Genomic DNA, 110,766 nt, shown 5'->3' with positions numbered 1-110,766 from the left:
CCGAAACCATCTTTTAATAGAGGACCATGCGGTTCTCTATATTATCCGGTATTAGCTCCGGTTTCCCGAAGTTATCCCAGTCTTACAGGCAGATTGCCCACGTGTTACTCACCCGTCCGCCGCTAATCTTTGGGAGCAAGCTCCCTCAGATCCGCTCGACTTGCATGTATTAGGCACGCCGCCAGCGTTCATCCTGAGCCAGGATCAAACTCTCCAAAAAGAGTATTGATTGCTCAATAGTTTGTTACTTAATTTAAAACGTTGACGTTTGTTTATTGTGTTCAGTTTTCAAAGAACTTGTATGTCGTCTCGTTGAGGCGACTTTATTAATATATCACATATTTACTTTCTTCGTCAACACTTTTTTAAAATAACTTTTCTTAGTTGTGGTGACTCGAAATATTATAGCAAGAATAAATATATATATCAATATGTTTTTTAAATAATAAAAGAATGAGTGTAACTCTCATTCTTTTATTATGAGTTTTTAGAGAAGAATACTTTCTATATATAGATCTTTTCTATTCGTTAATTGAAGAAAAGAGCCATTAATATCAACCATAGGTCTTGTTGGATATTTATCGTCTATAAAGATTACCTTTGCAACTTGTCCGTTAGACAACTTTACTTCAGTACCTATTGAGATTTTTGCTGCCTCTTGAATTAACAGTTTCACTAATTGTACATCAAATTTACCAAATGAATCTTGTGCAATTTCTTCAAGTACTATGAATGGTGGCTTCTTTACTCGGTAATCCTTATCACAACACATTGCATGATAGACATCCGAGATTGCCACTATTTTTCCAAAGGGGTGTAGCTTGTCACCTGATACACCTAAGATGTAACCAGTTCCGTCAATTCTTTCATGATGTTGAAATACGGCAAGTTTCACACTGTCCTTTAACAGAGGTAACTTTTCTAACATCTTATAACTTAGTAATGGATGGTTTTTTATTTCTTTATATTCAGCAGATGTTAATGGCCCAGTTTTAAAAGCAATCTTTGGGTCAATCTTTGCCATTCCACAATCACTTAAAAATCCGGCAATGGCAAGCTGATTATAATCGCCTTGTTCATACTGGAGCTTCTTTCCTAAGAGTGCTGCAATTAAGCTAACTGAAACAGAATGGTGATAGAAATAATCACTTCTAGTCGACCAACGATGCAGTTGCATTATTTGATTGGGTTCTTCAAACGATTTATCAACAAGTGGTACAATTAACGAACGAACCTTACTCATATCAACAGACATTCCTGCCTGCCAATTGGCAAAGAGCTTCTTATATTCTTTAACTGTGCTCATATATAAATCATAGAATGAACTATTTTCCACACTAGTAGCAGCTGTATTATTATCAATCACTTCACTAGGAGTAAACGGAAGACCATTTATAAGATTCGAATCTACTTCAACATCTTGTATTAGAAATGCATGTAATACTTCAATAACTTGAATAGTTATAACAGTTTTAGTTGGAAATAGTGGTTTAGATGACACAGAGGACACATCCTTCGTGAGGATACATCCTTCTATTAATTGCTCTACTTTTACTCTCATTTGAATAGTTCCCCTTTTATTAGTCCCCTGGTACATGACTATTAACTAAGAAAAGCGCAAGCGCTGGTCTGCCTTACAAAGTTTAAGAACCCTGACTAAGAAGCAGCAAGCTCCGTCTGTAGGTCTATGGCCTTGAGGGGCTAGGTGTTGGAGCTAGACACTAAAAACTGAGTCTTTTAAAAAAAGGAACACTACAAAAGTGTTCCTTTCAAGTTTATTCACTTTCATTATCAGTTTCTTCAGACCCAGTTTCTTCTATAACTGCTTCTGAAGAATTAATGATTTCTTCTTCATCATTTTCATCGAACTCTTCTTCTTCTTCTTCTTTTTGAACCTTTGCAACTGTGGCAACAAATTCATTTTCCCCAAGACGTATAAGTTTAACCCCTTGTGTATTACGGCCAAGTTGTGAAATATCTTCAATTGCCATTCTTATAAGAACACCAGCACCAGTGATTAACATTAAATCATTTTCAGCTGCTGTTACAGCCTTTACTGCAATAACCTCACCATTATTTTCTGTTATTTTAGAGGTAATTAAACCTTTTCCACCACGGCTTTGAACACGGTATTCTTTTTCTGGTGTACGTTTTCCATAACCTTTCTTGGTAACGATTAAAACATCTACACCTTCTTCAAGGATCTCCATACTAACAACTTCATCATCATCGTCTAATGTGATCCCCTTTACACCAGCAGCAGTTCTTCCCATAGAACGCACGTCTGTTTCTGGGAATCTAATTAACATTCCATTTTTGGTCCCAATAATAATATCCTTTGTACCATCAGTCAGTTTAACCGAAATAAGCTCATCATTCTCTCTTAAGCCAACTGCGATTAGACCACTTGTACGTATATTGGCAAAGGAAGACAATGGAGAACATTTTGAAATCCCTTGTTTTGTTGTAAAGAATAAGGACCAATCATCTACGAAATCTGATACAGGAATGATAGCATTTACCCATTCATCCTTTTCAATCTCGAGTAAGTTAATAATTGGTATTCCTTTAGCTGTACGACTATATTCAGGTATCTCATATCCCTTTGAACGATATACTTTTCCTTTATTTGTAAAGAAAAGAATCGTATCATGTGTTGAGGTTGTTAATAGATGTTCAACAAAGTCATCCTCATTTGTACCCATTCCTTGAATTCCACGTCCACCTCTTTTTTGACTACGATATGTAGAAACTGGTAAACGTTTAATGTATCCATTATGTGTAAGGGTTACTACAATATTTTCTTGAGGTATTAAATCTTCGTCTTCAATCATCTCTAAGCCACCTGCGATAATTTCAGTACGACGAACATCATTAAAACGCTCTTTGATTTCTAGTAATTCTTCTCTAATAATCTCTAATACCTTTTCCTCATCTGCTAAAATCGCCTTTAATTCTGCGATTAATTGAACAAGTCCTTGATACTCTTCTTCGATCTTTTCACGTTCTAACCCTGTTAATCTTTGAAGTCTCATATCTAAGATTGCTTGTGCCTGTTTTTCAGATAATCCAAATGTTGACATCAAACCTTCTCTTGCAATTTCAGTTGTTTGAGAAGCACGAATTAACGCAATAACCTGATCAAGGTGGTCTAACGCAATTCGCAACCCTTCTAAAATATGAGCTCTTGCTTCTGCTTTACGAAGTTCATAAGCAGTTCTTCGTTTAATAACTATCTTTTGGTGCTCAAGATAGTAATAAAGACATTGCTTTAAATTTAGGACCTTAGGTTGTCCATCAACTAGAGCTAAAAGATTGATTCCAAAGCTTGTTTGAAGCGCTGTTTGTTTGTATAGGTTATTCAAAAGAACATTCGCATTTGCATCTTTACGAACTTCCATTACAATACGCATTCCCTTACGATCTGATTCATCCCGTAAGTCAGTAATGCCATCTATTTTTTTATCTCTTACTAGCTCTGCGATCTTCTCTATTAATTTTGCCTTATTTACTTGATATGGAAGCTCACGAACAATGATGACTTCTTTTCCATTGCTCTTTTCTTCGATTTCAATCTTTGCACGTAAAATAATTGATCCTCTACCAGTTTCGTATGCTTTACGAATCCCACTTTTCCCTAAAAGTAAGCCAGAAGTTGGAAAATCAGGACCTGGAATAAGCTCCATTAGTTCTGGAATTGTAATATCTGGATTTTTACTAACAGCAAGTACTCCATCAATTACTTCACCTAACTGATGTGGTGGAATATTTGTAGCCATACCTACAGCAATTCCTGCAGCACCATTTACTAGTAGATTAGGAAACCTTGAGGGAAGTACCATTGGTTCCCTTTCAGAACCATCATAGTTATCTTGATAATCAATGGTGTCTTTATTAATATCACGGATTAATTCCATTGATATTTTTGACATACGTGCTTCTGTATAACGCATCGCTGCTGCTGCATCACCATCAACTGAACCAAAGTTTCCGTGACCATCAACAAGCATATAGCGATAGTTAAAATTTTGAGCCATACGAACCATTGTATCGTAAACAGCAGAGTCGCCATGTGGGTGGTATTTACCAATAACTTCACCAACAATACGTGCTGACTTTTTATATGCTTTATCTGATGTCATTCCTAAATCATTCATAGCATACAAAATACGGCGGTGAACAGGCTTTAGACCATCCCTTACATCTGGAAGTGCCCTCGCTACGATAACACTCATTGCATAATCTAAAAATGAGGCTTTCATTTCTTGACTTATATTTATTTCAGTTACTTGAGAACCTTGTGTCTCAGACATTCAAAAACCTCCCTAACTAGGGTAAAAGATATGTTCTATTAAGATAAAGATAGACTAGAAATATGTAAACAAAGGGGGCAGTAATCCCCCTTTGTTCTATTTTTATATATCTAGATTTTTTACATAAACGGCATTTTCTTCAATGAAATTACGTCTTGGTTCAACTTTATCACCCATTAACATTTCAAATGTTTCATCTGCTTCTATTGCATCTCGGAGACTAACTTGAAGCATCGCTCTATTTGATGGGTCCATTGTTGTTTCCCAAAGTTGTTCAGGGTTCATCTCACCTAGACCCTTATATCGTTGAATTCCAGGTTTAGGTTGGCTTGGTAATTCTTTTAGTACTGTATCAAGTTCACGATCATTATACGCGTATTGAACCTTCTTACCTTGTTGAATCTTATAGAGAGGAGGCTGTGCAATATAAATGTATCCATTTTCAATAATTTGACGCATATAACGATATAAGAATGTTAACAATAGGGTACGAATATGTGCTCCATCAACATCGGCATCCGTCATAATGACTACTTTATGATATCTAGCTTTGGAAATATCAAAGTCTTCTCCAATCCCCGTTCCAAGAGCAGTAATCATTGCACGAATTTCATTGTTAGACAGAATTTTATCTAGTCTGGCCTTCTCAACATTGATGATTTTCCCTCTTAGTGGCAAGATCGCTTGGAAATGTCGGTCTCTACCTTGTTTAGCTGAACCTCCGGCAGAGTCACCCTCTACAATATATATTTCACTAATTGCAGGATCCTTTGATGAGCAATCAGCTAATTTCCCTGGCAAACTAGATACTTCCAAAGCACTTTTACGACGAGTTAATTCACGTGCTTTTTTAGCAGCCATTCTTGCCCGAGAAGCCATCACACCTTTTTCAACGATCTTTTTGGCCACAGATGGATTTTCTAATAAGAACATTTCGAACTTCTCTGAGAAAACAGATTCAGTTACTGTACGTGCTTCACTGTTACCAAGCTTCGTTTTCGTTTGACCTTCAAACTGTGGATCCGGATGTTTAACGGAAATAATCGCTGTTAAACCTTCACGTACATCGTCACCAGTCAGATTTAAATCATTTTCCTTAAAAATATTATGCTTACGAGCATAATCATTAATGATTCTTGTGAGGGCTGTTTTAAACCCAAACTCATGGGTTCCACCTTCATGTGTATGAATGTTATTTGCAAACGAATAGAGATTACTTGTGTAGCTATCATTGTATTGAAGTGCAATTTCAATCGTAATACCTTCGCGTTCACCTTCAACAAAAACAGGTTCCTCATGAATAACTTCTCTTGAACGATTTAAATGTTGAACATAAGATTTAATACCACCTTCATAATGGTATTCCTTACGTTTATTTTCTTCACGCTTATCTTCGATTGTAATTTTTACACCACGAGTTAAAAATGCGAGTTCACGTAATCGATTCGCAAGAATATCAAATTCATATTCCAATGTTTCTGTGAAAATCTGACTGTCTGGAATAAAGTGAATGGTTGTTCCTGTTTTATCAGTTTCTCCAACCACTTTTAAATCAGTTGAAGGAACTCCACGTTCGAACTTTTGATAATGGATTTTTCCATCACGATGTACATAAACTTCAAGAACGGTAGAAAGGGCATTAACAACTGAGGCACCTACACCATGTAGTCCTCCTGAAACCTTATAACCACCACCATCAAACTTACCACCTGCATGGAGGACTGTTAGAATAACTTCAACAGCAGGGCGACCCATTTTTTCATGGATCCCTACAGGAATTCCACGTCCATTATCAGATACAGTAATACTGTTATCTTTTTCAATTACTACATCTACTTCATCACAGTATCCCGCTAAAGCTTCATCGATACTATTATCAACGATTTCCCATACTAAATGGTGAAGTCCTTTTGAACTCGTTGACCCTATATACATACCAGGACGTTTTCTAACAGCTTCTAAACCTTCTAGTACTTGGATTTGATTTTCATCGTATGTTTGTTCATTCATATTTTTCTGTTCCAACGCCATTAATATCACCTACATTCATTATTGACAAAGCTATTAAACAACTAATGCTACTACATAACTTCTTCTTCTAAAACTGATTCGAGATCTAAAATTAGTTGTGCACGTTTTTTTAACGTACTTGAAGATAATGGGGAAAAATAAATGTGATCAACTGTCACCACAACAGATTTGTATTCAATCTTTGTTAATTCAACAATAGGTTGTGTTTGTTTTTCTAAAAATTCACTTACGATGGAGGAGGATTTAACTAATTGACGATCAAGAATAGCTACAACATCATCTGATTGAATAATCACATTCTCTCCTATGTGAATGAACATCTACCATCACCTCATTTTAGCTTTGTCATTTCACCCTCTGTTACGTTATAAGTTGCTGCCTGCTTCAATGTTTCATGATTAATTCCTTCAACACTTGTGGTTGTTACAAATGTTTGTACTTTTCCTTGAATGGTATTAAGAAGATGTGATTGTCGATAATCATCTAATTCCGAAAGTACATCATCAAGTAATAAAATAGGGTATTCTCCAATTTCAGATTGAATTAATTCAATTTCCGCTAGTTTCAATGAGAGAGCGGTCGTTCTTTGCTGACCTTGAGAACCGAACGTTTGAACATCTCTACCGTTTACAAAGAAGGAAAGATCATCTCTATGTGGACCTGCCAAGGTAACACCACGTTCTATTTCTCGTTCTCTTATTTTAGCAAACTTCTCTTCATATACTTCTACCATTTTCGACAATTCTATATCTTCTGATACATCAATTGAAGGGTTATATTGAATTTTTAACGTCTCTAAGCCCCTGCTGATTCCATGATGAATCGGTTCTGCCCAATTTTGTAATAGTTTTAAAAACTCATATCTTTTTACGACAATCTTTGATGCTACTTCGATTAGTTGTGAAGTATATACTTCAAGCATTGTCTTATCATGCTGTTTTTTTGTTTGGAGTTGCTTTAAATAATGGTTTCTTTGCTGAAGAATTTTATTGAACTGATTGAGATCATATAAATAAATTGCTGAAACCTGCCCAATTTCCATATCAATAAATCTTCTACGGATTCCAGGACTCCCTTTAACAAGATTTAAATCTTCTGGAGCAAACATCACAATATTCATATTACCTATATATTGACTCAGTCTTGGCTGTTCAAGATGGTTACTTTTAGCCTTTTTCCCTTTTTTGGAAATGACTAACTGTAAAGATAATGGACCATTTCTCTTTTGAAGCCTACCTTCTATTTTACCATACTCTTCGTCCCAACGAATAAGATCTTTATCATTTGATGTACGATGTGATTTTGCCATAGCTAAAACGTAGATTGATTCCATCACATTTGTTTTTCCTTGGGCATTTTCACCCAGAATGACATTGACTTTATTTTCAAAACTCATGGTTAGATTAGAATAATTGCGGTAATTTGTTAGTTTTATGTCTTCAATAAACATAAGGGATTCACCCACTTTTTCCTGAGATCTTGGACGATCCAAGACGAAAGGCAAAGATACTCATATCGTTATGAGCAGATTTGCCTTAAGTTTATATATTCTATAATACCTTATTTTTTGGGAAAGAGGTTAGGACTTAATAATAAACGAGCCAAATTCAGGTATTTCCACAACATCTTCTTTGATTAGTTTTTTTCCACGACGATTTTCTAATTCTCCATTAACGAAAATCTGATGTTCACTTAAAAACCATTTCGCCATACCACCTGTAGAAATCACATCGGCTAATTTAAGAAATTGTCCTAATGTAATATATTCAGTGCTAATTTTTATTTCTTTAGTCAAAAAAACCACCATCTTTCTTATATTTTACTAAAAAAAACTAAGATAGAAAAGAAAGCTACCAGGTTTCATTTCCCAGTAGCAATACATAACAATATTACTTCATGTTAAAACGTTCTTACTGGGAGGATAAGCTGTAAAATCGACTCATCATGTAGAGTGCGAATTAAAAATGGTCTCATTGCTCCAGTGAAACTAACACGTATCTCAGTTCCTTCAAGTGCTTTTAAGGCATCCATCATATATTTTGCGCTAAAAGAAATTTTCAATTCTTCTCCTTCAATCGTTTCAGACTGAAGTTCTTCAATAACTTTACCAATTTCAGGTGAGTTTGAAGAAACCTCAATAATGTTATCAGGCATTGTTGATAATTTAACAACATTATTGCGACCTTCTTTAGCTAATAGGGATGCACGATCAATCGCTTGTAAAAACAGTTTTGTTGAAACAATTACTTCTGTTTTGCTTTCGTTAGGTATTAAACGTGATGTATCTGGATAATTACCATCTAGTAAACGAGAGTAGAATAATAAGTGTTTTGTTTTAAATAGAACTTGGTTCTCAGTAATGACAATGTCTACTAATTCTGTATTATCATCTAGGATTTTGCTTAGTTCATTTAGACTTTTTCCTGGAATAACAACATTGTAAGTATCTTGAATTTCGGTTTTTACCATTGCTTTTCTCAATGCTAAACGATGACTATCTGTTGCAATACAGGTTAATTCGCTATTTTCAACCTTCCAGTTTACACCTGTCAAGATGGGACGTGTTTCAGAAGTGGAAACAGCGAAAACGGTTTGTCTAATCATATTTTTTAATAAATCGGTTGAGATTTTAAATACATTATTTTCTTCAATTTGAGGTAATTGTGGATATTCATTAGCATCAAGTCCATTTAAGTTAAATTCTGCTCGTCCTGAACGGATGATTGTCGAAAGTTGGTTTTCAACTTCAATTTCAACTGAATCACTAGGAAGTTTTTTTACAATTTCACTAAAAAAGCGAGCTTGAAGCACGATACTACCAGATTGTTTTACTTCTACAATTTCACTTCCGTCTTCTTCTGCTGGAATAAACGATTCGATTGATATATCAGAATCACTACCTGTTAAGGTTACGCCTTCTCTAGTAGCAACGATCTTAATCCCTGTCAGAATTGGAATAGTTGTTCTAGATGAGACTGCCTTCATAACATCTTGAACACTTTGTACAAGATGATCTTTTTGTATGATAAATTTCATGATTAATCCTCCTATTTGAAATGCTTAATTAAGGGTCATTTTTTTAAGCATATATAGTTATTTAAAAGAATAAAAGATAGTAGAAGTAATAGTAGGGCCTGTTAATATGTGGATAAGTGATATTTGTTAAAGGAAACACAGCCTATCCACATGTGGACAGACTGTGTATAACAAAGACTAAGTTATCAACACTATTCAGGTTTACTCTTAAAAGCATAGATTCTCAAATTTCATTCTATACTAATCACTACAGAGTAAATTTGGAGAGTTTAGGAACTACCTCTCGTTGTTAACTCTTTAATAATGAATGTATTTCTTTTAGTTGCTTTTGTAATTGTGAATCTGTTTGCAGTAACTTTGAAATTTTTTCATGTGCATGAATTACTGTGGTGTGATCTCTACCTCCAAATTCCTCGCCAATTTTTGGGAGCGAGAAATCAGTTAGTTCACGAGCTAGGTACATAGCAATTTGACGTGGGAATGCAACAGATTTTGTTCTCTTTTTTGCTTTGAAATCTTCTAGTTTTATACTGTAATGCTGACCAACAATTTTCTGAATCTCAAATATCGTAATAATTTTTGGTTTTGAACTAGGAATGATATCTTTTAGAGCTTCAGCAGCTAAATCGGCATTAATATCTTTATTAATTAAGGAAGAATAAGCAACAACACGTATAAGTGCACCTTCTAGTTCACGAATATTTGTATCAATTTGATTCGCTATATATAGCATAACTTCATTCGGAATATCTAATCCTTCTGCTTTCGCTTTTTTTCTAAGGATTGCAATTCTTGTTTCTAAATCTGGAGGAGTGATATCTGTAATTAATCCCCATTCAAAGCGTGAGCGCAAGCGATCCTCCAAGGTTGGTATTTCTTTTGGTGGACGGTCACTTGAAATGACAATTTGCTTACTTTCTTCATGAAGCGTATTGAATGTGTGGAAAAATTCCTCTTGTGTTTGTTCTTTTCCTGCAAGAAATTGAATATCATCTATGAGTAAGACATCGACACTTCGGTATTTATTACGAAAATCGACAGCTTTATTATCACGAATGGAGTTAATAAATTCATTTGTAAATTTTTCTGATGATAAATAAACGACCTTTGCACCAGGATTATGATCAATTACATAATGACCGATTGCATGCATTAAATGGGTTTTACCTAGTCCAACTCCTCCATATATAAAGAGAGGATTGTAGGCTTTTGCGGGTGCTTCAGCAACTGCTAATGAGGCAGCATGTGCAAAACGATTTCCGGAACCTATTACAAATGTATCAAACGTATATTTAGGATTTAACATATTTTGCTGCAATTCAATAGGATCATCACTTTTTTGAATCTTTTTTTCTGGTGCTTTAAATTCAAAGTCTTCCTCTAACTGATTTTGAGGAATGATAAATTTTATGCTTAATTCTGCACCTGTTAAGTTATATATTGTTTCAGCTATTAAGTGTAAATACCGAGATTCTAGCCAGTCACGGGCAAATTCATTTGGTGCAGTAATAATTAATGTATCATTTTGAAGAGCGTGAGCTTTGGTTGACTTTAGCCAAGTTTCAAAACTAGGTTTACTTAATTTTTTTTCAATTTCTATTAATGCCTTCGACCATAAGTCTGCAATATTCTCCAAATTTATCCCTCCTTTAAGATAGATTAGCTGAAAAAAGCATCGTGTTTAAGTTTTGTATAATATAAAAAACGTCCTATGCATACGATTTAATAAAAATACATCCGGTATAAAATGTGCATAATATATATTATAGTAGGAAAGCATCTTTTCGACATAATTCACAAGTTGTGGACAAAGTTATTGAGATAACCTTTTAAAAGTGTCCACATGTTATCCACACTTTGTGGATAACTGAAAGTGAGACAATAAGTTATGAAGAGTGAAAACACAATTATGATATCAAATATTACCTTTTAAATCAATGGTTTTTAATAAGTTATCCACAATTACTATACCTTGTGGAAAAAAGATTTCCACAATACTATATAATGTGTGAAGGCTGTCGATAACTAATGTGGATGGAGATTTTTGTCGAAATAAGTTGTCCACAGTTTGTAGGAATGATAAAAATCAGGAGATATTCATTCTTGAAGAAAATTTGTAAAGGGGAAGTACAACTATTAAAGTATATGTATTTAATACCTATTTATGAGTTTAAAAAAATAATACTTGGTTCCAGCAAAATTTTGACCTAAGTGTCTGTCGAAATACTATAGGAAAGTTAATAAGACTTAATCTGTGATCACAGAAGATAATTTTCATGAGAATTTTGTTGTTGTTTTGACATAAAACCATTTGAAGAGCTAAAATAAATATTTAATTAACATTTACAGACAAAAAGTCTCTATAAATAAACCAGTATTATAGGAGTAATAGATAGCAGATTTTCATTATCCATAATATAACACCTAAATAAGGTTGACATTTTAGTATGATTTTCTCTATAATTATCTAGACTGTCTTTTAGAATGATTGTAAATTCCCAAGGGGGGTGTCATATAATGAAAAGAACGTATCAACCTAATAACCGTAAACATAGTAAAGTACATGGTTTCCGTAAGCGCATGAGCACGAAAAACGGACGTCAAGTTCTAGCTCGTCGTCGTCGTAAAGGAAGAAAAGTTTTATCAGCATAGACCACTGAAATGTCAGTGGTCTTTTTTCTCATTTAAAGGGAAATAAAATGAAATGTGTATCGTTAATTTTCTTTTATAGGTAGGTTTATATCGAACAAAGATATGACCATACTAATAATAAAAGATGAACTGAGATGTTAAGAAATGTTGGAGTGTTACTAATGAAGAAGGATTACCGAATTAAAAAAAATAAAGAATTTCAAGATGTATTTCAACATGGAAAATCAACTGCGAATCGTCAATTTGTTGTCTATGTTTTAGACAAGCAGGATGTTGAACATTTTCGGATCGGTCTTTCTGTGAGTAAAAAAATTGGTAATGCAGTCGTTCGTAATCGTGTGAAAAGACTGATAAGACAATTTTTTTTAGAACATAAGGAAGCTGTTGACCAAAAGAAAGACTATGTCATTATTGCCCGAAAACCTGTTGCTGAAATGAATTATCAGGAGGTCAAAGGTAGTTTGCAGCATGTCTTAAAAAGAGCTAATGTTTTAACAAGAACAAGATGAGATGAAAAGTTCACTAATTTAACGAAAGAATTATTAATTTTTTCCATAAATATGATAAAATAGATGTGTTATGTTTTCATTTTGGGGTCAACAAGTAAATATATATACTAATGTATAGTAGAAATTAATTTAATGATCCAGTGAAATCAGAGTGAATCTACTTACAATACTTACATTAGGAGGAAACACGTTTGAAAAGGCGAATACTATTATTTGGTACTTTAATAGTTTTATTAATGGTCATGACTGGATGTACAGAAATAAATGTAGAGATAACAGAAGAAAGTGAAGGGTTCTGGAACCAATATATTGTATATCCTTTATCTTGGCTAATTACATATGTTGCAGAAACTTTTAATGAGAATTATGGACTTTCAATTATTATCGTCACTTTAATTATTAGACTAGCAATTCTACCATTAATGATTAAGCAAACGAGAAGTTCGAAGGCAATGCAAGCATTACAACCAGAAATGGCAGCTTTAAAGGAAAAGTATAGTTCTAAAGATCAAAAAACGCAGCAAAAACTACAAAAAGAAACAATGGAATTGTTTCAAAAACATGGAGTAAATCCTTTAGCTGGATGTTTTCCTTTACTTGTTCAAATGCCAATATTAATTGGTTTTTATCATGCAATTATGAGAACGAGAGAGATTGCAGAGCATAATTTCCTTTGGTTTGATTTAGGTGAGAAGGATCCATTCTATTTACTTCCTATCATTGCAGGTATAACAACTTTTATTCAACAAAAAATGATGATGGCAGGCAATGCAAATCAAAATCCACAAATGGCTATGATGTTATGGTTAATGCCGATCATGATTGTGGTTTTTGCAATTACATTCCCAGCAGCTCTTTCTTTATATTGGGTAGTCGGGAATCTATTTATGATTGTTCAAACTTACTTTATTAAAGGGCCAGAGCTTAAAGAGGTTTCTGGTAAAGCGGGAGGAGCAAAAAAGAAGTGAAACAAATAACTGCTACAGGGCAAACCGTCGATGAAGCAGTGGAATCAGCTTTAGCTCAACTAAAAACAACAAAAGACCGCACAGATGTCATCATCATTGATGAAGGAAAAAAAGGGATCTTCGGAATATTTGGTTCAAAACCTGCTATTGTAAAGGTAACAGTGAAAATTGATCCAGTTGAAGAAACCGCAAGCTTTCTTCAGAAGATAGTTGATTCCATGGGAGTATCAGCAAGCATTGAAATTAAAAGAAATGGCAAGAATGTAACATTTAATTTAACTGGTGAAAAATTAGCGATTATCATAGGTAAACGGGGTCAAACATTGAATTCACTTCAGTACTTAACCCAACTTGTGATGAATCGATATTCAACCCAGTATAGCAACGTAATGATAGACGCTGAAAATTATAGAGGAAGACGTGAAGAAACACTTACTCAACTAGCTGGAAGGTTAGCATCCAAAGCTGTACGGACAAAGAAGGATGTTCCTTTAGAACCAATGCCAGCTTATGAACGTAAGGTGATTCATACAGCTTTAATAAGTAATAAAAAGGTTAGGACCTTTTCATCTGGTACAGATCCTAATCGTCATATCGTTATATCACCAAATTAAAGGCCGACTCAATAGAGTGGGCTTTTTTTTTTGCACTTAGCATTTAATAGGTGGAATAGTTTCTCAATTCTTCTTTAATTAATCCATTTTTCGCAAAACTTTTTTGCTATTTAACTAGGTTAGGTTGATTTGCACTCCAGGTATGTGCTTTCCGCGGGGCAGGTGATGAGCCTCCTCGTCCCTGTGGGGTCTCATCCTTCCTGCGTATCCCGCAGGAGTCACATACCTTCCGTTCCAATCAACGAACTTCACCAAATTAAAAAAGTATTAAAACATTAAGAGCAACAATCTATACAAGAACGGCCTTATTTATTGTCCGTCCTGGGTGGAATTGTAGGTCTTGTCTCCTAGTTTTGATTTTATATATAATAATTTGCTTTTGCGATTATGGCGTTTGATTAAAAATATTGTTATTCACATGTGGATAAGTTAAAATTGATATAATAAGGAAAAGTGATCGTGAATGTAATCTGTGTGGATAATTAGGTAATAATAGTAACAAATATGTTATTCACAGTTTTGGTATGGTAAAATGGATTACTTGTGGAAAAGCAGTGATAAAAGTACAAGGTATAATAAGGCTGCATTAGTAAGTTAGATAGGTACAAATGAGATGAAGGTGAAGTAATGGAATTTGATACAATAACAGCGATATCAACGCCAATGGGTGAGGGTGCAATAGCAATCGTTCGTTTAAGTGGAGAGGAAGCAATAGAGATTGCTGCTAAGTTATTTAGAGCGAAATCTAATAAACGATTATGGGAGATGACATCTCATACAATACATTATGGACATATTATTGATCCGAAAACGGAAGAAACTGTTGAGGAAGTAATGATTTCATTAATGAGAGGACCGAATACGTTCACTAGAGAAGATGTGGTAGAAATTAATTGCCATGGTGGAATAGTCTCAGTAAACAGGGTTCTTCAATTGGTTCTAATGAATGGGGCAAGACTTGCGGAACCTGGTGAGTTCACAAAGAGGGCCTTTTTAAATGGAAGAATAGACTTATCTCAAGCCGAAGCGGTCATGGATCTTATTCGAGCTAAAACAGATCGTGCAATGAACGTTGCACTTGGACAAATGGAAGGTCGCTTATCTAAGTTAATAAGAGGATTAAGACAAGAGCTTTTAGAAACTCTAGCACATATTGAAGTGAATATCGATTATCCTGAATATGATGATGTTGAGGAAATGACACATCATTTATTAGTTCCCAAAGTAGAAAATGTAAAGAATGAAATTAATAACCTTTTGCAAACATCTAGCCAAGGAAAAATACTACGTGAGGGGTTATCAACTGTTATTATTGGACGACCTAACGTAGGAAAATCATCTTTGTTAAACAGTCTTATTCATGAAAATAAAGCAATTGTCACAGATATCCCTGGTACTACAAGGGATGTAATTGAAGAATACGTAAATGTACGTGGTGTTCCTTTAAAACTAGTCGATACAGCTGGAATTCGTGAGACTGAGGATATTGTAGAAAGAATAGGTGTAGAGAAATCAAGAGAAGTTCTTAAAAGTGCAGACTTAATTTTATTAGTCTTAAATAATAATGAAGAGTTAACCGTTGAAGATGAAAAATTATTTGAAGCGATTAGTGGTATGGATACGATTATTATTGTTAATAAGACAGACTTACCTACAAACATTAGCATAGAGAAAGTAAAACAACTTGCAAATAATCAACCAGTTGTAACTACCTCTTTACTACAAGAAGAGGGCATTGATAAGCTTGAAGAAGCTATTTCTTCGCTTTTCTTTTCAGGAGCACTTGAAGCTGGTGATATGACATATGTGTCTAATTCTAGACATATTGCTTTGTTGAATCAGGCAAGTCTTGCTATTAATGAAGCATTAGAAGGTATTGAGAATCATTTACCAATAGATATGGTACAAATTGATTTAACGAGATCATGGGAATTACTTGGAGAAATTATCGGTGATTCTATGCATGAAAGTCTCATTAATCAATTATTTTCCCAATTTTGTTTAGGAAAATAGTTATTTTATGGATCATTCAACTAGTTTTTATAAGTGTGAATGAAATAAGGAGGTTTAAATATGAGTTATCAAGCTGGCTCATATGATGTAATTGTTATTGGAGCGGGACATGCTGGATGTGAAGCTGGTCTTGCCGCGGCAAGAATGGGTGCACGTACTTTAATGATTACTATTAATTTAGATATGGTTGCTTTTATGCCATGTAATCCATCTGTTGGTGGACCGGCAAAAGGAATTGTTGTTCGTGAAATAGATGCATTGGGTGGGGAAATGGGGAAAAATATCGATAAAACTCATATCCAAATGCGAATGTTAAATACAGGGAAAGGCCCGGCTGTTCGTGCGCTTCGTGCACAAGCTGATAAATTTGCCTACCAGCATGAAATGAAGAAGACACTAGAAAATGAATCAAACCTAACTCTATTACAAGGAATGGTTGAACGGTTAATTGTTGAAGATGGTGTTTGTAAGGGTGTTATTACCCAAACTGGTGCTGAATATGAAGCAAAAACGGTGGTCATCACAACAGGTACTTTTTTAAGAGGAGAAATCATACTAGGGGAGTTGAAATACTCTAGTGGACCTAATAATCAACAACCTTCTGTTAGGCTATCAGAGCATTTAGAAGAGCTAGGATTTGATTTAGTACGTTTTAAAACTGGAACACCTCCACGTGTACATAGTCAAACAATCGACTATTCTAAAACAGAGATTCAACCTGGTGATGAAGTACCTAGAGCTTTTTCTTTTGAAACCACGAAATATATTACAGACCAACTGCCTTGTTGGCTAACTTATACAAGTGAGAGAACACATCAAATTATTGATCAGAATCTACATCGTTCTCCTATGTATTCAGGCATGATTAAAGGGACAGGCCCTAGATATTGTCCTTCTATAGAAGATAAGGTTGTTCGATTTAATGATAAACCGCGACATCAAATCTTTTTAGAGCCTGAAGGAAGAAATACTCATGAAGTCTATGTTCAAGGTTTATCGACCAGTCTTCCGGAAGATGTACAGCATAAAATCTTAGCTTCTATTCCTGGACTTGAAAAGGTTCAGTTGATGAGAGCAGGATATGCCATTGAATATGATGCAATTGTTCCAACACAACTGTGGCCAACACTAGAGACAAAGAAAATTACGAACTTGTATACGGCTGGCCAAATAAATGGAACGTCAGGGTATGAGGAAGCTGCAGGACAAGGGATGATGGCTGGGATTAATGCTGGAAGAAGGTCATTAGGTCAAGAAGAAGTTATTCTTAGTCGTTCAGATGCGTATATAGGAGTTTTAATTGATGACCTTGTCACTAAAGGAACAAATGAGCCTTATCGATTATTAACTTCACGAGCTGAGTATCGTTTATTATTACGTCATGATAATGCAGATCTAAGATTAACAGAGACTGGCTATAAAATAGGCCTTATAAATGAAAAACGATATCGTTCATTCCAAATTAAAAAACAGGCAGTTGAAAATGAAAAAAAACGGTTAGCTTCTATTATAATCAAACCAACTGAGTCCGTTCAAGAAATTATTAGGTCTGTTGGTGGAAGTGAGCTAAAGGACGGAATAAAGGGAATTGACCTTTTAAAGAGACCAGAAATGCAATATCAACATATAAGTCTGATTATACCTGCTGAAGAAATCGTTGATGCGGATGTAGCAGAGCAGGTTGAAATACAAGTAAAGTATGAAGGTTATATTGAAAAATCTCTTCAACAAGTTGATAAGCTAAAGAAAATGGAAAACAAAAAAATTCCTGAAGATATTGATTATGATGCAATTTCAAGTTTAGCATCAGAAGCTAGACAAAAGCTTAAAGAAGTTCGTCCCTTATCTGTTGCACAAGCGTCAAGAATATCTGGAGTAAATCCTGCAGATGTATCGATTCTTCTCGTATATATCGAACAAGGGAAAATAGCAAAAATCTCTAATCAATAATCTAGTATGAAAGGAATTGTTATGGATACATTACTTTTTACAGCGAAATTAGAGGAGAGAGGGATTACTCTTTCTCCTTATCAACTTAAGCAGTTTGACCTATATTTCCAACTGTTAGTTGAATGGAATGAAAAAATGAACCTTACTGCGATTACGGAAAAGCAGGATGTTTATTTAAAGCATTTCTTTGATTCAATAACAGCAGCGTTTTATTATGATTTTACAAAAGTAGATTCAATTTGTGATGTAGGTGCTGGTGCTGGATTTCCAAGTATACCAATTAAAATTTGTTTTCCACATTTACATATTTCAATTGTTGATTCTCTTCAAAAAAGAATAGGATTCTTAAATCACTTGGCAAGCGAACTTTCCTTGGAGAATGTTACGTTTTATCATGATCGAGCAGAAACATTTGGTCAAAAGCAGGAAATTCGTGAATCTTTTGACTTGGTTATGGCTAGAGCTGTTGCAAGACTATCAGTACTAAGTGAACTGTGTCTACCCTTAGTAAAAGTGGAGGGGACATTTATCGCAATGAAGGCTGCATCTGTTCTAGAAGAAATGAATGATGCCCAAAAAGCGATTAAAGTGCTTGGGGGAGAAGTAGAAAAGGTAAACCATTTCTTACTCCCAATCGAGGAAAGTGAGCGTAACATTGTTGTCATAAAGAAAGTAAATAAAACAGCAAAGAAATATCCTAGAAAACCAGGTACACCTAACCGCACACCTATATCTTAATAATAACATTTCACTAAAGAATAATAGTATTGTATTTCTGTCCTTATCCTTGTATCCTTATAATAGGATTTAAGTGCTATATTCTATTTTTAAAAATAGAATGTTCCACGTGAAACATTGATATTCTATCATGTTTCATTTCTAGAATCATAATAACTATAGATACCTATTTTCTTCCATTATCATATGTTCTATAAGAATTTGTAAAAACAGGGAGTATCCTAAGGGGTGGTGTAATTTATGAAACATCCATTTTCGCGATTATTCAATCTGAGTGAAAAAGATGAGCATATAGATCAGAGCCAATTAGAAATAGAGACAGAGGTTGAGTTAGATCTGATAGAGGATGAGGTTATAAAAAACGATGAAGTAAAGAATATACCAATTGGAAGTATTGTTCCTAATCGTTTTCAGCCAAGAACAGTATTTAATGAAGATAAAATTACTGAGTTAGCATTAACGATTCGTACACATGGAATTATACAACCAATTGTTTTAAGGCAATTTGATGAAAATGAATATGAAATAATTGCTGGTGAAAGACGTTGGCGAGCAGTGCAATCTCTTGGCTGGGAGACAATACCAGCAATCATTAAAAATTTTAATGATGCTGAAACTGCTTCTGTTGCCCTTATTGAAAATTTACAACGCGAAGAGTTATCTGCAATCGAAGAAGCAATTGCATATGGTAAATTACTTGAAATCCATAATTTGACACAAGAAGCATTAGCCCAAAGATTAGGTAAGGGACAGTCAACGATTGCAAATAAGTTAAGGTTATTAAAGTTGCCAACAGAAGTTCAAGAAGCTCTTATGCAAAAAGCTATTACAGAACGACATGCTAGAGCTTTAATTCCCTTAAAACATCCAGAAAAGCAGATTAAACTTTTACAGGAAGTTATCGAGAGACAATTAAATGTTAAACAAACAGAAGATCGCGTGGTGAGACTATTAGAACAAGATAAGCAAAAGCCGAAAGCTCAAAGAAGAGCATTCAGTAGAGATACAAGAATTGCGATGAATACGATTCGACAATCCTTAACAATGGTTGCAGATAGTGGAGTGACTATTGATTCAGCAGAAGAAGAATTTGAAGAGTATTTTCAGTTCACAATAAAGATTCCAAAAAAATAATGCTAAATGACGGCTGTCTAACTTTGCCAACATCTATGATAACATCTAGTAGGTCTATTTCAAATAACTAGATGATAGAGGAGGGGGCAAATGATGGGCAGTCTTTTTTGTTTCACGTGAAACATTCCCTTTTTCCATGTTTGGTTTGCAGCTTTAAAAGCAGAAAACTATCTGAAAATATAGCCCTAATTATTTAACTCAGCTAAAAGTAACAGCTTAAAAATACTTTTTAATGTTATTTTATTAAAAAATGATTATCACAATCATATTTCGTGATAAAATAGTGAAAGTGAGTTTTAATTGTATAAGTTAGATTTTTAAAATCTAATGCTCTATTAATCTTTAATCTCATCAAAATGAATCTTTTTATAACATCTCATGATAAAAAGCAATGAATATACTAGTTAATATTGAAGGTAGGTGACATCGTGGGTAAAATCATCGCGATTGCAAACCAAAAAGGTGGCGTTGGTAAAACAACTACATCTGTAAATTTAAGTGCGTGTTTAGCGTATATTGGTAAAAAGGTATTGTTAGTAGATATTGATCCTCAGGGGAATGCGACAAGTGGAACTGGGATTGAGAAAGCTGAAGTGGAACAGTGTATATATGATGTATTAGTAGATGATGTCGAGGCAAGACTCGTTGTCAAACCAACAGCTGTAGAAAATCTAGCAATTATTCCTGCAACAATCCAGTTAGCAGGTGCTGAAATTGAGCTTGTACCAACGATTTCTCGTGAAGTCCGCTTAAAAAGAGCATTAGAGGCATTAAAGGACAATTATGATTATATTATAATAGATTGTCCACCTTCATTAGGGTTATTAACAATTAATGCTTTAACCGCATCTGATGCAGTATTAATTCCTGTACAATGTGAGTATTATGCGTTAGAAGGACTTAGTCAGCTGTTAAATACTGTAAGATTAGTACAAAAACATCTTAATACAGAACTAATGATTGAAGGCGTACTTTTAACCATGCTAGATGCAAGAACGAATCTCGGAATACAAGTGATCGATGAAGTTAAAAAGTATTTCCAGGATAAAGTATATAACACAATTATTCCAAGAAATATTCGCTTAAGTGAAGCTCCAAGTCATGGGGAACCAATCATTATTTATGATCCGAAATCAAGAGGAGCAGAAGTGTATTTAGATCTTGCGAAGGAAGTGGAAGGACATGGCTAAAGGTTTAGGAAAAGGGATTAATGCTCTATTTACCAATATGGAAGTTGGTAGAGAAGAAGTTGTTCAAGAGATAAAACTCGGTGAAATACGTCCTAATCCTTACCAACCTAGAAAGACATTTGAACCGGAAGCAATTGAAGAACTTAAAGAATCAATACTTGCTCACGGAGTACTCCAACCTATTATTTTAAGAAAAAGTATTAAAGGGTTTGAGATTGTTGTGGGGGAAAGAAGATTTAGAGCAGCAAAAGCAGCCAATTTTTCATCAATTCCTGCCGTGGTGCGAGAGTTAACAGAACAGCAAATGATGGAATTAGCACTATTAGAGAACTTACAAAGAGAAGATCTCAACCCGATTGAAGAAGCATTTGCTTACCAATCATTAATCGATCATTTAAAGTTAACTCAGGAGCAACTTGCCCAACGATTAGGTAAAAGTAGACCTCATATTGCTAATCATCTTCGTTTGTTAACCTTGCCAAAGGAAGTTCAACAGTTAATATCAGATGGAAAACTCTCTATGGGACATGGGAGAACACTTTTAGGTTTAAAAAAGAAGGAAAAGCTTAACCTTTTAATAGAAAAGGTAATTAAAGAGCAATTAAACGTACGTCAGTTAGAGGATTTGATTAGTCAACTTAATCAGAATGTTCCACGTGAAACAATGAAACCAAAACCTAAAAAGGATGTTTTTATAAGTGAAAGAGAGAATTTCCTAAGAGAGAGGTTTGGGACATCTGTTTCAATTAAGCAAAATAAGAAAAAAGGAAAGATAGAAATTGAATTCTTTTCTAAAGAAGACTTAGACCGAATTCTAGAAATGCTAGATTCTCCAGAAATTTAGTCGTAGTTAGTTGTTAGGAGAAATGAAAGTGGTATTACTTGGAACAATCGTAAATGGGATTTGTATAATCCTAGGAAGCGTCTTAGGGAAGTTGCTTAATCGAATTCCTGAAGGGATCAAACATACAGTCATGCAGGGAATTAGTCTTGCAGTGATTATATTAGGGATACAAATGGGATTGAAGAGCGAGCAATTTTTAATCGTCATCTTTAGTTTAGTATTTGGAGCAATTATTGGAGAGTATTTAGCTTTAGATGATCGATTAAATAACTTAGGTAACTGGATAGAAGAAAAAGTCGGTAAAAATAGTGAAGGTACTGTTGCAAAAGGATTTGTAACAGGCACATTGATTTTTGTGATAGGTGCAATGGCCATTATAGGTGCTTTAGATAGTGGTTTACGACAAGATCATGGAGTACTTTATACTAAGTCAATAATTGATGGATTTACTAGCTTAATATTAGCTACAACACTCGGAATTGGTGTCATTTTTTCCGCAATTCCGGTCATGCTGTATCAAGGTTCAATTGCACTTTTTGCTACACAGATTGAAAAATGGGTCCCACAGGTTTTAATGGACTCGTTTATTGTCGAAATGACTGCAACTGGCGGTATTATGATTCTAGCTATTGGGTTAAACTTACTAGGTCTAACAAAGATAAAAGTAGCAAACTTTCTACCAAGTATATTGGTAACAGCTCTTTTAGTAGTCATTATTTACTTTTGGGCAGATATGATTCACTTTGTTCAAGCAATAAGGTAATGTGTAGTGACCCTAGCTTATATTTATATAATACTCTAAAATAAACTTTCCCATTATCTTGGGCATTCAGATTCTAAATATCTAGCGGGTTATAGGCTAATCAGTAACTAGATATTTAGAAATATGCCTAGATTGGGAGAGTTTTTTGTATTTAAATTGTTTTTTTAGGTTGTAATATCTTCTGTCTTTCTGATTGAAGTAGATCTTGTTTTCGAGAACGGAGAAGATCAGCATATAAAAGACTATCAACTATAACATCTGCCATTTTCATTACAAGACTAAGACGGGTATTTTGAAGGACGAAGAACTCCATAAATCCACTAACATTTACTATCCCCGTTATATGCATGTTTCCTACTGGCGTTAATGATTTATTTACCCCAGCACCAGGTTTGACTGGTCCATCAGCAATTGAAATGATTCCAACACTTTTTAATCTTCCTAAACAAGCATCTATTCCAATGATAAAAGGGTCCCGATAGGTTTGTTTAATCAAATTCATTTTATCTTCTAGATTAACAGCATGTATAGGATCATCCAAAGTGCCATATACATGAAATTGAGACAACCTTTTTTCAGATAATTTTGTCCCTATAAGTGGGCCGAGAGAATCTCCAGTCGAACGATCCGTACCAATACAGATAATAATTACAGGCTGGTTATTAGAAGGGAGCATTGAGGAAACTTTACGTGCGATCTCTTTATCTGCTTCTTCAGATTCATATGAAATACGGGTATTATTCTCACCTTGTATAGTATCAAGAAGGTTTTGTTTTAGATTCATAGGTTTCACCCCTTTTTAATAGTAGTAACAGTATACGGAAGAATAACAGTTTCTATACATAAGTTGGGGGAAATATTTGGGTTCATTTTCGTTACAGTTGGATGAGTTTAGAAATCAAACATCATTGGAGGGAAGCTTGTGTGGAATTCAGGAGTTAAATGGATGTTTTTAATTATGGGAACAACCATCGGTGCAGGGTATGCATCTGGAAGAGAGCTATGGCAGTTTTTTGGAGATCAGAGTGGGGTTGCCATTCTATTATTTACGATTATATTTTCAATATGTTGTTTTGTTATTATGAAAGTAAGCTATAATGAACAATCTGAACACTTTATTCCTGTACTACAAAAGATTATTGGGAAAAAGTTAGCTTCTGTTTATGATGTATTAATTGTAATCTACTTATTTACGACAACGATTGTAATGCTTGCCGGTGGTGGGGCAACTCTAGAAACTTTTCAAGTTCCTTATTGGGTGGGAATTTTGATTTTTTGTGCAATGCTTGTTCTCTTATTTATTTGGGGTGTTAGAGGAATGATAACGATGAACGCATTTATTATTCCAATATTAGTCATAGGATTAATTACTACACTATTATTATTTATTAATTCTAGTGAAGAACATTTTATATTTGATTGGCATGCTCAGAATAATTGGCCTGCAGCCTTTACATTTACTGCACTTAATATTCTACCATTGATAGCAGTAATTTCTGCAATAGGTAAAGAAATGAAACACATAGGTGAGGCTTGGATTGCAAGTGTTGGTAGTGGTTTAGTGCTAGGCGTTATTTCGTTCATCTATAACGAGTCCTTAATAAAAGTAGCAGAAGAGATCATGTTGTATGAGATACCATTATTTGCCATATTAAAGTATTATCCATATCCTATGTTGGTCTTTATGTCATTTCTCCTTTTTGCCGCTATTTTTACAACTGCTGCATCGGGAGTGTTCGGTATAACTACCCGTTTTAGGGAAATATTGAAGCTTCCTTTATGGACATTAGCAATTATTGCTCTTGTAGTGATGATTCCATTCACAACTTTTGGTTTTGCAACACTTGTTTCGGTTTTATATCCCATATATGGAATAGCAAACTTATACTTACTTTCTTCAATATTGTTATATCCGATCATGAATCGCTACAAAATTAATTAAAAAATTGGTAATATAGTATTAAGAATGAAAGTAGAGAGGTAGATTCTTTTGGAATGGTTAATAGAACAGTTTGATGAAAAGATAAAGCCTCACTTTTATAATGAGGATTTATGGATTTCGTTTGGTATGGGTCTTGTTAAGATTATTACGATTATCTTTGTGTCAGCAATCATTGTGAGAGTTGCCAAAATGGCCATTAGAAACATTTTTAAGGTAAGGACAAGAGGTCCTTTGCAAATGACTGAACGAAGAGAAGCGACCTTAATTAAGTTGTTGGAGAATGTGGTAACATATGTTGTATATTTTATTGTTATTATTATGATTCTTGAGACGATTGATATTGAAATCAGAGCGCTACTTGCAGGGGCTGGAATTTTAGGACTTGCCGTTGGTTTTGGTGCACAGAACCTTGTTCGTGATGTTATAACAGGCTTTTTCATTATCTTCGAGGATCAGTTTTCAGTTGGGGATTATGTTCGTATTGGTACTTTTGAAGGGGTAGTAGAAGAAATCGGTTTAAGAACCACAAAGATTAAAAGCTTTACAGGGGAATTAAATATCTTACCCAATGGTAGTATTATTGAAGTTACGAATTTTTCTGTTCATAACAGTGTTGCAATTGTTGATGTTAGTATTGCATATGAAGGTGATATTGTTAGGGCAGAACAAGTACTAGAGGAACTATTGTTGGAGCTTCCTAATAAATATGAAGATATGATCACTCCTCCAGAACTGTTAGGTGTTCAAAGCTTAGGAGCATCAGAAGTTGTATTAAGAGTCATTAGTGAGGTTCTACCTATGCGTCACTTTCATATTGCAAGAATGCTAAGAAAAGAAATAAAAAGTCGTTTAGATGAACACGGCATTGAAATTCCATTCCCTCGATTAGTCATGTACAGTCGTACAGAGGAGAATGACAATAAGAAAAGTGCAGGAAGTGTGTAGGAGGGTGATGTAATGTTGGATAAAGAATTTCAACTTAATGATGTGGTCGAAATGAAAAAAGCCCATCCTTGTGGCCATAATAAATGGAAAATTATTAGAATGGGAATGGATATTAGAATTAGATGTGAGGGCTGTTCACATAGTGTGATGATACCAAGGAAAGAGTTTGCGAGGAAGATGAAAAAGATACTAGTTAAGCATGAGGGTGAATAAATCACACCTCATGTTTTTTTATTTGGATTATTTACCAGGGGAGAATACTTTGTTTAGGGTATTCAAATAATTGCAGAATCGATAATGAAGCTGTATGCTACATGTAAATAACTAAAAACAGGATAATATTAAGCTGTGGCTATTTGCTAAAAAAATAAAGTACTATGTTTAATAGGTATAAAAATTGGCTGTTTTTTCAAAGATTGATGTTTTAGACATACATTTGAAATGCTAGTAACTAGCAGGCTGAATACACCTAGACTCCTGCGGGACCAGTGGCCAAAGTGAGACCCCACAGGAGCATGAGCGACGAGGAGGCTCACTGGTCACCCGCCGGACGCGGAGTGTATTCAGCCTGCGGTTTTAAAAGCAACAATCTATATGAAAACAGCCACAATGTAAGAAAAAAGCTTCTAGGAGAGATGAAAAGTTGGGAGTATATAAATCAGCGTGTCCACTCAACTGTTGGGATAATTGTGGATTTCAAGTTGAAGTTGAGAATGGAAAAGTAAAGAAAATAGATGGAGACCCTGAGCATCCTATCACCCAAGGGAAGATTTGCGGTAGAGGGAGAATGCTTGAAGCTCGAACAAACTCTGATCAAAGACTGTTATATCCACTTAAAAAAGTAGATGGTAAATTTCATCGAATAACATGGGAGCAAGCATTAATAGAAATTGCTGATAAAATGGTGGAAACAAAAACTCACTATGGTTCGACTTCAGTGTTGCATAGTCATGATTATTCGAATAGCGGACTATTGAAAAATTTAGATAAGCGGTTTTTCAACCTGTTTGGAGGGGTCACAGAGCTAACAGGAAGTATTTGTTGGGGATCAGGTATTGAAGCACAGAAATGGGATTTTGGTAATGCATTGAGCCATTCTCCAGATGATTTAGATAATAGTAGAAATATTGTGATCTGGGGTAGAAATGTGGCTAGAACCAATATGCATCTATTTCAACGTCTTTCGACTGCGAAGAAGAATGGGGCTAAGATCATTGTTATAGATCCACTATTTAATGCAACTGCGAAAATAGCAAACTCATATATTAGTGTGAAACCAGGAATGGACGGTATCCTTGCTATAGGGATCATGAAAGAAATGATCAGGCTAAACTTACAAAACCATCAATTTATAGAACAATACACCCATGGATACTCAGACTTACTGGATTTATTGAATACTATCACAATAAATGAGGTGGAAGCGCAAACGGATGTTCCACGTGAAACAATTACCCAACTTGCAAAAATATATAGCAATGGACCGACAACAACCTTATTAGGGTTGGGGATGCAAAGATATGTAAATGGCGGAAATACAATAAGATTAATTGATGCGTTAATTGCGATTAGTGGGAATATAGGAATACCTGGAGGAGGTGCGAACTATGCTAGCCTTCAGGTAGGTCAAAGCTTCGACATTGATAAACTTGCACTCCCTGACAGAAAGTTGGAATCTCGTTCCTTTACGATGATGCAACAAGCAGAAGGGATCCTTGAATCAATCAATCCAAAGATTAAAATGATTTTTGTAACATGTGGTAACCCATTAACACAGGTACCCAATACGAATCTTGTAAAAAAAGCTTTTCAATCGGTTGAGACGGTAGTTGTCATTGAGCAGTTTATGACTGATACAGCAGAATTAGCAGATTATGTATTGCCAACTGCGACAGCCTTTGAAGAGGAAGATGTATACTATTCATCTATGTATCATCATTACGTAAACTATGGACCTAAGATTGTATCTTCACCAGGAGAAGTTCAATCAGATTTATGGATATGGACAGAGCTAGCCAAAAGACTAGGTTTTGGTGAAGAGTTTAATTATACGAGAGAAGAATGGATTGAAATGGGATTAGGTGATTTAAAAGATAAAAATATCAATCTGGAAGCATTAAGACGTCATAATCATATGCCACTTCCAGTGGATGATATACCATGGTCTGACTTTCGATTCAGTACTCCAACTGGTAAATATGAATTTACTTCTAATGTTGCTGAATCAAAAGGGTATGATGGTAGATTGAAAGTATTATATCCTGAGGAATCATCAGTAAATAACAGGGAGCTATCAGAGAAATTTCCATATACATTACTTTCAATCCATCCTATGAGATCAAATCATTCTCAGAATTACCACCTGATTGATCAACTTCAAACAATAAGGGTGGAGGTATCAAAGGATATTGCTGAAGAAATAGGTCTTCATGAGGATGATTGGGTACGTGTGTTTAATGACCGTGGTGAACTAAAGGGACAAATACGAATTCTAAAGCAAGCACATTCAAAAACGGTAAACATAGATGAAGGACAATGGAGCCGTTACGGTGGAAGTGTAAATCTACTTACACCAAACCGCGTATCTGACAATGGTCAGGGAAGTACATTATATGATTGTTTAGTTAATATAGAAAAAGTTTAATATGAACTAGGAGCTCACCTTCGCCTACGGACGAAAACGTAAGCTAGTGAATGAGTGATCCTTATGAAAAACAAGCTTTATACAGGCTAGTACACTTTTGAGCTAGTCTGATAAAGCTTGTTTTTTTTTCCTTTACTATCTATAATTGTGAAGGGTTATCTATCGACATTACAATTGGTACTCAGAAAGCAATTTGAATAGTATCAATGATAAAATAGTTTAATGATTTATATGAAAAACATAACATGAGGAGTGAAATAAATGGCATTAACAGCTGGAATCGTCGGTCTTCCTAATGTAGGAAAATCAACACTTTTTAATGCAATAACACAAGCGGGTGCAGAATCTGCAAATTACCCATTCTGTACGATTGATCCCAATGTAGGGATTGTAGAAGTACCAGATGAGCGTTTAAATAAACTAACAGAATTAGTACAACCCAAGAAAACAGTGCCAACTGCATTCGAATTTACTGATATCGCAGGTATTGTTAAAGGAGCAAGTAAAGGTGAAGGATTAGGGAACAAATTCCTATCCCATATCCGACAAGTAGACGCTATTTGTCATGTTGTACGATGCTTTGCTGATGATAACATTACTCATGTTTCAGGAAAAGTAGACCCGATTGACGATATTGAAACAATTAACTTAGAATTAATTCTTGCTGATTTAGAATCCGTTTCAAAACGATTGGATCGTGTAGCAAAGCTAGCGAAACAAAAGGATAAAGAAGCATTGATCGAACATGAAGTTCTAGTCATGCTTAAAGAAGCGTTTGAGGAAGAAAAGGCTGCTCGTACAGTCGAGTTTACTGAAGAACAGCTAAAGATTGCAAAAGGGTTACACTTATTAACAATTAAGCCAATGCTCTATGTAGCAAATGTAAGTGAAGAGGATTTGGCAGATCCATCAACTAATGAGTATGTAGCAAAGGTACGAGATTTTGCTGTTACTGATAATGCAGAAGTAATTGTTATTTGTGCAAAAATCGAATCTGAAATAGTAGAGCTAGAAGGCGAAGAAAAGGCAATGTTCCTCGAAGAATTAGGGATAGAGGAATCAGGTCTTGATCAGCTTATAAAGGCATCATACAACCTTTTAGGCCTAGCTACTTATTTTACAGCTGGTGTTCAAGAGGTAAGAGCATGGACGTTTAGAAAAGGAATGAAGGCTCCACAATGTGCTGCAATCATTCATACTGATTTTGAAAGAGGATTCATTCGAGCTGAGACCGTTTCATATGCTGATTTAATTGGAAGTGGTTCAATGACTGCTGCTAAAGAAGCAGGGAAAGTTCGATTAGAAGGAAAAGAATATATCGTTCAAGATGGAGATGTCATTCATTTCCGTTTCAACGTATAATTAATTTAGGAGGCGTTACTGACAAGAATCTAACGAAACTTGTTGGTAAACGTCTTTATTTGTGTACTTCTCTTTAGGCTGTTTTCGTATAGATTGTTGCTTTTAAAGCCGCAGGCTGAATACACTCCGCGTCCGGCGGGTGACCAGTGAGCCTCCTCGTCGCTCTGCTCCTGCGGGGTCTCCCTTTGGCCACTGGTCTGAGCAGGAGTCTACGTGTATTCAGCCTGCTTGTAACTAGCATTTGAATGTTATATGTCTAAAACAATAAACTTTTAGAAAACAGCCTTTCTCTAAGTCTGATATGTACTCTTGCTAAATGAAAATCTATGTGCTATAATTCTACTCTGTGAGTAATTGAAAGATTGCTCCTTGCTCTTTTCATTAAGAGCCGTTAGTCCAAAAGGAGGTGAACGAGATGAGAAAATACGAAATTATGTATATCATCCGTCCAAACATTGAAGATGAAGCTAAAAAAGCTTTAGTTGAGCGTTTTAATGGCGTTTTAACAGACAATGGTGCGGAGATTACAAACGTGAAAGAATGGGGTAAACGTCGTTTAGCATATGAAATCAATGATTTCCGCGATGGCTTCTACATGATTCTTAACGTAATGTCTAACTCTGAAGCGATCAACGAATTCGATCGTTTATCAAAAATCAGTGAAGACATTATCCGTCACATCATTATCAAACTTGAAGATTAATTATTAGAAAATAGGCTATATTTTCTTTAGAAATATTGGTTGAAGGAGTGGGTTCTGATGATGAATCGCGTAATTCTCGTAGGCAGACTTACGAAGGATCCTGAACTACGCTATACCCCAGCTGGAGTAGCTGTAGCAACTTTCACGTTAGCTGTTAACAGAGCATTCACGAATCAGCAAGGTGAACGTGAGGCGGATTTTATCAATTGTGTTGTTTGGCGTAAACCTGCTGAAAATGTCGCTAACTTTTTGAAAAAAGGTAGTTTGGCTGGAGTAGATGGTAGAGTACAAACTCGAAACTACGAAGGACAAGATGGTAAGCGTGTATATGTAACTGAAATTTTAGCTGAAAGTGTTCAGTTTTTAGAACCAAGAAATGCTAACAATGAAGGACAGCGTAGTGGTGGAAGTTCTTATGGTAATCCAGGTTCTTATGGTGGCGGTAATCAAAACCAAGGGCAAGGGTATGGTGGCTATGGTCAAGATCAGAACCAGCAACGAAACAACAATCAAGGTAATACAAAGTTCGACAATGATCCATTTGCAAATGATGGACAACCAATTGATATATCGGACGATGATTTACCGTTTTAATTAGAAACTAAATAATAAAAGGAAGGAGGAGATTATCAATGGCAGGTGGACGCAGAGGAGGACGTGCAAAACGTCGTAAGGTTTGTTATTTCACAGCACATGGTATCACTCATATCGATTTCAAAGAGGTTGACATGTTAAAGAAATTCGTTTCTGAACGTGGAAAGATTTTACCTCGTCGTGTAACAGGAACTAGCGCTAAATATCAACGTAAATTAACGATTGCTATTAAACGCGCTCGTCAAATGGCTTTATTACCATATGTTTCTGGTGAATAATAGTAAGTAATTAAGTAAGTTAAAAGCAGTTAGAGGACCGACCTCTATACTGCTTTTTTATTTAAGTTTAATTATACCTACCACTAACTTTAGAGCTTTTAAAAAAGGTATTGCAAATTTGCAATGCCTTTTTTTTATTATTTACACTATAAGCTTTATTACTCGAAGGTATATGAAACCTTCAACTATAAGAGCTCATCCTGTAGTTTACACAGGACAACTATTGCTTGAACAAATCTCACATTCTAAAAACAAATGATTTGAATTTTCGACGTAAATACGTTTATGGAAAAAAATGATATCTTTAGCAAAATATGTTGAAATATTTACCAATTTTAGTATTTAATAGAAAAGAAGCGATATTCATTTTGTTGGGAATAGCTTTAGTAAGGATACATATCTACAAGAATAAAATATATTTTAGGGGAGAATGAAGTGAAGAAGAAATTATGGATTTGGATTGTCTCTATCATTGGGCTACTTTTAATAGTAGGAGGCGTAACGTATTATGTTAAAGGAAAAAGTGCAGAGGTAGCTAGCAATGGAATTGAACAAGTGCATGTAACTGTCCAAAAAGCATCAGAGAGGGAATTGATTGAAAGCATTCTTGTAACAGGAAAGATCGTTCCAGAAAATGAACAAAAGGTTTTCTTAGAACCAGATAAAGGATCGATTAGTGAGTATAAAGTAGTTGAGAATCAAGCAGTAAAGGCCGGAGAACCTCTCTTTTTTTATGATTCATCAAAAATAGATAGGGAGTTTACTAGAGCTGTACGGCAACGAGATTTAACAAAAAGTAGAGGGAAAACTGAACAAGATCAAATATCTGAGATTAATAAACGTATAGCTGAAGCAAAAAAGAAAGTAGAGAGTGGGGAAGGTACTCCGGATGAGGTGAATCTGCTTAAAGCCGAGAAGGTCCAGCTAGAGATTCAATATGAGGCAACAAAAGCAGAGATTGCCACCGCACAGGATGAAATCAATGAAATTGCTACTCGTAAAAAAGAGATGGTGGTAGTTAGTAAAATAGATGGAATTGTAGTAAAGGTAAACCAAAATGTAGCACAAGCAGAAGCTGGCACACCTGAACCAATCGTTCATGTAATTTCAAGTCAACCATATAAAGTTATAGGAACCATGAGTGAGTTTGATGCAGTTAAAATAAAACAGGGACAACCAGTCATTATTAGACCAAAGGTATACAAGGATCGTGAATGGAAAGGAACAGTTGAAACGGTCTCACAATTCCCTAATGAAGATGGAGCCAGTGGAGCAGAATTTGCTGGCGGTGGAGGACAGGGTGGAAATGTAACGATGTATCCTTTCAAGGTGGCCATTACAGATGATACCTCTGAACTTCGACAAGGTTTCCATGTGTCGTTAGAGATCCAAGTAAAATTGAATGAATCAGATAAAACACTTGTCATTCCACATACTGCATTGATGAATGAAGGTGGTGTAGACGTTGCCTATATATTAGCTGATGGAAAGTTATCTAGACGTGAGGTTCAAACAGGGGGGATGAGTGATGAATGGATAGAGGTTATTGGTGGAGTGAACTTAGCTGAACAAGTCATAATCACTCCTTACGAAGGCATGTATGATGGAATGGAAGTGGTCTCATATGATGAAGTTGAGTGAGATTACTAAGGTATACGGGACTGGCACACTAGAGGTACCTGTCCTACATGGTATTGACTTAATGATTGAAGATGGGGAATTTGTAGCGATCATGGGACCCTCAGGTTCAGGAAAATCAACCCTGATGAATATCATTGGATTTTTGGACAGACCAACCTCTGGTATGTTTGAACTTAATGGAGATGAAGTGGGTCTTGTAAAGGAGAAGAAGCTTGCAAAATTGAGAAATGAGCATGTTGGATTTGTTTTCCAACAGTTTTTCTTGCTTCCAAGACTAAATGCCTTGAAAAATGTAGAGTCACCCTTAATTTACGCTGGTGTTTCAAAGCGAGAAAGAAATGAAAGAGCAAGAGAAATGCTTGAAAAGGTCGGATTAGTGGATCGTATGAAGCACTTACCAAGTCAATTATCCGGAGGGCAAAAGCAAAGGGTAGCCATTGCACGCGCCCTTGTAAACCATCCATCTATTATCCTGGCAGATGAACCAACTGGTGCACTTGATTCGGAAACGAGTAAACAAATTATGGAACTCCTTGTCAAATTAAATGAGGAAGGCAGAACAGTGATCATTGTTACTCATGAAGAAGAAGTTGCAGCATATACAAAAAGGGTAATTACATTGAGGGATGGAAAGATTACCGATGACCGGAGGAGAATGTCATGAGTATCTGGGAAAGCTTCAAGATTGCTTTATCCTCCATTTGGAACCATAAAATCAGGTCCATATTAACAATGCTTGGAATTATCATTGGTGTGGCAGCCGTCATAATTATCGTAGCGATTGGACAAGGGGCTCGAAAGCAAATGACAGAAGAGCTCTTTAGTACTGATAAAAATGCTATTGAGTTATTTTATGAATTCATTCCTGTTGAAGGAGAAACAGAGGAGGAAATGAATTGGATGCCACCTCAATTAAACTCAGATGATATGGAGATGCTTTCAGAGGTTCCAGGTGTTAAAGCTGTATTGGGGACCAATCAAGGCTGGGGAACGATGGTACACGGTGATCAGCAGGGAGACATGCAAATCACTGGTGTAGGAGCCGAGTATTTTTCAGCAAAGAATCTTCAGATTGTGGAAGGGCGTGCTTTTTTCGCGAGGGATGTTGATGGATTAAATCGTGTCGTCATGATTGATACGGTAGCAAGAGAGAGATACTTTCCGTCGTCTAATGAGGCTATTGGAGAAATCGTCGACCTCAATGGGAATCCATACAAAGTCGTCGGGGTGTATGAATCCCCTATTCCTGAGCAGTATCGTCAGGAGGAGGGGATGGGAGAAATGCTTATGCCACGAACGGTCATATCATTAATGTTTGGAAATATGGAGATAGAAAGCTTATCAGTTATTGCAAGTGACCCTGAAAAAATCTCAGAAACGGGGCGTTTAGCTGCCGATACATTAACTGAGAAAAAGAAGCTTGAAAATGGAATGTACACGATTTATGATCAATCTGAATACGAACAAGAAGTAAACACGGTCATCACCATAATGACACTAGTAATTGGAAGCATCGCGGGTATATCCCTCTTAGTTGGTGGGATTGGCGTGATGAATATTATGCTTGTCTCTGTAACAGAAAGAACGAGAGAAATCGGCCTTCGAAAAGCACTAGGGGCAACAAGAGGGAAAATCCTCCTACAGTTTTTAATCGAGTCTGCCACTCTTACTTCTTTAGGAGGGATACTAGGCATTGGGCTCGCATCCGTAGGAACAATTATTGTCACTAATTTTGCTCCTATTAGTGCATCAGTCAGTCCATTAATTGCGTTAATAGGTGTGGGATTTTCAGCATTCGTAGGTGTTATATTTGGAATTCTTCCTGCAAATAAAGCATCAAAGCTAAGTCCAATTGATGCTTTAAGATATGAATAATATAAGAATTGGATGTTAGACGCAAATGCATGATCTTTGCGTCTTTTTTTGTCTATTTTTTACGTTTATCAACGCTTTTATTAGGAAAAAATAGATAGATTGAGTTTAAGTAGGATTCTACCGTTTTATTGTACAAATTCTTATCATATGTTTTATGATACATAAAGGCTGTTCTAGAAGAATGTTGTTTAAGTAGTTGATTTGAGTGGAGATCAATTGCATCGTATGTCCAATTAGCAATCTATTTGAGCGAAAACAGACTACATAAAAGACCCATTATGGGGTGAGTTATCTTACTAACTAGGTTAGTAGGATAAATTCATAAGAGAGGTGTAAACATGAAAAATCAGAAATTTATTGTAGATGGGGGACTTCTGCTTGCCATCTATATATTAATGCTATTAGGAGCAACATTTGTACCATTTTTGGGGATTATTCTCACATTTCTATTGCCGATTCCCTTTGTTATATTTGCAAGTAGATATGATATACGGCGCTCTATTCTTTTTCTAGTAGCAGCTACGATATTATCATTACTATTTACTTCCGTTAGCGGTCTCGTATTTTCACTTATCTATGGGGTAGGTGGAGTTGTATATGGTATTTTGGTTCAGAAGAATAAGAAATCGATTGAGGTTTTACTTGGGCTCACGGTTTCATTTATGATAACCTTTGTAATCATATATGTTGCTGCCAGTACGTTGTTTTCATTTGATTTTACTGCATTAATACTACAATCAGCAGAAGAATCAATTGAATTAATGAGGCAACTTGGTACTCAAAATGAAGCGATGATTAAGCAATTTGAAGAGTCACTTGAGGTGTTCAAATATTTACTTCCAAGCTTGTTAGTTATTACAGCGTTTATGTTTGCCCTCATTACACAGCTGGTAACCTATCCAGTTTTGAGAAGAGTGGTACAAGGTGTAAATAAATTACCAGCAATTAGAGAAATCACTTTACCTTTAAGTATTATTTGGTATTACCTGACTGTACTTATTTTAATGTTTTTTGAGATGGAAGTTGGAACATTTTATTATATGGCAGTCACGAATTTATTCTACATCTTACAACTACTGATGGTGATTCAAGGTATATCTTTTATCTTTTTCTTTAGTCATGTGAGGGGACTACCAAAAATAGTTCCAATAATCATTGTGCTAATGACACCTTTTTTACTTTCTATTATACGAATCTTAGGTATAATTGACTTAGGGTTCCAACTAAGAAAAAAGATAAAACCTAAGAGCTAGAAATTTGCATAGGGAGCTAAAATGACATGCCTGACTTTTATAAAAAGAAAGTATTTCGCTATCCAATCTATGCGCTACTTATTGTCACTGGGATATTATTAGGGATTATCCTTTACTATCATTATTTAATTGGTATAGCTGGTTTTCTGCTATTGGGTCTTATTTTATATTTCCTGTACCGGGCTGATACCTTGTTGAATGAAGAAATGGAAAACTATATATCAACACTTTCCTACCGCCTAAAAAAGGTAGGGGAAGAAGCTCTAATGGAAATGCCTATAGGAATCATGTTATTTAATGACGAGTATACAATTGAATGGACCAATCCTTTTTTATCTTCATGTTTTAATGAAGACACATTAGTAGGGCGCTCATTGTATAGTGTTGCAGATTCACTGATCCCTCTTATTAAGCAAGAGGTTGATACAGAAATTATTACATTATATGATCAAAAGTTTAAAGTGATTATAAAAAGAAAAGAACGACTTCTTTATTTCTTTGATGTAACAGAACAAACTGAGATTGAGAAATTATATGAGGATGAGCGCACAGTTTTAGGTGTTATATTCTTAGATAATTATGATGAAGTAACACAAGGAATGGATGACCAACGAAAAAGTACGATCAATAGTCAGGTGACCTCTATCCTAAACAATTGGGCAAATGAAAATGGTGTCTATTTGAAACGTACCTCGTCTGAAAGATTTACAGCTGTCCTTAATGAACATATACTGATTCAGCTGGAAAAAGGAAAATTTACGATTTTAGATGATGTAAGGGAACAAACTTCCAAAGATAGTATTCCATTAACGTTAAGTATTGGAATAGGTTCTGGAGTTCCTTCCTTGCCTGAGCTAGGGGCCTTAGCACAATCAAGCTTAGACCTTGCACTAGGACGCGGGGGAGATCAGGTTGCAATTAAGCAGGTAAATGGGAAGGTGAAATTCTTCGGAGGAAAAACAAATCCAATGGAGAAGCGGACGAGAGTTCGTGCTCGAGTAATATCTCATGCATTAAAAGAACTGATTATTGATAGTGACCAAGTGATTATCATGGGACATAAATATCCTGATATGGACTCAGTAGGTGCAGCAATTGGTATCTTGAAGATTGCTCAAATGAATCAAAAAGAAGCGTACATTGTATTAAATACAAATGAGATTGATTCAGGTATCTATCGTTTATTGGATGAAATTAAAAACCATCCTGAATTATGGGCGCACTTCATCAATCCTGAGCAAGCATTAGAAATGTCTACTAATGATACATTGCTAGTCGTAGTGGATACACATAAACCATCATTAGTGATTGAAGAAAAACTACTCTATAAAATAGACCATGTAGTAGTCATTGATCACCATAGACGAGGTGAAGAATTTATTGAAGCTCCACTCTTAGTGTATATGGAACCTTATGCTTCATCGACTGCAGAGCTAGTAACAGAATTACTTGAGTATCAACCAAAGAAGATGAAAATGAATATGCTTGAAGCTACGATATTATTGGCAGGAATTATTGTAGATACAAAGAGCTTTACATTAAGAACTGGCTCAAGGACATTCGATGCAGCGTCATACTTAAGAGCACAGGGTGCAGATACAGTGTTAGTTCAGAAGTTCTTAAAGGAAAACATTGACCACTTTAAAAAGCGGACAGAATTGATTAGTTCTTCTTACCTTCATAGAGACGGAATTGTCATTGCTAAAGGTAGAGATGAGTTCATCTATGATCAAGTACTCATTGCACAGGCAGCTGATACAATGTTAACAATGAGCGATGTCGTTGCTTCATTTGTCATTGCAAAGAGAAACGATCAATTAGTTGGAGTCAGCGCAAGATCATTTGGTGATATAAATGTACAAGTGATTATGGAGAAGCTTGGTGGCGGTGGTCATCTAACAAATGCAGCAACTCAACTACAGCAACTATCAATACAAGAGGTTGAGCAGAAATTGAAAGAAGCAATTGATGAGTATTTAGAAGGAGGCAATAAATCATGAGAGTTATCTTCTTAAAAGATGTAAAAGGTAAAGGTAAAAAAGGTGAAGTTAAAAATGTATCAGATGGTTATGCAAATAACTTTCTTTTAAAACAGGGTCTTGCTGTTGAAGCAACAAATAGCAATGTTAAAACGTTAGAAGCAAAGAAGAATAAGGAACAGCAGGAAGCAGTAGAAGAGCTAAATCAAGCAAAGCAATTAAAAGAGACTGTTGAGGCATTAACAATTGAACTAAGTGCAAAATCAGGTGATGGGGGACGATTATTCGGCTCAGTAACAAGCAAACAGATCGCTGATGAATTAGCAAAGAAGCATAAGATAAAAATCGATAAGCGTAAATTTGATCTACCTGATGGAATTCGTGCTTTAGGTTTTACAAATGTACCGGTGAAATTACATCCGGAAGTAGTTGCGACTGTAAAGGTTCATGTGACCGAACAGTAATTACCATTGAAACTTTTTTAAAATAAGATAGAATTAGGAAATGTGATTTGGTTTTTAAAAACAGATCACATTTTTCATATTTCAACTCAAAAATTATACTTATTGATAATGATATAGATAGATAGATAGATAGAGAGAGAGACTATTAGACTAAAAAGGGAGTGGAGAATATATGAGTGAACTATTAACTGATCGTATTCCTCCGCAAAATGTAGAAGCAGAACAAGCAGTATTAGGAGCAATTTTCTTAGAACCAGCCTCACTTATATTAGCTTCGGAAGTCCTAATACCAGAGGATTTTTATCGGGCTGCACATCAGAAGATCTTTAAAGCGATGCTTATGCTCTCTGATAAGGGTGAACCTGTTGATTTAATTACAGTAACATCAGAACTTGCTGATGCGAAGTTACTTGAAGAGGTTGGTGGAGTTTCATACTTAAGTGATGTTGCCAATTCGGTTCCTACTGCTTCTAATATTGAATATTACGCTAGGATTATTGAAGAAAAGTCAATTTTACGCCGCTTAATTCGAACTGCTACTACAATTGCTCAAGATGGATTTTCAAGAGAAGATGAAGTAGATGCTCTTTTAAATGAAGCTGAAAAAAACATCATGGAAGTAGCTCGAAGAAAAAATGCAGGGGCATTCAAGAATATTAAAGATGTTCTTGTAGAAACTTACGATAATATTGAAACCCTTCATACTCGTGTAGGTGATGTCACTGGGATTCCTACTGGATTTTTAGAATTAGACAAAATGACAGCAGGCTTTCAACGAAATGATTTAATTATTGTAGCCGCTCGTCCATCAGTTGGTAAAACAGCATTTGCCTTAAATATTGCTCAAAACGTTGCGACCAAAACAGAAGAAAATGTTGCAATTTTCAGCCTTGAGATGGGTGCAGAACAACTAGTCATGCGTATGCTTTGTGCAGAAGGGAATATTGATGCACAACGATTACGTACAGGGTCTTTAACGGCAGATGACTGGGGTAAGTTAACGATGGCAATGGGTAGCTTATCAAATTCAGGAATTTATATTGATGATACGCCAGGGATCAAGATTAATGATATTAGATCTAAATGTCGACGTCTTAAACAGGATACTGGATTAGGAATGGTTTTAATTGATTATCTACAATTAATTCAGGGTAGTGGTTCTAGTAAAGATAATCGTCAACAAGAGGTTTCTGAAATCTCACGTTCATTGAAAGAATTAGCCCGTGAATTAAAGGTGCCTGTTATCGCCTTATCACAGCTTTCTCGTGGAGTTGAACAACGTCAAGATAAGCGACCAATGATGTCTGATATTCGTGAATCAGGAAGTATTGAGCAGGATGCCGATATCGTTGCCTTCTTATACCGTGATGATTATTATGATAAAGAATCAGAGAATAAAAACATCATTGAAATTATCATTGCAAAACAACGTAATGGTCCAGTTGGAACCTGTTCATTAGCATTTGTTAAAGAATATAACAAATTCGTTAACCTAGAACGGCGATTTGACGATACGAACATACCACCAGGCGCATAGGGAAACTACCGGAACTTCGGTAGTTTTTTTATTTATATTTTTATTTTGGATTAATTAGGGAAAAGTAAAAACAGTACATATAACATGAATGATTAAAAACATGAACATAAGTAAAAGAATTTACTCCTCATTACTGGAACTCGCTGCGAACCACCGGGCTCCTGCAGGATATGCAGTACACGTGAGACCCTCTCACGATTGCGACGAAGAGGCTCACGTAGCTCTAAGGAAAGGGAGTGGTTCGTAGCGAGTGGAAGTTCACTAAAATGGGTATTTATTCACCCTATTTCAATTTTGATATTATATCAGAATATAATTAACCATATTACGAACAAATAATAGTTGTTTTAAATTTAATGTTCGTGTTTTATTGACACTTTAGTGTGTTACTGTTAAACTTACTATGTTTGATAAGATCGTTTAAGAATGTAAAGAAAACGGTGGAGGTGCCAAGGCTATGGCTTCAGTTGTAGTAGTAGGAACACAATGGGGAGACGAAGGAAAGGGAAAGATTACAGACTTTCTTTCAGAGAATGCAGAAGTAATCGCAAGATATCAAGGCGGTAATAATGCAGGTCATACAATTGTTTTTAATGGTGAAACTTATAAACTACATTTAATTCCTTCAGGTATTTTTTATTCAGACAAGATATGTGTAATTGGCAATGGCATGGTTGTTGATCCAAAAGCACTTGTAACAGAGTTGAAGTATCTACATGATCGCGGAGTAAGTACAGATAACTTAAGAATCAGTAATCGCGCCCATGTGATTTTGCCATACCATCTTAAATTAGATGAGGTAGAAGAAGAGCGTAAAGGTGCTAATAAAATTGGTACAACGAAAAAAGGAATTGGCCCAGCTTATATGGACAAAGCAGCTAGAGTTGGGATTCGAATTGCAGATCTTTTAGATAAAGAAGTGTTTGAAGAAAAGCTTACACATAATTTAGCTGAAAAGAATCGTTTACTTGAAAAAATGTATGAAGTTGAAGGATTTAAACTAGAAGATATTTTTGAAGAGTATTATGAATATGGTCAACAGGTTGCGAAATATGTGACAGATACGTCTGTTGTACTTAATGATGCACTTGATGAAGGCCGTAGAGTGTTATTTGAAGGTGCTCAGGGAGTTATGCTAGACATTGACCAAGGTACATACCCATTTGTTACATCATCAAACCCAGTAGCGGGTGGAGTGACAATCGGTTCAGGTGTAGGACCATCTAAAATCAAGCATGTTGTGGGTGTATCAAAGGCCTACACGACTCGTGTCGGTGATGGACCATTCCCAACTGAATTAAATAATGAAATTGGTGACCGCATTCGTGAAATCGGACGTGAGTATGGTACAACGACTGGACGTCCTCGTCGTGTTGGATGGTTTGATAGTGTTGTTGTAAGACATGCACGAAGAGTAAGCGGAATTACTGATTTATCATTAAACTCAATTGATGTACTAACAGGAATTGAAAAGTTAAAAATATGTGTGGCATATCAGTACAATGGGAAAGTCATGGAAGAGTTTCCTGCTAGTTTGAAAATATTAGCACAATGTGAGCCAGTATATGAAGAATTACCAGGCTGGACTGAAGATATCACAGGTGTTAAAAACCTAAGTGAACTTCCTGCAAATGCTCGCCATTATATTGAGCGAATTTCTCAACTTACTGGAATTCCATTATCAGTGTTCTCGGTAGGACCGGATCGTAAGCAAACTAATATTGTTCGTAGTGTATATGCATAAAGAAAAGCGCAAGGCGCCCGCTCATCGGCGACAGGAGCTAGACACAAAAACTGAGTTCGAAATTTTATAATTTCCTATAACTTAACAAAAGGAGCTCGGGGCTCTTGCCCTTGTGAGCTCCTTTTGTTATAGTAGGACAAGTGAGCTTTAAACTATTTAAAAAAACACTTGCTTTATATTAAAAATGTGTGGTATTATAATAAACGTCGCTGAAACAAGTTGTGACAAACCAAGTACTATTCAAAATATCATTCCTATTTTGAGCCATTAGCTCAGTTGGTAGAGCACGCAGAATAAGCATCCTTGAGATACTTCAGAGTACCACTCGATCTGCTACTTGCAAAAGCTTCCTGAGAGTGGGACGTCAATTAGATGCTCTTTCTAGGAAATGAAATATAAAACCAAAGTACTATTCAAAATATCATTCCTATTTTGAGCCATTAGCTCAGTTGGTAGAGCACGCAGAATAAGCATCCTTGAGATACTTCAGAGTACCACTCGATCTGCTACTTGCAAAAGCTTCCTGAGAGTGGGACGTCAATTAGATGCTCTTTCTAGGAAATGAAATATAAAACCAAAGTACTATTCAAAATATTATTCTTATTTTGAGCCATTAGCTCAGTTGGTAGAGCATCTGACTTTTAATCAGAGGGTCGAAGGTTCCTGAGAGTGGGACGTCAATTAGATGCTCTTTCTAGGAAATGAAATATAAAACCAAAGTACTATTCAAAATATTATTCTTATTTTGAGCCATTAGCTCAGTTGGTAGAGCATCTGACTTTTAATCAGAGGGTCGAAGGTTCGAGTCCTTCATGGCTCACCATTTATTTTAAAATGGCCCGTTGGTCAAGCGGTTAAGACACCGCCCTTTCACGGCGGTAACACGGGTTCGAATCCCGTACGGGTCACCAATATTATTGTCCTTAGATAAAAATACATAAAGCATCTGGTCCCGTGGTGTAGCGGTTAACATGCCTGCCTGTCACGCAGGAGATCGCCGGTTCGATCCCGGTCGGGACCGCCATTTTATTTCATCGGTCATAACATACATATCGTATATTAGCCTATGTATTAACATTGGATGTACTTTATAACCTTTTAATAGTGGGATAATCTATGTTTGTAATCGTAATTTGAATTTATTTATTTTTAATCTGGCTCGGTAGCTCAGTCGGTAGAGCAATGGACTGAAAATCCATGTGTCGGCGGTTCGATTCCGTCCCGAGCCACTCTTGAAGGCTGTCCCTTAAGTGCTTATGCACAGTTTGGGACAGCCTTTATTTTTTATTATAAAATAAATCTCTTTTTCTAAAAGATTATTGTTTTAAGACTTATTTAATGTGGTAGAGCTCGTGATTGGAACGGAAGGTATATGACTCCTGCGGGATGTGCAGGCAGGATGATACCCCGCAGGACCTTTGCTCTGAGGAGGCTCATCACCTGCCCCGCGGAAAGCACATACCTGGAGTGCAAATCAACCTAACCTAGGTAAATAGCAACATAGTTTCCAAAAAGAGTCTAAAATAATAAGATATATAATGTGTAAAAAAAGTAAAAAAATGTCAGGTATACTACAGTTATATTACATTATTCGTTAAAGTATTCTACAATATTCTTGATTATGATAAGTTAATAGAGTGTTAAATTGTGAGAATTGTCGAATCAACACCCTTTCGCACTACAAGGATGTTATCAACGTACATAAAAAAATGTCGGGAAATAAGCCTTTGTCTAGGAGGAAAGACCGTGGTAAAAAGTACAAATAATCATAGTAATTATATAAAGCCAGTTATTAGTAAAGGACTTATTAAGAAAATCGCTATAAGTACACTTGCTTTCACAAGTATACTAATCGGTTCTGCTGTTGCAGAAAATAAAATATCAACAGACTACCATGTATATATTAATGGTGAAAGAATGGGAACTGTTGATAATGAAAAAGTCATTAATGAAGTCATTGAAGAAAAAATATCTACTCTAGAAGAAACATATAAAGATAAAAATTATGAATTTATTGCTGATGATATATTATTTATACCCGAACATGTTTTTCATTCAAACGTAAATAATGAAAAAACTGCAGAAAATGTTCAATCAAATCTTAAAATTGTTGCAAAAGCAGCTGCTATAGTAGTGAACGATCAACCAGTTGCTCATTTAAAAAGTGAAGAAGATGCAAATCAAGCACTTAAACAATATAAGTTAAACTATGTAAGTGAAGCAGAGCTTAACGAATTAGAAGCAAGAGAAAAAGTAGATTCAGAATTACCAAAACTTGAAGTAGGACATTCTCGTATATTAGACGTTGAAGTGGCAGAAAAGGTTTCACTTTTAAACGAAAATATTGATCCTACAAAAATTCTTTCGATTGAAGATACAGTAAACCTGTTAAAAAAGGGTACGTTAGAAGAAAAAAAATATAAGGTTCAATCTGGAGATGTTCTTGGTTCAATTGCAATGGATCATGAATTAACGACACGAGAGTTATTGGACTTAAACCCAGGAATCACAGAGGATACTATTCTACAAATTGGTCAAGAAATTAATGTAACAGCCTATCGTTCATTATTAACAGTGAATGTGTCAACTGAACAAGCTGAGGCTGTTAAAATAGAGTATGAAATTGAAGTAATAGAAGATTCTTCCATGTTCAAAGGCGACCAAAAGGTAAAACAAGAAGGTCGTGAAGGAGCAAAAGTCGTATCATCTATCGTTTCAAAAAGTAATGGTGCTACGATCGAAAAGAAGATTACAAGTGAAACGATTACAACTGAACCTGTTAAAAAGATTGTGTTAAAAGGAACTAAGGTCATTCCTTCCAGAGGGACTGGTCAGCTTGCATGGCCAGCTGTAGGCGGATATATTTCTAGCCATGTTGGTTATAGATGGGGACAAATGCATAAAGGAATTGATATTGCTCGTCCTAGTGATCGCACAATTAAAGCTGCTGACAATGGAACAGTTGTTTCTGCTGGATATGATGGTGGTTATGGAAATAAAATAGTAATCAACCATAATAATGGGATGCAAACAGTATATGCTCATTTAGATTCAATTTCCGTAAGTGTTGGACAAACCGTCCAACAAGGGCAAAAGATTGGTGTTATGGGAGCTACTGGACACTCAACCGGTGTACATTTACACTTTGAAGTATATCAAAATGGTAGTTTAAAAAATCCAATAGATTACTTAAATTAATAGAAAAACCTCTAGTTTAAAAGCTGGAGGTTTTTTTAATAGAATTAATGAACAGTGCATGTGTAACTAGAGCATAAAAAATGAAAAGTATATTACAAAGAGATATTTGGTAATCAGTAATAAGTGAATTAGTGTGTGCTTTTTGGTAAAGTAGAAGATAGATACTTATTACTTGTTATTGCTTACAATCTCATAATAAAAGGAGAACTGAGAGATGGATAAAGTAATTTTGGTCGTGGATGATGAAAAACCAATTGCAGACATACTACAATTTAATCTGCAAAAGGAAGGATATAAAGTAATATGTGCCTATGATGGACAAAAGGCAGTCGAAAAAGTTGAAGAATTCAAACCAGATCTTATTCTATTAGATATTATGCTACCCTATAAAGATGGAATGGAAGTATGTAGGGAAGTCAGAAAGAAATATGATATGCCAATTATTATGCTTACTGCGAAAGACTCTGAAATTGATAAGGTGCTTGGACTTGAGCTAGGAGCAGATGATTATGTAACAAAGCCATTTAGTACAAGAGAGCTATTAGCTCGCGTGAAGGCGAACCTTAGAAGGAGTAATCATAAGACCGAAGAAGAGGAAAATCAGTCGAATGAAATAGCAGTAGGTTCTCTTATTATCCACCCTGATGCATATGTGGTCTCAAAAAGGGGAGAGATGATTGAGCTTACCCATCGTGAATTTGAGCTTCTACATTATTTATCAAAACACCTCGGTCAAGTTATGACAAGAGAACATTTACTCCAAACGGTTTGGGGTTATGATTATTTCGGAGATGTTAGAACAGTGGATGTTACAGTAAGGCGTTTGCGTGAGAAGATAGAGGACAGTCCAAGCCATCCAACATGGATTGTAACAAGAAGAGGTGTGGGCTATTATCTCCGAAATCCAGAACAGGAGTAAAAACATCAGATGAAAAAAATGAGGTTTTTTCGATCGATTCATTTTAAGTTTGCTCTAATATACGTATTGCTAATCCTTATTGCGATGCAAATCATTGGTGTATATTTCATAGGTAAACTAGAAACTCAACTAGTTGAGAATTATCAAGTCTCTTTAAATGAACGTGTTAACTTACTTGCATATAATCTCGAACAAGAGGTTAATAAGGTAAGAGATGAGGATTCACCATCGATTGAAAGTGACATTAGAGTGATATTAGAGGACTTTATCTCAGATGATATCAAGGAAGTACGATTTATTGATAACAAAAGTAAGGTTCTTGGGACATCGAGCCCTTACAATCAAAGTATCATAGGGCGGCGTATGAATGAACTGCTTGTAAAACGTACATTACTTGGTGTTGGAGATAAGAAAATCGTTCTAGATGGAAATCAAAGAATTTATGTTTCCTATACACCAGTTCGTTCAAATAATGAAGTGGTAGGTGCCATTTATTTAACGGCATGGATGGAGAATGTTTATGATGATATTAAAGAAATAAATGATATCTTTGTAACGGGCACTGCAATTGCTATGATCGTTACTGCATTACTTGGCATTCTTGTGGCCCAAACCATTACTAGACCTATTTCCGCCATGAAAAGACACGCGCTAGACTTAACAAAGGGGAATTTTTCAAAAAAGGTACAAGTATATGGGCATGATGAAATAGGACAACTTGCGATGACTTTTAATACGTTGACAAGAAAGTTGAAGGATGCACAATCAACAACTGAAGGAGAGCGAAGAAAGCTCACGTCAGTATTAACCCATATGACAGATGGTGTGATTGCAACTGATAAAAAAGGGAAAGTCATTTTAATTAATGACCCTGCAATCAACATGCTAAATGTTTCACGTGAAACAGCTTTTAATCAGCCTGTACTAACGTTACTAAACCTTGATAGTAAGTATTCTCTAGAGGATTTAACAAATGAGTTAGAATCAGTTGTACTAGACTTTAGTACGGAGACTAAACCGTATATTATAAAAATTAATTTTTCTACTATTCAAAGAGAGTCTGGAACAATCAATGGGATAATAGCGGTTTTATATGATATTACAGAGCAAGAAAGAATTGATCAAGAACGAAGAGAGTTTGTTGCAAATGTTTCCCATGAACTTCGTACGCCATTAACGACAATGAGAAGTTATTTAGAAGCATTGGCAGATGGTGCATGGACTGATAAAAATATTGCACCTCAATTTATTGATGTCACTCAAAATGAGACAGAGCGAATGATTAGATTAGTAAATGACTTATTACAGCTTTCAAAACTCGATAGTAAAGATTATCGTCTAACGAGGGATTGGATTGAATTCACATCATTTTTCAATAAGATTATTGACCGTTTTGAAATGACGAAAAATCAGGATGTTCATTTTACTAGACATCTTTTAAACACTCCAGTTTATATTGATATGGATGAGGATAAGATCACTCAAGTTATTGATAACATTATCTCAAATGCTCTAAAATACTCACCTGAAGGTGGAGAGATTATCTTTCATGTAGAGGTACATGATGATAAGTTGGAAGTCCAGGTTAAAGATGGTGGGGTCGGGATCCCTAAAGAAAATTTAGATAAAATATTTGACCGATTTTATAGAGTAGATAAAGCTAGGACTAGAAAATTAGGTGGTACAGGATTGGGATTAGCCATTGCTAAAGAAATGATTGAAGCACATGGTGGAGAAATATGGGCGAAAAGCGAGGAAGGAATAGGAACAACCATCTATTTCACCTTACCTATTGATCAAGAGATAGAGGATGATTGGTCATGAGTTATGAGTCAATAAAATCATTAGTTCTGACGATTGCAGTTTTGGCAAGTATCTTGTTAACTTGGGGATTATGGACGTACCATCCCGAGTATGAAACAATCGAAAATGCCAATATTGTGGACAATGTCCCTATTAGCAATACTAAGGATCTAGCAAGTTTAATAAAACCTACCAAAATTTTGTTTCATACGAATGGCAAGCATTATGGTACGATAGACGAAACCGAGATTAATACAATTCTAAAAGAAGTGAAGAAATGGGAGATCTCAGATTTCAATAATATTTCATCTACCTTATCAACCAATGACTTTTCAGCTTTTCTACAAAAGTCTGGTCATGTCGAAATACAATTTATCGATGAGATCCCGTTAAGTATTTACCGGGCAATATTTAATGTTAGTGAACAAGAGTTACCAACGATGACGTTTGATCGGGTCATTATAAATTTGAATGAAACGGATGAATATGGGAGTTTATACTTTGTTTCGGTTGAAGAACAGATGGTTTATGAAGCAAAGGCATATACTGATTCTATTGAAGGGTTAGAAGAAATATACGCTCAATCTAATGAATATCCAGAGTATTTCACATATAGTGTATCTGAAACGAAATCAATCTTTCTTCCGGTTAATTCGACATCAATGAATAGTGTTCAATATTATACGGATTATTTAGATGCTGAAAGGTTTAAAGATGCACTTTTTATTGACCCTAGTATTGTAAAAAAACATATTCTAACATATGGTGAAGAATATACTGATGGATCGAGGTTACTGAGGGTCAGTACAAAGAAAGACTCTTTTCAATATATTAACCTAGTGAATAGTACGACAACAGATACGATGGGCAAAGCAGACTTAATAACAAGTAGTATTGAGTTTATTAATGAACATGGCGGTTGGACAGATAAATATCGTTACTTTATGACAAACAAATTTGAACAACGCACCGTCTTTCAACTTTATATAAATAATTACCCAGTATTCAATAAGAGTGGCTTGACTGAAATACATCAAATATGGAATCAAAATGAGGTATCGAAATATCAACGGCCCCTATTAGTTTTAGAGATACCCATTCCATCAACAAAGGTAGAACTTCCTTCTGGTGAAAGAGTAATTCAAGAAATAACTTCTCAAGAAGGATTCGAACCAGCATTATTAGATGAGGTTATCCTTGGATATGAACTTGTGGAAAATCAAGAGAAGACCAATGTAGCTACACTTGAGCCTATATGGAGCTACCATTATGATGGCAGATGGAGAAAGTTAGAATTACTTCAAGGTACAGGAGGGAATAAAGGTGGATTGGAGTAAAACCAAAACAATTTTTATCATCACATTCCTGATCCTTGATTTATTTTTAGCCTTACAATTTATAGAAAAACGAAATCGAAGTGAGTTAGATGTTCTTTCAGAGGCTAGTATTGAGGAACAGTTAGAGACAGAAGAAATCACGTATGATGAACTTCCAAAGCAGCCAAAGGAAGGGACTTATATCAGTGGAAAACCAAAGTTCTTTTCCTCTGAGGATGTATTGAAAATGAAGGGACAAGAAGTTAATATTGATAGTCCAGCTATTCTTCAGTCTAAACTTAATGAGCCGATTAAATTAACAGGTTCAAATGTTACAGCAAAGCTTCAACAGTTTCTAAAAGACTATGTCCTTAATGGAGACTCTTATACTTTATGGGAAGTTGATCAGGAAACGGGCAGTATTATCTTCTTTCAGCAATATCAAAATAAAGTTTTCTATAATGAAACTAGTAATATTAGTGGATTATTGATTGCTTATGTAAATGATAAAAACGAGATTATTTCTTATAGACAGACGATGTTAATGGACTTTGAGGAATATGATAAGAAAGAAATTCTGCCTGCAATCAAGGCTCTAGAAAATTTATTTAAAAATGGTCATCTGAAATCAGGTAGTGAAGTAACAAACATTAAATTAGGTTATTATCCTCTTGTTCAATTATCTGAATCTCAGATTTTAGCTCCAACTTGGCATATTGTTGTAGATGATAAGATTGATTATTACGTGAATGCTTTTGAAGGTCAAATTTTAGAAATAATGGAGTGATTGTATATGAGTTTGCATTTTAGTGTACTAGCAAGTGGAAGTACAGGAAATGCGTTCTATGTGGGAACGGACAAGCACTCCCTATTAGTGGATGCAGGTTTAAGTGGAAAACAAATGGAATTATTATTTAAAGGGATCGACCGAAGTGTTCGAGATTTATCAGGCATTTTGGTTACCCATGAACATAGTGATCATATCAAGGGCCTAGGTGTTCTTGCTAGAAAATATAAATTACCAGTCTATGCAAATGAAAAAACGTGGAAAGCAATGGAGCACAACATTGGTGAAATCCCACTTGAGCAAAAATTTGTATTTGGAATGAATACAGTTCAATCATTTGGCAGTCTTGATGTTGAGTCATTTGGTGTTTCTCATGATGCTGCTGAACCAATGTTTTATGTCTTTCATCATGAAGGTAAAAAGATTGTCCTTATAACAGATACTGGTTATGTGAGTGATCGGATGAAAGGGACAATAAAAAATGCAGATGTATATGTGTTTGAAAGTAACCATGATGTAGAAATGTTGCGAATGGGTCATTATCCTTGGAGTATTAAACGTCGAATCTTAAGTGATGTTGGTCATGTTTCAAATGAAGATGCTGCATTAGCAATGACAGAGGTCATTGGGGATCAAACAAAGCGAATCTATTTAGCTCATCTAAGTACAGATAATAATATGAAGGACTTAGCTAAAATGGCTGTAGCCCAAACAATTGAAAGCAAAGGATATGTGATTGGAGAACAATTTGATCTCTATGATACAGATCAAAAGTCGCCTACTAAACTGGCTTATGTTTAGAATTGTCTTAAAGAGGATATCCATTAAGTGTCTGGAAATACACCAATTGTCAATGGTGCCAGGCACTTTTTATATTGTGCTAGCTTCTTTATTGAATTTTTAGTACGTCATTATTATAATCATTGATAGGAACATAACTTAAGTAAATCATTCGTTATTATTGAAAGGAATGTTGTACGATGGGGTATTATGATCAAGATTATGAGCATCTTAGAGAAAAGAAAAAAAGTAATAAATCAGGCTGGGTCATTTCAGCATTTGTTGGTGCAGTTCTAGGTGCCTTACTCATTATGGTTTCTATACCAGCTCTTATGAAGTGGAACATCCTTCCTTATGATATGCCAGCGGCTACAGAGGAAAACGGTTTAGATAATGTCAATGACTCACAGGACAATGTTCCAACTAACGAAAAAAATATTGTGGTTAATGTATCTTCAGAAATAACGAAGGCTGTTGATAAAGTAAGTGAAGCAGTTGTTGGTATTGTGAATTTACAGGAATCAAATTTTTGGACAACAGAATCTTCTCAGGAAGCTGGAACAGGCTCTGGTGTCGTATATAAAAAGGCAGATGGGAAGGCATATGTTGTGACTAACCATCATGTTATTGAAGGTGCGTCAGATATAGAGGTTAGTTTAAGTGATGGTTCAAGGGTAAAAGCAAAACTACTTGGTAGTGATGTATGGACTGATTTAGCTGTACTTGAAATTGATGGCAGTCATGTAAATAAGGTTGCCCAATTTGGGAATTCAGATCAAATTAAATTAGGAGAACCAGTTATTGCAATTGGAAATCCATTAGGATTACAGTTCTCAGGGTCTGTCACACAAGGAATTATTTCAGGCTTAAATCGATCAATACCAATTGATATTAATCAAGATGGGGTTCCTGATTGGCATGCAGATGTTATGCAGACAGATGCGGCAATTAACCCTGGAAATAGTGGTGGAGCCTTAGTCAATATAAACGGTGAAGTGATTGGAATTAACTCAATGAAGATTGCTCAAAGTGCGGTTGAAGGAATTGGATTGTCGATTCCTATTACAATTGCAAAACCAATTATTGAGGACTTAGAAGCTTATCATGAGGTACGAAGACCAGTACTAGGTGTTGGAAATCTTAAAGCTTTAAGTGAAATATCAAGCTATCACCGCCAAGAAACATTGCATTTAACAGAAGATATCACTGACGGTGTAGCCATTCTGGAAGTGATTCCCAATACACCAGCAGCTCAAGCAGGTTTGAAGGAGTTGGATGTAATTGTTGAATTTGATGGGGAAAAGATTGATTCAGTTATTAAGCTAAGACAACATTTATATAACAAAAAATCGATTGGTGATACGATGGAAGTTACGTTCTATCGAAATGGTGAAAAGCAAACAGTGACAGTAAGACTGGCTGAAGAGTCATTATAACAGTGGACTGGTTTAGTATTTGGGAGAGCATAATTTGCTCTCTTTTTTTTAGGCAAGATAAGGATTATAAAATTTCCAACTTAGTTTTAGTGTCTAGCTCCAGCGCCTAGCCCCTCGGGGTCATAAGTCAAATCACTCCAGAAATCAAGATTTCCTGCGTGATTCGCCTTATGCCTGTCGGGGCTGAGCAAGGCGCTTACGCTTTTCTAGTTATACACATGTTGATATTCATTGTAGGAATGATAGAATGAATGAGGTAGATTAGGCATGGAGATAAATATAGATAGATAAAAGGTAAAGGATGTTGATTATGATTAAATGTTGTGAAGAACATATAGAGCTTGCATTAGATATGTATGTGGATACACATGAGCTTCCCCCCGACATGAAACGACTTTTAGAGGAAGAAAAGTTATTCACAACCTGTGAATTTTGTCAAAATCAAGCGACATATGTTGTAGGGAACTAGTATTCGCATACAAGATGTGGATGAAAAATGTGGATATGTGGATAACTTTTGTGGATAACTTGTTTGTAAGGTGGGGATACCTGTGAATATTACAATATTCAGTATAGGAAAACTAAAGGAAAAATATTTAAAGCAAGGCATTGATGAATATTTAAAACGGCTAACAGCTTATGCAAAAATAGAAATCATTGAACTACCAGACGAAAAGGCACCTGAAACATTAAGTGATATCGAAATGGAACAAATCAAACAAAAAGAAGGCGAACGGATTCTTAGTAAGATTTCAGATGATACTCATGTCATTGCATTAGCGATTGAAGGTAAAATGAAATCTTCAGAACAACTAGCTGACGATCTAGATAAGCTAGCTACATATGGGAAGAGTAAAATCGCATTTGTGATAGGTGGGTCATTAGGATTAAGCTCAGACGTAATGAAGCGATCAAATGATACACTATCATTTTCAAAAATGACGTTTCCACATCAACTGATGAGATTGATATTGGTTGAGCAGATTTACCGGGCATTTCGAATTAATCGGGGGGAACCGTACCATAAGTAAGCACATGGTTATGGTTTTTTAAAGAAGTATCAAAGAACAATTCAATATCCTTGATACTTCTTCCTTGTATGTTGGAGGATGGATTTATATATATTTTGTTAATAATGGAATGAAGAAAATGTTTTTGTTTCTCAGGAGATACTTTTGGCAATACCTTTGAGAATGCTTTAAGGGAATGATATATCTTGTCATATGATAATTCTTTGATAGTAGGTTGTTCTAGTTGTTGTTTTATCTCGTTTAGTCGAGCCTGCAATACTTTTCTTTCTTCTGCAAGTGAGTCAATTTTACTCTGCATAATATCTGCGGAAATTCTATCATTGTCGAAAAGACTAAAATACTTATTTAAGTTCTTCTGATTTAATGTTAATTGTTCCTCAGTATAAGTTAATTGTTTACGGAGCGGTTCTTTATGTGTACCAATTTTAGCATTTACTCCATCTACAATACTTTTTAGTATGCTTGGATTAGATGTTACTTCCTCTAATCTCTTAAAAACATATTCCTCAGCATAATCTGCTCTTACAGAATTTGAGCGACAAATAGCAGAACCTTTAGAATGGAAATTGCCACATTGATAGTAACGGATATACTCGTTACTATTTTTTGATTTTTTGTTATGGTGTCCTATCATACCATGCCCACAATCTGGACACCTAAGCAATGTTGTTAAAGGGAAATGCCCTGTAAATGTTTTTGTAGGTTTATATGATTTCTGTTTAAGAATTGCTTGAGCCTTATCCCATACACCTATATCAATTATAGGCTCATGATTACCTTTTACTATTATTGGATTTTTGTTAGTTCCTTTTCTTCGTTTATCGCTCCAATCAGTAACTTGGTTAAATCTAATAAAACCAGCATAAGCGGGATTGGTTATGATTGTTCTTACGGAAGTAATTGAGAATGCCTTATTCCTTTTTGTTTTATACCCTTCATGATTAAGTTTGCTAGCAATAGCCTTATATCCTTTACCATCTACATACATACTAAAAATTCGTCTTACAATTTCTGCTTCACTTTTTACAATGACAAGTTCTTTGTTTACAGATTTGTAACCAAGCATACTACCACCATTAAATTTACCTTCTTTTGCTCTTTGGGTCATACCCATCTTTACATTTTCTACAATTTGATTACCCTCTAATTCTGCAAAAGTACCAAATATTTGTAGCATAGCCATACCCATTGGAGTAGAGGTATCAAATGCTTCACTAACACTATAAAATTTAACATCGTGTTGCTCTAGATGGTCGATAATATTAAGAAAATCTTTCTGCTTTCTGGATAATCTAGAGTATTTCCACACCAGAACCAAATTGAACTTTTTATTAGTACAGTCATTTAATAATTGGTTCAGAGCGGGTCTATTCATTGATTTCCCGCTTATTCCTTCATCTTTATACTTTTCTACAATCTCAAAATTGTTTCTATGACAATATTCAGTTAATGCCTTTATTTGCCCCTCAATAGAGTAACCTTCATCCGCTTGTTCTTCCGTTGATACTCTTACATATAAAGCAACTTTCATTTTGTTATTCCTCCCAATCAAAAATTTCATCTTTACTTGGATTAAACTCTTTTATTAAAGAAATAAGATGTTCCTTTTCTTCTTTTGTAATATCAAAAAAATCATATTGAAAAAGTGAACAAAAGAAGTCAAAGGTTTCTTTACTTTTAGTAAGTGCATTGATGTTGGTTAAAACTTTTCTTGCTCTTGTAATATCTCTTTCAATAAAAGAGTTTAGAGCAATGTGTAAATTATAGTTCTGTCTTTTCAGTTTTGGAATATCGTCATCCTCATATAGAAAAGGGTAAAGTTGCATTACCTCATTTTCATCCAATTCTTTTTTGTCCAAAACATTTAATTGATTTTCATGTTTTTCTATATCATTCTTTAGTTCTGCTTGCTCCCTTTCAGGTGAGATAATACTAAAGTTATCTAAGAAATTATCAATTTTATCCTCAGGGAATTTCAATTCCTTTAGTAACATATAGCATGTTTCGTAATCAGGGTTCTTTATTAAACCTCTTTCTAGCTGTGAAACATACGTTACAGCTCGTCCAACCTCTAGGGCGAGTTCCTTTGATGGATACTTAACTTTTTGTCGTATGTTCTTTAGTTCTTTCCCAAACTCAATACCGTTCATTTATCCGTACCTCCTTTAATTATATTTATATGGTAGCATAAAAATATATTAAGTAGCAAGAGTGTTTTGTTAAATGCTACTTATGTATTGAAATTATGCTACTAATCTTGTATTATTAATTTTGTGGTAGAAAAGAAGGTTTAGAAGGAGGTGTTAAAGATGGATAAGCATAGCAATGAAAATAAGGTAGCTGTTTTTATTGATAGTCTTTCTTCAATATTATTCGATACATTAACGAATGAAGAGATAGAAGTAGATAATCTAATAGATTATTGGGGAGGAGAATTTCCACATGGTTTTAGACCGTGGGAAGAAGAAGATGTGTGTTAAGAGTACATTGTAGAGGACACTTCCTTGATATTAATACAAGGATATTAGTCTAAAAATAAATTGTTTTATCAAAGGATTAAACGTGAAAACTTTATCAAGATTGGAGGTGAGATTATGCTACAGGACGTAACTATTGATACGATATATCTTGTTACAGGTATAACTAGTAGGGAATTTAACAATAACGTAAAAGACATGTTTAACATGAAAAGGCAATTTAACTACAATGAGTATAAAACAACTCATACAATGAACAATGATACTGTTCCGTATGCGATTAAATATAATCCTATAGACCAATATCATAGACCAAACATAAACAAAATCATGAGGTCAAACTGGAATATCAAGATTGAACTTCAACATGAAACTCTAAAGAATATGCCGACAAACATAAAATTACTGCTTCAACGATATGATTGGTTTATTAATCAAGTCGAAATAGCTTATGATTTCAATACTCCCATTAGTAATCATTACTCTCATATATCTAATGGAACGAAAGTGAAGTATAAACATGAAACGAAAGACGGAAACGTGATTGATTATGGACAGAATTACTATATCTATGCAAACACTAGCCCACAGCAGGCTTTAATATATGACAAGAAAAAACAACTTCAACAGAAGTATGGAAACGAAATCACTGATAATTATAGACTTAGATATGAGGTTACTATCAATCCTAAATTAAATGAGCAAATACCAATACATCATTTGCAATTTGATTGGATTGATAAGTATTTGGATAAGTTCTCTTTTATTCCAAATATGAAAGAGTTATCTGTTCCATCTAAGTATATAAGTGAAATGCAAAAGGTAATGAGACGTAAAGCGAAAAGTCAAAGAGGTATTAAATTCAGAAATGATATAAAGCAAATCGTTGATATACATGGTTTTGATTTTGTTTCTACATTTCATAACAACATAGATACACTATTTGATTGGATACCTCGACAAAATGTAAATATGGAAGCCAACTAATTCAAGCACTCAATTCGAGTGCTTTTTTTGTAATATATCCAGATACACCTGTTATAATCTGCGAAACGAACCACTTTATGATGAGGTTAATTCATATATTATCAGCATTCACTCGAAAATATAGACAAAATAAAGGAAATAGGCAAGATCCATATAATTAAAGGAAAAACCTCAATGATGGCGAAAGTGTAAGTAAACATTGGCTCGATAAACTAAAGGAGGTTTTGAATAGTGGTAAGAGATACAAAGAATAAACAACCAATAAATAAGCGTTATGATAAAGAATTGCTCGAGGACTTATGTATTGCATTGAGGAACGTTGGGGTGTTTGACTATGACCTAATATATAAAGATACATATGAACTTGAACATATTGAAGAAGTGAAGAAAATACACAATGAACTTATGTTGAGAAATATAGATTTATCTCCTAGAATTAAAAAGCTATCTGATGAAACAAAATGGAGGATGGAGGAGTTATTGTCTGAATGCTTACAATATCCAGAGGTACTTCCTCTTGTCAAAGATGAAGATGGAATAAGAAGGAGACTCCGTTGTTCCTTATGTAATAAAGGTGAATATCGAGTAGATGACCAAAAGTTTTTGGTTTGTAAGCAATGTCTTACGGAAATTAAGAATGCAATATTATCAAAGAAACCAATTGAGAACGTACTTCTTTTTAAGACATACAATACAGAGGTTTGGTGTGAACATTCTGACTGTGACACTTTGTTAGCGATGTTAATGGATAAAGAGTATTCTGAGGTATGGTCAGAAGCATTCTGTATTCAATGTATTGAAGAAGAGTTAATTAAATGAATAAGATTAAAAAATGTCTTCCACAAATTTGTGGAAGTTTTTGTTTATGTGTATCAAAAACGAATGTTTATGACACTATCCTTAAATCTCACAGAAAACATAAGAATATAGTTGAAATCCAGTATCAAAAACCGTTCCAAAAACAATGTTTCTTTATTTACTCGAATTACCCTTTTTGATACAATATAAGTAACAAATAATACTGGATGGTGATACATAATGAAAATTGGTTATGCAAGAGTAAGCACACAAGACCAATCTTTAGACGTTCAATTAGACGCTTTAGAGAAAGCTGGATGTGAAAAGATTTATCAAGAGAAAATGAGTGGAATGAAAGATGATAGACCACAATTACATGATTTACTGAAGTATGCCAGAGAAGGTGATGTACTTGTGGTGTACAAGTTAGACCGTTTAGGAAGGTCTACAAAAAGGTTGATAGAACTTTCAGATGAACTTCAAGAAAGAGGAGTAGAATTAGTAAGTATTAGAGATAGTATAGACACCACCACAGCGGTTGGTAAAGCCATGTTTAGAATGTTAGCTGTATTATCTGAAATGGAACGAGATTTAATCTCAGAACGTACGAGAGCGGGTCTAGAGAGTGCTAGAGCAAGAGGGAGAAGTGGTGGCAGACCTAAGAAGGACAAAAAGGAAATTGAAAAAGCTTTGAAGCTATATGATACAGAACAATACACAGTAAAGGAAATAGAGGAAATGACAAGCGTATCAAAAGCTACGTTGTATAGGGAGATTAGAAAGAGGAAAGGTAAAGAAAAAATTGTTTAGGCACTTACTAACTATAGTGAGTGTCTTTTTTGGGTGGGGGATATTTTACAGGATAATAACGAATGTAAGTTTTTGTTAGGTTACTAATACATCCTTCACTACAGTCTGTGTTAATAATAGACGAAACGAACTATATAGAAGGTAGTTGGTTATTAATGTTAAAATTAAAATGAAACTCTGGAAATATGAATAGAAGCAGGTAATGTCCAAAGGAGGAATAAACATTAAATGCTCGAGTCTAATAAAAAGATAACTTATACAAGTGAAGAACTTATTAAAGTTTTAAAGCATCTTAATATAATGGTGGTATCTTTTGATAAAATTGGTTCTTATTATGGCTCTAAGATGAATGGTAATAACGATGAAGAAATCTTAAAAGAATGCGATTGTGAAACAATTAGATTTATGAACGATTGGAAAATACCTCAAAGATTATCTGAAATAAGAGCAATTTTATCTGATAAGTTTGATAGAACTCTTGGAGATGATGATATGGATGATTTAGAAAGAGCAATGGAAGGTTTGAAATATTGGTCTAAGCCGAATGATAAACCATAACCAATTTGATAAGTGAACAAGTAGGACTTAATCAAAGAAATCGTAATTTCAAAAAGATGAAAAAAATATACCCCCACATGATTGTGGGGGAAATGCTAAATAGATATAAATACTTTGTGTTCAAAATTAACCATGTTATTAGGTTGTATTCGGTGAACCGTACCATAAATAGAGGTAAAGCAGAGAGTTGAAGTAGCTTTGAATTAAGATATATTGGAAAAGTCAATTTAAGTTACATTGAAGGAGACCGTTAATACATTGTATAGACGGCCTCCTTTTGTTTTCTTAAACGTGCAGTGGTGAAAAATATGGTTACACTTTTACCCTTCAAATTTGGGCAATCTAGGCTTCAAAGCTTTGACTATCTTTTAATTTGGTGGTCCTAATTCAAATGAATAATTAGTACGAAATACCTAGTATTAACTCGAAAAAACTGATAATATAGTATCAATGAATAAGAGTCGGTAATAGGGCTGTAGGAGTTTGTTTTAATAAAATTACTATTTTTATGTTTACACGATATTGAATAAGGATAACAACAATCGCTTTTGAAAAAACAGATTAGGATCTTTATAATGACTAAGAAAAAATACACTTAATAGTTAGCTAAGGTGCAAATGGCCATGCCATGTCATAATAGTCTGCTAGGAAAGGTGGAGGGATCTTATCATCGTATGGTACTTTTTATTCATATTAATTGTGATCACACTTGCAATAATTTTAAGCATCTCTCTTTATAAAATAAATCAAAAAAGAAAAGATAAGAGGCAATCTAAGCTGACGAATGGCTGGAGAGAATATTTTGATTCAATTCTTACTGATGAAAACTCAGAAAATCTTAAGATGCTGCAGAAGTACTATAAGAAACTTCATTCGATTGAGGAACTGATGGCGTTTTTCGCTGCTTCATTAGAATATAATCATTCAGTTCAAATCAAAGCGAGGGGGAAATTTCGACAGTTCATTCGTGAAAATAAGAGCTTATGGGTGAGTTTAGGACATGTATATGGGAAGAAAAAGCCGATCGAAAAGGCTTACTATGCATTTATATGTGAAAAATTATGTATAAATAATCCTGGAGAATATGATGAGATGACTAAAATTATGTTGGAGTATGCTCTAGAGCCTTCCATCTATTGTCGTGAAAATGCGCTAAAAGCTCTCTATGCCTTTGGAAATATTGATGCAGTTGTAGAAGTAATTATAAAACTTTCCAGAAACAATAACATACATCACCGAAAATTAGTAACCGATGGTTTACTTGAGTTTAAGGGAGATCACACTGCATTAGCCGAATCCCTTTATGATCACTTTGATAAATTTAACCCTGAATACCAAGTTGCAATTATAGATTTTTTTCGGTTTTCAGGGGAACAATTAAAAAATAAATTAATCAAACTATTAAAACAGGAAGATACGGATAAAGACATAGTTTGTGCTATCCTCCGATATTACCAGAAGTATCCTGTACTAGAATATAAAGATACAATCCTTTCTTATTTAAAATTACCTAATAATGAGGACTGGGAATGCGTCTCAACAGCTGCTTTAGTCTTAGTTAAATATCCTGGTGAAGATACAATTGATGCATTAAAATCTGTCCTATCATCAAAATATTGGTATGTAAGGTTAAATGCTGCACGTTCAATTGCGGAGTTAGGTGTAGAAGAGGATGAGCTTTTGGATATATTGCAAGGCCAAGATTTTTATGCAAAGGAACAATTAATCTATCATATTACAAATAGAAAAGAGAAAAGGTTACAAAATGGATAATATTGATTTGTTTTTATACGTTACAGGGATCTTTTTCGCATTTTATATGTTTGGCTATGCTACTTATATTACGCTTGGGGGAACTATCTCTATTTGGAGTCTTCGTAAAAATAGACTAAAGGAAAGAATGGAAAATGAATTGGATCATGACTTCTTTTTTCCAATTTCTATTCTAGTACCAGCTTATAATGAATCAAAAACCATATTAACAACAGTTAATCATCTGTTAGAAATGCATTATAAGCTATTTGAAGTTGTGATTATTGATGATGGTTCAACTGATACAACAGCACAGCTCATCATTGAAAATTACAATTTGAAAAAAGATCACAAACCCATTCGTATTCAAGTACCATCAAAAGAAATTCTCGAAGTCTATAGCGGGGAGTTTAACAGTATACCTATTGTTTTAGTAAGAAAGAAAAATGGTGGCAATAAAGCAGATGCGGTTAATGCAGGAATAAATATTTCCAGGTATCCTTATTTTGTCAGTATGGATGCCGATGAAGTTTTACAAGCTGATGCTTTAAAGTATTCTACAAGACTTTTTCTCGAAGATGATAATGTCATCGCTGTAGGTGGTCAAATTCGCATTGCAAACGGAATTGAATTTGAAAAAGCTATGCCAGTTGACACCAGGTTGAAAAAAAATCCTATCGTCAGTATCCAAACACTTGAATATATTCGATCATTTATTACATCTCGTATTTTTCATGATACTTTTAATGCTAACTTAAATATATCCGGTGGATTTGGTTTATTTAAAAAGGATACTGTTATTGCTGTTGGAGGATATGATCCGAACAGCGTAGGTGAAGATATGGATCTTGTATTGAGATTGCATGTACATCATCGCACGCATCAAATTCCATACTCCATAAAATATACACCTGATGCAGTTTGTTGGACGCAGGCTCCTTTTACATTGAGAGACTTGGGAAAACAAAGAGCAAGGTGGCATCGAGGTTTAATTCAGTGTATGTTGAATTATCGAGTATTATTTTTAAATCCTAAATTCAAAGCTATTAGTCTATTTTCCTATACTTATTATTTTTTATATGAATTAATGGCTCCTTTTGCTGAATTATTGGGGATTATCGTAATATGTGTCGCTCTTATGGCAGGCAAGCTAAATATTTCCTTTGCCATTTTGATAGCTTTACTCTATTTGTGTTTTTGCGTCCTGCAAACCATTCTAATATATATGAGCAAGTCCATACAAAGAGGAGAAAAGATTTATATGGGAGATGTTGCATGGACTATTTTTATGGCCTTTGCGGAGGTACTTCTATTTAGACCTGTATTATTCTTTATAAGAATATATGCTACTTTATCCTATACGAGGAAGCTTCACAGCTGGAGTTCAATTGAAAGAGAAAACCTAGAGGCGAGTTAGCATGAAATCAAAAATGAAAATCTTAATGATTATCCTATTTTGTTCAATTGTAATGTTCTCTACTGTCGGAATTAATCAACGTAATAAGAAAACAAGTACTTTATTCTCATGGTCCATAGAAAATAAGGCAGAAAAGTTGATAGAAAATGATCAGAAACCATTAAATATCAATCGAGTATTTCAGTATATCTATCCAAATGAATTTGTCGATGGAACCCTTACAACATATGTACGTAATCTGAATAAACAGGATTTGTCGGTATACGCAATGGATGGCGGATATTATTGGGGAACGACAGATTATGGTTATGAAGAGCTAACAAACTTCGTTGATCAAGTAGCAGAGTTCAATTCTATACATGAGAATGAGATGGCAATAGAAGGAATTGTATTCGATGTAGAACCAGCGCAAGATGAAAACTGGAAAGATAATGAAAATGAGTTAATGAAACATTATGTAGACAATATGATAAAAGCTTATGAATACGCATCTAATAAGGGCCTAGTTGTAGTGATTTGTATCACTTATTGGTATGATGAGAAACATTTATCCGAATTAAGAAGACTTATAAAAAATAGCTGTGATGAAGTAGCTGTGATGAATTATTATCGTGGGAAAGAAATTGATCATATAAAAACAGAAGTAGCAATTGCAAAAGAATATAACAAACCGATAATGAATATTTTTGAATTTGATAAACCAGATAATAAAGCAATATTTGACCAAAATACTTACTATGATCAAGGACCTGATGCGGCACAGCTCGTTTTTGAAGAAATAGATGCCTTTTTTAACTATGAAGGATTGACTGCGGGATGGCATCAACTGAAATGATATTCTATTGCCCACCCGGAATAATATATTAAAAAAAGATGAGACCCCTCTAAACTAGAGAAATCTCATCTTTTTTGTGTTAAGCAGAAACTAAAACTTCTTTTCTAGATTCTATGTTTCTATAAACGAGTGCAATCAGCATGGCTGGTAGTGTACAAACAATCATTCCGATAAATGCATATCTAGGCTCAATTTCGTATAAATAACCGCCTAGAATGGTGAGTATTGCCGTGCTCCAACTTAGTGCAAGGGCTGAATAAATGCCTTGGGCTTTAGGTACTTGCGCTTGTGGAATATTGTTTATTAAATATTTCATAAACGCATAATGGGCCATTGCAAACGAGAATGCATGCAAAACCTGTGCAATACAGAAAATAATCACACTAGGAAAGGTGAATACTAAAATCCAGCGTACAGATGATCCAATTGCTGCTAGTGTTAGTAATAAACCTACTGAAAAGTGAGCAAATCTCTTATCCGAATTGGAGAAAAAGATGATTTCTGCTATCACGGCGATGTTAAGGATGAGACCAATTAAGTATATTGGTGCATGGATATCTTGTAAAAAAATATAGCCATAATTATAGTAAGTTGCATGCGCTCCTTGCAGTAAAATGACAATCAAAAGGATCAAACTAAAATGTTTTATACGAAATAAATGAAAGAAGCCTACTTGTTGTATTTGATCTATTTGCGGCTTTTCTGTTAAAACACTAGGTGCATTCATAAAACTTAGATACACAAATCCTGTTATTCCAAGCAATAGTGCCCAAAAAATAACCTCATTTCCAAGAAACCCTGTAAAAACGGTCAAAATCATACCGATTGAAACAAATCCAATTGAACCCCATTGACGACTTTTGCCATAGTGTCTTAATTGTTTACTTTGCACCAGGACACTTGCAGCACTATCTAATGCAGGCATCAAAGTTGGATAAAAGATGTGCAAAACGATTGTTACGATTAGTAAACCAGTAAAGGATTTTACTGGAATATAACAAAGAATAGAAACCAATGTACCAATCCCCGCTACATTCAGAAGGAGTTTGCTACTCAATCTCCGTGACAAATAGGGAAAAGCAAATAATGTGGATAGGCCTCTTGCAAGTAAGCCGACGCTCATAATTAGGCTAGCCTGAGAGACTGAAATTCCTTTTGTATAAATCATCCACCCTGACCAATAAGGTAGAAAAATGCCCCATGTCATAAAAAAACTAAAAAAACGTTTACTCATCCAACGTTGTGAATTCATTATAGTATCCCCCTTATTGATTGCATGGTATCATGGAATGCAAGATGGATAATATGAGATATCTCATATTTTAGAGGTGGAATATGGAAATATATAAAGGTGAGAAAAAAAGGTTGTACCTGGAGAATCACTCAATCGCACACTTATTTTCCTTTCAAGTAGAAGCATTTATGGAAGTTCACGAATACAAGCGAGATGAATGGATTATTCAAGAGGGGATGAGACCGGATTTTTTATTTTATGTAGTGGAAGGTAAAGCCAAAACATATGTAACACATCAAAATGGGAAAGTGTCTCTTCTTAATTTTATCAATGCTAATTACTACATTGGAGAAATGGAATTAATAAATGATGTGTATTATACAAAGGGGATTCAAGCATCAACAAAGGTGATTTGTTTTGCGCTTCCGTTTCATCGATATCGTAAACAACTGCTAGAGGATGCTAAATTTCTAAGGGAATTAACCAAGTTTTTAAGTGTAAAAGCTACAGATATGGCAGCGAAGTATTCTCAAAGCCTGGCTTTCCCTCTTGAAAACAGGCTTGCAGATTTTATTCTACAAACTACTAATGAAGGAATCTATAAAGAGAAACACGTAACCGTTTGTGATTATTTAGGGGTATCCTATCGCCACTTATTACATGTACTTACGCAGTTTTGTGAAAAGGATTTCTTGCAAAAGGAAGGTCGGAACTACTATATTAAACAATACCAATCCTTGTATGAACTTGCTGAAGTATTGAAGAATAAATAACCTTTAAGGTTAAAATGCTATGTTGTGTAAGTAATCTTTTAAATTATTAATTAAAATTTCAAATGTGATTGGAGAATTAGCAATGGGATTTGTTTTAATAGGCATCATATCAATCCTACTATATGGGGCGCTCGTCTATTATGTCGGGTGGAGCGGCTGGAGTTGGTTTCAACCTAAAGAAAGTCCTTATAAACGTAAAATCAAAATACTGTATATCATTACGCTAACAATCGTTTCGACCTCTTTCATTTTAGGGCGCGTTTTTGGGTTTGTCTTGTTTAATATTTTGGGTGCTTATTGGATGGCTTTATTTTATTTATTGATTATTATTCTGCCGGTGGTGCATCTTACTGCATGGCTGCTACGATTGGCAAGGGCTCCACACCACCATGTAAAGAAATGGACAGGTATTGTCACCTTGGTACTTGTAATCAGTTTAATAAGCTATGGATCTTATAATGCATTCAGCCCAGTAGTAAGCAGCTACGAGGTGAATATGGACAAGCCAGCGGATGACATTAGAGAGCTTAATATCATCATGGCCTCTGACATGCACTTTGGGCTGTTGTCGAACAGAGACCATGCTGAACGACTTGTAAAAGAAATCAATATGCTTCAGCCCGATATCGTCCTTTTCCCTGGAGACGTCTTCGATGATGATATTGAACAGTATACTGATCAAGGGATTAACGAAGTGATGGCTAGTATTCAATCTACATATGGTGTGTATGCTTCATTAGGAAATCATGATAAGCATGAAGGTACGATGGAACAACTTATTAAGGTGCTGGAAGACAGCAATATGGAGGTTCTGTACGATGAGTCAGTGATGATTGAGGACAGCTTTACTATTCTAGGACGAAAAGATCTTACAGACCATAACCGGTTACCAGTTTCTACCCTATTGGAAGGAATCGATATGTCGAAGCCAGTCATTATGCTGGACCACCAGCCATATGAACTGGATATCGCACAGCAAAATGGGGTTGATCTGCTAGTCGCAGGGCATACACATCGCGGGCAGGTGTTCCCAGGCAATCTGATCACTAATAGTATTTATGAAGTTGACTGGGGCTATCTGCAAAAAGAGCAGTTGCACACGGTAGTTTCCTCTGGATTTGGTTTCTGGGGTCCACCAATTCGAATTGGGTCACGATCTGAAATTGTTCAGATTGGGGTAACGTTTAGAGAATAAAAAAAGACAAAAGTGAGAGGTGCTTTTTACTCAGGCTTCTCCTTTAGGTTGGGGGTTTAGGTTAAGAACCGACCAATCTGATAGATAGACGGAAAAAATACCCTTAGATAGTAAGTAGCACTGAAAATAGTTTAAATAGCCGGAGATATTACCTCTATTGACTAGAAAAACGTTAAAATAGGTAATTATGCTTGGCATAGGCGGAAAAACTCCCCCTATATATCCCAGAACGAGCTCTATACGTTAATTAACGGAAAAAATTCCGCTTATTTCATTTAATACTGATCTATTTTGCTAGAATTGGTAGGTATTACTTCCAGCTAAGACTGGTAGCCCAAGATATTTAGCAAAAGCGTGTTAGACTATTTATTTTTATGGCTGTGATGATAATGTTATACTAGAGGGAAATATAGAGCCTATTTATTTTAAAAGAGAAGGGATTTTGAATGATGACAAAACAATATATCGGTTACATAGGTACATATACGAAAAAAGATAGTCAAGGCGTTTATCGCTTCACATTGGATACTGAAAAGAAACAGATAACAAATGTAGAAGTTGCTGCAAAACTAGACAATCCTACATACTTAACGGTTAGTCATAATAATCAGTATCTATATGCAGTCGCAAAAGAAGGAGACAAAGGTGGTATTACTTCTTTTACAATTAGTGAAGAAACAGGTGCACTAGAAAAAATAAATAGTCAGGTAACAGATGGATCACCTCCTTGTCATGTAAGTGTTGATCATCAAAATAAGCTAGTTGTTACGGCTAATTATCATACAAAGAAAGTAGAAGCTTTTGTAACGAATAATGATGGGTCTATTCAGCCGCCAACTGATGTAGAACAAGAAGGGAATGGGCCTCACGAACGTCAGGAAAAGCCACATCTTCATTTTGCAGGTTACACTCCAGATGAGAATTATGTAGTAGTAGTTGATTTGGGTAGTGACACAATCACAACTTATCAACCAGATGCGGGTACATTACAGAAGGTAAGTGTATTAGATGTTAAGCCTGGTAGTGGTCCACGTCATATTGCTTTTCATCCTAATGCTCCGTATGCATATGTGATGACAGAACTTAGTAATGAAGTGATTGTACTTAAATATGATGATAAACAAGGAACATTTGAGGAAGTTCAATATATTTCTACTATTCCGGCTGATTTTACTGAAAATAGTCAAGGTAGTGCGATTCACCTTTCTTCAGATGGGAAATTCGTTTTTGCAGGGAATAGAGGACATAACTCAATTGCGATTTACCGAATCACAGAAGATTATACGGTAGAATTTGTTGAATGGACACATACAGAGGGAGATTGGCCAAGAGATTTTGTATTAGACCCGACTGAACAATTCATTGTAGCAGCAAATGAAGCGTCAGGAACATTGGTACTATTTGAGCGAGATCGAGAAGCAGGCACACTTACTTTGTTGCAAAAAGATGTGATAGCTCCAGAAGCTGTCTGTGTTAAGTTTTTAAAATAATTTAATAGTAATTAAGGTTGTTTTCGTACAGATTGTTGCTTTTAAAGCCGCAGGCTGAATACACTCCGCGTCCGGCGGGTGACCAGTGAGCCTCCTCGTCGCACAGCTCCTGCGGGGTCTCACTTTGGCCACTGAGCCCGCAGGAGTCTACGTGTATTCAGCCTGCTTGTAAGTACCATTTCAATGTTTTATGTCTAAAACAACAAACTTTGAGAAAACATCCTTAATTAATAAAGCATTGGTAGCTTTTTTTATCAATGCCTTTTTGCTTCTAAAATAACAACATATTTCTAATCACATACCAAATCTCTTAAGAGAGAATATAGAAAGATCAAAACTACTTTTTCCATCTACAGCTAGTTGGCTGAGCAATTCTCCCATAACGCTTCCAAATTTAAAGCCATGTCCGGAAAAACCGCAGGCAATGATGATATTTTCATGTTCTGGATGATGATCAATGATAAAGTGATTATCAGGTGAAATTGTATATAAGCATGTTTTACCTTGATTCAATGCTCCATTTGCTTCAGGCATATAGGCCTTGAGGAAATACCTTAATTCATCTTCATCTGTTTCGTATTGACCAAAGTTTTGTTTATGTTGGTTAGGATCAATTCCTTGTCCACCATCTGATCTTCCTATTTTCAAGCCTGCTCCATCAATGCTAGGAAATCCATAACACATATGTTGATTATCCTCAACATAAAAAGAGGGGAAATTGGCCATATCGTATAGGGTATCAGGTGCATCAAACCAGCCAAATGCTTTGCGGGTTGGATGAATAGGGAGTTTAAGGGCTGGTAAGAGTTTCGATACCCAGGCACCTGCTGAAACAATGACTTTTTTTGCATAAAAAACATTGTTTTCTGTTGAAATTTTTATCGTATTTTGATCTTCTCTGGCAATATGCTGAACTGGTGTATTTGTTATTAATTCTGCACCATTTTTAATAGCAATTTCTTTATAGGCCTTAATGGCATTATCACTATAGATTAAACCTGATTCTGCCTCAAAACATCCAATAAAATGATCTGGTATGGAAAAGCCAGGCCATCTTTCTTTTACTTCTTTGTTATTTAAGATCTCTAAGGGCAATTCGTATTTCTTAGCAGCGGCAATTGTTTCTTGAAGAAATTCAGAGTCTTGCGGACCTAGTCCAAGAACACCTGTTTTTTCAAAGATCTTATAGGCTGTTTGCTCTTCTAATTCCTCCCACAATTGCTGGGCGCGTTTTACTAATGTTACGTATTGTCTTCCTTCGCCATATGCATGTCGAATCATACGGGTATCTCCGTGATGACTCGCCTGATTATGTGGTGGATCGAAAGCATCAATTAATACAGTATTTACTTGTTGTTGGGCTAAAAAGGCGCCGGCAGACATTCCCATTGTACCAGCACCGATAATCGCTACGTCAAAATAAGCTTCTTTTTTCAAGTGCATTCTCTCCATTCTATTATTCTATATTGCATGCCCTAATAATAGTTTTCATTTAGGAATCTCAATTGTAAAAACTAAAAAGTATTTGACAATAGTAGTAATATTAAATATTATCATAATATACAAAAAATGAATATCTTATCACGAGAGACTGAGGGACAGGCCCTGTGACGTCCAGCAACCATCATTTTATGAAAGGTGCTAAATCCTGCAGAGTCATTCTGAGAGATAAGGTTTAGATAAAAAGCCTCTTTCTGATTGAAAGAGGCTTTTTTGTTTTTTTACACTGTTTCTGTTTGTTTGTATTGTTAATGGAATTTATATAGGATTAACTATTTATCAATCATAAATTCTCATTCAATTATAATAATAAAATTATTTAAAGGAGTTTTAAAAGATGAAAATGAAATCTCGTTTATTGTTATCAAGTGTTATACTAGTAGGTTTGTCAGGAATATTAAATGGTTGTTCTACTAAAGAAACAACAACAGCAGATGGAACTGAGGATAAAGTAATCCTAGTCGGAACACAAAATGATTACCCTCCTTTCGCTTTTGCTGATGAGAATAATGAACTTACAGGATATGATATCGATGTAGTGAAAGAAGTTGATAAAAGGTTAGATGGTTATACATTTGAGTTTGTTGCAACACCATGGGATAGTATGTTTCTTGCCCTAGAGTCAAATAAAATTCAGGCTGTTGCAGACCAGGTAGCAAAAACGCCAGAGCGTGAAGAAAAGTATCTGTTTACAGATGAGTCATATTTTGCCGCAGAGACAGTGATTGTTGTAAAGTCAGGTCGAACAGATCTTCAAACATTAGAAGATTTAGAGGGGAAAAAAGTTGGAGCTTTAGCTGGTGATTCATACACATTATTGTTAGAAGAACATAATAAGAAAGCTGAAAAAGATATTATCTTGAAATATAGCGAAAGTGGAACTCCTTCAGAAATCTTACAAGATGTACAAAATGGACGTGTGGATGCTTATGTTAATGATCCGATTATGATCAATTCAGTGATGAAAAAATATGAGTTAGATTTAGAAGTTGTAGGGAACCCTTTAGTAAATGATCAAATTGGGATTGTTTTTAAGCAGGGGGAGCAAGGTGAGGAGTTAAAAGCATTAATTGATACAATCTTAAAGGAACTAAAAGAAGACGGTACATTAGCTGACCTTTCAGTAAAATGGACTGATGGAGAATACATCCCTGAATAAGGTTGGAGAAGGGAAGACGAAATGGAAAACTTATTAGACATCAATTTTTTAATAGAAAGCTTTCCTACGATTATTTCACGATTACCTATTACGATTGGGATCGCCGTAGGTTCATTGATTATTAGTTTATTAATTGGGCTCACTACAGCTCTTATCAAGATCTATCAAGTACCTGTATTAAAAACATTTACAACTTGCTATATATCTTTTATTAGGGGAACTCCTCTCTTAGTGCAGATTTATCTTGTGTTTTATGGAATACCGAAAGTGATCTATTTCTTTCAAACAGAATACGGTTGGCTTCAACATATAGATGTAAATATTATTCCACCGGAAATATATGCATTATTGGCCTTTTCTATTAATCTAGGTGCCTATTTATCTGAAACGATAAGGTCAGCGATTGAATCCGTTGATCGTGGTCAGTTTGAGGCGGCTAGAGCAATAGGAATGAGTCCAACACAAATGATGCTTAAAATTATATTCCCTCAGGCTTTAGCAGTGGCAATCCCTAATCTAGGTAATATGTTTATAAGTACAATTAAAGATACTTCTTTAGTATTTATTATTGGTGTTATTGATATCATGGGACAAGCCAAAATTCTTGGTTCTCGTGGATTAGCCTTTTTCGAAGTCTATATAGCCGTTTCGATTGTATATTGGATTGTTTGTATAGTAGTTGAGAGATTGTTAGTACTAGTAGAGAAGAGAGCCCGAAGATATGAAAGAGGGGTTATCTCATGATCAAAGTGGAAAATATCCATAAATATTTCGATCAACAGCATGTGTTAAAAGGCATCGATTTTTCCGTGAACAAAGGAGAGGTTGTCTCTATTTTGGGGCCAAGCGGTTCCGGAAAATCTACATTGTTACGTTGTATTAATTTCTTAGAACAACCTACTAGTGGGATTGTTGAAATTAGCGGAAAAAGAGTAAATGTAGAAACAGCAAAAAAAGCAGATGTCCAGTCTTTAAGATTATCAACAGGAATGGTCTTTCAACAATATAATTTATTTAAAAACTTAACTGTGTTACAGAATGTAATGGTAGGCTTAACGAGTGTTAAGAAGGTAAGCACCATTGAGGCAAAGAAGATAAGTACAGATATCCTTGAAAAAGTGGGTCTTCAAGATCGATTAAATCACTATCCAGTACAGCTCTCAGGTGGACAACAACAAAGGGTTGGTATTGCTCGGGCACTTGCACTCAATCCAGAAGTTTTATTGTTTGATGAGCCGACTTCTTCGCTTGATCCTGAGTTGGTTAGTGAAGTATTAACCGTTATAAAAGATGTGGCAAAGGAAGGCAATACAATGCTGATTGTGACACATGAGCTTAATTTTGCACGTGAAATTTCTGATCGAGTTATTTTTATGGAAAACGGTATTATTATTGAAGAGGGAACAGCTGAACAACTCTTTAATCATCCACGTGTTGAAAGAACGAAGCAATTTTTAAGTAAAGCAAACAAAAACTAAATGTAAAATTTTATAACGAGTTTGGATTTTGAAGGAGGTAAAGAAGTGAACCCAATTGAACAAATATTGAATAACTATCCTTTGATCATTCTTGATGGAGCAATGGCTACAGAGCTTGAGAATGTTGGATGTAATTTAAATGATCGTTTATGGTCAGCAAAAATATTAATGGAAAATCCGGAATTAATTAAGAGGGTTCATCTAGATTACTTTGAAGCGGGTGCGGATTGTGCCATAACGGCTAGCTATCAAGCAACTGTTGAAGGTTATAAAGAAAGAGGCTTGACTGGGGAAGAGGCAATTGGGTTAATAAAAAAGTCTGTTCAACTTGCAGCAGAAGCTCGTGACGAATTTTGGACAGGGTTAAATGATAAGTCTAATAGGCCAAGGCCGTTAGTTGCTGCTTCGGTAGGTCCATATGGCGCGTTTCTTGCAGATGGCTCTGAATATCGTGGAGATTATTCTTTGAATGAGGATGAATTAGTAACCTTTCATAAAGAACGAATAAGGGTATTGGTTGAAGCGGGTGCAGATCTTTTAGCATGTGAAACAATCCCTTGTCTGTTAGAAGCTAAAGCAATTACAAGGGTACTTAAGGAATTTCCGGGGGTTTATGCATGGTTCAGTTTCAGTGCTAAGGATGACTACCACATAAGTAGTGGAGAGAAGGTTTCTAGCTGTGCGGAATGGTTAGATAGAGAAGAGCAAGTTGCAGCGATCGGCATAAATTGTTCATCTCCACATATTATAGAGGCATTAATAAAAGAAATAAAAAGTCGAACTTCTAAACCTATCATTGTCTATCCTAATTCGGGTGAAGTATATGATCCAGCGAGTAAGACATGGAGTGATGAGTCTTTGACAAATCATTTTACCTCTAATACCTTACGCTGGTATGAAGCTGGTGCCCAAATCATCGGAGGTTGTTGTAGAACTAATCCGGAGGACATTGCTACCATAAGTAGCTGGGCACGTAAATGATGTAGTATTTAATAATAGGATTGGGGTCAACCCTCCATAACGAGAGGCTGCCCCTCCTTTTATCGTTCAGACTTTTTTGAATGTTTAGGATAACTCTTAGAGCTCAGTATCATAAACTAAAGAAACATTTGCTGTTAATAAGCAAATGTTTTTTTCGATTAACTACCTCTTCTATATGTGACTGATTTTTACAATTCTATATACTGTCCCTCTGAAATCTGAAAATAATCAATAGTGCCTACAGGAAGTTCTAACACAGAATGTGCTCCTGACACTGGAGATACTATCCTCCAAGGCTTTAATCCTCTAACCAATTTCACTACTTTATACTCCTTATCCAAAAATATAACGTCAATTGGAAAAAACATAAAGCACATATGAATAGAGTTACAAGGTAAAATCCAAAGGCCTTCTTGATTTAAAGGGTTAATGCGGAACATTAATCCTTTAAGCCTTGAGAAAAAAGTGCTAGCTTTTCTGATAGAGTAGGGTATTGTTCGATATATGAAACTTTCCGAATCTAATCTAGTTTGTGACATAAAGTGATTCCCCCTTATTTAATTAGACACTTTATATTAAGTATATAGGATGGATAAGTTGTACTCAATAAAGAATTTAGTCGAATTATATCGAATAATTAATTAAAAATACGTTAAAAAAAGTATTTACATGTTCTTTATAAAGAATTAATATATAAGTACAAGGTGTTCATTATATAGAACAAAAAAGATTTATAATGAACGATTTGAAAAAACTATTAGGAGGAAAAAAGATGTTAAACAAAATGAGAGTATTAATTAAGGAAGAACAAGGTCAGGGGTTGTCAGAATATGGATTAGTATTAGCTGGAGTAGTAGTTGTTGTAGCGGCAGCAGTCATACTTTTACAAGCTGAGATTACAACTTTATTCACAAATATATTACCATAAGCCAGATAAAAGGGAGGTAAGTGCCCTGCTTAAAAAAGCAGGGCTCTACTTTTAAAAAGAAGGTGTGTTCTTTTGTTCATTTATCCAATTTTATTTATTGCATTATTCATATCATTTATTACAGATATAAAAGAAAGAAAGATCTTAAATATTATTACACTTCCAACAATCCTATATGGAGTCATTTATCATTCTATTGCTAACGGGTGGAGTGGTTTTTTATTTAGTGGGTTCGGTTTTGTGGTTGGCTTTGGACTTCTGTTAATTCCGTTTATATTAGGAGGGATGGGAGCAGGCGATGTAAAGCTAATGTCAGCAATTGGCTCCTTAATGGGGGCAATGTTTATCATGAAGGCATTTGTCTATATATCCATTATTGGTGGGGTGATTTCCTTGTTTTTAATTATAAGAAATCGAGGATACCTTGATACGGTTAAGAATGTCGGTATTATGGTGCCATCATTAAAAGATAGTCAGGGAAATATTACTCTAAACGAAAAAAGCAAAGACAAAATAGTATTTCCATATGGAGTACCTATAGTATTAGGAACTGTATTAACAATTATTTGGGGTGGAGTGTAGTGAAAAAACAGAGCGGACAATCACTTGTAGAATTTGCATTGGTACTACCAATGTTGTTATTTCTCTTGTTTGGAATCGTTGATTTCGGTCGAGTATTTCATGCTTATTTAACCGTTGATCATGCTGGACGTGAGGCAGCAAGAGCTGCCAGCATTGGTAGTGCCGATGTTGTGGATGTAGCAGTGGCAAATGGTGCAAGCATTAACCTTACAGCTTCCCAGGTTGCCTATACAACATCTGGAGGGGAAGCACAAATTATCATTACATATCCCATGACGTTTATAACGCCTGTAATTGGCTCTCTTTTTAGTCCTTATAATTTAACAAATACAACCATTATGAGGATAGAATAACTATGAAAAAGATAATGTCAATTATACTTCGTAATCAAACAGGGAATGTAGTATTAGTAGTCGCACTTTCAATGGGGTTTCTTATGGGAGCTACTGCGCTTTCCGTTGATGTAGGAAAAGTTTACTCCGAGAAGGCCTCTCTTCAAAAAGCACTTGATGCAGCTGTACTTGCTGGAGCTCAAGTAATTCGAAATAGTGAGGCACAGGCAATTACTGTGGCCAAGGAATTATCGCAAAAAAACTCTTATCCGTTGGAGAATAGTCAATTTACTACAACAAGTGATTCTATTAAAGTAGCAGAACAAGTAACTGTTCCTATGACGTTTTTAAGTATTCTTGGTATAGAAAATATAGAAGTAACTGCATCAGCACGAGCAGTTGTTGCTCCTTTACAAACGGGCAGGGGTATCACTCCAATTGCTGTGGAAAAGGATTCTATTCCTAATGGTACAGAGTTAAAATGTGCTAATACAGGGAATGCCAGTGGGAACTGTGGCTATCTTGCATTGGGTGGAAGTGGTGCCAATGAGTTAGCAAATGGCATATTAAATGGTTCCGAAGTTTCAGTTGGTAGTTTGCAATCGGTTGTTACAGAGCCTGGTCAAAAGTGGGGTCCAGTAAAAAGTGCTTTTCAAGAGTTAATAGATCGTGATGCAAATAAACCACATTGTCAAGATCCTGCGACAGCAGATAATACATGTTCGCGTGTAATCTATGTAATGGTTATTGATTCTTGGGATGATGCTCAGGGAAGGGACACAGTTCCTGTTGTGGGGTTAGCGGCATATTGGGTAGAAGATATATTAGAACCTAAACGAATTGTAGGGAAATTCATAAAGACAATAACTGCGGGTGAGATAGGTTTGACTGGTTCAGAGTTTAGTTTATATGGTGTAAAGTTGGTTGAGTGAAAAATAGTAGGTACGCCTAGGAGGACTTTATGAGGACAAAACGTATTTGGATGTGGTCGTTTATTTTTGGTGTGACTGCGGCATTATTTGCTTATGTGGTAATGTCTGATGCAACTGTTGAACCAGCCTCCACGGTTGTAACAGCAGAATTGAAGTCAGCTGTAACAGAAGAGGAGAAAGAAGAAATTGATAAAAATTTTCCTAATCCAATAATTCCAGTAAGTGAAGGGAAGCGGGCAATCTCTTTAAGGGCTGCAATGGAACAAGGGGTTTCTGGATATATAAAGTCTAGCTCCCATGTTGATATTATTGCTTATGAATCTACTAAAGATGAGCAAACAAATAAAGAATATCGGACTGCAGTTTTAATTTTACAAAATGTGAAAGTTCTAGGGACTGGAAAAGCAGCTGATGGTGAAGAGGAAGCCCTTAGATATGAAATGGTTACGGTTGAAGTAACGCCTGAAGAAGGAGTCTTACTTAGTTTGGCCTCAAGAGATAAAGACGGTTTTTATTTTATGTTACGTAATTCAGAGGATCAATCCGTGAAAAAAGAAAAGGTACAACAAACAAGAGAAATGATTAAGGAAGGAGAATCCGAATAATGCAATGGTTATATTTTTCAGATACCAATTCACCAGCAGAGGCAATTGAAATTGCTCTTAGTAAAAGAAAACATACATTGCTCACTATTTATCAATTAGAGGATTTAAGTAATCAATTAAGTCAAATAGAATTTCCTGTTTTATTTTTAAAGGCTAATACGGTTTATAATGTCTATGATTTAGCAAAAGAACTTTCAACTACATATCCACACGCTTACTTAATTTTAATCGTTCCAGATAATATGGAAAATATTAAAAAGGCGATGCATGTAGGGGCTTCCAATCTTCTTAGGATTTCAGCAGATTCTGAGGAAAGAGAGGAGGTAATTAAGCAAGCAGAAGGGTTTATGAATTATAGAGAAAAGAAAGATAATGGTTCAGTTTTTAGGATTGCTAAAAATAGTAAGGTAATTTCTATTTGTAGCCCAAAAGGAGGAAGTGGTCGTACGACAGTAAGTGTTAACCTGGCAGCGGCTCTTGCCAAACAAGGTAAAAAGGTAATCGTAGTAGATGGTAATTTACAATTTGGTGATGTAGCAATGTACATGGATTTAAATCCAAAATTAACCATTTACGAATGGGTAAAAGAAGGATATGAACACAATAATTTTGCAATTGATAAGTATGTAATGACACATAAATCGGGAGTATCAATTTTAGCGGCACCACCAAGACCAGAATTCTTTGAAATGATCACAGATGTCCATCTAAGGACTGCAATTAAAGAATTAAAAAGACTATGTGATGTGATTATCATTGATGCTCCTTCCTACTTATCTGAAGTTCTTCTTAGCTGCCTAGAAATGTCAGAAGATATTCTATTATTACTATCAAATGATTTACCAGTCCTAAAGAGGAATAAATTATTTTTAGAGACTCTAGAAACTTTTCAGCAAAGTGAAAAGGTTAAACTTATAATGAATCAAGATCCGAAAAACAAAAAGCTTGAATTTAAGAAAATAGAACAAATCATGGGTAAGGAGTTCTTTTTCCAATTACCTTATCAAGAGACAATTGTAAATAATTCGATAAGTAGTGGAATACCTTTTGTATTATCTCATACAAGGAGTCCAATATCTAAAGGAGTTCTAATGTTAGCGAATAAAATCTTAGTTAGTCAGGTGGATCCAATAATTGAACCAAGAAGTAAGAGAGCTATCGCATATTAATTAGAAAAAGGTGGTGAAAGCATGTCATTATTTAAACAAATAGATAAGGAGAAAGTAGTCAAAAACCATCTTACAGAAAAGAAGGCAATTAAAGTTATAAAATCAGTGGATTATCGTGAACTGGAAATGAAACTTCATACTCACCTAGTCGAGGAATTAAAAAAGTTGCTAAATAGTAATGTAGAAGAAGAGAAAAGAAAGATTAAAGACCTTGGAGAGGCTTTTATTAGTCAAGAGGGTGGTCGTTTAACATTCGAGGAAAAAAAACAACTAATTGAAGATGTTCAACATGATTTATTAGGATACGGCCCAATAACTCCATTACTAGAAGATCCAACTATATCAGAGGTGATGGTAAATGGCCCATTAGATGTGTACTATGAACAAAACGGAAAACTGATAAAAAGTAACTTATTATTTAGAGACGATGAGCATGTCAGTCGGATAATTGAAAAGATAGTATCTCCTATTGGTCGTCGTGTAGATGAGAGTTCTCCAATGGTTGATGCTCGACTGCCAGATGGTTCACGGGTAAATGCTATCATTCCACCTCTTTCTTTAAAGGGTCCATCTTTAACAATCCGTAAGTTCTCTGACACTCCCTTTACAATACATGATTTGGTACAATTCGGCACATTAAGTGAAGAAATGGGAAAATTTATAGAAATGTCTGTAAAGGCAAGACTTAATATTTTTATTAGTGGGGGAACTGGATCTGGAAAAACATCTTCATTAAACGTATTATCCTCGTTTATTCCTTCTGATGAGAGAATTGTAACAATTGAAGATGCAGCTGAACTTAGACTTACACAGGAACACATCGTTTCATTAGAATCTCGACCACCTAATATTGAAGGAAAGGGTGAGATTTCAATCCGTGATCTAGTGAGGAATGCACTCCGTATGCGTCCTGACCGAATAGTAGTAGGTGAGGTGCGCGGTGCAGAAGCACTAGATATGCTTCAGGCCATGAACACTGGGCATGATGGAAGTTTAAGTACTGGACATGCTAACTCACCACGCGATATGATTGCTCGATTAGAGACCATGGTTCTTATGGCGGGATTTGATTTGCCAGTCCGTGCTATACGTGAGCAAATAGCTAATGCAATCGATTTAATTGTTCAGCAAGTTAGAATGAAGGATGGATCTAGGAAAATTACTCATATAACGGAAGTCCTGGGAATGGAAGGAGAAACCATAGTATTACAAGATATATTCATATATAAAGAGAAAGGTTTTTCTCTAGAAGGAAAGATTGAAGGGAAATTTATGTCAACAGGTATTAGACCTAAAGTCTCAGATCAATTAGAAGTAAATGGCTTTATATTACCATCATCTTGGTTTAATGGAGAGTGGTAGAATGGATGAATTATTAAAAGCATTTTGTGTGTTTGTCATCGTAACCATTCTCTTCTTTTTAATTGCATCTATATATAAGAAGAAAAGTCATTTTAATCGAAGAGTTAATGCATATATCCCCATTGAAGTGGTGGAAAATAAAAATGAGAAAAGAAATAAGGAAAGTTTTCTAAAAAAGCAAGTCGCAATATTATCAAGATCTTTTAAAGGATTACAATTTAATAAGAAAAATGAAATATTATTACAACAGGCCGGTAGTTCATTAAAGCCCGAAGAGTTTTTTGCTTATCGGATATTAGGGGCGTTGACTTCCGGATTGTTATGTACCGTAATCGGGGTTCAATGGTTTATTAGTTTGATTGGTATTTTGATAGGGTTTACAGTACCAGTATTGTTGATGAAACAACGAAGGAAGAAGAGATTACAGTTACTTCCACTGCAATTAATCGATACCTTAGGTATGATGTCAAACTCAATGAGGGCAGGATTTAGTTTTATACAAGCTCTACAGTTGGCAGCAAGGGAAATGCCAGATCCATTAGGTCCTGAATTCGATCGTTCAATTCGTGAAATAAGTCTTGGGATTCCAATGGAAGAGGTCTTTGAAGGACTTATTCACCGTTTACCCAATAAAGAATTGGAAGTAGCGTTGCAAGCGATGATTGCTCAACGAAAAAGTGGTGGGAACCTGGCAGAATTGTTAGAAACAATGGAAGATACCATCAGAGGTAGAGTTAGAATTCTAGCAGAACTGAACACATTAACAGCACAGGGGAAAATGTCATCCTGGATTATTACTTTACTTCCAATAGTACTAGGAGTGTATCTATACTTAATAAATCCTGAATATTTTATGCCGTTAATTTCTAACCCTTTAGGAATTGCCTTACTTGTTACAGCTATAATATTTGTCATTTTGGGATGGTTTTTAATACAAAAGATTGTCCAAATTGAGGTGTAATTGATGCTTACTTTATTTTTTTTAATAGCTACTGCTATCTTTTTTATGTTAATTTTTGCTGCTATATCATTTACCATTTTTGGTAAGAGGATTTCTTTTGAAAAGAAAGTAGAAGATTACTTCCAATTAACCAGTTCTATGAGAGAAACTGAAAAGAACAAAATGGCAAATTTAAATAAAAGACATTCATCTTGGGTTAAGGACTTATGGAAGCAAGGAATTGAACAAATGGAGAAGAAAACGCCAGCAATCGAGCGGAAAAATTTAACTCGCCTAATCCGAGATGCTGGGTTATCTTCTAAAGTAACAGCAGTTGAGTTTAGGCTAATCCAAATACTAATTAGCTTAGGTGGAGGCTTTCTTGTATTGGTACTTTTTACTCCTTTAGCAGATAAAAAACCGATGATCTTTATACTGGCATTTGCAATAGGCTTTCTTGGTTTGAGGTACCCACTATTTTTTCTAGCTAAGAAAAAGACAATGCGTATTAAAGAAATAAATAAGGATATGCCTGATTTCTTCGATACAGTAAATCTATTAATTGAAGCAGGAGTGGGATTAGATTCTGCTTTAGCAACAGTTTGTAGAAAGAAGAGAGGACCTTTATCTGAAGAGTTTCTTGTTGCACTTGATGATATGAAACGAGGAAAAACAAGAAGAGAAGCCTTTTACGAGCTTAAAATGAGAGTGGCATCAGAAGCTCTGCAAAGTGTATTGACATCTTTAATTCAAGCAGACCAATTAGGTGTAGGAATGGCAAAAGTACTTAAAAGTCTGACCACAAGAATTAGAGAACAAAGACGAGAGGCTGCTAGAGAGCAGGCAATGAAAGCACCAGTAAAAATGCTATTTCCAATGATTCTGTTTATTTTCCCTTCATTATTTATCGTTGTATTAGGACCATTGATTGTTAAATTAGCCATGGGTGGACTCGGAGGATAATGAAGGCAATAGACTTGAAAAAATGGAAGAATAAAAAAATTACTATAGTCTGTAATACTTACAAGGCACCGGTGTAAATTACCAGTGCCTATTTTATTTAACTAACGAAGGTGATCCTTACCTAAGAATACATTTTCAATTTATTATGGTGTCGACCTATCGGTATAACAGAAGGAGAGCCTGAAATAGGGTCTGGTATTACAGTGCAACGAAGACCAAAAATGTCTTCAATCAATGTGCTTGTAATAACTTTCGAAGGCTTTCCCTCTGAGACAAGTTTACCTTTATGAAGGGCAAAGATATGGTCTGCATAACGTGCAGATAGGTTGATATCATGAAGAACCATAACAATTGTTGTTCCGTGTATTCGGTTAAGATCTGTTAGAAGGTCAAGAATTTCTACTTGATAGGTAATATCTAAATAGGTTGTCGGTTCATCAAGGAACAAAATATCTGTTTGTTGTGCCAGAGCCATCGCAATCCATACACGCTGTCTTTGTCCACCTGAGAGCTCATCAATATTTCGATCTGCAAATTCAGTGATATTCATAATCTCCATTGCTTCAGCAACAGCTTCATAATCCTGTTTTGTCCACCCTTTTAGAAATGTTTGGTGTGGATACCTTCCTCGTCCAACTAAATCTGAAACGGTTATCCCCTCAGGAACAATTGGTGACTGAGGTAAAAGACCTAACGTGCGTGCCAACTGTTTTGGTGGAATTTTAGTAATGGGCTTTCCGTCCAATGTAACTTGCCCAGAAGTAGGTTTAATAAGTCTCGCCATAGTTTTAAGTAGTGTTGATTTACCACACCCATTAGCTCCAATAATGATGCTTATTTTATTACTTGGAATGGATAGATTCACATCATGGAGAATGGTTTGATTATCGTATCCAGCAGTGATTCCTTCAGATTGAAAAGTATGTGTCGCTTTCACTATAAATCTCCCTTTCGATTCATTCGAATTAGTAAATAGATCAAGTAAGGCGCCCCAAGAATGCCTGTGATGACACCTACAGGGTATCTAGTAACGAATGCGAATTGTCCAATAAGATCTGATGCTAAAACTAAGATGATTCCAACAAGACCTGCTGGGATAATGTTCGAAAATCCCACACCAACCAGTCTATTTGCGATAGGTCCAGCAAGGAATGCAACAAAGGCGATGGGTCCTGTTGTAGCGGTAGCTAACGCAATGATAAGTACAGAACTGATTAGCAGAATCAGTCTTGTCTTATCTGTATCAATTCCGAGTGAAGTTGCTGCTTGCTCTCCAAGCTCTAGTATATCTAATCGTTTCCCAAGTGCGATGATGATAGGTAAGAGTATAAGAACTGTAATGATAAGAGGATATAGATTTTCCATTTTTGAACCATTTAGACTACCACTTAACCATCTCATTGCAGTAGGAAGATCTTGTTGCTTCCCAATCAGTAGTAAATAAGAAATGACTGCATTGAGCATGGCCTGTATTCCTATTCCTATTAATATTAATCTACCTATAGAAAAAGAAGAGCCCTTTGATAATAGAAAAATAATGAACACTGTAGCAAGTCCGCCAATAACAGAAGCAACAGAAACAAATGCATGACTTGCATGAAGAACAATGATACAAAAAACAGCTGCTGCACTTGAACCAGCTGTTATTCCAATTACATTTGGATTTGCTAGTGGATTGCGTAACATGGTCTGGAATACATAGCCTGAAACACCGAAAGCAAATCCAGCAAATAAACCTGCAACCATTCTCGGGAAGCGGAGCGTACCTATTGTAAATGTTGCACCTTTGACCTCTTCACCGAGTAGTACACGAATGACATCCTGAACGGGATAAATTGTATTCCCTAGCATAAGCATTGTACAGCAAAGGGCGAAAGCAAGGAGTGTAAGTATGGAAGTCATGACGATAAAATGACGACGTCTCTTTAGTCTACCTTTCATAATAAGATTCATAGATTCATTCATCATAACGACCGCACTTTCGCTTTCATAGTTAGTAAGATTAAGATAGGAGCCCCAATAAACGCTGTAACTACACCAACTTCAAGTTCCCCTGGTTGACCGAGAAGTCTACCACAAACATCTGATATGATTAAAATAATCGCACCCGAAAGAGCTGACATAGGTATAATATAGCGTAAATCAGGACCAATTACGAGCCTCATTACATGGGTCGCTAGTAAACCAATAAAGCCAATAGGTCCTGCTAAAGCAGTTGCGACACCACATAACAGAACACCACCAAAAGCAGCAATAAGTCTAAGTGTGCCAGTTCGTACGCCTAAACCAGTAGCAACCTCATCACCTAATGCGATTGCATTAAGTGCAGGCGCTGCGAATAATGCGATTAGCAATCCTACAATAAGAAATGGAATAAAGATAGAGATTGAATCCCAGTTGCCTGAACCAACGCTACCTACCTGCCAAAATCTAAATTGATCCATAACGTTTGAGCGAGGAATCATGATTGCCATTACGAGAGACGATAATGCAGCACTTGTAGCAGCACCCGCTAAAACGAGCTTAAGGGGCGTGGCACCGCCACTCCCCATTGAACCAATTCCGAATACAAAAATGGCAGTTATGACCGCTCCTACTAATGCAAACCAAATGTATTGACTAGCTGAACCAATATTAAAAAAGGAAATTCCACAAACGACAAATAGTGCCGCACCTGTGTTAACTCCTAGTATGCTAGGATCTGCAATGGGATTACGAGTGACAGATTGCATGAGAGCCCCAGAAACTCCTAATGCTGCACCACACATCATACAAAATACAGTTCTAGCAATTCTTTGGCGAACAACATTTGCTCCGTGGGATTGTACATCAGGATGGAATAAACCATTAACTAGTTCAGTCCATCCTACTGTACGAGATCCGAAAGCGAGAGAAGCCAACACACTTAATCCGAGTAAAACAATAGAAAGGATTAAGACTTTTATAAAGTTCTTCGGAATAAATAACTGTTTATTTTGTGAAACGGAAGTAGTAACCATTTACTTAACTTTGCTTACAGCTTCTGAGAGAAGATTTAAGTACTCATCAATTGTAGCTTCAATAGAAAGCGTACTTGGAGTTCCTGCTGCTGCAAGTGGAGTATTATCTTCAATAATTACAACAGAGCCTCTTTCTACAGCTGGAATTTTTCCGTAAATTGGGTCAGCTTGTAGAGTTGCAAGTGTATCTGCATTTCCGTATGAAACGAATAGGTCAACATCATTAAGCATGTCTGAATTCTCAGAACTTACTTCTAAGAAGAAGCTACCATCAGTCATTTGACTTGTAATAGTTTCAGGGTATTCCATTCCTAATTCTTCAGTAAGAAATCCACCACGTGGATCTTCCGGTGAGTAAATGTAAAACTTAGAAAGATCAGCAGCATTGATACTTACGAATGCAGCTTTTTTACCTTTAAGCTCAGGAAATTCATTTGCTTTCTCTTCAATTAATTTTTCTGTATCAGCAATAAGTTGTTTACCTTCTTCTTCCATGCCCATACCCATTGAATTGAATGTAACTTGTTCACGCCATGAAGCTACCCAAGGAGTAGTTTGATAGGCAACAACTGGAGCGATTTCACTTAATGTATCATATTCCTCTTGAGTAATACCTGAGTATGCTGCAAGAATAACATCTGGATTAGCATCAGCAATGGCTTCAAAATCTAAACCATCAGTATCTTGGAAAATATTTGGGTTTTCTTCACCAAGTTCCTTAATTTTTTCGGCAGTCCAAGGTAACATTCCACTTCCATCTTGAACACCATAGTTTGCAGCTGAGAAACCTACAGGTACAACACCAAGTGCAAGAGCAACGTCATGGTTTGACCATGCAATAGTAGCAACGCGTTCAGGCTTTTCTTCAATTGTCGTTTCACCTAATGCATGCTTGATGACAATTGGATATTGAGATTCTACTTCTTCATTACCTGTTTCCGTTTTCGTTTCTTCTTTAGAAGCTGGTTCTTCTGAACTAGAGTCTTGATTAGAACAACCGACTAATGCAGTCAGTAGAAATGCAATTAGTAATGTAGTAATTAGTGAGAATTTTCGCTTTAAGTTCATTTTGTATGTCCTTCCTTATCTCGAGTTTATTTGATAATAATTATCATTATCATAAGTCCTGTTGGAAGGGTTGTCAATACATAATTGATTATGAAACTCAGTTGATAAATAACATTTAACAACTTACAAGAACGTGGTAGGCTAAAAAAAGAGGTATACTGTTAGTAAGATGCTCGTAAAAGTAGGAGGATGAAAATGAAGGTTTTATTTATTGGTGGTACAGGTTTGATTAGTAGTGCAGCTTCAAAATTGGCGGTTCAGCGAGGTGTTGAACTATACCTCCTAAATCGGGGAAACCGGAATGCATTTGTTCCAGAAGGGGCAAAGGTCATTAGAGGGGATATTAATAACCGAAGTGAAATGGAAGCGCTACTAAAAGATCGGTTTTTTGATGTAGTTGTTAATTGGATTATCTTTTCACCAGAGGAAGTGGAAAGAGATATTCAATATTTTACAGGCAAAACGAATCAATATATCTTTATTAGTACGGTGGCTACATACCAAAGACCACCTAGTTATTACATTGTTGATGAATCAACACCACAGCATAATCCAATATGGGATTATGCAACAAACAAAATTGCCTGTGAGGAAAGGTTAATAAAGGAATATAAGGACAATCATTTTCCCATGACAATTGTTCGTCCTTCCCATACCTATGGAGAGACATCCATCCCTTTTGCAGTTACAAGTGGGGCACACCCATGGACACTTATTGATCGGATCAAGAAAGGGAAGAAAGTGATTGTCCCTGGAGATGGAACTTCTTTATGGACAATTACGCATAATACCGATTTTGCCAAGGGGCTAGTGGGCTTATTAGGTAATCCAGAAGCGATAGGAGAAGCATTTCATATTACCTCTGATGAAGTTAAAACTTGGAATCAATACCTTCATATAATTGGTCAAGTACTTGGTGTAGAACCCAAGGTCGTTCATATGACATCAGAGTGTATTTCATTGTTTTTACCAGAAATGAAGGCACCATTATTTGGTGATGCTTCTAATAGTTATATCGTTGATAACACCAAGATTAAGAGGTTTGTTCCAGATTATAAAGTAACTAAAACTTTTGAGAGTGGTATTAAACAATCAATCGCCTATTTTGAAAATAACCATGAGAAGCAGACGATCGATGAGGATCTTAATGCAAGAATGGATCAGTCAATTGCAACCTATGAGGGATTCTTATCAACTATAAAAACGACTTAAACACATAAAAAATAGAGGGGAATGGAATATCCCCCTCTTATAAACCAGATTTATGTTATCTATTAATTTCGGATGAGATAATCAAATGCACCTAAAGCAGCGGTTGCACCTGAACCCATGGAAATAATAATTTGGTTATAAGCACTATCTGTACAATCTCCTGCAGCAAATACACCAGGAATTGTCGTTGCCCCACGTTTATCAACGACAATTTCACCGATTCGATTTCTCTCAAGAGTGCCCTCTAACCATTCAGTATTAGGTACAAGTCCTATTTGAACAAACACACCTTGTAGTTCGACATGATGCTCTTCGCCTGTTTCGCGGTCGGTATAAGTGATACCAGTAACATTGTTCGTGCCAGTGATTTCTTTCGTAGCAGCGTTTGTTACGACTGTTACATTTGGTAAGCTATAAAGGCGTTTTTGTAGAACTTGGTCAGCCTTTAGCTCTGAAGCAAATTCTAAGACTGTGACATGTTTCACAATTCCAGCAAGGTCAATTGCAGCTTCCACACCAGAGTTACCCCCACCGATAACGGCTACGTCTTTTCCTGCGAACAATGGACCATCACAGTGTGGACAGTAAGCAACCCCCTTGTTTTTTAGTTCTTGTTCACCAGGAACATTCACATTTCTCCAACGAGCACCTGTTGAAATAATAACGGATTTACTCTTAAGAATTGCTCCGTTTTCAAGCTCAACTTCAAAAAGCTCTTTCTTTTCTAAACGTTTAGCACGCTGTAAGTCAATCACATCAATATTATACTCTTTTACATGTTCTTCAAGAGCTTGTGCAAGTTTAGGCCCTTCGGTTGCTTTGACACTGATAAAGTTTTCAATACTTAATGTGTCAAGAATTTGTCCACCAAAACGTTCTGCGACAATTCCTGTACGGATCCCTTTGCGTGCGGAATAAATGGCAGAACTTGCTCCAGCTGGTCCTCCACCAACAACGAGGACATCATAAGGTTCTTTATCTGCCAAATCATCAGCACTCAAGCCCTTACCTAACTTAGCAATAATTTCTTGGATTGAAATACGACCGCCATTCCAGAACTCTCCATTTAGGAATACAGCAGGTACGGCCATCACATTCTTACTTTCTACCTCGTCTTTAAATGCTGCCCCATCAATCATAGTGTGAGTAATGTTAGGGTTAAGAACACTCATGATATTTAATGCTTGTACAACATCCGGGCAGTTGTGGCAAGTAAGGCTGATATAGGTTTCGAAGTGATATTCACCATCAATTTTTTTAATCTGGTCGATTATACTTTGGTCAACTTTTGGAGCACGTCCACTAACTTGTAAAAGAGCCAGTACTAAAGAAGTGAATTCATGTCCTAAGGGTACACCAGCAAAAGTAATACCACTATCTTCACCGATACGATTAATACTAAAGCTTGGTGTTCTATTTAATTCCGTCTTCTCGACAGTGATTTTTGACGACATGGAAGCTAACTCTTGAACAAGAGCTAGCATTTCCTTTGAGATGTCGTCTGAACCTGCACTGACTTTAAGCAAAATATCGTTTTCTAATAGTTGAAGGTACTGATTTAACTGTGACTTTATTTGTGCATCCAGTGCCATTTTGTGATCGCTCCTTAAATTTTGCCTACAAGGTCAAGGCTTGGTTTAAGTGTTGCGCCACCTTCTTGCCATTTAGCAGGACAAACTTCTCCTGGGTTATTACGAACATATTGTGCTGCTTTAATTTTATTGATAAGTGTGCTTGCATCACGACCAATACCATCTGCATTAATTTCAACAGCTTGGATAATACCGTCAGGATCGATGATGAAAGTACCACGATCTGCTTGACCTAGTTCTTCAACTAACACATCAAAGTTGCGAGAAAGAACGTGTGCAGGGTCACCAATCATTGTGTATGTAATCTTACCAATTGCTTCTGATGAATCGTGCCATGCTTTATGTGTGAAGTGAGAATCTCTTGAAACTGAGAATACTTCAACTCCAAGCTCTTTAAGTGCAGGGTATTCATTTTGAAGGTCTTCAAGCTCAGTTGGGCAAACGAATGTAAAGTCTGCAGGGTAGAAGCAAACAACACTCCATTGACCTTTTAAATTTTCTTCTGTAACTTCGATGAAGTCTCCGTTTAAATAAGCTTGAGCTGTAAATGGTTGTACTTCTTTTCCGATTAATGACATATTAAATTCCTCCTAATTTTAAAACATATTACTAGCGCTGGATTGTCCACTTTAAATGTAAGCGTATCAATCTGTAGTAATTGCTTTTATATTGTAGTAATTATTATATAGGTTTAACTATTTTTGTCAAATGAAAAACTGGTATAATTTTGTGAACTTTAGCATACTAATAATCTTAAATTGTGGGTTATTTCATATTAAAAAGGTGCCAGGCACCACCATTTTTTTTAGTGATACCCTAGCACCTTATGGGCAAGTTTGTCATTAGTAAGTTTTATTTATAGAGTTCTAGTCTAAACTTGGGCCTCTAGTGAAACATCAATATTACCTCGAGTTGCTTTTGAGTATGGGCAGAAATTATGTGCTTTATGTACAAGATCCTCTAAAACAGACTTTTCTATACCCTTACCCTTTACTTCTAATGTAACTGCAAGTTTGTAGCCTCCATCAGTTTCATCCTTTAAGAAACTCACATGTGCTGTAACCTCTGAATCAAAGTTCACTTTTTCTTGACGTGCCATGAGCTGAAGGGCACCATCAAAACAAGCAGAGTAACCTGCAGCAAAAAGCTGTTCAGGATTTGTTGCATTTGTTAGTTCTTTTGCACGTGGACTCCCTGGCATTGCTAGGTCAATATCAATCACACCATCAGACGACTTTACATGGCCTTCTCTCCCACCTAATGCAGTAGCAGAGGCAGTAAATAAAATATTAGACATATAGATACACTCCTTTATATTTCTAGTTTTTTCAACTACTTTATAGTTACCCTTTACTCTATTTTTTAAACTTTATTATCTATTGGTTTAAATACGATATATTTGCTTGCAAAATAATTAAAAATCACGACAAAAACATTTGCGATCAATTTCGCAATCAAGCTATCCATTTGAAGGAGTCCTACAAGTAAAACCATTGTAAATATGTCGAGAATAAAGGATAGTAGGCGAAAGAAAATAAAAGATGTAAATTCTTTCATCACGGAGAATTTATCTAAATGATTACTATTAAATACATATAGCTTATTGGTGATAAAGGCAAAAGCCACTGATAGAATCCAAGCAAGAGAAGTTGCTATACGATAATCTAATCCAAACGTTTTATTAAATAACCAAAAACTAATAATGTTAATAGCTGTAGTTAGAATTCCAAAGATAAGATAATTGATGACTTCTTTTTTTATTTTCATATTGTCCCTCTGTTCATAGTGAGAAAGGTTTTATTTATAGTATTTCAAAATAAAGCTATCTTATAAATATTTATCTCATATACACTACAAAAAAAAATATACTACCCTAGAAAAGACATAATTAAAAGCTCAATCTGTCTTTTATTAGGTAGTATAATGTAGTCTTAAACAGATACTTTATATGGTTTCATTCTTTGTTTTAGGAAGAGTATTGGATGTCTTAATAATTCTGTCAAAACTTCCATGTTTCTCTTGGACTAATAGAAAAGCAACCCCACCGACAATACTTGGTATAGCAAAAGCCATAAATGCTTTTTGTGGTTCCAAATTGGTTGCTAGCAATAGGCCAATTATTAGTGGTGCTAAGATGGCTCCTATTCGACCAATTCCAACAGTCATGCTAAGCCCTGTTGTTCTCATTTCTTGAGGATAGAATTCAGATATATAAGGGTTGACTAAATTCTGTGTGCCACCTGTACATGCGCCTCCAATGGCAATTAGTACATATAACAAGAGAGTATTTGACGTGCTACTAAGAGAGATGAAGCATAAAGCACCAAGTAAAAACATACATAAGAGTACATTCCGATGCCCTATTCGATCCACTAGGTAACCACCAAGTAGAGATCCTCCAATTTGGCCAACTCCTAACACAAGACTAAATGATAGACTTGAAGAGATTCCAAACCCAGATCCCTGCATAATTTTTGGAAGCCAAGTATTTAGACCATAAATCATTAGAAGACAGCTAAATACTGCCATCCAAAAGGCTAATGTACTGATAAAACGATTGTCTGAAAATAATTTTTTGGCAGGAAAGCCTTTTGAACGTTCCTTAACGCTTGCATATTCAAAATCATCTGTTGCTTGATAGTCTCCTTTAGGATTAACCCGGTTTAGAATCTTTGCTATCTTATCACCTTGATTACGAAGGATATAGTAGGATAGCGACTCTGGAAATTGTTTAAGAAATAATGGTAGTGTCAGAAGGGGGATAATTCCTAACCAATATAAAAATCTCCAACCCAAACTCTCCATTAAATACATACCTGTAAGTGAAGCGATGATAGCGCCTATTGAATAACCACAATACATGGTTGCCACAATTAGTGCCCGATTTTTCTTAGGAGAATATTCCGTCATAACAGCAATGACTGCGGGCATAAGTCCACCCATTCCTAATGCAGCGATAAAACGCATAATTGTAAATACTAGAGAGTTCGGAGCTAACCCTGCTAAAAGCGAAAATACACTAAATAGCACCATACAGATGGCTAATATCTTTTTTCGACCAATTAAATCAGAAAGTGAACCAAGGAGAAAGGAGCCTAGCATCATACCGACTAATGTATAACTCCCGATTGCTCCTGCCTCAACGAGTGTTAGTTCATAATCCTGCATCATCAAGGGCAGGCCAATACCATAAAGGGCTATGTCAAACCCATCAAAGGCGATGGCATAAAAACACCAAAGAAAAACAAGTAAATGAAATTTATTAAACTTACTTTCAGCGATTACCTGGGAAGTCTGAACAATCCTCATTTTATTTCCAAACCTCTTTAGATAGTTGAACAACATGCTGAAGCTTTGACCATTGCTGTTCCTCAGTTAATAAATTACCTTCTTCCGTTGATGCAAATCCACATTGAGGACTTAAGCATAGCTGGGCTAAATCGACAAATTTTGAAGCCTCTTCAATCCGTCTTTTAATCACATCTTTACTTTCTAACTCACCGAATTTTGAGGTGATCAAGCCTAGAACAATATGTAAATCCGGACGATTTACAAAACGAAGAGGTTCAAATCCTCCTGAACGATCATTATCATATTCTAGGAAAAAGCCATCGATATTTAAGTGTCCAAATAATTGTTCTGCAATTGGTTCGTATCCACCTGAGGAAATCCATGTTGAGCGGAAATTTCCACGACAAATATGCATCGTGATTTTAAAATCAGCAGGACGATCAGCTAGTGCTTTGTTCAGGGTATCTAAATACATTTTTATTAAAAAGTCAGGGTTTTTTCCTTTTGCTCGCAGTTGTTCTCTTTGATCTTCAGAACATAAATATGCCCAAGAAGTATCATCAAGCTGTAGGTAACGACAACCAGCATCATAAAAAGCTTGTAGTGCTTTTTTATAGGTCAAAGCTAAATCATCAAAGAATTCTTGCTCATCTGGATAAACTGTTGGGTCAATTTCTCCACGGAAATGAAGCATACTCGGACTAGGAATTGTAAACTTAGCTACATGATCTCCAGCTACTTCATGAAGATACTTGAAGTCCTTTAACATTGGATGGTTGCCAAAGTCTAGTTTACTTGTGACTTTAATCGCACGAGACTTGGTTTGCTTTTGGTGGAATTGAATGCCATTACCTGACCAATAGCCATCAACCCCAACTAAGTTTTCAAGGAAATCGAAGTGCCACCAAGCTCGTCGAAATTCTCCATCAGTAACAGCCTGCAGGCCAACTTCCTTCTGCTTTAAGACAATTCTAGAGATTTCTTGGTCTTCAATCTGACGTAATTGTTCTAAAGAAATCTCACCAGAGGCGCTTTGTAAACGTGCGTTTTTAATAGCATCTGAACGTAATAGACTTCCTACTTGATCTGCACGAAAAATCGTTGAATTTGTTTTATTAAGTGTCTGCATGTGACTTCCTCTTTTCTATTTCTTAACTTTTGATGTTAGTATCCTATCATGAATAATCACCTATAGTGTAACTGATAAAAGTAATCACTCGTTATAACTAAAAACTATACCAAAGCAGTGCTTTTCCACATAGGAGTTCCACATAGAGGATTAAAAGTTTAAAATAAAGAATAATAGATTTATAATCAATTATATTCTTTCTTTTGTAAGGGCAGTAAGTATCACAAAAATAGAGTTGTAAAAAAGAGGGACTAAAAGATGAAGTTACAGCAGTTAAAATATGTGATTGAAATTGTGATGTGCGGTTCGATTAATGAGGCTGCACGTAGATTATATATATCTCAACCAAGCTTATCAAAGGCTGTTAAAGAGCTTGAAAAAGAGTTGGGTATTACTATTTTTACGAGAACCTCTACTGGGATTACACTTTCATCAGATGGTGCTGAGTTTCTTGGATATGCGAGACAGGTCGTTGAACAGGCTGAATTGTTAGAGCGACGCTATTTTAACACAGCACCTTCTGAACAACTATTCTCGATTTCAACTCAACATTATGCGTTTGCAGTGAATGCATTTGTTGAGATGATTAAAAAGTATGGCGGGGATAAGTATCAATTTACGATTAGAGAAACGAGAACCTATGAAATAATTGAGGATGTTAAGAATCTACGAAGTGAAATAGGCATTCTATATATAAGTTCTTTTAATGAAAAAGTAATGATTCAACTGTTGAAAGAGGAGGGATTAGATTTTCATGAACTCTTTAAAGCAGAGCCACACATTTTTGTAAGTTCGAAGAATCCTCTTGCGAACAAAACATCTGTTACATTAGAGGATTTAGAAGATTATCCCCGTCTGAGTTTTGAACAGGGGGAGTACAATTCATTTTATTATTCTGAAGAAATCTTTAGCACAATTCCGAGTAAAAAAAGCATCCAAGTAAGTGACAGAGCAACGTTGTTTAACTTATTAATTGGGTTAAATGGCTATACAATTTCTACTGGTATTTTAAGCGAAGATTTAAATGGTTCGGATATTGTTTCTGTTCCACTTGATGAAGGAGAAATCATTACAGTAGGTTGGGTAGTAAATAAAAAAACACAACTTAGTAGAATGACTAAATTATATTTAGAAGAGCTGAAGCAGATTATTGATGTTTATAGATAGGAAAGAAGAGTATGTCCATAAGTTCCTACACCGAAATCCTCGTGTATCTAACTATCAAACTCAATCAAAAAATTAACCGTCGTATAAGGATGCATGACGTAAAACATTGAAACGCTACTTTCTAGCAGGCTGAATACACGTAGACTCCTGCGGGAACAGTGGCCTAAGTGAGACCCCGCAGGAGCATGAGCGACGAGGAGGCTCACTGGTCACCCGCCGGACGCGGAGTGTATTCAGCCTGCGGCTTTAAAAGCAACAATCTATAAGTAAAAGCATTAAAAAATAATGCCAAAAAGAAGAACTCGGGTTTAATAAATAACAACAGGATCATAGGTGTTAAGGTGATCGTACACGCTTTTCATTACATGTGGGGGTACATTTACACAACCACCTGAACCTGCATTTTGGTAGGCGTTGCTAGCCCAGTTCGTTCTCCAGCTTGCGTCGTGAAATCCTTGACCACTGTTTGTGAATGGCGCCCAATAATCTACCTCGATTGAATAGTTAGGGTTGCCTGCTGAACTACCATTGAGTGTATAGGGTGCTCGTTTATAGAGAATATACCATACACCAGGTAATGTATTTTCACCAGTACTATGCTTTCCAGTAACTACATTGGTGGTTACTACTAATTTACCATTCTTAAAAATCCAAATACGCTGTTCGGCTATAGAGACTTCTGCATAAGTATCACCAATGCCATTGTTAATAATAGTATCGTACCCATAGCCTTCATTACTCCAACCATTACCGTAGATATGAGAAGCGGAAATAGATTTTTCCCCTTTTTCAAAAGCAGCCTTAATCATTGCTGCTTCTTTATTTACATCAAGTGCCCAGCCATAGCCTTGCCCTTTCACTGATATTTCTTTTCCTGAATGGGTCTTAAATTTAAAATCCTTACTTAACGTGGATTGGGAATCATTAATTTCAGTAATTTTCTTAACAATATCATTTACGTTTGGATCGATCGATACCTCCATGTTTTCTAACAAAGAAGCATTTTTAATAAGATCGCCCGCCTTTAATGAATGAATTTGATCCTGTACCTTATATTCAACTGTATGATTAAGGAACTCTTGGAACTGTTCTTTTTGGGCTATTATCATTTCACTGTCTTCCTTGATTGGTTCAAGGTATATAGAGTTTAGGTGAATTTCACTTGTATAGTCATGTTGTTCATACTCTTTAATAAGGGCGGTGACATCAAATTGTTCACCCTTGATACTGTTTGACACAATAATTCTTCCATCTTTCAGTGTTACTTGGGCATCTGTAGGAGCTTTTAGATCCTGATTCATTGAGACAAGTTTTTGCTCCAGTCTGTTTTTTAGAATGTTGTTACGATAGATGTCTTGTTCGACTGGTAGTAATGCATAGTTTTTTGTCTTGAAGGAGGGGAAAAAGGTCCATTGCTTTTTTAATAAGGTTTTAATTCCGGGTAAATCTCCTTCTGTATATCCCATCTTTGTATCTTTTCCATTTATAATTTGTTGCTTTCCAATATAGATTTCATTATTTAAAACAGTTGTTTGTAACTTTTTTAGAGCTTGATTTGCAGTCAAACCACTCATGTCTATCTCATTAATCTTAATGTTTTGATTAAAGTGGGTTGCTTGGTAAATCGTAGTTGCTGCTAAGATAAGACCAATTACAATAATAAAAATCAATGTGATAAGCTTCCAGTTTTTGTACCATTTAACTGGTTTTTTTTGTGTAAGAAATGCTTTTTCAACAGATTGCTCAACAGCATATTCCATCATTGTTCCCCCCACAAACCCTTCTGCTATTTTTATTTAAAGGATCATTACTTAAAAAAAGGATAGTAAACTTCCACCACAATTCTACAAGAATACCTAGTGAGAACGTTGTCGTTATTTGTAATGTGTGGAAAATTTTGTATATTATTTACAAACCCTTGATACTGTGGATGTTTCGAGTATGTGGTTCAGTCTGTGTAAAGGTAAGGCTCGTCGTTTAGAATTGGGGATGGAAAAGCAAAGGTAGACCATTCGAAGGAGCGAGAGGTATTCGGACTAGTGAAGGTGAAAGGAGGATGATCTAGTCCGAAGGTGGTGCAGGTTCAGACAGTAGGAGTTGAAATGGAAGTCAAGTAGTCTGAAGTGGAGCCATCTTCAGACAAGTGAAAGTGAGAAGGGAGTGATCCAGTCCGAAGGCAGTGCAGGTTCAGACAGTTGGAGTTGAAATGGAAGTCAAGTAGTCTGAAGTGGAGTCATCTTCAGACAAGTGAAGTTTAAGCAGGGAGTAATCTAGTCCGAAGGTAGTGCAGATTCCAGACAGTTGGAGTTGAAATGGAAGTCAAGTAGTCTGAAGTGGAGTCATCTTCAGACAAGTGAAAGTGAGAAGGGAGTAATCTAGTCCGAAGGCAGTGCAGGTTCAGACAGTTGGAGTAGAAATGGACATCAAGTAGTCTGAAGTGGAGCCATCTTCAGACAAGTGAAGTTGAGCAGGGAGTGATCCAGTCCGAAGGCAGTGCAGGTTCAGACAAGTGAAGTAGAAATGAAAGTCAAGTAGTCTGAAGTGGAGCCATCTTCAGACAAGTGAAAGTGAGAAGGGAGTAATCTAGTCTGAAGGCAACAATTATTTAGACAAGTGCATCAAAGAAAAAGGTAGTCCGAAGTCAAGCCGTGTTCGGACTACCAAGTTTCGAAGATAGCCATCATTTTTAAAATGACTAGTCTTTAAGTTATTTATACATAATAAGTATCGCTTGTCGTGCCAATTGCAGTGAAAAAATTGAACTAGCTATTTTACGAAATGTAACTGAATTCAAACGACTATTTCCAGAAAGACGCCCCTTTCAAGGTTTAAATAGTGTAATTTTTCCTTTTCATTTAACTCCATTCTCGCGTTTAAATATCTCATCACCAATAATCTTCGGATTCAACTCGACCTTTAAGTAACATTACCCACTCCCTCTCATAGTATTGTAAGCTCATTATATTAAAAAAATGGAAGATTGTATTAAAAGGAATGTGATGATTTTGTTAATTAATATCCTTAAATCTGTTCACTTCCATTCTGTAAGATACCACTCTGATTGTTACTCAAAATTCTACTTCAAATCTTTAGAAAAATCTTTTGTATGCTCCTTAGTACGGATTTCTGAGAAAATGTTAGTTGAGTTATTAGAAGCTGTACTTTGTTTGTCAATTGATTGTTTAGATTGATTCCCTTCAATCAATGATTTCAACATAAGAATATCTGCCTTGGTTGCATATTGCATATCGGGTTTCAACATATATCCTAATTGCCCATTTGATTCAATAGTTGCCCATTGTAAGTCACTTATATTTTGTACGCTTTGTTGTCTTAATCGAACTTCTAACATATCAACTGTTAAGCGTAGCTTTTTTAAGTTTTTTTTATTAATTTGTCCGTTTTCGACAATTAGAAGAGATTTGCCATAAATAAAAGTTTCTAAGACGTCGAATTTTAAAACAATATATTCGATTAAGAGAAGGGTAAGCACCATTAGGAATGTAACCAACATCGTAATCCAAATATTTCGATCATTTACCGGTTGTATAATCAGTGACCCTACAGCTATCATCATAACCGTCTGAGCCACTGTTAGCTGTGAAACAGATTTTCTTCCGGCTATCCGCAGAATAAGTATTCCTCCAACGACAATAACAATCGCTTTCCAAATGAAATGTAAATCCAAGATGACTTCCTCCCTGTATCAATAACAATATGTATAGGGTGCAAAAAAAAAGAAAAATTATTCCAGTAGGATAGAATGTTTCCTAGTTTATTCTATTAAATGCAAACCTCAAATTCCATTATTTTTTTTAAAAGTTAAATTACTTAGTGGAGTTTACATAGTATTGGTAGGGTGAGGAATTCTACTATAAAAAGGAGGTTTTTGCTATGAAGAAGTTGTTATTAATGCTTTTGTTAGGCTGTTCACTATTTTCTTTAGCAGGATGTGGTAATGAAGAAGCACCTGAGGAAGGGGAACAAATCGAAGAGGTTGAAGAGGAGGACGAAGTTGGTGATGGTGAGGTAGATGATGAATAAATAGAGGTTGAGTTTTGGAACATTTTTAACTTGTCAGAAAATACAACAAATGTTCAAACTTTTTAGGTTGTGGGTTTATTGAAAATTTGTTACTATTAAGTTAATTAAAAAGACTGTATGTGACTGGCGAACACGGATTACCGTGAGGGAGCATATAGTTTCGAAGAGTCGTTCGCCTGGGCAGAGGTAAGGGATAAGTATCCCTTACCTCTTTATGTATATTGGAGGAGATAAGGTTATAAATTAGTGAGATTGCCTGTTTTTATCTTATTATAAATTTAAATTTCTAAAAATTTAAAAAATGTAGTATCCTTACTTATTATCTTTATTTTTTTGAAGGTTGAAAAATCATAACTGAAAAAGGGGAGAAAACAAGATGAGTACAATCATTATAGACAAAGTAAAAACGATAAAAACATTAAATAATATAGCAGAAAGCGGGCTTAAAATATTTAATAATGACCATTATACAATCGATGATGAGTGCGATAATCCTGATGCAATCCTTCTTCGTAGCTTTAACATGCATTCAATGGAGTTAGGTACTAACGTAAAGGCGATTGCGAGAGCTGGTGCGGGAGTTAATAATATTCCGGTTGATAGATATACAGAGCAGGGTGTTGTTGTTTTTAATACGCCTGGGGCGAATGCAAATGCTGTAAAAGAGATTGTATTAACTACATTAATGGCCTCATCTCGTAACCTTTTTGATGGGGTAGCTTGGGCAAAGACATTAGAAGGACAGGGTGACCAAATTCCTAAGTTAGTCGAAGCTGGGAAGAAGCAGTTTGTTGGGAAAGAGATTAAGGGGAAAACTTTGGGTGTTATTGGTTTAGGTGCAATCGGAGCACTAGTTGCTAATGATGCTCTGGATTTAGATATGGATGTTATTGGTTTTGATCCATTTATATCTGTTGATACTGCTTGGAATTTATCTCGTAATGTACAGCGAGCAATGTCAATTGAGCAACTATTTGCTAATTGTGATTATATTACAGTACATGTTCCATTAACTGATGGCACGAAAGAAATGTTCAATGAGCAAACATTTAGCATTATGAAGCAAGGCGTTCATATCTTAAACTTCTCTCGTGGTGAACTAGTGAATGAAAAAGATATGGAGATTGCACTTGAAAGCGGTAAGGTAGGAAAGTATATTACAGACTTTCCTAATGAAAATATATTGAAGATGAATAATGTTGTGCCAATTCCTCATCTTGGTGCATCAACTCAAGAGTCAGAGGAAAATTGTGCGATAATGGCTTCTCGCCAGATTAAAGAGTTTTTAGAAACTGGTAACATCAGAAACTCTGTAAATTTCCCGAATGCAGCCCTTCCGTATACAGGTAAGCGTCGTGTGGCAGTATTTCATAAAAATGTTCCTAACATGGTTGGCCAGATTACATCAGCGATTTCAAGCTATAACTTAAATATTGCTGATATGGTTAACAGAAGTAGAGGGGATTATGCTTATACAATGATTGATATCGATAACAAAGTAAACGGAGATATCATCCCAAGCCTTGAAGAAAAAATTAAAAATATCGAAGGTACTGTTACTTTTAGTATCTATTAAAATACTAAATAGTTAAAATCCAGAAGAGTCACTTCCCAAATGGAACTGGCTCTTCTTGTTTTTGCTTGAATAGTAATATAGTGCTCTAATTAGTAACTGGTTCGGAGGGTGTAGTAGTTCCTGCGGCTTTAAAAGAAACAATTTTTATGAAAACAGCCATTTTCTTTTATACAAGAAATAACATATTTTATCTTTCTAAAACATACCTTCCATCTAGGTGTACCTTGCTTAAAGTAAATGTCAGGAGTACGTTACAATAAGTTAAGTTACTTAGAAAGGAAGATATTGGTATGGTGACTAGTCAGTATTCTGAGGGAAAAGCTCCTGTTGGAACCATTCATATTGTAGATCCATCTCCGTTAAATTGGTTGTTTGTCTTATTCAATACAATGGAAGAAGCGGTTGGTACAGACCGTGAAGGACGGATTGTTCCAGCCTTAGCTACATCCACAAAATGGGTTAATGAAAAAACATTGGAATTAAAGTTGAGGGAGGGAGTACTCTTTCACAATAATGAACCATTTACAGCTGAGCATGTTATCAAAGCTTTTAATGAGATCAAGCCTTGGATTGCGCCACATCCTCCAGGCACATGGGTGAACCTCCCTGAGGAAACCTCTCTTGAAAAGGTAGACGAATTTACCGTTCAGTTTCATTTTCCAAAACCAGAAGGCTTAGCGCTTGGGAAGCTTCGGGCACATCATTATGCAACCTTTCAATTCTGGGATAAGCTCGGCTTTGGTTATAGAAAGCTAGGGACAGCCGAAGGTCACTGGTGAGTGCTTGATGCACCAGGCCCGTGGGGCACTGGACCGTTTAAGCTAGTACAAGGTTATTCATCTATAAAGAATGTGCAATCAGTTATTCGAAAAACGCCATATTCATCTACTTGGTTTACCATAGAAGAAGAAAGAAGTCCACTAGTCGTTTTAGAAGCCAATGAGCAATACTGGAATAAGAAAAAAAGGCCGAGGTTAAAGAATGTGATCTTTCGTAACGACCTTACAGTGGAACAAGCGCTAGATTTATGTATGAATAGAGAAGGTGAGGTTGACATCGTTTCTAAAATTACCCCGGAAATGGCTCAGCTAGTAAGGGGGTCCCGGTATGCGAAGTTAGTAAATGATGGTGGAAATCGTATTATCGCAGGAACCTTTAATCGTTACTTAGATGATATTGATTTTAATAACCGTAAGCTACGCTTGGCTATTAATCTTGCAGTCAACCGAAATGAATTAATTAATCAGGCATTTTATGGATATGCTGAACCACTTTCAGCACTAACTCCATCATGGGCATTTGATTATCCTGAAGGGTTAAAACCAATTGACTATCACCCAAGCTTAGCACGACAGCTATTAAAGGAAGCACAGTGGCCAAATGACAGAGCCTTAAGGATTGCTGCTCCTAAAAAGCTTGGCAAGGTTGTTAACTTATTGGCCTCACAGTTAAAAGAAGCATTAAAAATCGATGTGTCTGTTAAATTGATCCTACCTAATGAGGAATTGAGATGGAAGCGAGTTGTTGCAGAGAAACGGTTAGTTCCTAATTGGGATATTCTTATCGCAGATCCATATGCACTATTTTATGAAGGTACCCCAGCTTATTTTCACCGTGAATTGCTTGGTGCTGATGGTGCTCTTCGTGCAGGACCTATACTACCGGAGTTTGAGCAATTATTTAAAGAGATGGGTTCAGAAATAGATAAAAATGAGCTGTTGGAGAAAGCAGAGGATGTTGATCGATATGTATATGATGAAGCTCTTGCGCTCTTCCTATTTGCTCCACATGCTCTTTATGCAGTGAACAAACATGTTGACTTCAAGCCCTATCGTACTTCACTTGAGCTACTGGACACCGAGGTAAATGAGCACCATTGGTCAAGACCCTGATGTTTAACCTAAACACCACTTCCCTCTTTCAATAGATGATGGGAAGTGGTGTTTTAAATGATTGGTTTTATTTCTCTTTTGGCCAAGTGCCAACAAACTCAACCTCATTATATTCAAAAAAGTTATTCAAAATCTTTTCGCGATCATCTAGGAGAAGTTGGTCCGCAATTGCAGAAACTAGTTTTGGTATACCAAACTTCATACCAGAAAGAGCTGATGCAGCAATCCCACAAGTAATTAAGGCTGAGTAGTTAAACGCAAATAGTCCATGTAACTTATTATCACTTAGGCTGACCTTATTTCGATTGATAAAAGCAAACCCAGGGCTTAAGTAAGGGTGAGCATCAAGTACTGGATTAGATAAATGATCTGGTGCTTGGTAGTGATCTCTCCAACGTGAAATCTGATCTTCAACAAGCTTTAATTCTGGTCGTAATGACGGATCAGTCAATAGTCCAGTACTAATGATTAGGAAATCAAAAGTAAATGTACCTTGGGGTGTGGTTAGGATCGCTCCTTCAGATGTGGCCTCCACCGATAGCCATGGTGAACCTAAATGAAGATTAAATCCATCCCAACTTGTAGCCCGTTCAAAGGTATCATTAGTTGGTGGTTGATTATGTTTAAAAAAATGTGCCATCACTGCATATTTATCCTCATCAGACAGGGCATGATAACGTTCAATTAGACCAGACTCTTCCATTTGCCGAATCGGGTTAATTCGAGGTAGCTCTTTGCGACGAACAAAGACATGTGCCTCGCCAACTCCTTCAGATAAAGCATAATTAGCATTATCAAAGGCAGAAGCTCCCCCTCCTAAAATAGCAATCTTCTTTCCTTTTAGTCTATCAAAATCAATATTCTTTGAAGTATGTGAATAAAGATGGTTCGGTAAGTTTTCTGAGACCATTGGTGGAACATGCCATTCACCTCCACCTTGGATGCCGGTAGCAAGTACCACCTTACGTGCCAGAATGGTGCTTGATGGTGCACCATTTCCTTCGAGATGTAATCGGTGGATTCCTTCGACTGTTGGTTCTATAAGATTCAACTTTACCTCATTAATCACTGGAAGACCGAGAACCTTCCGATACCAACGAAGGTAATTCATCCAATCTCCTCTTGGGATTTTAACGACCTTTTCCCACCCCTGAGGACCAAATTGAGCTTCCCACCAAGACCTGAATGTTAAAGAAGGTACACCTAAATCAATAGAGGTTAAATGCTTGGGGGTTCTTAATGTCACCATACGTGCGTAAGTTTCCCAAGGACCTTCTAATCCTTCAGAGTTTTCATCGATTACAAGAATATTGGATATCCGCTCACGTAAAAGGCCAAACGCAGCACCTAACCCACTTTGTCCCCCACCAACAATGACTACATCATATACATGGCCTTCTGGATGGTTGAGTTGTCGTGCCCAATCATTACCTCCGAAAGCTAGATAGGAAAGATCCGTTTTTACTTGATTGTTCAAAGCTTCTAAACTCATACATATCCATTCCTTTCGATTGTGTCTTTTTAAAAGTGAACGATTTAAATAAAATTGTTGTTTGAGGTTAATTTCGGTGAATGTAATCTTTAAGTTGAGGAATTTGATGTGTTGGTTTACTAATTGTTGTTTATATTAACACTGATAAACAATTTATTGGATATGTATGTTCACTAAAATTACTATTAATAATTGGTCATAATGACTAGCTGGTGGGCTATAATAATATCCAATTAGTGTAATTGCGTTAACCAATAATATAACTTAGAATGAGATAGTAAGAACGTAACGTGGTTTTCTATAAATTAACAGGTGAGTGGTACATTTGTCTTATATATCTTCCAAAAAATTTAATGCCTATATCATATTTATCGTTATGGTGATGATAGGCATTTATTCTTTTCAATTCGATTATTCAGCATTACTCAGAATGAATTGGATTCTAATCATAACCCTTACGGTGGGCATTGTTTTATCTGATTATTTTAACATACCTAAACCCCCAAAAGGGATTCTTGCCTATTCAATGGATACTTCACTATATATTGCGGTGCTTATTACCTTTGGTATAGAGGTGGCTTTGTTTCTGTTATTAGTAAGTAGCATTATTTTTGGAGTGATACGTAAACTCTCTAAAATACAATGGTGGAGACATCTATTTAATTCATCCATTTATTCTATTATGCTAACAAGCTCTTATTATACGTATTTACTATTTGACGGGGAAGTTGGAAGCTTTAACCTAATTAAAATCACTTCATTCCTAGCTACCCTTTTTGTTTATTTCATAATGAATATCATTTTACTGATACCTTATTATTACCTTACTTCTTCTGGCCAATTGAAGATTGTCATAAAGAGTTTTGTTAACGAGACACATTCAATCTACTTTATCACTCTTGCATCTTCATATATCTTAATAATCTTGCTTAATAATCAATACCCTGTTTTTGGTCTATGTATCTTTATATTTATTATTATTCTATTATCGGTTACGTTTAGAAATAATATCAAACTATTTGAAGAAATCACAAAGGATAAAACATATAGAGAGCAAATCTTAAATTCACTCCCTGTAGGAGTGATTACGATTGATGATGCAAAGTCTAAATTCGATTTTAATACAACAGCAAAGAAATTATTAAATATGAATACAAGTCAAGTTACAGAGATATTAAATAAATCAGCTGAGCCTCTTCATAGCCAAGACTTTTGGCGTCATCTTTCTTCAAAAGAAAAATATAAAAATGTGAAAGCAGAGTATGAAGCTGATGACAACAAGCATCTTCTTTTGATGTCGCAGTCCGAATTAATTGATCAATATGAGGAATTAATAGGTCGCATTATTTACTTTATTGACATTACAGATACAGAAGAGCTTGAACAACGGATCCATCAATCTGAAAAGTTGGCATTACTAGGAGGGGTCGCAGCTGGTGCTGCCCATGAGATACGAAATCCTCTTGCTGTGATACAAGGTTTTCTAACACTGATGAATGAATCTCTTGGGGAAAATGATAAAGAACGATTTCATATTCAGCTATTACTGAAGGAATTTAAGCGGATTGATTCAATTGTTGATGAGATGTTGCTAATTGCAAAGCCAGGAGCACCTTTGTTGAAAGAAGTGTATCTTGAGGATATTATCCAAGAAATTCTGCCTTTATTTGATGCGAATGAGACAAGTAAAGAAATAAACTTTAAAATTAATATTGAAAGAATTCGTTTAAATTTAGATTCAAAGCAAATTACACAAGTACTGTATAATCTTTTTAGAAATAGTAGTGAGGCCATTGAAGATAAGGGGTGGATTTCACTCTCTTCTAAAGTGAAAAATGGTACTTATGAGCTTTTAATTCAAGATAATGGGCAGGGCATCCCTAAAGAAATTCAGGACAAGTTGTTCGATCCTTTTCAAACAACTAAAGTTTCGGGTACAGGGTTAGGGTTAACAATTGTTCAGAGAATCATTGAGAATCATAATGGAAAAATTGAATTAGTTCCGAACGAGGGAGAGGGATGTTTGTTTATAATCTCTTTACCTATTGTGAACAATTAAACAAAGAGGCTATCCCATAAGTGTCCTTGATACTTTGCCTTTGGGATAGCCTTTTTTAAAAGATAAGAAAGTATAAAAATTTCGTACTCAGATTTAGTGTCTAGCTCCAGCGCCTAGCCCCTCGGGGTCATTCAAATCACTACGGAAAACAAGATTTCCTACGTGCTTTGCCTTATGCCTGCCTGAGGCTGAACAAGGCGCTTGCGCTTTTCTTACATAACTAGAAATTGAAATATTGTCGAAAAGCCGTATATCATGTAATATGTATATTTATACAGAATATGATAATGTAATTACAATATAATTATAATGAATATAGGGGGAACTTTGAAAATGAAGGAGTTATTAAATAGTCATTTAGAGACAGTCCAAAATAGATTATGGAAACTTAGTGATCACTTGTATCACCATCCAGAGTTGGGTGATCAAGAATTTGCCTCAATGGAACTGTTAGTTGAATACCTGAGGGAACACCAATTTGTCGTAGAAACAGGAATTGTTGGTAGACCCACTGCTTTTAAGGCGGTTTTTGATAGCAAAAAAGAAGGACCAACGATTGCTTATTTGTCAGAATATGATGCACTTCCAGGAGTAGGACATGGTTGCGGTCATAACATGATTGGGACGATGAGTGTTGGAGCTGGGATTGTATTAAGTAAAATAGTTAGCGAGATAGGTGGCCGTGTAATCGTGTTAGGAACACCAGCAGAGGAAACTAATGGTGGAAAGGTTCCAATGGCAGAACAAGGAGTCTTTGATGATATTGATGCAGCAATGATCCTCCATCCAGCTGATGAGTCATATGAAAGTGGTGAGTCACTTGCGATGGATGCGATTCAGTTTGATTTTCGTGGAAGAACAAGTCATGCTGCTGCATCACCGGAGATGGGTATTAATGCTTTAGATGCTGTCATCCAGTTATTTAATGGTGTGAATGCAATACGCCAGCATGTCACTTCAGATGTTCGAATTCATGGCATTATTAAAGAGGGTGGAGTGGCAGCCAATATTGTTCCTGACAAAGCTGTTGCTCAATTCTATGTTCGTGCAAAAGATCGTACCTATTTAAATGAAGTCGTTCAAAAAGTGAAAAAAATTGCTGAAGGTGCTTCTTTAATGACAGGTACTGAGCTTCACATCAGTAATTATGAGCTTAGTTACGATAATATGATTACAAACCAAACCTTATCTTCGTTATTTACAGAAAACCTACTATCAACAGGTGTAGAAGAAGTGAAAAAAGCAAAGGGAACATATGGTTCGATTGATATGGGAAATGTCAGTCAAGTTGTTCCAGCTATCCACCCTTATCTAGGACTGGATTCGCCAGGGCTGATCGCACATACAAAAGAGTTTGCTGACTTAACCGTTACAGATCACTCACATCATATTCTTTCAAAAGGAGCACTTGCTTTGGCGAAAACAGGATATGACTTAATTACAAATAAAGAAAAGCTTGAAGCAATGAAAGCAGAATTCCAGGCAAGTAAAAACAATAAATAAGATTTATTTCATTAAAGTACCTTTAATAAAGGTGCTTTTTTTGGAATTTTAACATGAGACAAGCAAGGTTCGTATATTCTTTTAAAATATAATAAAACTCTTAATTTAGCGTACAATATAAATAGCCCCATATAAATTTTTTGAAAATTATTATATTTTAAAGATAGCTTTTCAATATGCAATTTATGTGTTAATATTCATTTCAATGAATAAAAAATCACATAATTAATAATGGAAAATAGAAAGGGAGATAGATATGAAAAAATTAATGGTAGTAATGACTGCACTTTTATTACTTATAATGGCTGCTTGTGGCACAGCAGATGAAGGCACAACCGGTGAAGGTGAAAAAGCAACAGAAGAGAAAGTATTAGTGATGGGTACGTCAGCAGATTTTGCTCCATTTGAATCAAGAAATACGGATGGAGAAATTGTAGGGTTTGATATCGATTTAGCTAACTATATAGCTGATGAATTAGGATATAAGCTTGAAATTAAAGATATGAAGTTTGATGGATTGATTGGCGCATTACAAACAAATCGTGTTGATCTTGTACTTTCTGGAATGTCAGCTACAGAAAAACGTGCACAAAATGTAGATTTCTCAGTTCACTATAATCACTCAGGTGAAATGTTTGTGACGTTGAAGGATTCAGACATTAAAACAATTGATGATTTAGCAGGTCATAAAGTTGGGGTTCAATTAGGTACGATTCAAGAAGAAGGTGCAGTAAAAATTCAAGAAACAGTTGATTTCGAATTAAAGAGATTAGACACTGCTCAACTTATGATTCAAGAGTTACTTTCTAATAGAATTGATGTTGCATACCTTGATAAAGCAGTGGGAGCGGGTTATATTAAAGAACAAGACTTAGCAGGATTTGATGATCCTACAAGTAGCTCACCAGGAATGGCAGTTGCTTTTCCAAAGGGTAGTGAATTAGTTGATGATGTTAATAAAGTTATTGAGCAAATGGAAGAGAACGGAAAGTTAGCTGAATTAAAGGAAAAGTGGTTAAGCGAAGAATAATTTAAATAGAAAAATATGGAAAGAGGTGTAAGGCATGAATTTGGATTTTAACCAAATCGTGCCTTATATTCCTTTTATGTTAGAAGGAATATGGGTAACGTTACAATTTGTTATAATATCAATCATTTTTGGTTTTATCCTTGGAACAGGATTAGCTTTATTAAAATTCACACGATTTAAACCACTGCATTGGTTTGTGGATATATATACATCGATTTTTCGTGGGACACCATTGATTTTGCAATTAATGATTATTTATTTTGCAATACCACAATTAACTGGCTATGATATTCCACCGTTTCTATCAGCGGTGTTAGCTTTTGGATTAAATTCATCTGCATATGTGTCTGAAATTATAAGAGCAGGTATTCAAGCTGTAGATAAAGGTCAAACAGAGGCAGCTCTAGCGATGGGTGTTCCATATCGTTCTATGATGAAGGATATTATTTTACCTCAGGCTCTTAAAAATATCTTGCCTGCGTTAATGAACGAATTTATTACTTTAACAAAAGAATCAGCAATTGTATCGACAATTAGTTATTTAGACCTAATGCGTCGAGCACAAGTAGTTGGTGCAGATATTTACCGAAATTTTGAGCCATTAATTTTTGTTGGGTTTATTTATTATATATTAGTCATGGTTCTTACCCTAATCGGTAAGCTTGTTGAACGGAGGATGAGAGTAAGTGATTAAAGTAGAAAACCTCTATAAACAATTTGGTTCAAATGAAGTTCTTAAAAACATCTCTACCACTATTAAGAGTGGAGAAGTAGTATCAATAATTGGACCTTCAGGTTCTGGAAAATCAACTTTACTTCGTTGTTTAAATCTATTGGAGGTTCCAACCAAAGGTAAAATTACAATTAATGATCAAGATATTACTGATAAAAAAACGAATATCATGAAAGTCCGTCAGCAAATTGGCATGGTATTTCAACATTTTTATCTTTTTCCTCATATGACTGTTCTAGAAAACATTACTTATGGACCGAGTAAGGTAAAAGGAGAAACACGCCAAGTTGCTGAAACAAAAGGTCGTAAGTTGCTCGCTCAAGTTGGTTTATCTGAGAAAGAAGCGGCATACCCTAACAATCTTTCAGGAGGACAAAAGCAGCGTGTTGCGATTGCTCGTGCTTTAGCGATGGAACCACAGTTCATGCTATTTGATGAGCCGACATCTGCATTGGATCCGGAAATGGTTAAGGAAGTATTAAATGTAATGAAAGATCTTGCTCAAACAGGAATCACAATGGTCATTGTGACACATGAGATGGGATTTGCTAAAGAAGTAGCAGATCGAGTCATATTCCTTGATGAAGGTGTATTGCTTGAAGAGGGCTCACCAGAAGAGTTCTTTAATAATCCTCAGACAAGTAGAGCACAGGACTTTTTAGAAAAAGTATTATAATAGATTGAACCTAATGAATGAACTTTAAGAGGCTGTTCCAGCAAAGTGCCAAGCACTTATGGAACAGCCTCTTTTTGATACATTACATTTTTCTTACAACTAAGGGCTTTACCTTGTAACGTGTTCACAAGTGACCTATAATTCTTAGGGAATTCAAAGGTTTATATATAGATTAAATTTAAACCAATAAAAAAATGGATATAAGAACGAATTTTATAATGGGACCGAATAGTGTATGAACATATAAGTTAAGGATTTAACTGAAATAGGAGGAATAAATATGTTTGAATTTGATACATATATAGATCAGTTAGCGACAATTAAAGTAGTTGGTGTAGGTGGTGGTGGGAATAATGCAGTAAATCGAATGATTGAGGATGGAGTAAAGGGTGTTGAATTTATTGCAATTAATACGGACGGACAAGCTCTTAATCAGTCAAAAGCTGATACAAAGGTACAAATTGGAGTCCAGCTAACAAGAGGTTTAGGTGCCGGGGCTAATCCTGAGATCGGAAGAAAAGCTGTAGAAGAAAGTAAAAGTGAAATTGAAGATGTACTACAAGGGGCAGATATGGTCTTCATTACGGCTGGAATGGGTGGTGGTACTGGCACAGGTGCTGCGGCTGCAGTGGCTGAAATATCGAGTAAGCTAGGTGCATTGACAATTGGAGTGGTCACCCGACCATTTAGATTTGAAGGAAGAAAACGAGCGGCAAATGCAGACATTGGAATTAGTGCTTTAAGGGAAGCTGTGGATACCCTTATTATTATTCCTAATGAGCGGTTACTCGAGATTGTTGATAAAAAAACACCTATGCTTGAAGCTTTCAGAGAGGCGGATAATGTCCTTCGTCGAGGTGTTCAAGGTATTTCCGATTTGATTGCAGTACCAGGTTTGATTAATCTTGACTTTGCCGATGTAAAAACGGTGATGTCTCATAAGGGAACTGCATTAATGGGTATTGGTATTGCTCGAGGAGAAGGGCGTGCTGTTGAAGCGGCAGAAAAAGCGATAAATAGCCCTTTACTTGAAACCTCTATTAGTGGAGCCCAAGGGGTGATCATGAATATTACCGGTGGCAGGAATCTAAGTTTATTTGAAGTGCAGGAAGTAGCTGATATTGTTGCTTCGACTTCACATGATGAATTTAATATGATTTTTGGATCAGTTATTAATGAAAACTTAAAGGATGAGATCATTGTAACAGTTATTGCTACAGGCTTTACAGACCAATAAGGTTCAACAATCAAATACATAATCTTAACTTCTCCGAATGTCATTAATTATGCTAGGTCATACTATTAGTAATAAATCTTTGAACCAACCGGAGGCTTTTATGAATTTACAGACAGGAACCTATTATTGGCCTACTACCTTTGAAAATCCCCCTTCTTACCCTATGCTCGAGGAAGAGATTGACTGTGATGTTCTAATTATAGGCGGTGGTAGTTCAGGTGCTCAGAGTGCCTACTATTTAGCTGATAAACAACTAGATGTTGTCGTTGTAGAAAAAAATACTGTAGGAAGTGGTAGTACAAGTGCTAATACTGCGATTATCCAATATTCTGGAGAAAAGTTATTTACTGATCTTATTAATACATTTGGTGAGGAATATATTGGACGTCATTTGGAACTATGTAGAACGGCTATTGATGAAATTGAAGTCGCGTCAAAAAATGCGTCGATAGACTATGAGTTTACACGCAGAGATACCCTGTATTTTGCAAGTTATCATGAGGATGTAGCACGTTTAAAGAAAGAGTATGAGTTATTGAAAAAACATCAGTTTGATCTTTCATTTTTAACAGAAAATGAAATTAAACAAATGTATCCATTCGGGAAAGAAGCCGCTATTTATTCTTATAATGATGCTGAAATCAATCCATTTAAGTTTACTCATTCATTATTTGATTATTCCTCCAAAAAAGGAGTTCGTATTTTTGAGAATACGGAGGTTAATGGTTACCATTATGATGAAATGAAAAAGAAAATGATCATTCAAACGAAGACAGGACATCAGATTCATGCTAAGCGTGTTATTTTTGCAGCTGGTTATGAAGGCATTGATATTAAAAAGGAGAAAAAGGCATCCTTTGTTAGTACATATACGGTGACCACGAATCCTGTCGAGGATTTTTCATCTTGGCATAAGCGGACGCTCATATGGGAAACGGCCCGACCATATGTGTATATTCGAACTACCGCAGATAATCGTATTATCGTTGGTGGGTTAGATGAAAGTACGAATTTTCCAGAAGTACGGGATAGTAAGCTCATGCATAAAAAGGATTTGCTAATCGAAGAATTTAATAAGTTGTTTCCAGATATAAAAGTGAAGCCGGATTATTATTTAACAGCTTTCTATGGAGGGATGGTTGATGGCCTCCCTATCATTGGAAAGTACCCTGAATATCCAAATAGCTACTTCTTATTTGGCTTCGGAGATAATGGAACGGTGTATAGTCAGATGTTAGCAAAAATAATTGCTGAAGAAATTGTTGAGGGTCATAGTGCGGATATGGAATTATACTTACAAGATCGACCTCTGTTAGAGAAATAGACGATTCTTATAAAAATAACAAGTAATAAAAGACGCATTTTAAGCGTCCTTTATTACTTGTTATTAGTGTGGTTACACAATTTGATTAAATTGAGTTCCTTTACCTGTATATTGACTAGTATCCATCGTTAAAGTTTTACTGTTTTTCATACCCTCTAGAATCTTCGAAAATCGTCTCGTTTCATGACTTTTTTCTTCCTCAACATATTTACTATTTAGCTTCATTGCAGATGTCGTATTGATATGAGCATAATTATAATTATGTAGTGATCTACGATTCGCATATTGAGTGTAAGTATTTTGTTGTACTGGCATGATGTATCCCATCTCAATTCCTCCACTTCATAACTGCTAGTTACTATATTCTTCGTAAGCCTTTAGTAATTTACGGGGGGGGAATAAAGAAATCATATTAAAGAGCTTCTATAATGGACAAACTGCTGTTGCGAGCATTCAGCGTTTTGTCCGATAGAAGGCCTCTAATGGACAAACTGCCGTT

The 110,766-nt window shown here is 35.6% G+C and carries 101 protein-coding genes, 4 tRNA genes, 1 rRNA gene and 2 riboswitches; of the genes, 77 read left to right on the top strand and 29 right to left on the bottom strand.

Annotated elements, in window-relative coordinates; translation table 11 throughout:
* The 9 genes from BLQ56_RS11425 to dnaA all read right to left on the bottom strand — a co-directional run.
* Positions 1-220 (bottom strand): 16S ribosomal RNA (locus tag BLQ56_RS11425); the annotation flags it as partial.
* A gap of 267 nt (positions 221-487) precedes the next feature.
* Positions 488-1,561: an HD-GYP domain-containing protein gene (locus tag BLQ56_RS11420; protein WP_090853939.1), complete on the bottom strand. Its 1,074-nt coding sequence runs from the start codon at positions 1,559-1,561 to the stop codon at positions 488-490.
* Between the two features lie 214 nt (positions 1,562-1,775).
* Positions 1,776-4,313, bottom strand: coding sequence for a DNA gyrase subunit A (gene gyrA / locus BLQ56_RS11415; protein WP_090853936.1), 2,538 nt, complete (start codon positions 4,311-4,313; stop codon positions 1,776-1,778).
* 102 nt (positions 4,314-4,415) lie between these two features.
* The gene (gyrB, locus tag BLQ56_RS11410) at positions 4,416-6,338 is read right to left on the bottom strand and encodes a DNA topoisomerase (ATP-hydrolyzing) subunit B (protein ID WP_090854009.1); all 1,923 of its coding nucleotides are present in this window, start codon (positions 6,336-6,338) and stop codon (positions 4,416-4,418) included.
* Positions 6,339-6,394: 56 nt separating this feature from the next.
* Positions 6,395-6,664: an extracellular matrix regulator RemB gene (gene remB / locus BLQ56_RS11405; protein WP_090853933.1), complete on the bottom strand. Its 270-nt coding sequence runs from the start codon at positions 6,662-6,664 to the stop codon at positions 6,395-6,397.
* An 11-nt stretch (positions 6,665-6,675) separates the two neighbouring features.
* Complete coding sequence (recF, locus tag BLQ56_RS11400) at positions 6,676-7,794, bottom strand: DNA replication/repair protein RecF (RefSeq protein WP_090853930.1); 1,119 nt, start codon at positions 7,792-7,794, stop codon at positions 6,676-6,678.
* A gap of 129 nt (positions 7,795-7,923) precedes the next feature.
* Positions 7,924-8,151: a S4 domain-containing protein YaaA gene (gene yaaA / locus BLQ56_RS11395; protein WP_090853927.1), complete on the bottom strand. Its 228-nt coding sequence runs from the start codon at positions 8,149-8,151 to the stop codon at positions 7,924-7,926.
* A 92-nt stretch (positions 8,152-8,243) separates the two neighbouring features.
* Positions 8,244-9,380 carry a DNA polymerase III subunit beta gene (dnaN, locus tag BLQ56_RS11390; protein ID WP_090853924.1) on the bottom strand — a complete coding sequence of 379 codons (1,137 nt, stop codon included), beginning with the start codon at positions 9,378-9,380 and terminating at the stop codon, positions 8,244-8,246.
* Between the two features lie 289 nt (positions 9,381-9,669).
* A complete protein-coding gene (dnaA, locus tag BLQ56_RS11385) occupies positions 9,670-11,016 on the bottom strand; it encodes a chromosomal replication initiator protein DnaA (RefSeq protein WP_090853921.1) in 1,347 nt (448 codons plus the stop codon).
* Positions 11,017-11,897: 881 nt separating this feature from the next.
* Here dnaA and rpmH point away from each other — a divergent pair.
* The 11 genes from rpmH to BLQ56_RS11330 all read left to right on the top strand — a co-directional run bounded on the left by rpmH (position 11,898) and on the right by BLQ56_RS11330 (position 22,755).
* Entirely contained in the window at positions 11,898-12,032 is a 135-nt protein-coding gene (gene rpmH / locus BLQ56_RS11380) for a 50S ribosomal protein L34 (RefSeq protein WP_090853918.1), read from the top strand.
* Positions 12,033-12,193: 161 nt separating this feature from the next.
* A complete protein-coding gene (gene rnpA / locus BLQ56_RS11375) occupies positions 12,194-12,541 on the top strand; it encodes a ribonuclease P protein component (RefSeq protein ID WP_090853915.1) in 348 nt (115 codons plus the stop codon).
* Positions 12,542-12,732: 191 nt separating this feature from the next.
* The gene (gene spoIIIJ / locus BLQ56_RS11370) at positions 12,733-13,509 is read left to right on the top strand and encodes a YidC family membrane integrase SpoIIIJ (protein ID WP_090853912.1); all 777 of its coding nucleotides are present in this window, start codon (positions 12,733-12,735) and stop codon (positions 13,507-13,509) included.
* Positions 13,506-14,123, top strand: a complete 618-nt coding sequence (jag, locus tag BLQ56_RS11365; protein ID WP_090853910.1) for an RNA-binding cell elongation regulator Jag/EloR — start codon at positions 13,506-13,508, stop codon at positions 14,121-14,123. The genes spoIIIJ and jag overlap by 4 nt, the downstream gene beginning before the upstream one ends.
* Before the next feature lie 627 nt (positions 14,124-14,750).
* On the top strand, positions 14,751-16,136 hold the full coding sequence (gene mnmE / locus BLQ56_RS11360; RefSeq protein ID WP_090853908.1) for a tRNA uridine-5-carboxymethylaminomethyl(34) synthesis GTPase MnmE: 1,386 nt from the start codon (positions 14,751-14,753) through the stop codon (positions 16,134-16,136).
* Positions 16,137-16,196: 60 nt separating this feature from the next.
* Positions 16,197-18,086 carry a tRNA uridine-5-carboxymethylaminomethyl(34) synthesis enzyme MnmG gene (gene mnmG / locus BLQ56_RS11355; protein ID WP_090853905.1) on the top strand — a complete coding sequence of 630 codons (1,890 nt, stop codon included), beginning with the start codon at positions 16,197-16,199 and terminating at the stop codon, positions 18,084-18,086.
* Between the two features lie 21 nt (positions 18,087-18,107).
* Complete coding sequence (gene rsmG, locus BLQ56_RS11350) at positions 18,108-18,824, top strand: 16S rRNA (guanine(527)-N(7))-methyltransferase RsmG (protein ID WP_090854006.1); 717 nt, start codon at positions 18,108-18,110, stop codon at positions 18,822-18,824.
* 240 nt (positions 18,825-19,064) lie between these two features.
* The gene (gene noc / locus BLQ56_RS11345) at positions 19,065-19,958 is read left to right on the top strand and encodes a nucleoid occlusion protein (RefSeq protein WP_090853903.1); all 894 of its coding nucleotides are present in this window, start codon (positions 19,065-19,067) and stop codon (positions 19,956-19,958) included.
* 428 nt (positions 19,959-20,386) lie between these two features.
* Positions 20,387-21,148, top strand: coding sequence for a ParA family protein (locus BLQ56_RS11340; RefSeq protein ID WP_090853900.1), 762 nt, complete (start codon positions 20,387-20,389; stop codon positions 21,146-21,148).
* Positions 21,141-21,992: a ParB/RepB/Spo0J family partition protein gene (locus BLQ56_RS11335; RefSeq protein WP_090853897.1), complete on the top strand. Its 852-nt coding sequence runs from the start codon at positions 21,141-21,143 to the stop codon at positions 21,990-21,992. The genes BLQ56_RS11340 and BLQ56_RS11335 overlap by 8 nt, the downstream gene beginning before the upstream one ends.
* Before the next feature lie 28 nt (positions 21,993-22,020).
* Complete coding sequence (locus BLQ56_RS11330; RefSeq protein WP_090853894.1) at positions 22,021-22,755, top strand: DUF554 domain-containing protein; 735 nt, start codon at positions 22,021-22,023, stop codon at positions 22,753-22,755.
* 151 nt (positions 22,756-22,906) lie between these two features.
* Here the strand turns inward: BLQ56_RS11330 and yyaC are convergent, their stop codons facing one another.
* A complete protein-coding gene (yyaC, locus tag BLQ56_RS11325; RefSeq protein WP_090853891.1) occupies positions 22,907-23,539 on the bottom strand; it encodes a spore protease YyaC in 633 nt (210 codons plus the stop codon).
* Positions 23,540-23,677: 138 nt separating this feature from the next.
* Between yyaC and BLQ56_RS11320 the strand changes: the two genes are divergently transcribed.
* The 29 genes from BLQ56_RS11320 to rlmH all read left to right on the top strand — a co-directional run bounded on the left by BLQ56_RS11320 (position 23,678) and on the right by rlmH (position 52,986).
* Entirely contained in the window at positions 23,678-24,697 is a 1,020-nt protein-coding gene (locus tag BLQ56_RS11320; protein WP_090853888.1) for a YkvI family membrane protein, read from the top strand.
* Positions 24,698-24,745: 48 nt separating this feature from the next.
* Positions 24,746-25,642 carry a mechanosensitive ion channel family protein gene (locus BLQ56_RS11315; RefSeq protein ID WP_238457249.1) on the top strand — a complete coding sequence of 299 codons (897 nt, stop codon included), beginning with the start codon at positions 24,746-24,748 and terminating at the stop codon, positions 25,640-25,642.
* Between the two features lie 12 nt (positions 25,643-25,654).
* Positions 25,655-25,855 carry a DUF951 domain-containing protein gene (locus tag BLQ56_RS11310; RefSeq protein ID WP_090853885.1) on the top strand — a complete coding sequence of 67 codons (201 nt, stop codon included), beginning with the start codon at positions 25,655-25,657 and terminating at the stop codon, positions 25,853-25,855.
* A gap of 430 nt (positions 25,856-26,285) precedes the next feature.
* Positions 26,286-28,286, top strand: coding sequence for a molybdopterin-dependent oxidoreductase (locus BLQ56_RS11305; protein ID WP_090853882.1), 2,001 nt, complete (start codon positions 26,286-26,288; stop codon positions 28,284-28,286).
* Positions 28,287-28,547: 261 nt separating this feature from the next.
* The gene (ychF, locus tag BLQ56_RS11300; RefSeq protein ID WP_090853880.1) at positions 28,548-29,648 is read left to right on the top strand and encodes a redox-regulated ATPase YchF; all 1,101 of its coding nucleotides are present in this window, start codon (positions 28,548-28,550) and stop codon (positions 29,646-29,648) included.
* A gap of 415 nt (positions 29,649-30,063) precedes the next feature.
* Positions 30,064-30,351: a 30S ribosomal protein S6 gene (rpsF, locus tag BLQ56_RS11295; protein WP_090853877.1), complete on the top strand. Its 288-nt coding sequence runs from the start codon at positions 30,064-30,066 to the stop codon at positions 30,349-30,351.
* 57 nt (positions 30,352-30,408) lie between these two features.
* Complete coding sequence (gene ssb, locus BLQ56_RS11290; protein ID WP_090853874.1) at positions 30,409-30,945, top strand: single-stranded DNA-binding protein; 537 nt, start codon at positions 30,409-30,411, stop codon at positions 30,943-30,945.
* A 38-nt stretch (positions 30,946-30,983) separates the two neighbouring features.
* Entirely contained in the window at positions 30,984-31,223 is a 240-nt protein-coding gene (gene rpsR / locus BLQ56_RS11285; RefSeq protein WP_090853871.1) for a 30S ribosomal protein S18, read from the top strand.
* A gap of 435 nt (positions 31,224-31,658) precedes the next feature.
* The gene (locus BLQ56_RS11280) at positions 31,659-32,864 is read left to right on the top strand and encodes an efflux RND transporter periplasmic adaptor subunit (RefSeq protein WP_090853868.1); all 1,206 of its coding nucleotides are present in this window, start codon (positions 31,659-31,661) and stop codon (positions 32,862-32,864) included.
* On the top strand, positions 32,848-33,528 hold the full coding sequence (locus BLQ56_RS11275) for an ABC transporter ATP-binding protein (protein ID WP_090853865.1): 681 nt from the start codon (positions 32,848-32,850) through the stop codon (positions 33,526-33,528). The genes BLQ56_RS11280 and BLQ56_RS11275 overlap by 17 nt, the downstream gene beginning before the upstream one ends.
* Positions 33,525-34,739 (top strand): ABC transporter permease, encoded by a 1,215-nt coding sequence (locus tag BLQ56_RS11270; protein WP_090853862.1) that lies wholly within the window; start codon positions 33,525-33,527, stop codon positions 34,737-34,739. The genes BLQ56_RS11275 and BLQ56_RS11270 overlap by 4 nt, the downstream gene beginning before the upstream one ends.
* Before the next feature lie 338 nt (positions 34,740-35,077).
* A complete protein-coding gene (locus BLQ56_RS11265) occupies positions 35,078-35,992 on the top strand; it encodes a YybS family protein (RefSeq protein WP_090853859.1) in 915 nt (304 codons plus the stop codon).
* Between the two features lie 26 nt (positions 35,993-36,018).
* The gene (locus tag BLQ56_RS11260; protein ID WP_090853856.1) at positions 36,019-37,992 is read left to right on the top strand and encodes a DHH family phosphoesterase; all 1,974 of its coding nucleotides are present in this window, start codon (positions 36,019-36,021) and stop codon (positions 37,990-37,992) included.
* Entirely contained in the window at positions 37,989-38,435 is a 447-nt protein-coding gene (gene rplI / locus BLQ56_RS11255) for a 50S ribosomal protein L9 (RefSeq protein ID WP_090853853.1), read from the top strand. The genes BLQ56_RS11260 and rplI overlap by 4 nt, the downstream gene beginning before the upstream one ends.
* Before the next feature lie 172 nt (positions 38,436-38,607).
* Positions 38,608-39,972, top strand: a complete 1,365-nt coding sequence (gene dnaB, locus BLQ56_RS11250) for a replicative DNA helicase (RefSeq protein ID WP_090853850.1) — start codon at positions 38,608-38,610, stop codon at positions 39,970-39,972.
* Between the two features lie 457 nt (positions 39,973-40,429).
* A complete protein-coding gene (locus BLQ56_RS11245) occupies positions 40,430-41,716 on the top strand; it encodes an adenylosuccinate synthase (RefSeq protein WP_090853848.1) in 1,287 nt (428 codons plus the stop codon).
* A gap of 747 nt (positions 41,717-42,463) precedes the next feature.
* Positions 42,464-42,539: transfer RNA gene (locus BLQ56_RS11235), tRNA-Lys, on the top strand.
* A gap of 13 nt (positions 42,540-42,552) precedes the next feature.
* Positions 42,553-42,627, top strand: a tRNA-Glu gene (locus BLQ56_RS11230).
* A gap of 37 nt (positions 42,628-42,664) precedes the next feature.
* Positions 42,665-42,740 (top strand) — tRNA-Asp (locus BLQ56_RS11225).
* Positions 42,741-42,872: 132 nt separating this feature from the next.
* Positions 42,873-42,945: transfer RNA gene (locus BLQ56_RS11220), tRNA-Phe, on the top strand.
* A gap of 517 nt (positions 42,946-43,462) precedes the next feature.
* Complete coding sequence (locus BLQ56_RS11215; RefSeq protein ID WP_238457248.1) at positions 43,463-44,914, top strand: M23 family metallopeptidase; 1,452 nt, start codon at positions 43,463-43,465, stop codon at positions 44,912-44,914.
* Between the two features lie 214 nt (positions 44,915-45,128).
* On the top strand, positions 45,129-45,833 hold the full coding sequence (gene yycF / locus BLQ56_RS11210; RefSeq protein WP_090853846.1) for a response regulator YycF: 705 nt from the start codon (positions 45,129-45,131) through the stop codon (positions 45,831-45,833).
* 9 nt (positions 45,834-45,842) lie between these two features.
* Positions 45,843-47,657 (top strand): cell wall metabolism sensor histidine kinase WalK, encoded by a 1,815-nt coding sequence (gene walK, locus BLQ56_RS11205; protein WP_090853842.1) that lies wholly within the window; start codon positions 45,843-45,845, stop codon positions 47,655-47,657.
* Entirely contained in the window at positions 47,654-48,973 is a 1,320-nt protein-coding gene (locus BLQ56_RS11200) for a YycH family regulatory protein (protein ID WP_090853839.1), read from the top strand. The genes walK and BLQ56_RS11200 overlap by 4 nt, the downstream gene beginning before the upstream one ends.
* Complete coding sequence (locus BLQ56_RS11195; RefSeq protein ID WP_090853836.1) at positions 48,960-49,739, top strand: two-component system regulatory protein YycI; 780 nt, start codon at positions 48,960-48,962, stop codon at positions 49,737-49,739. The genes BLQ56_RS11200 and BLQ56_RS11195 overlap by 14 nt, the downstream gene beginning before the upstream one ends.
* A gap of 6 nt (positions 49,740-49,745) precedes the next feature.
* A complete protein-coding gene (locus tag BLQ56_RS11190; protein WP_090853833.1) occupies positions 49,746-50,540 on the top strand; it encodes an MBL fold metallo-hydrolase in 795 nt (264 codons plus the stop codon).
* 179 nt (positions 50,541-50,719) lie between these two features.
* Positions 50,720-51,955: a S1C family serine protease gene (locus BLQ56_RS11185; RefSeq protein ID WP_090853830.1), complete on the top strand. Its 1,236-nt coding sequence runs from the start codon at positions 50,720-50,722 to the stop codon at positions 51,953-51,955.
* Positions 51,956-52,265: 310 nt separating this feature from the next.
* Positions 52,266-52,424 carry a CxxH/CxxC protein gene (locus BLQ56_RS11180; protein WP_090853827.1) on the top strand — a complete coding sequence of 53 codons (159 nt, stop codon included), beginning with the start codon at positions 52,266-52,268 and terminating at the stop codon, positions 52,422-52,424.
* Positions 52,425-52,506: 82 nt separating this feature from the next.
* Positions 52,507-52,986: a 23S rRNA (pseudouridine(1915)-N(3))-methyltransferase RlmH gene (gene rlmH, locus BLQ56_RS11175; protein ID WP_090853824.1), complete on the top strand. Its 480-nt coding sequence runs from the start codon at positions 52,507-52,509 to the stop codon at positions 52,984-52,986.
* Here rlmH and BLQ56_RS11170 read toward each other — a convergent pair.
* Together BLQ56_RS11170 and BLQ56_RS11165 are read right to left on the bottom strand one after the other, a co-directional pair.
* Positions 52,958-54,517: a recombinase family protein gene (locus tag BLQ56_RS11170; protein ID WP_238457247.1), complete on the bottom strand. Its 1,560-nt coding sequence runs from the start codon at positions 54,515-54,517 to the stop codon at positions 52,958-52,960. The genes rlmH and BLQ56_RS11170 overlap by 29 nt on opposite strands.
* Before the next feature lie 4 nt (positions 54,518-54,521).
* A complete protein-coding gene (locus tag BLQ56_RS11165; RefSeq protein ID WP_090853819.1) occupies positions 54,522-55,136 on the bottom strand; it encodes a helix-turn-helix domain-containing protein in 615 nt (204 codons plus the stop codon).
* Between the two features lie 159 nt (positions 55,137-55,295).
* Between BLQ56_RS11165 and BLQ56_RS23510 the strand changes: the two genes are divergently transcribed.
* The 8 genes from BLQ56_RS23510 (at position 55,296) to BLQ56_RS11130 (ending at position 62,620) form a co-directional block, all read left to right on the top strand.
* Positions 55,296-55,466 (top strand): hypothetical protein, encoded by a 171-nt coding sequence (locus tag BLQ56_RS23510; protein WP_175490269.1) that lies wholly within the window; start codon positions 55,296-55,298, stop codon positions 55,464-55,466.
* 114 nt (positions 55,467-55,580) lie between these two features.
* The gene (locus BLQ56_RS11160) at positions 55,581-56,450 is read left to right on the top strand and encodes a hypothetical protein (RefSeq protein WP_090853816.1); all 870 of its coding nucleotides are present in this window, start codon (positions 55,581-55,583) and stop codon (positions 56,448-56,450) included.
* 231 nt (positions 56,451-56,681) lie between these two features.
* Complete coding sequence (locus BLQ56_RS11155) at positions 56,682-57,269, top strand: hypothetical protein (RefSeq protein ID WP_090853813.1); 588 nt, start codon at positions 56,682-56,684, stop codon at positions 57,267-57,269.
* Between the two features lie 219 nt (positions 57,270-57,488).
* Positions 57,489-58,058 carry a recombinase family protein gene (locus BLQ56_RS11150; protein ID WP_090853811.1) on the top strand — a complete coding sequence of 190 codons (570 nt, stop codon included), beginning with the start codon at positions 57,489-57,491 and terminating at the stop codon, positions 58,056-58,058.
* A 228-nt stretch (positions 58,059-58,286) separates the two neighbouring features.
* Positions 58,287-58,616, top strand: coding sequence for a hypothetical protein (locus BLQ56_RS11145; protein WP_090853808.1), 330 nt, complete (start codon positions 58,287-58,289; stop codon positions 58,614-58,616).
* 843 nt (positions 58,617-59,459) lie between these two features.
* Entirely contained in the window at positions 59,460-60,389 is a 930-nt protein-coding gene (locus BLQ56_RS11140) for a HEAT repeat domain-containing protein (RefSeq protein ID WP_175490268.1), read from the top strand.
* On the top strand, positions 60,382-61,785 hold the full coding sequence (locus BLQ56_RS11135) for a glycosyltransferase family 2 protein (RefSeq protein ID WP_090853803.1): 1,404 nt from the start codon (positions 60,382-60,384) through the stop codon (positions 61,783-61,785). The genes BLQ56_RS11140 and BLQ56_RS11135 overlap by 8 nt, the downstream gene beginning before the upstream one ends.
* Position 61,786: 1 nt before the next feature.
* Entirely contained in the window at positions 61,787-62,620 is an 834-nt protein-coding gene (locus tag BLQ56_RS11130; protein ID WP_090853800.1) for a hypothetical protein, read from the top strand.
* Positions 62,621-62,699: 79 nt separating this feature from the next.
* Here BLQ56_RS11130 and BLQ56_RS11125 read toward each other — a convergent pair whose 3' ends face one another.
* Complete coding sequence (locus BLQ56_RS11125; RefSeq protein WP_090853797.1) at positions 62,700-63,872, bottom strand: MFS transporter; 1,173 nt, start codon at positions 63,870-63,872, stop codon at positions 62,700-62,702.
* Between the two features lie 83 nt (positions 63,873-63,955).
* On the opposite strand from BLQ56_RS11125, the gene yeiL reads away from it, so the two are divergent.
* From yeiL to BLQ56_RS11110, 3 genes are all read left to right on the top strand, one after another.
* Positions 63,956-64,627: a transcriptional regulator YeiL gene (yeiL, locus tag BLQ56_RS11120; protein WP_090853794.1), complete on the top strand. Its 672-nt coding sequence runs from the start codon at positions 63,956-63,958 to the stop codon at positions 64,625-64,627.
* A gap of 82 nt (positions 64,628-64,709) precedes the next feature.
* Positions 64,710-65,822: a metallophosphoesterase gene (locus BLQ56_RS11115; RefSeq protein WP_090853791.1), complete on the top strand. Its 1,113-nt coding sequence runs from the start codon at positions 64,710-64,712 to the stop codon at positions 65,820-65,822.
* 446 nt (positions 65,823-66,268) lie between these two features.
* Entirely contained in the window at positions 66,269-67,312 is a 1,044-nt protein-coding gene (locus BLQ56_RS11110; RefSeq protein WP_090853788.1) for a lactonase family protein, read from the top strand.
* 294 nt (positions 67,313-67,606) lie between these two features.
* Here the strand turns inward: BLQ56_RS11110 and solA are convergent, their stop codons facing one another.
* Complete coding sequence (solA, locus tag BLQ56_RS11105; RefSeq protein ID WP_090853786.1) at positions 67,607-68,755, bottom strand: N-methyl-L-tryptophan oxidase; 1,149 nt, start codon at positions 68,753-68,755, stop codon at positions 67,607-67,609.
* A gap of 132 nt (positions 68,756-68,887) precedes the next feature.
* Positions 68,888-68,987: riboswitch (SAM riboswitch) on the top strand.
* A 162-nt stretch (positions 68,988-69,149) separates the two neighbouring features.
* On the opposite strand from solA, the gene BLQ56_RS11100 reads away from it, so the two are divergent.
* Genes BLQ56_RS11100 through mmuM form a run of 4 tightly spaced genes read left to right on the top strand, consistent with a single transcriptional unit; the run spans position 69,150 to position 72,430 of the window.
* Complete coding sequence (locus tag BLQ56_RS11100; RefSeq protein ID WP_090853783.1) at positions 69,150-69,971, top strand: transporter substrate-binding domain-containing protein; 822 nt, start codon at positions 69,150-69,152, stop codon at positions 69,969-69,971.
* Between the two features lie 21 nt (positions 69,972-69,992).
* The gene (locus tag BLQ56_RS11095) at positions 69,993-70,715 is read left to right on the top strand and encodes an amino acid ABC transporter permease (protein ID WP_090853780.1); all 723 of its coding nucleotides are present in this window, start codon (positions 69,993-69,995) and stop codon (positions 70,713-70,715) included.
* On the top strand, positions 70,712-71,449 hold the full coding sequence (locus BLQ56_RS11090; RefSeq protein WP_090853778.1) for an amino acid ABC transporter ATP-binding protein: 738 nt from the start codon (positions 70,712-70,714) through the stop codon (positions 71,447-71,449). The genes BLQ56_RS11095 and BLQ56_RS11090 overlap by 4 nt, the downstream gene beginning before the upstream one ends.
* Before the next feature lie 45 nt (positions 71,450-71,494).
* Positions 71,495-72,430, top strand: a complete 936-nt coding sequence (gene mmuM / locus BLQ56_RS11085) for a homocysteine S-methyltransferase (protein WP_090853775.1) — start codon at positions 71,495-71,497, stop codon at positions 72,428-72,430.
* A gap of 188 nt (positions 72,431-72,618) precedes the next feature.
* On the opposite strand, the gene BLQ56_RS11080 is transcribed toward mmuM, so the two are convergent.
* The gene (locus BLQ56_RS11080; protein ID WP_090853772.1) at positions 72,619-72,969 is read right to left on the bottom strand and encodes a DUF192 domain-containing protein; all 351 of its coding nucleotides are present in this window, start codon (positions 72,967-72,969) and stop codon (positions 72,619-72,621) included.
* Positions 72,970-73,202: 233 nt separating this feature from the next.
* Between BLQ56_RS11080 and BLQ56_RS11075 the strand changes: the two genes are divergently transcribed.
* From BLQ56_RS11075 to BLQ56_RS11035, 9 genes are all read left to right on the top strand, one after another.
* On the top strand, positions 73,203-73,358 hold the full coding sequence (locus BLQ56_RS11075; protein ID WP_090853770.1) for a Flp family type IVb pilin: 156 nt from the start codon (positions 73,203-73,205) through the stop codon (positions 73,356-73,358).
* A gap of 72 nt (positions 73,359-73,430) precedes the next feature.
* Positions 73,431-73,940, top strand: a complete 510-nt coding sequence (locus BLQ56_RS11070) for an A24 family peptidase (RefSeq protein ID WP_238457246.1) — start codon at positions 73,431-73,433, stop codon at positions 73,938-73,940.
* Positions 73,940-74,293: a TadE/TadG family type IV pilus assembly protein gene (locus BLQ56_RS11065; RefSeq protein WP_090853767.1), complete on the top strand. Its 354-nt coding sequence runs from the start codon at positions 73,940-73,942 to the stop codon at positions 74,291-74,293. Before BLQ56_RS11070 ends, BLQ56_RS11065 begins: the two co-directional genes overlap by 1 nt.
* Before the next feature lie 2 nt (positions 74,294-74,295).
* Positions 74,296-75,204, top strand: a complete 909-nt coding sequence (locus BLQ56_RS11060; protein WP_090853764.1) for a pilus assembly protein TadG-related protein — start codon at positions 74,296-74,298, stop codon at positions 75,202-75,204.
* A gap of 29 nt (positions 75,205-75,233) precedes the next feature.
* Complete coding sequence (locus BLQ56_RS11055; protein WP_090853761.1) at positions 75,234-75,809, top strand: RcpC/CpaB family pilus assembly protein; 576 nt, start codon at positions 75,234-75,236, stop codon at positions 75,807-75,809.
* Entirely contained in the window at positions 75,809-76,978 is a 1,170-nt protein-coding gene (locus tag BLQ56_RS11050; RefSeq protein ID WP_090853758.1) for a CpaE/TadZ family protein, read from the top strand. The genes BLQ56_RS11055 and BLQ56_RS11050 overlap by 1 nt, the downstream gene beginning before the upstream one ends.
* Positions 76,979-76,999: 21 nt before the next feature.
* Positions 77,000-78,340, top strand: coding sequence for a TadA family conjugal transfer-associated ATPase (locus BLQ56_RS11045; RefSeq protein ID WP_090853755.1), 1,341 nt, complete (start codon positions 77,000-77,002; stop codon positions 78,338-78,340).
* A gap of 1 nt (position 78,341) precedes the next feature.
* Complete coding sequence (locus tag BLQ56_RS11040; RefSeq protein ID WP_175490267.1) at positions 78,342-79,301, top strand: type II secretion system F family protein; 960 nt, start codon at positions 78,342-78,344, stop codon at positions 79,299-79,301.
* Positions 79,302-79,304: 3 nt separating this feature from the next.
* Complete coding sequence (locus tag BLQ56_RS11035) at positions 79,305-80,243, top strand: type II secretion system F family protein (protein ID WP_090853749.1); 939 nt, start codon at positions 79,305-79,307, stop codon at positions 80,241-80,243.
* 121 nt (positions 80,244-80,364) lie between these two features.
* Here BLQ56_RS11035 and BLQ56_RS11030 read toward each other — a convergent pair whose 3' ends face one another.
* The 4 genes from BLQ56_RS11030 to BLQ56_RS11015 are packed head-to-tail and all read right to left on the bottom strand — an operon-like array spanning position 80,365 to position 84,310.
* On the bottom strand, positions 80,365-81,180 hold the full coding sequence (locus tag BLQ56_RS11030; protein WP_090853747.1) for an ABC transporter ATP-binding protein: 816 nt from the start codon (positions 81,178-81,180) through the stop codon (positions 80,365-80,367).
* Complete coding sequence (locus tag BLQ56_RS11025) at positions 81,180-82,211, bottom strand: FecCD family ABC transporter permease (protein ID WP_090853745.1); 1,032 nt, start codon at positions 82,209-82,211, stop codon at positions 81,180-81,182. The genes BLQ56_RS11030 and BLQ56_RS11025 overlap by 1 nt, the downstream gene beginning before the upstream one ends.
* A complete protein-coding gene (locus tag BLQ56_RS11020; RefSeq protein ID WP_175490266.1) occupies positions 82,208-83,242 on the bottom strand; it encodes a FecCD family ABC transporter permease in 1,035 nt (344 codons plus the stop codon). The genes BLQ56_RS11025 and BLQ56_RS11020 overlap by 4 nt, the downstream gene beginning before the upstream one ends.
* The gene (locus BLQ56_RS11015) at positions 83,243-84,310 is read right to left on the bottom strand and encodes an iron-siderophore ABC transporter substrate-binding protein (protein ID WP_090853742.1); all 1,068 of its coding nucleotides are present in this window, start codon (positions 84,308-84,310) and stop codon (positions 83,243-83,245) included.
* Between the two features lie 195 nt (positions 84,311-84,505).
* Here BLQ56_RS11015 and BLQ56_RS11010 point away from each other — a divergent pair, with 195 nt between their 5' ends.
* Positions 84,506-85,522 (top strand): SDR family oxidoreductase, encoded by a 1,017-nt coding sequence (locus tag BLQ56_RS11010; protein WP_090853740.1) that lies wholly within the window; start codon positions 84,506-84,508, stop codon positions 85,520-85,522.
* Between the two features lie 62 nt (positions 85,523-85,584).
* Here the strand turns inward: BLQ56_RS11010 and ahpF are convergent, their stop codons facing one another.
* The 6 genes from ahpF to BLQ56_RS10980 form a co-directional block, all read right to left on the bottom strand.
* Positions 85,585-87,114, bottom strand: coding sequence for an alkyl hydroperoxide reductase subunit F (gene ahpF, locus BLQ56_RS11005; RefSeq protein WP_090853737.1), 1,530 nt, complete (start codon positions 87,112-87,114; stop codon positions 85,585-85,587).
* A gap of 14 nt (positions 87,115-87,128) precedes the next feature.
* Positions 87,129-87,692 (bottom strand): alkyl hydroperoxide reductase subunit C, encoded by a 564-nt coding sequence (gene ahpC / locus BLQ56_RS11000; protein ID WP_090853734.1) that lies wholly within the window; start codon positions 87,690-87,692, stop codon positions 87,129-87,131.
* Between the two features lie 293 nt (positions 87,693-87,985).
* Entirely contained in the window at positions 87,986-88,411 is a 426-nt protein-coding gene (locus tag BLQ56_RS10995; protein ID WP_090853731.1) for an organic hydroperoxide resistance protein, read from the bottom strand.
* Positions 88,412-88,476: 65 nt separating this feature from the next.
* Positions 88,477-88,881, bottom strand: coding sequence for a GtrA family protein (locus BLQ56_RS10990; RefSeq protein WP_090853728.1), 405 nt, complete (start codon positions 88,879-88,881; stop codon positions 88,477-88,479).
* A gap of 177 nt (positions 88,882-89,058) precedes the next feature.
* The gene (locus BLQ56_RS10985) at positions 89,059-90,423 is read right to left on the bottom strand and encodes an MFS transporter (RefSeq protein ID WP_090853725.1); all 1,365 of its coding nucleotides are present in this window, start codon (positions 90,421-90,423) and stop codon (positions 89,059-89,061) included.
* Between the two features lies 1 nt (position 90,424).
* Positions 90,425-91,534, bottom strand: coding sequence for a 5-methyltetrahydropteroyltriglutamate--homocysteine S-methyltransferase (locus BLQ56_RS10980; RefSeq protein ID WP_090853721.1), 1,110 nt, complete (start codon positions 91,532-91,534; stop codon positions 90,425-90,427).
* Between the two features lie 258 nt (positions 91,535-91,792).
* Between BLQ56_RS10980 and BLQ56_RS10975 the strand changes: the two genes are divergently transcribed.
* Positions 91,793-92,701, top strand: coding sequence for a LysR family transcriptional regulator (locus BLQ56_RS10975; protein WP_090853719.1), 909 nt, complete (start codon positions 91,793-91,795; stop codon positions 92,699-92,701).
* Positions 92,702-93,009: 308 nt separating this feature from the next.
* Here the strand turns inward: BLQ56_RS10975 and BLQ56_RS10970 are convergent, their stop codons facing one another.
* A complete protein-coding gene (locus BLQ56_RS10970; RefSeq protein ID WP_090853716.1) occupies positions 93,010-94,464 on the bottom strand; it encodes a L,D-transpeptidase family protein in 1,455 nt (484 codons plus the stop codon).
* Positions 94,465-95,777: 1,313 nt separating this feature from the next.
* Positions 95,778-96,389 (bottom strand): DUF421 domain-containing protein, encoded by a 612-nt coding sequence (locus BLQ56_RS10965; RefSeq protein WP_090853713.1) that lies wholly within the window; start codon positions 96,387-96,389, stop codon positions 95,778-95,780.
* Positions 96,390-96,595: 206 nt separating this feature from the next.
* Between BLQ56_RS10965 and BLQ56_RS23505 the strand changes: the two genes are divergently transcribed.
* The 4 genes from BLQ56_RS23505 (at position 96,596) to BLQ56_RS10950 (ending at position 100,213) form a co-directional block, all read left to right on the top strand.
* The gene (locus BLQ56_RS23505; protein WP_175490265.1) at positions 96,596-96,745 is read left to right on the top strand and encodes a hypothetical protein; all 150 of its coding nucleotides are present in this window, start codon (positions 96,596-96,598) and stop codon (positions 96,743-96,745) included.
* 109 nt (positions 96,746-96,854) lie between these two features.
* Positions 96,855-96,934, top strand: a riboswitch (ZMP/ZTP riboswitch).
* A gap of 187 nt (positions 96,935-97,121) precedes the next feature.
* Positions 97,122-98,321, top strand: coding sequence for a phosphoglycerate dehydrogenase (locus tag BLQ56_RS10960; RefSeq protein WP_090853710.1), 1,200 nt, complete (start codon positions 97,122-97,124; stop codon positions 98,319-98,321).
* Positions 98,322-98,611: 290 nt separating this feature from the next.
* Positions 98,612-99,100, top strand: coding sequence for an ABC transporter substrate-binding protein (locus BLQ56_RS24215; protein WP_090853707.1), 489 nt, complete (start codon positions 98,612-98,614; stop codon positions 99,098-99,100).
* Entirely contained in the window at positions 99,101-100,213 is a 1,113-nt protein-coding gene (locus BLQ56_RS10950; protein WP_090853704.1) for an ABC transporter substrate-binding protein, read from the top strand.
* A 67-nt stretch (positions 100,214-100,280) separates the two neighbouring features.
* On the opposite strand, the gene BLQ56_RS10945 is transcribed toward BLQ56_RS10950, so the two are convergent.
* Positions 100,281-101,705 (bottom strand): flavin-containing monooxygenase, encoded by a 1,425-nt coding sequence (locus BLQ56_RS10945; RefSeq protein WP_090853701.1) that lies wholly within the window; start codon positions 101,703-101,705, stop codon positions 100,281-100,283.
* Positions 101,706-102,030: 325 nt separating this feature from the next.
* Here BLQ56_RS10945 and BLQ56_RS10940 point away from each other — a divergent pair, with 325 nt between their 5' ends.
* The 7 genes from BLQ56_RS10940 (at position 102,031) to BLQ56_RS10910 (ending at position 110,267) form a co-directional block, all read left to right on the top strand.
* Complete coding sequence (locus tag BLQ56_RS10940) at positions 102,031-103,764, top strand: two-component system sensor histidine kinase NtrB (protein WP_090853698.1); 1,734 nt, start codon at positions 102,031-102,033, stop codon at positions 103,762-103,764.
* 333 nt (positions 103,765-104,097) lie between these two features.
* Positions 104,098-105,267: a M20 family metallopeptidase gene (locus tag BLQ56_RS10935; protein ID WP_090853695.1), complete on the top strand. Its 1,170-nt coding sequence runs from the start codon at positions 104,098-104,100 to the stop codon at positions 105,265-105,267.
* Positions 105,268-105,523: 256 nt separating this feature from the next.
* On the top strand, positions 105,524-106,297 hold the full coding sequence (locus BLQ56_RS10930; protein WP_090853692.1) for a transporter substrate-binding domain-containing protein: 774 nt from the start codon (positions 105,524-105,526) through the stop codon (positions 106,295-106,297).
* A 34-nt stretch (positions 106,298-106,331) separates the two neighbouring features.
* On the top strand, positions 106,332-106,991 hold the full coding sequence (locus BLQ56_RS10925) for an amino acid ABC transporter permease (protein ID WP_090853688.1): 660 nt from the start codon (positions 106,332-106,334) through the stop codon (positions 106,989-106,991).
* Positions 106,984-107,706 (top strand): amino acid ABC transporter ATP-binding protein, encoded by a 723-nt coding sequence (locus BLQ56_RS10920; RefSeq protein WP_090853685.1) that lies wholly within the window; start codon positions 106,984-106,986, stop codon positions 107,704-107,706. The genes BLQ56_RS10925 and BLQ56_RS10920 overlap by 8 nt, the downstream gene beginning before the upstream one ends.
* A gap of 280 nt (positions 107,707-107,986) precedes the next feature.
* Positions 107,987-108,943: a cell division protein FtsZ gene (ftsZ, locus tag BLQ56_RS10915; RefSeq protein ID WP_090853683.1), complete on the top strand. Its 957-nt coding sequence runs from the start codon at positions 107,987-107,989 to the stop codon at positions 108,941-108,943.
* A 100-nt stretch (positions 108,944-109,043) separates the two neighbouring features.
* Complete coding sequence (locus BLQ56_RS10910) at positions 109,044-110,267, top strand: NAD(P)/FAD-dependent oxidoreductase (protein WP_090853680.1); 1,224 nt, start codon at positions 109,044-109,046, stop codon at positions 110,265-110,267.
* Between the two features lie 72 nt (positions 110,268-110,339).
* On the opposite strand, the gene BLQ56_RS10905 is transcribed toward BLQ56_RS10910, so the two are convergent.
* On the bottom strand, positions 110,340-110,594 hold the full coding sequence (locus tag BLQ56_RS10905) for a hypothetical protein (RefSeq protein WP_090853675.1): 255 nt from the start codon (positions 110,592-110,594) through the stop codon (positions 110,340-110,342).
* Positions 110,595-110,766: the final 172 nt, after the last annotated feature.

The sequence above is a fragment of the Litchfieldia salsa genome, from assembly GCF_900104555.1.
GTDB lineage: Bacteria > Bacillota > Bacilli > Bacillales > Bacillaceae_L > Litchfieldia > Litchfieldia salsa.
The sequence above is the reverse complement of the archived record's forward strand: the minus strand, read 5'-3'. Positions and strand labels throughout refer to the sequence as shown.

Excerpts from the sequence above, each read along its gene's own strand:
- BLQ56_RS11420 (WP_090853939.1), bottom strand. The coding sequence starts at position 1,561 with ATGAGAGTAAAAGTAGAGCAATTAATAGAAGGATGTATCCTCACGAAG.
- gyrA (WP_090853936.1), bottom strand. The coding sequence starts at position 4,313 with ATGTCTGAGACACAAGGTTCTCAAGTAACTGAAATAAATATAAGTCAA.
- remB (WP_090853933.1), bottom strand. The coding sequence starts at position 6,664 with ATGTTCATTCACATAGGAGAGAATGTGATTATTCAATCAGATGATGTT.
- recF (WP_090853930.1), bottom strand. The coding sequence starts at position 7,794 with ATGTTTATTGAAGACATAAAACTAACAAATTACCGCAATTATTCTAAT.
- yaaA (WP_090853927.1), bottom strand. The coding sequence starts at position 8,151 with ATGGTGGTTTTTTTGACTAAAGAAATAAAAATTAGCACTGAATATATT.
- dnaN (WP_090853924.1), bottom strand. The coding sequence starts at position 9,380 with ATGAAATTTATCATACAAAAAGATCATCTTGTACAAAGTGTTCAAGAT.
- rpmH (WP_090853918.1), top strand. The coding sequence starts at position 11,898 with ATGAAAAGAACGTATCAACCTAATAACCGTAAACATAGTAAAGTACAT.
- rnpA (WP_090853915.1), top strand. The coding sequence starts at position 12,194 with ATGAAGAAGGATTACCGAATTAAAAAAAATAAAGAATTTCAAGATGTA.
- mnmE (WP_090853908.1), top strand. The coding sequence starts at position 14,751 with ATGGAATTTGATACAATAACAGCGATATCAACGCCAATGGGTGAGGGT.
- mnmG (WP_090853905.1), top strand. The coding sequence starts at position 16,197 with ATGAGTTATCAAGCTGGCTCATATGATGTAATTGTTATTGGAGCGGGA.
- rsmG (WP_090854006.1), top strand. The coding sequence starts at position 18,108 with ATGGATACATTACTTTTTACAGCGAAATTAGAGGAGAGAGGGATTACT.
- noc (WP_090853903.1), top strand. The coding sequence starts at position 19,065 with ATGAAACATCCATTTTCGCGATTATTCAATCTGAGTGAAAAAGATGAG.
- BLQ56_RS11335 (WP_090853897.1), top strand. The coding sequence starts at position 21,141 with ATGGCTAAAGGTTTAGGAAAAGGGATTAATGCTCTATTTACCAATATG.
- yyaC (WP_090853891.1), bottom strand. The coding sequence starts at position 23,539 with ATGAATCTAAAACAAAACCTTCTTGATACTATACAAGGTGAGAATAAT.
- BLQ56_RS11310 (WP_090853885.1), top strand. The coding sequence starts at position 25,655 with ATGTTGGATAAAGAATTTCAACTTAATGATGTGGTCGAAATGAAAAAA.
- ychF (WP_090853880.1), top strand. The coding sequence starts at position 28,548 with ATGGCATTAACAGCTGGAATCGTCGGTCTTCCTAATGTAGGAAAATCA.
- rpsF (WP_090853877.1), top strand. The coding sequence starts at position 30,064 with ATGAGAAAATACGAAATTATGTATATCATCCGTCCAAACATTGAAGAT.
- ssb (WP_090853874.1), top strand. The coding sequence starts at position 30,409 with ATGATGAATCGCGTAATTCTCGTAGGCAGACTTACGAAGGATCCTGAA.
- rpsR (WP_090853871.1), top strand. The coding sequence starts at position 30,984 with ATGGCAGGTGGACGCAGAGGAGGACGTGCAAAACGTCGTAAGGTTTGT.
- BLQ56_RS11275 (WP_090853865.1), top strand. The coding sequence starts at position 32,848 with ATGATGAAGTTGAGTGAGATTACTAAGGTATACGGGACTGGCACACTA.
- BLQ56_RS11270 (WP_090853862.1), top strand. The coding sequence starts at position 33,525 with ATGAGTATCTGGGAAAGCTTCAAGATTGCTTTATCCTCCATTTGGAAC.
- BLQ56_RS11265 (WP_090853859.1), top strand. The coding sequence starts at position 35,078 with ATGAAAAATCAGAAATTTATTGTAGATGGGGGACTTCTGCTTGCCATC.
- BLQ56_RS11260 (WP_090853856.1), top strand. The coding sequence starts at position 36,019 with ATGCCTGACTTTTATAAAAAGAAAGTATTTCGCTATCCAATCTATGCG.
- rplI (WP_090853853.1), top strand. The coding sequence starts at position 37,989 with ATGAGAGTTATCTTCTTAAAAGATGTAAAAGGTAAAGGTAAAAAAGGT.
- dnaB (WP_090853850.1), top strand. The coding sequence starts at position 38,608 with ATGAGTGAACTATTAACTGATCGTATTCCTCCGCAAAATGTAGAAGCA.
- BLQ56_RS11245 (WP_090853848.1), top strand. The coding sequence starts at position 40,430 with ATGGCTTCAGTTGTAGTAGTAGGAACACAATGGGGAGACGAAGGAAAG.
- yycF (WP_090853846.1), top strand. The coding sequence starts at position 45,129 with ATGGATAAAGTAATTTTGGTCGTGGATGATGAAAAACCAATTGCAGAC.
- walK (WP_090853842.1), top strand. The coding sequence starts at position 45,843 with ATGAAAAAAATGAGGTTTTTTCGATCGATTCATTTTAAGTTTGCTCTA.
- BLQ56_RS11200 (WP_090853839.1), top strand. The coding sequence starts at position 47,654 with ATGAGTTATGAGTCAATAAAATCATTAGTTCTGACGATTGCAGTTTTG.
- BLQ56_RS11190 (WP_090853833.1), top strand. The coding sequence starts at position 49,746 with ATGAGTTTGCATTTTAGTGTACTAGCAAGTGGAAGTACAGGAAATGCG.
- BLQ56_RS11185 (WP_090853830.1), top strand. The coding sequence starts at position 50,720 with ATGGGGTATTATGATCAAGATTATGAGCATCTTAGAGAAAAGAAAAAA.
- BLQ56_RS11180 (WP_090853827.1), top strand. The coding sequence starts at position 52,266 with ATGATTAAATGTTGTGAAGAACATATAGAGCTTGCATTAGATATGTAT.
- BLQ56_RS11170 (WP_238457247.1), bottom strand. The coding sequence starts at position 54,517 with ATGAAAGTTGCTTTATATGTAAGAGTATCAACGGAAGAACAAGCGGAT.
- BLQ56_RS11165 (WP_090853819.1), bottom strand. The coding sequence starts at position 55,136 with ATGAACGGTATTGAGTTTGGGAAAGAACTAAAGAACATACGACAAAAA.
- BLQ56_RS23510 (WP_175490269.1), top strand. The coding sequence starts at position 55,296 with ATGGATAAGCATAGCAATGAAAATAAGGTAGCTGTTTTTATTGATAGT.
- BLQ56_RS11160 (WP_090853816.1), top strand. The coding sequence starts at position 55,581 with ATGCTACAGGACGTAACTATTGATACGATATATCTTGTTACAGGTATA.
- BLQ56_RS11150 (WP_090853811.1), top strand. The coding sequence starts at position 57,489 with ATGAAAATTGGTTATGCAAGAGTAAGCACACAAGACCAATCTTTAGAC.
- BLQ56_RS11145 (WP_090853808.1), top strand. The coding sequence starts at position 58,287 with ATGCTCGAGTCTAATAAAAAGATAACTTATACAAGTGAAGAACTTATT.
- BLQ56_RS11140 (WP_175490268.1), top strand. The coding sequence starts at position 59,460 with ATGCTGCAGAAGTACTATAAGAAACTTCATTCGATTGAGGAACTGATG.
- BLQ56_RS11135 (WP_090853803.1), top strand. The coding sequence starts at position 60,382 with ATGGATAATATTGATTTGTTTTTATACGTTACAGGGATCTTTTTCGCA.
- BLQ56_RS11130 (WP_090853800.1), top strand. The coding sequence starts at position 61,787 with ATGAAATCAAAAATGAAAATCTTAATGATTATCCTATTTTGTTCAATT.
- BLQ56_RS11125 (WP_090853797.1), bottom strand. The coding sequence starts at position 63,872 with ATGAATTCACAACGTTGGATGAGTAAACGTTTTTTTAGTTTTTTTATG.
- yeiL (WP_090853794.1), top strand. The coding sequence starts at position 63,956 with ATGGAAATATATAAAGGTGAGAAAAAAAGGTTGTACCTGGAGAATCAC.
- BLQ56_RS11115 (WP_090853791.1), top strand. The coding sequence starts at position 64,710 with ATGGGATTTGTTTTAATAGGCATCATATCAATCCTACTATATGGGGCG.
- BLQ56_RS11110 (WP_090853788.1), top strand. The coding sequence starts at position 66,269 with ATGATGACAAAACAATATATCGGTTACATAGGTACATATACGAAAAAA.
- solA (WP_090853786.1), bottom strand. The coding sequence starts at position 68,755 with ATGCACTTGAAAAAAGAAGCTTATTTTGACGTAGCGATTATCGGTGCT.
- BLQ56_RS11100 (WP_090853783.1), top strand. The coding sequence starts at position 69,150 with ATGAAAATGAAATCTCGTTTATTGTTATCAAGTGTTATACTAGTAGGT.
- BLQ56_RS11095 (WP_090853780.1), top strand. The coding sequence starts at position 69,993 with ATGGAAAACTTATTAGACATCAATTTTTTAATAGAAAGCTTTCCTACG.
- BLQ56_RS11090 (WP_090853778.1), top strand. The coding sequence starts at position 70,712 with ATGATCAAAGTGGAAAATATCCATAAATATTTCGATCAACAGCATGTG.
- BLQ56_RS11080 (WP_090853772.1), bottom strand. The coding sequence starts at position 72,969 with ATGTCACAAACTAGATTAGATTCGGAAAGTTTCATATATCGAACAATA.
- BLQ56_RS11075 (WP_090853770.1), top strand. The coding sequence starts at position 73,203 with ATGTTAAACAAAATGAGAGTATTAATTAAGGAAGAACAAGGTCAGGGG.
- BLQ56_RS11060 (WP_090853764.1), top strand. The coding sequence starts at position 74,296 with ATGAAAAAGATAATGTCAATTATACTTCGTAATCAAACAGGGAATGTA.
- BLQ56_RS11055 (WP_090853761.1), top strand. The coding sequence starts at position 75,234 with ATGAGGACAAAACGTATTTGGATGTGGTCGTTTATTTTTGGTGTGACT.
- BLQ56_RS11050 (WP_090853758.1), top strand. The coding sequence starts at position 75,809 with ATGCAATGGTTATATTTTTCAGATACCAATTCACCAGCAGAGGCAATT.
- BLQ56_RS11045 (WP_090853755.1), top strand. The coding sequence starts at position 77,000 with ATGTCATTATTTAAACAAATAGATAAGGAGAAAGTAGTCAAAAACCAT.
- BLQ56_RS11040 (WP_175490267.1), top strand. The coding sequence starts at position 78,342 with ATGGATGAATTATTAAAAGCATTTTGTGTGTTTGTCATCGTAACCATT.
- BLQ56_RS11035 (WP_090853749.1), top strand. The coding sequence starts at position 79,305 with ATGCTTACTTTATTTTTTTTAATAGCTACTGCTATCTTTTTTATGTTA.
- BLQ56_RS11025 (WP_090853745.1), bottom strand. The coding sequence starts at position 82,211 with ATGATGAATGAATCTATGAATCTTATTATGAAAGGTAGACTAAAGAGA.
- BLQ56_RS11020 (WP_175490266.1), bottom strand. The coding sequence starts at position 83,242 with ATGGTTACTACTTCCGTTTCACAAAATAAACAGTTATTTATTCCGAAG.
- BLQ56_RS11015 (WP_090853742.1), bottom strand. The coding sequence starts at position 84,310 with ATGAACTTAAAGCGAAAATTCTCACTAATTACTACATTACTAATTGCA.
- BLQ56_RS11010 (WP_090853740.1), top strand. The coding sequence starts at position 84,506 with ATGAAGGTTTTATTTATTGGTGGTACAGGTTTGATTAGTAGTGCAGCT.
- ahpF (WP_090853737.1), bottom strand. The coding sequence starts at position 87,114 with ATGGCACTGGATGCACAAATAAAGTCACAGTTAAATCAGTACCTTCAA.
- ahpC (WP_090853734.1), bottom strand. The coding sequence starts at position 87,692 with ATGTCATTAATCGGAAAAGAAGTACAACCATTTACAGCTCAAGCTTAT.
- BLQ56_RS10995 (WP_090853731.1), bottom strand. The coding sequence starts at position 88,411 with ATGTCTAATATTTTATTTACTGCCTCTGCTACTGCATTAGGTGGGAGA.
- BLQ56_RS10990 (WP_090853728.1), bottom strand. The coding sequence starts at position 88,881 with ATGAAAATAAAAAAAGAAGTCATCAATTATCTTATCTTTGGAATTCTA.
- BLQ56_RS10985 (WP_090853725.1), bottom strand. The coding sequence starts at position 90,423 with ATGAGGATTGTTCAGACTTCCCAGGTAATCGCTGAAAGTAAGTTTAAT.
- BLQ56_RS10980 (WP_090853721.1), bottom strand. The coding sequence starts at position 91,534 with ATGCAGACACTTAATAAAACAAATTCAACGATTTTTCGTGCAGATCAA.
- BLQ56_RS10975 (WP_090853719.1), top strand. The coding sequence starts at position 91,793 with ATGAAGTTACAGCAGTTAAAATATGTGATTGAAATTGTGATGTGCGGT.
- BLQ56_RS10970 (WP_090853716.1), bottom strand. The coding sequence starts at position 94,464 with ATGATGGAATATGCTGTTGAGCAATCTGTTGAAAAAGCATTTCTTACA.
- BLQ56_RS23505 (WP_175490265.1), top strand. The coding sequence starts at position 96,596 with ATGAAGAAGTTGTTATTAATGCTTTTGTTAGGCTGTTCACTATTTTCT.
- BLQ56_RS10960 (WP_090853710.1), top strand. The coding sequence starts at position 97,122 with ATGAGTACAATCATTATAGACAAAGTAAAAACGATAAAAACATTAAAT.
- BLQ56_RS24215 (WP_090853707.1), top strand. The coding sequence starts at position 98,612 with ATGGTGACTAGTCAGTATTCTGAGGGAAAAGCTCCTGTTGGAACCATT.
- BLQ56_RS10945 (WP_090853701.1), bottom strand. The coding sequence starts at position 101,705 with ATGAGTTTAGAAGCTTTGAACAATCAAGTAAAAACGGATCTTTCCTAT.
- BLQ56_RS10935 (WP_090853695.1), top strand. The coding sequence starts at position 104,098 with ATGAAGGAGTTATTAAATAGTCATTTAGAGACAGTCCAAAATAGATTA.
- BLQ56_RS10930 (WP_090853692.1), top strand. The coding sequence starts at position 105,524 with ATGAAAAAATTAATGGTAGTAATGACTGCACTTTTATTACTTATAATG.
- BLQ56_RS10925 (WP_090853688.1), top strand. The coding sequence starts at position 106,332 with ATGAATTTGGATTTTAACCAAATCGTGCCTTATATTCCTTTTATGTTA.
- ftsZ (WP_090853683.1), top strand. The coding sequence starts at position 107,987 with ATGTTTGAATTTGATACATATATAGATCAGTTAGCGACAATTAAAGTA.
- BLQ56_RS10910 (WP_090853680.1), top strand. The coding sequence starts at position 109,044 with ATGAATTTACAGACAGGAACCTATTATTGGCCTACTACCTTTGAAAAT.
- BLQ56_RS10905 (WP_090853675.1), bottom strand. The coding sequence starts at position 110,594 with ATGGGATACATCATGCCAGTACAACAAAATACTTACACTCAATATGCG.